We start from the raw sequence: 81,572 nt of genomic DNA on the forward strand, positions 1-81,572 counted from the left end.
GGCCCGGCCCGCGCGTCCCCCGGCGGGGGGCGCGCGCCAGCCCCTGCCCCCCGCCCCCCCCCCCCCCCCCCCCCCCCCCCCCCCCCCCGCCACCGATTCTCGCGATAACGAATTTCAAATCCGCAAGCCGAACCTGATGCCGTCATAGATGGCGGCATGGATGTTGCGCGAGGCGACCGCGTCGCCGATCCGAAACAGCACGAAGTGCGCTTCTGGATTGCGCTCGGGAAAAATGTCGCCACCACTCACCAGCCGCTCATAGTCGATCGCGCCGCCGTTCTTCGACAGCGGCTTCAGCGAGAGATAGAGATCGTCGAGCGGCAGTGTGCCGTGCTCGACCACCACCTGGTCGACCCTGCGCTCGCCGCGCCAGCCATCGGCGAAATCCGAGGCCAGTTCGGCGACCAACAGGTTGCCCTCGCGCCTCACCGAGCGCAGCCGGGTGTTGATGGTGATGGTGACCCCCTTTTCCTGGAATGCGCGCATGTATGGCACATGGTTCATGCCACCCATTTCCGGCGCAAAGAACCGCTCCGGCGAAACAAGCTCGAGTTTCGAGCCGGCATTGGCGATCAGTTCGGCAGCGCCCATGCCCTGATGGCCGCCATTGTCGTCATAGAGCAGCACATTTTCGGCCGCCTTGACGCTGCCGGCCATGATGTCCCAACTCGAGGTGACCAGGTTGTCACCAGCCGTCAGCGGCGGGTTCTGCGGCAGCCCGCCGGTGGCAACCACCACAATATCGGGCGACAGCGCCAGAACGTCGTCTTTCTCGGCCCAGGTGTCGTAACGGATCTCGACGCCGAGCCGGTCGAGTTCGGCCAATCGCCAGTCGATGATGCCGATCAATTCCTTACGCCGCGGGTTCTGCGTCGCCAGCCGAACCTGGCCGCCGGCCTGTGACGATGCTTCCAGGATCGAGACTTGATGGCCTCTCTCCGCCGCGACTCGCGCCAGTTCCAACCCGCCGGCGCCGGCGCCGACGACGACGACTTTATGCTTAGGTCCTTCAGTCTTGACGATGATGTGCGGGATGTCGGCCTCGCGGCCGGTCGCCGCATTGTGGACGCACAGGGCTTCACCGCCTTCGTAGATGCGATCCAGACAATAGGTGGCGCCGACACAAGGGCGGATCTCGTGCTCCCTGCCCTCCATCACTTTTTTGACAATGTGCGGATCGGCGATATGGGCGCGGGTCATGCCCACCATGTCGAGCTTGCCGGTGGCGATGGCGTGCCGCGCGGTGGCGACATCGGAAATGCGTGCCGCATGGAAGGTCGGGAATTTCGTCGCCGCCCTCACCTCGCCGGCGAAATCGAGATGCGGCGACGACCGCATGCCAGTCACCGGGATAACCTTGGTGAGTGCCGCGTCACTCTCGATCGAGCCGCGGATGATGTTGAGGAAATCGACCTTGCCGCAGCCGGCCAGCCGTTTTGCAATCTCTATGCCTTCCGCCTTCGATAGGCCTTTTTCGAAATCTTCATCGGCGACCATGCGGATGCCGACGACGAATTTATCGCCGACCGCCGCACGGACGGCATCGAGCACCATGTTGGTGAACCGCAGGCGATTGTCGAGCGAACCGCCAAACTCGTCGTCGCGATGGTTGGTGGCCGGCGACCAGAAACCGTCCATCAGATGGCCGTAGGCCTCGAACTCGATGCCGTCGAGGCCGGCGGCGTGGCAGCGCTGGGCCGCTGACGCATAGTCGGCGACGATGCGCTCGATGTCCCAGTCCTCGATGGTCTTCGGGAAAGCGCGATGCGCCGGTTCGCGCACGGGCGAAGCCGAGAGCACCGGCAGCCAATCGGCCTTGTTCCAGCCGGTGCGGCGGCCGAGATGGGTGATCTGGATCATCACCTTGCAGTCGTGCTCGTGACAGGCGTCAGCGAGTTCGGCCAGCCACGGCACGATCCTGTCTTCATAGACATGCAGGTTGCCGAAGGCGGCCGGACTGTCGCGCGATACGATCGCCGAGCCGGCGGTCATCGTCAGCGCCATGCCGCCCTTGGCCTTTTCGGCATGGTAGAGCCGATAGCGCTCTTTCGGCATGCCGTCCTCGGAATAGGCCGGCTCATGGCTGGTCGACATGACCCGGTTCTTCAGCGTCAGATGTTTGAGCTGATAGGGCTGGAGAAGCGGATCGCTGCTGTTCATCGTCTTCCTGGAGTTTCAAATTGTGCTAATGAGCGGCAAATTTCGTTTTCGAGCATGTCGTCCCCACATTTCCCGGCATGCGATAAGGATCCCGCTCATGATCGACACCAAAACCCTCACCCAACTCGGCGCCCACGTCGAGACGCCACAGAGCCCCGAAGCGGCGGTCCTGGAGACCGTGCCGTTTGCGCGCGGCGATGGGCCGCCGGCGATCGTGCGCTTCACCTGCCCGGAATTCACCTCGCTGTGCCCGGTCACCGGCCAGCCGGATTTCGCCCATATCGTCATCGACTATGCGCCCGATGCGCTGCTGGTGGAATCCAAGTCGCTCAAGCTGTTCATGACCTCGTTTCGCAACCATGGCGCCTTCCATGAAGACTGCACCGTCGTGATCGGCCGCCGTATTGTGGCGGCAACCAAGCCCTTGTGGTTGCGCATAGGCGGCTACTGGTATCCGCGCGGCGGCATTCCGATCGACGTGTTCTGGCAGACCGGCGCGCCGCCTGAAGGCGCCTGGCTGCCTGACACCGGCGTCGCGCCCTATCGCGGGCGCGGCTAGCTCGCTCATCATTCGCACTGATATTGGCTGAGTGCCCATTCACCGGTCACCGACAACAGATCCGTGATCTTCCAGTCGCCGTCGACCTTCTTGAACTTCCACTCCAGCCGGTGCGGGTTGCCAGCGATGACGAAGGCGACGATGACCTTGGCCTGGTCGCCACTGATCGCCTCGAGCGTCTTCAGGCTCTTGGCGATCTCGGCCTTGTCGTAATCAGCGTTGTCGAGCGCCATGTTGGGGTCGAGGCATTCGCCCTGCCCGGATTTGCGCAAGGCGTCGCTCTTGTCGAGCACGGTTTTTGCCGGATCGATGAAATGGTTGCGCTGCGCCGGATCGATCTCCAGCCCAGCCTGATCGTAAAACGGCCGCACCACAGCGGTCGGGGATCCCGCCTGGACAGGCGCTGCCGGCGCTGCCTCGGCTGGCGACCATCCGACCGGGGGTGTTGCCGGCTCCACGGCTCCGCCGGGCGCATTTGCCGGCGGCGCCCCGCTGTCGCCCGGCGCGGTGTCAGCCGGGGTGTTTGCCGGCGGCGCACCCAACAAACCTTGGGCGGCGGCACCGCTCAGACTCACCGCCAGCAGGCACATGGTCGAGAGTGCCAGGAACGGGCGATGGGCCATCGCATCACTCCGCTGTCTGGCCGGCCATGCATTCCAGCGCGCTGAGCTTCCAGTCGTTGGTCTTCGAGGCAATGTCCGATATCTTCCATTTGCCTTCGATCTTCTTGAGCGACCAGACCATTTCGCGTTTGGAATCATCGCCTTCGGAGAAAAGGCTGAAGGACGCTGTAACCTCTGCATTGTCGCCATCCAGCTTCTCAGACAGTTTCAGCGTTTTCGAGACGGTCTTCTGATCGAAATCCTGGGCGTCCAGGCCAGGATCGAAATCGATGCAGGCGACCTCGTCCGGGTTCTTTTTCGTTGCCTGGTCGTTCAGGTCGAACAGTTTCGTCACCGGCTCGGTGAACCGATCCCGGTATTGTTCGTCGGCCTCGAACTTGACCGCCGGAACATAGAAGAACTTCACGGCGTTGGACGCCGGTCCGGCGACGGCGGCCGCCGGCACGGCTATCGAAAGGGCGGCAACGAGCACTGTCAGTCTCATGCAGAATCTCCGGCTTTTGATGGCTTGAGCCTATCAATACCACGCATCCTGCATATCGGCTTTTTTTCGGCTCATGAAGCCCCGCAACGCTTGTTTCAACCATCCAGCCAGACGTTCTGCAGGTCCATCTCGAAGGTCTGGTGGACGCCGTAGTTCTTCACCTTCTTGTTCATGTGGCTGTAGAGCTTCTGCCAGAACGGCTGAACGATGACGCCCGAATCCTGCAGGATCTGTTCGACGTCCTTCATCACTTCGCGGCGCTTCGCCACGTCGATGAGCGAGAGAGCCTGCTTGAGCTTGGCATCGAAATCGGGATTCGAATATGCCGTTTCATTCCAGGCCTCGCCGGTGCGATAGCCGAGCGCCAGCACCTGGACGCCGAGCGGGCGCATGTACCAGATCGTCATCGAATAGGGATATTTCGTCCAGTCGTTCCAGAAGGTCGAACCGGGCAGCACCGTGCGCTTGACCTTGATCCCGGCATCGCGCAGCTGGCCGGCGATCGCGTCGCCCGTATTCTTCTGCCAATCGTCCTCGACGGTGATCAGTTCATGCTCGAAATCGGCCTGCCCGGCTTCCGCCATCAGCTTCTTGGCGCCGGCGGCGTCACGTGTCTTCTTGGGCAGCGGGTAATATTCCGGGTGGATCGGGGCGACGTGATGGTTTTCGCCGGGGGTGCCTCGTCCGGCATAGCCGAGTTCGAGAACCGCGTTGTTGTCGACGGCCATCTGCAGCGCATTGCGCACCCGCTGGTCGTCATAGGGCTTGTGGGTGATGTTGGTGCGGGCTACGAGCGTCGTCGCCGTCGCGACTTCGGATTTCACCAGACCCATCTTGTCGAGTATGTCGATGAAGTCCGCGGGCGTCTCGAAATTGAGGTCGATCTCGCCGGAGTCGAAAGCATTGACCGAAGCGTTGAAGTCGGTGCCGTAGTCGATGAATTCGACACTGTCGAGCGGCGCTTCCCCACCCCACCATTTGCCATTCTCACGGCGCTTGACGACCGCCTTCTGGCCGACATCGTATGAGACCAGTTCGAACGGCCCCGTGCCGATCGGCTTCTTGATCGGATCGGCACCGTCGGCATCGAAATTGCGATGAACCAAGAGCGCCGGATAGTCGGTGAAGTTCGGGATCAGCGAAATGTCGGGTTCGGCGAGTTTCAGCTTGACCGTGTTGTCGTCGAGCTTGGTGATCGCGCCATCCTTGGCCTTGCCAGACTTTGCGTCGATCAGCGCGCCGACGCGGGCGGCCATCGAATTGCCGGCGACGCCTTTCTCGCACCAGCGAGTCAGATTGTAGGCGACGTCATCGGCGTTGAAAGCATCGCCGTTGTTCCAGGTGATGCCCTTGCGCACGTGCAGCACGTATTCTGTGGCATCGTCGTTGATGTCCCAGCTTTCGAGCAGAACCGGTTCGAATGTGAATTGCCTGGTGTAGCGGACAAGCGGCTCCAGCCAGCAGCGCGAAATGTTGGCCAGTTCCACCCAGTCGTAAGTGCGCGGATCCTTCTGCCCCTTCACCGACATGGAAACGCGCAGCGTTCCGCCTTTCTTCGCCTCCTGCGCCACCGCCCTGTCGGGCACGGCTAGGCCGATCATGCCATAGGCAAGCGCCGTTGACGCGCCGAAGGCGCTTGCCAGCGCCAGGAATTCGCGCCGATCGACACGACCCGCGCGTGCTTCGGCGGCCATTGCTTCGATGGCGCTCGGCACCTGATCGCCATTGCTTCTGAATAAGGTCATTGTTTCCTCCCGTCTGATTCCCTTGGTCTTGGTTCGCTGCGTCAGCTGACGCTGTCCGGCAGCTTCTCCTCGCGCCGCGCGATAAAGTCTGTCAGGCCGTCGGCGATGCCTTCGTCGAGCTTCGGCTCCTCATAATCCGCCAGCATGTTGCGTGCCTTTTCGCGGCCGCGCGTGTCGTGGTCCTTCGCCCCTTCGGCCTTCCACTGTTCGAACGAGTTGAAGTCCATGATGGTGGGCATGAAGAAGGCGGACTCGAAATGTTCGAGCGTATGCTGGGTGCCCAGGAAATGGCCCTGCGGCCCCACTTCGCGGATCGCCGCCATCGCTTCCTTGAAATCGTCGAACGGCAGCCCGCCGGCGTATTTGTACCAGCCGACAAGCTGTTCGCAGTCGGTCGCGAATTTCGAATAGCCGCAAGTCAGGCCGGCCTCGAGCCATCCGGCGGAGTGCCAGATGTAATTGGCGCCTGAAAGGATGGCGGCATGCATCAGCATGTTCGCCTCGTAACCGGCCTGCGCATCGTTCAGCTTCGACCCGACATGGAAGCCAGACGTGCGCCACGGCAGCCGGTATTTCCGCGCCAGCGCCCCCATCAGATACATCATTTGGGCCGCCTCCGGCGTGCCGCCCATGGGAGCGCCGGTCTTCATGTCCACCGTCACCATGAACTGTCCGTAGACCTGCGGCGACCCCGGGCGCAGCAGTTGCGTGAACGCGACGCCCGCCAGCCTTCCGCATTGACCTGCGCCACCGCGCCCACGGCGGAGGCCGAGGTCGAGGCGCCGCACAGTGCGAAGGGCGCGAGGATCAGCGGCTGGTTGCTCCGCGCATAGACCTTCATCGCGTCCAGCATGGTGGCGTCCCACACAAGCGGCGAATTGCAGTTGGTGATTGACACCAGGACCGGGTTGTCGCGGACATAATCCTCGCCGAACACGATGCCCGCCATCGCCATCGTGTCTTCCGCCCGATCCTTGGACGTGACGATGCCCATGAACGGCTTGTCGGAGTGCTTCAGCGCTGAATGGATTATGTGGAGGTGACGCTTCGGCACCGCAATCTCCATCGGCTCGCAGATGATGGAGCTCGATGAATGCAGCGCCGGCGCCATGTAGGCGAGCTTGTGGAAATTGTTGAGGTCGGCGAGCGTGCCGTAGCGCCTGTTGTTGTCGAGGTCGCGCACATAAGGCGCGCCGTACATCGGCACGAAGATGGAGTTGTTGCCGCCCACGCGCACCGAGCGCTGCGGATTTCGCGCATTGAGCGTGAATTCCGACGGGACCTTCGACACGAACTCCATTAGCAACGCGCGGTCGATGCGGACACGCGTCTCCGAAACGTCTGCCCCGGCCGCCTTCCAGATCGCAATCGCCTCGTCGTCGCGGAACTCGCATCCCACCTCTTCGAGGATCGAGAGCGACTCCTCATGGATCAGTTCCACCGCCTCATCGGGAACCATCTGATAGACGGGGATCTTGCGGACCAGCGTCGGAAACGACATTACCGGCGCTCCGCGCAGCGCCTTGCGCCCCAAGCGGCCGCCACTTCGACGGTTGGCGTGTTCGGTCACTTCAGGGGCCGGTGCGTTCATGGCAACTCCATTCCACTCATTGAGACCAGCCTAACGGGACAAAATGGTGATGTGACGCTGGAAAATCCTGATCGCTTGTATAAGCTGAGCTTATGCGAAGCCTGCGCCACCTCCTGCCCTCCGCGGGCAGCCTGATCGTCTTCGAGGCGGCCGGGCGTCTGTCGAGCTTCACCGCCGCCGGGCGCGAACTCGGCATGACGCAGGCTGCCGTCTCCTATGCGGTGCGCGGACTGGAAGAACAGCTCGGCGCCAAGCTGTTCCAGCGCCGCCATCGTCAGGTCGTCCTCACCGAGGCCGGGGAGCGCTTCCACGCCGATGTCTCGCTCGGCCTCTCGCATATCCGCAAATCGGCGGAGGATCTGCGCCTGCAGGCAACCGGCGGCCATGTGACGCTGGCCGCGTCTACGGCCTTCGGTTCCTTCTGGATGATGCCGCGCCTGCAGCAGTTCCGAGACGAACTGCCGGGCATCGACCTGCGCATTCAGACCGCCGACCGCGATCTTGACATCATCGCCGAAGGCATCCCTCTCGGCGTGCGCGGCGGCGAGCCGCGGGATTGGCCGGACTATCATTCGCTGCCGCTGGCCGATGAGGAGATATTTCCCGTTGCCGGCACCAGCTACGCGGCGAAGTTCGGCCTGCCCAAATCGGTGGCGGAACTGGCCACGCACCGTCTCATCCATCTGGAAGAGCCGTACCGCGAGGCGGCCAGTTGGGACGAATGGTTCCTGTCGGCCGGCGCCAGCCTAAGCGACACCGCGCGCGGCCTGCGCATAAACGACTATGGCCTGGTGATCCAGGGCGTCATGGAAGGGCAAGGCATTGCCCTCGGCTGGCGGCATCTTGCCGAGCGGCTGCTGGCATCAGGCCTGCTGGTGCCGGTGACGGATCATGTGCTGAGGACCGGCAAGGCGTTCTATGTCGTCTGGCCGAAGAATCGCGAGCTCAGCGACAACGCCCGCAAGGTGCGGGATTGGCTGGCCGCGCAGGCGTGAGGGACAGTGCCTCCCAGTTCCTTGGAAGTCGGCGGGACAGCATCACCGCTATTCCGCCTACATCGAATGCTTCCTCATCGGCGTCGAATCCGCCTATAGTGACGGCATGCCCATCCGCCAGCTTTCCGAAACGATGATCAACCAGATCGCCGCCGGCGAAGTCATCGAGCGTCCGGCAAGCGTGGTCAAGGAACTGGTCGAGAATGCGCTCGATGCCGGTGCCGGGAGGGTCGAGATCGTCACGGCCGGCGGCGGGCTGAACCTGGTCCGCGTCACCGACGACGGCTCCGGCATTCCAGAACCGGAGCTGGCGCTGGCGATTGCCCGCCACTGCACCTCCAAGCTCACCGAGGATATCAACGATATCCGATCACTCGGCTTCCGCGGCGAAGCGCTGCCGTCGATCGGCTCGGTGTCGCGGCTGTCGATCCGTTCGCGCACGGCCGCCGGCGACAGTGCCGCCGAGATCGGCATCGAGGGTGGCCGCGTCTTGCCCGTCCGACCGGCGGCGGCCAATCGTGGCACCACGGTGGAGGTGCGCGACCTGTTCTTCGCAACGCCGGCCCGACTGAAATTCATGAAGGGCGAGCGTGCCGAAAGCTCGGCGACCAGCGACGTGGTCAAGCGCATAGCCATCGCCTTCCCCGCCGTGCGCTTCACGCTGGCCGGTTCCGACCGCTCGACGCTGGAACTCCCGGCGACGGACGACAGCGCGGAAGGCAGCCTGCGCCGCATCGCCCAGGTGATGGGTGCCGACTTTCCTGACAATTCGATTGCCCTCAATGCGATGCGCGAAGGCGTGCATCTGACCGGTCACGTGTCGATCCCGTCCTTCACCCGCGCCAACGCGCTGCAACAATATGCCTATGTCAACGGCCGCCCGGTGCGCGACAAGCTGATCGCCGGCGCCATTCGTGGTGCCTTCGCCGACGTCCTGCCGCGCGACCGCCATGCGGTGACGGTGCTGTTCCTGACGCTCGATCCGGCCATCGTCGACGTCAATGTCCATCCGGCGAAGGCCGATGTGCGCTTCCGCGACCCTGGCCTGGTGCGTGGGCTTATCGTCGGAGCAATCCGGCAAGCACTCGCCGATTCCGGCATTCGTGCCGCGACCACGGGCGCTGCCGGTATGATGGCGGCCTTCCGACCCGGTGCCGCATCCTACGGTGGCCCGGCGAACGGCCACCGCAGCTACGACGCGGCCTACCGCGCGTCAGGTACGTCCAGCTTCGATGCGGCCCGTTCGCCGCAGCGGCCGCTCGACATGGGTTTCGAAGGGGCTGGCTTTGAGCATCGCGGTTTGCGCGAAAATGATCAGGCTGCGTTCGATGCCGGTCCGCTTGCCAGCGCCGATGCGCGCGCCGGACAGGGCGAAGCCGCCGAGACATTGCTTGGCGCGGTGCTGGGTGCGGCGCGCGCCCAGGTGCATGAGAACTACATCGTCGCGCAGACCAGGGATTCGCTCGTCATCGTCGACCAGCACGCAGCGCATGAGCGGCTGGTCTACGAGGCGCTGAAAAATGCGCTGCATTCGCGCCCCGTGCCCTCGCAGATGCTGCTTCTGCCTGAAATCATCGACCTGCCGGAAGAGGATGCCGAACGGCTGGCGATGCATTCGGAGACGCTGGCCCGCTTCGGCCTCGGCATCGAGCGCTTCGGCCCGGGCGCCGTCGCAGTGCGCGAGACGCCGTCGATGCTCGGTGAAACCAACGTCCAGCAATTGGTGCGCGATCTTGCCGACGAGATCGCCGACAACGACACGGTCGAGACGCTGAAAGAGCGGCTGGACAAGATTGCTGCGACCATGGCCTGCCACGGCTCGGTCCGCTCCGGCCGCCTGCTCAAGGCCGAGGAGATGAACGCGCTGCTGCGCCAGATGGAGGCGACGCCGGGTTCCGGCACCTGCAACCACGGGCGACCGACCTATATCGAACTCAAGCTTGCGGATATCGAGAGGCTGTTTGGGCGGCGTTAGTTCAGTTCTGGGAAAGACGATGCAGGAGGAGCGTTTGGTCGGCGAAAGAGCAGACCGTAGGTGCCAGTGTTCACCTGCAATGCCGAGACAACCGTTCGCCGCGCTCGCCCCGAATGCGGCGCCGGCTTCACGCACGGCAATCGCCAGCATCGCAGCAGCCAGCAGGTAGCGCATCGCCGCCAACAGAAGTGGGGGGTAAGTCATTGAGACCGAACTTGATCGCCGTCCAGGTCAGCCCCCACATCAGCGACATCACCGCGAAGAAAGGTGAGGTTGCGAATGACCACGTGGCCGTCAGCGCAGTCCCTGCCTATCGACGAGTATCCGATGGACATCGATCCGCTTGGGCAATTCTATCAGGAACTCGGCATCGCGGTCCAAATGGTGGACTTTGGTCGGTTCGCCTTTGGTGAAGGCGGTCATCGCTTGCATATCGGCCCAATAGGAGATGGTCGTGAACCACGTCTCCTCGCCGCGGTCCTCGCGCAACAATTGGACGCCGAGCGCGGTCTTCTCGAGGGGTGGAATACCCTCGGCGCGAATGTATGACTCATAGGCGTCGGCAACCTCGCGGCGTGTGCGACCGCGCCAAATGCGCGCGATTGTCGGCTTAGTCGGCATGATAAACTCCTTCGCACAGACGGGCACGGGCACTGCGAACCCCAACCTTGAGCGACGATCAGGCGTGGACACGTGCCAAAAACTCGCGAATCAGTGGCAGGGCATCGTCGAAATGTGTCTCCAGCAGCCAGTGGCCGCGCGATCGATCAAATACAGTTCCGCATCGGGCAGATCGCGATGATAGGCCCGGGCGGACGCTGCCGGCATATAGCCGTCCTCTGGCCCCCAGACGATCAGCGTCGGCGGATGATAGGCGCGCAGATAGGCTTGATATCGCGGGAACCAGGCAAGGTTGGCCTCCAGTTTCTCCATTAAATCGACGGCGACCTGTCGACGGACGGGTGTGTCCATCAATGGCCAGTGAAGTTTCCACAGATCGGGCGGCACGCGCATGGCGACGTCGTCCGCCACTTCGCCGATGAACTCGGCGCGAAACCCGTCCTCGCTCACCGCCGCCTCGAGTGGGCGGTGCTTGTCGGGCGTCTTGTCGGCCCACCAAGCTTTGATCACGGCGTATTTGGGACCGAGGACGTCCTCGTAGATATCACCGTTCTGGATGATGAGCGCGGTGACCCGATCCGGATGCGAGATCGCGTGCCGGAGTCCTATCTGCGAGCCATAATCATGCAGCCACAAGGCGTAGCGCTTGAGACCGAATGCATCAACAAGTTTGGCAAGCACGTCGGCATAGGCGTCAAAATCATAGCCGAAGGCGGTCAGATCGGGTGTGCCGCTGTACCCGAAGCCCGGCCAGTCGAATGCAATCGTCCGCCAGCGGTCGGCGAGCGCGGGCATCAATTGGCGGAATTGGTATGAGGAACAGGGATAGCCGTGCGGCAAGAGCAAGACAGGTGCTTCGGGTGGCCCTGCCTCGCGGTAGAAAATGGATAGATCATCCAGTTGCATGCGCCGGTGCGTCGTTGCACCCACCATTCGGGCCTCCGTCGAATAAACACCGGCAAAACGCGTCTAGCCGGGGTTCGTTCCGGGATTTATCGGAGCGCAAGGGACACTGGCCGATCAGGTAGACGTCGGAGGGTCGGGCTTCAGCATTTCTTTGGAGTCGGACAACTCCAGCATTCATCTCTTCAAATTCACCACGATGACGCCGCCAAGCGCCAGCGCGCCGCCCAGGATGCCGAGCAGCGTCGGCACTTCGCCCAGCCAGAAGAAGCCGATCAGAGCAGACATGGGCGAAACCAGGTAAAGGAAGTTCGAGGCGCGTGCCGCGGGCAGACGCGACAGTGCGGTCGCCCAGGCGGCATAGGCGATCAGGCTGGGGACGATGCCGAGAAAGATCACAGCGCCAAGGCCTGCGGTGTCAGCAAGCGCCGCCTGCGAAAAGGCTGACGGCAGGAAGGGCGACAGGCAGAGTGCGCCGAGCACCATGTTCGAAGCCGAAATGGTCAACGGATGATGGCGGGCAAACAGCGGCTTCTGGACGATGGTGTTGACGGCCGAGCATAAGGCCGAGCCAAGTACCAGCAGGGCACCGGCGTTGAAATGCAGTCCCTGCCCGTCTGCCGTGGCGATGATGCCAATGCCGGCGAAGGAAATCATCGTGCCGAACCAGGCCATGCCCGAGAAGCGCTCGCCAAGCAACGCCATCGCCATGATGGCGGTGAAGATCGGGCTGACATTGATGATGAAGCCAGCGGCACCTGCCGAAACGGTCAGTTCGCCGAAATTGAGCATGACGGTGTAGAGTGCGACGAAGATGGCGCCGCCGAAGACGAGGCGCCACACTTCGTCGAGCCTGGGCAGCGCCGGCCGCTTGACCGCGAGGAAGATCGCCGCCGGCACCGCGGCGATGGAAAAGCGCAGGGCGCCGAGTTCCAGCGGCCCGAAGGCGGCAAGACCGGCACGGATCGCCGGAAAGGCTGACGCCCAGCCAACCACCGTCAGCGCCACCGCAATGGCTGCCGTGGTGTCCACCCGCTGTGTCGAATTCAACGTGCCCGTGATTGCACCCATCTCACCGTCCTCGTGTTCTTCGGTCCTGAAAGGCAGAAAACGCCTTTTCGGGCCGGTTGACAAACGACCAAATCGAGGATCACCTGTGACTATGGATCACAGCTCAGACACAATGGTGCCGCTCGAAACGCTGCGCGCCTTCGACGCGGCGGCGCGAACAGGGAGCTTTTCGGCGGCGGCCGAAAAGCTCAACATCACCCACGGCGCCGTCAGCAGGCAGATCGCCAAGCTCGAAGACTGGCTGGGACTGAAAGTCTTCGATCGTGGCGCGCGCGGCGTTTCGCTGACCATCGAGGGCAACCGGCTGCATCTGCGCACAGCCGAAGCTTTCGCGCTGATTTCCAGCCATTCCGACCGCTGGGTCGAACCGCGCGGCACCGCCGTGGTGCGTCTGACCTCGACCCCCTCGGTCAGCGGGCTGTGGCTGATGCCGCGCATGGCAGCGCTGGAGAACGATCCCTCCAAGCTGCGCATCGTGCTGGATGTCGATATACGTCAGGCCGACCTTGCCGACGAAGGCATTGACCTCTCGATCCGCTGCGGCCGCGGCGGCATTCCAGGCCGCGTCTCGGTGCAGCTCTTCGAGGAACATGTCTTCCCCATCGCCTCGCCCGAGCTAGCCCGCGAGATCGGTCGCGGCGACCCTGCCCGGCTGCTCAAGTTTCCGCTGATCAACGATTCCGATGCGTCGGCCTGGCGCGCCTGGTTCGCCGCGCAAGGCATGGACTACCGCCCGCGCCCGCAGGACCGTCGCTTCGAGGACTACAATCTGGTGCTCGACGCCGCCGCCTATGGGCTCGGCATCGCGCTGGCGCGTCCGCCGCTGACCGGGCATCAGTTGGAGTCGGGCCGCATCACTCCCGTCGACGAGCGCACCGCCCTCAATCCGGTATCCTACTGGCTCGACCGGCCGATGGGACGGCCACGGGCCGCCGCGGCGGAACTGGCGCGCCGTATCGCGGTGCAGGCAGGACTGCCGCCGGAAAAGATGGAAGCCTTCATCGATGCTGAGGGTTAGCGTAGCACCAGAAGGACGAACCCGACGATCGCCGCGACCAACAGCCCGGCAGCCAACGACGTTAGCCCGACGCTCATCTGCCTGCTTTCGGGTTGCGCCACGTCGTTCGACCGAGAAGCCGCCCGCCCTCGTCCTGCAACCGCCTTGGCCACCGTCGCGCGGCGCAGGGCCGGAACCTCAGGTGAGAGGAGCGCAAGCCATGGCAGTGCCGTGGGCTTTGCGGCGGCTTCCTCATCGATCCTTGCCGGCGGCGGCGCCAGGCCACGTCGTCTGTCGCCGTCGGCCGATGTCCTCGCCGCAGTCGCTGCGGCAACCCCGGTCGTTTCGCCGTCCGGCTCCGCGAGCGCCAGGTAGGCCTGCAACATCTCCGCCGATGCTGTCTGCTGGGCTCTCGCCGTTGTTGCCGGCAATATCAGCATAGGCAGTGACGGTGTCGCTGCCGGACGCACGGGCGCGCCGGATGGCGCCGGCGGCGCCACAAGCGCCTTAACGAGGGCGGCTTTTACCGGATTGGCCCTCGCCGACGGCACGGCCTGCGGCGTTATTGCTTCCCGAAGCAAGGCGGCAAGACGAGCAGAGGAAATATCCATAGCGCCCTGTCAACAGCGTTTTTCTTTCCAACATTAGGGGCTCAGCATTGTCTCAGGCTTGTCACATGCTTGACCTCGCCGGAAATTTATGGCGATGAAATCCCCATGAACCTCGGCGTCCCTGCATCATGAACCGTTTCGAAGGCCCCGGCGGCAGCAAGGAAGCCCGCATCCGCTATCTCGATGGCGATTTCCAGGTTACCAGCCCCGGCGCATTCGTGCGCTGCGCGGTGACCGGCGAAAGCATTCCGCTCGATGAGTTGAAATACTGGAGCGTCGCCAGGCAAGAGCCCTATGTCAGCGCAACTGCATCCCTGCGCCGCGAAATCGAGGTGCATCCGGAGCTTCGAAAGCGCGGTTAGCCCCTCATCTTACGCTGGCGCCAGGCATCGAGCGTTTCATCGATGATGCGCGCGGGCACGTGATCGAGTTCGAAAACGGTGTCGATCTCCAGCACTTCGAGCCGGTCGAGAAAGTCCTGTGAGGCGCCGTGCCGCAGCCGCGCGGCGTCTTTGGCGGTGGTGATGAGGCCAAGCCCCTCGGCGCGTGCGGTCGCCGCCAGTTCGGCAAGTTCATCCTCGCCATAGAAATGATGGTCCGGAAACGGCCGAGTCAACGCCAGCTCGCCGCCGGCATTGCGCACCGTGTCGAAGAATTTCTCGGGGTGGCCGATGCCGGCGAAGGCCAGGAGCCGCTTTCCGGCAAGCCCTGCCTTGCCGGTTGGTTCGGTATGGGCTTCGAAGATCGCCCGGCCGGCGCGCGCCGCCTGGCGTACCACGGCGTCAGCGGCGGTGCCCTCGCCCATCTTCAACAGCCCGCTGGTGAAGACCAGTTGGTCGACGATTTTGGCCCGGAGCGGACCGCCCGGAATGACACGGCCATTGCCAATCCCGTAGCGCGCGTCGACGACGACCAGCGCGTAGTCGATATGGATGCGCGCGCTCTGGAAGCCATCGTCCATGATCAAGAAATCGCAGCCATGCTTTTCCAGCAGCAGCCGGGCGCCGGCGGCGCGGTTCGGCGTCACCGCCACTGGCGCGTGTTCGGCCAAGAGCAGCGGCTCGTCGCCGACATGCCTGGCGCTGTCGTGATTGACATCGACGACATGCGGCTCGGCGAAGGAGCCGCCATGGCCGCGCGACAGGAAGCCGGGTTTCAGATGCATGCGTTTGGCCTGTTGGGCGAGCGCGATGGCCACCGGTGTCTTGCCGGTACCGCCAACAGTGAAATTGCCGACGCACAGAACCGGTGCCTCGATTTTCTCACGCTTGGCCCGCCGCATGCCCCGGCCGGCGGCAAGCGCATAGATGGCCGACAGCGGCGACAGTGCCAGGACCCGCCAGTCCGGCTCTTCCCACCAGAATGGTGGTGCTTCGGAAGCCACGTTAGCGCCCGTTAGCGCCCTTCAGGCGCGATTTGATGACCAGCGGCTGGATGTAAGGCTCAAGGGATTTCAGCGTGCGCGCCAGCGCACCGCGCATCTCATCGACGGTCGCAACGCCCGCCGCCATCATTTCGTGGCGCGCCACTTCGTTGGTCAGGAGGAAATTGACGGCGCCGGCCAGCATGTCGCGATCGCGCACCAGCTTGGCGCCGCCGCTGTCGAGCAGACGCTGGTAGGCCTCGCGAAAATTCTGCACATTGCGGCCGGCGAGAACCGCGGTGTCGAGCATCGCCGGCTCCAGCGGATTCTGGCCACCCTCCGAGGTCAGCGAGCGGCCGACGAACGCGATTTCCGTCAGCCTGAGATAAAGCCCCATCTCGCCGATCGTATCGCCGAGCAATATATCGGTGTCGGCAGTGATCCTGTCGCCCTTGCTGCGCCGCGCGACCTTAAGGCCCATGCCGGAAATCTGCGTCGCAAGCGCCTCGGCGCGATCGGGATGACGTGGGACGACGATCGTCAGAAGACCAGGGTGACGCCTGTGCAGTGTCGCGTGGACTTCCGCCGCGACCACCTCCTCGCCGTCATGGGTCGAGATCGCCGCCCAGGTCGGACGCGCGCCGATCTGCCGCCGCAGCGTCGCCAGCACCCGTTCGTCGACCGGCGGCGGCGAAGTATCGACCTTGAGGTTGCCCGACACGGTGACCGGCCTGGCGCCGAGCGCGAGGAAGCGCTCGCCATCGACATCCGACTGCGCCACCACATGAGCCAGATTCTCGAACAACGCCTCGGCGATGTTTGCCCGTTTCTTCCACGACCTGAACGAACGATCGGACAGCCTGCCATTGACCAGCACCTGCGGCACGCGGCGCGCGCCAAGCTCGAGGATGGTCATCGGCCAGATCTCGGATTCGGCGATGATCGCCAGATCCGGCTGCCAGTGATCGAGGAACCGGCTGACCGCCGGCTTGAGGTCGAGCGGCACATATTGGTGGATGATGCGATCACCGAGCCGCTCGTCGGCGACCTGCGCCGAAGTGACCGTGCCGGTCGTCAGCACGATGTTGACGCCGTAGTCGAGAATGCTTTCGACCAGCGGCACGACGGCTATTGTCTCACCCACGCTTGCAGCATGGATCCAGATCACCGGACCCTGGGGCCGCGGGCGGCCGGCGACGCCATAGCGCTCGCGCCGGCGATAGCGGTCTTCCTTGCCGCGCGAGGTGCGCCAGGCGACATAAGGCCCGACCAGCGGATAGGCGGCCGCACCCGCGAAGCGGTACGCCGACAGCATGGCTCGCGCCCAGCGACCGCTCATCACGTGGCGTCCACAAGACGGTAGGCCTCAGCGGTCGCGGCATTGAGCGCGACTGTCACTTCCTGGCGCTTGCGCTCCATTTCGGCGTCGTCGGCGCCAGCCGCCACGAAGATCGGTGGGCCGATGACGATCGACGAGCGGCCGAATGGCAGGTTGATGGTGGTCCTGTCCCAGCTCTTCTCCAGCACCTTGCGGCGGCTGGTGGTGATGGCGACTGGCACAAGCGGCCGGCCCGAGAGGCGCGCCAGGAGAACGATGCCAAGCCCTGCGTCGCGCGGTGTACCGTGCGGAATGTCTGCGATCATGGCGACGTTCTTGCCGCTGGCGAGCGACTTTTTCAGGGCGATAAGGGCTCTTGCCCCGCCCTTGTCGAGATGCCTGGCATTTTCACGTCCACCTGAACCGCGCACAGCCTCGATGCCGAATTTCTCCAGCATCAACGCGTTGAGCTCGGCATCGGCGCTGCGCGAAACCATGGCGACCAATGGCTTGCGCTTGGGGTAGTAGGCTGGCGTCAGCAGGTGCTGGCCGTGCCACAGGGCGATGATGCCGGGCTCGAACTCGGTATAGTCACCGCCCGAAAACTGCGCCGACCCTTCGACGACGCGATTGGTGAGGCGCACGAACCGGACGAACTGAGCGAACAGGCTGGCGATGGCGTTCTTGACGAACCGCGATTCCGCCAGCGGTTGGCGAATCTTGCGCCAGAAGGCCTTGGTCGTGCGGCTGCGTCCCCTGCCCGTGGGCGAGGCCTCTCCCGCTGGCCCTTTCGCCAGATCATGCTCCATCGAAGTCAACCGGCAGCCTTGTTGTCGGGGTCCAGCAGCCGATGCAGGTGAACGACGAAATAACGCATGTGGGCATTGTCCACGCTGGCTTGCGCCTTGGCTTTCCACGCCGTGTGCGCGGATTGATAGTCCGGATAGATGCCGACGATGTCGAGCCCGTCGAGATCGCGGAATTCGGTGCCGCCAAGCTTCTTCAGTTCGCCACCGAACACCAGATGCAAAAGCTGTTTCTTTCCGTCTTCCGCGGCCATGTCGGTCCTTCACATATCGTGAGTTTGTGACAGGTCTAGACCAAAGTCGCCGACTTTGGAACCTTAGAGCCTGATGAATTCATCTCGCTCAGGAAAGCGCTTTCACGCATCCAGCGCGGCGATGACGCCGGCGAGCACGGCCAGCAGTTCGCCACTGCCGGCGGCGAGCGCGCCGTGACGGGTCACCTCGCCGGCATAGAGCGGCGCGCGGCCATGCTGGTCGAGCAACTGGCCGCCGGCCTCGCGCAGGATGAGATCGGCGGCCGCAATGTCCCAGTCATGCGCGTTCGGCTTGACGAAAGTGGCATCCAGCGCGCCATTGGCGATCATGGCCAGTCGATAGGCGAGCGAAGGACTGTAAGGCGCGCGCTTCATCCGCGCCTGCCATTCGGCAGGCATCAGGTCGGTCAACTGCTTGAGCCCGGAAATCTCGGCCGTGTCCGCCAGCTTGCGCACCGCAATCCGCTTGCCGTTGCGGAAGGCGCCCTGACCGGGCAGCGCCCAATAGGTCTCCTCCATCGCCGGACATTCCAGTACGCCGGCCAACGAGCGGCCATGCTCGACGACGGCAACGCTGACGCACCAGGTGCGCTGGCCCTCCAGGAACCCGCGCGTGCCGTCGATCGGATCAACGACGAAGGTGCGGCGTGCCGAAAGCCGAACCGGATCGTCGACTGTTTCTTCAGACAGCCAGCCATAATCCGGCCGCGCCGCCAGCAGCGTTTTGTGCAGAAAGGCGTCGGCGGCGTGATCGGCCTCGCTGACCGGCGATGTGCCGCCCTTCATCCAGACTTGTGGGCTGTTGCCGAAGTAGCGCATGGCGATGACACCAGCCTCGCGGGCGGCATCGCGCAGCAGCTCCAAATCCTCGGTGGCGCCGGCAGTGGTCAGGTCATGCTCCGGCAAGGGTCATCCCTTCGATCAGGAGCGTTGGGGCGGCGGTGCCGAAATTGCGGTCAAGATCGCTTGCCGGCACCATGTTGAGGAACATGGTCTTCAGGTTCGAGGCGATGGTGACCTCGGCGACCGGATAGGCCAGTTCACCATTCTCGATCCAGAAGCCCGAGGCGCCACGGCTGTATTCGCCGGTGACCATGTCGACGCCCTGGCCAAACACCTCGGTGACATAGAACCCGGTCTTGAGCGATTTGATCAGCTCTTCCGGCGAGCGCTCGCCGGGCTCAATGGCGAGATTGGTGGAGGATGGCGAGACGGAAGAGCCGCTGCGCGCGCCGCGCCCGTTGGTGACGAGGCCAAGCTCGCGCGCGGCCGATGTCGACAGGAACCAGTGATTGAGCACGCCCTTCTCGACCATCAACAGCTTTTTCCCCTCGACGCCTTCGCCGTCGAATGGACGCGAGGCCTGGCCACGCCGCCTGAGCGGCTCGTCGGTGACGGTGATGGCGGATGCGGCCACCTGCTTGCCCATCATGTCGCGCAGGAACGAGGTCTTGCGCGCGACCGAGGCGCCGTTGATGGCGCCGCCAAGATGGCCGGCGATGCCGCGCGCGACGCGCGGATCGAACACCACGTCGACCGGCCCGGTCGCCGCCTTGCGCGCCCCGACCCGACGCACCGCGCGTTCGCCGGCCTTGCGGCCGATATCCTCGGGTGTATCCAGATCGGCAAAGTGCTGGCGCGAAGAGAATTCGTAGTCGCGCTCCATGCCGGTGCCCTCGCCGGCAATGACGCTGGCCGAGCGCGAAAAACGCGAGCCGACATAGTGGCCGAGGAAGCCGTGCGAGGTGGCCAGAACCAGCCCGCCCAGGCCCGCACTGGCGCTGGCGCCGGCCGAATTGGTCACGCCCTTGACGGCAAGGGCTGCCGCTTCCGTCGCAAGGGCTGCTTCCTTCAACTGGTCGGCCGACACTTCGGTGGCATCGAACAGGTCGAGATCGCGCGTCTGTTTGGCGAGCAATGCCGGGTCGGCGAGCCCCTGGTAAGGATCCTGCGGCGACACTTTCGCCATCGCGACGGCACGCTCGGCGAGCATCTTCGGATCCGAGGCCGCCGTCGCCGAGACACTCGCCACCCGGCCGCCGACAAAGACGCGCAGCGCGACATCCTCGCTCTCGGACGATTCGGTGCCCTCGACCTTACCGAGACGCACCGACACACCGGTCGAGCGGCCTCGCACTGCCACCGCGTCGGCGGCATCGGCGCCGGCCTTTTTGGCAGCCTCGACCAGAGCCGCGACGCGGTCGGTCAATTTTGCTGCGTCTGATATATCGGTCATGCCTGAAATCCTGCTGGTGCGGCCGACGTCCGGTCGTTGCCCACCCATCTATTGTTCCGGTCCAGCTTGTGCAATGGCATAGGCTTCAATCAAAATGCAGGGTTGAGGGTTCAAACCGCGAACCCCGCGACGCATAACCAGTCGGCAGCCCTGTTCGGAGCATTTTCGATGACGCCTTTCCATCTAGCCTTCCCGGTCCGTGATCTCGATGAAACCCGCGTTTTCTATGGCGAGGTGCTGGGCTGCGCGATCGGCCGCTCGTCGGCGACCTGGGTGGACTTCGACCTGTTCGGCCACCAGATGTCGGCGCATCTGCGGCCGCAGGCAGCACAAGCCCCCAGTGACGGCAAGGTCGACGGCATCACCGTGCCTATCCCGCATTTCGGCGCTGTGCTGCTGATGGAAGACTGGCAGCGCCTGGCGACGCGGCTGGAGGCGTGCGACGACATCGACTGGCTGGAACGGCCGATGGTCCGCTTCAAGGGCGAACCCGGCGAACAGGCGACGCTGTTCATCCGCGACCCCTCGGGCAATGCGCTGGAATTCAAGGGCTTCCGCTCGTTGGAGCAGGTTTTCGCGCATTGAACGGGTCAGGAACGGCTACCGAGTGATTCAGGGCGCCGCGACCGGCGTCCAGATGACGTCCTCGATCTTCTGTGCGCCGGTCGCCAGCATCGCCAGCCGGTCGAAGCCGAGCGCGATCCCGCTGGCCTGCGGCATGATGGCTAGGGCGGCGAGGAAATCCTCGTCCAGCGGATAGCGCTCACCGTAGATGCGCTGTTTCTCATCCATCTCGATGACAAAGCGCCGGCGCTGCTCCTCGGCATCGGTCAGTTCGCCAAAGCCGTTGGCGAGTTCGACGCCGCAGCAATAGAGCTCGAAGCGCTGGGCAACGCGCGGGTCGATCGGGCTCGGCCGCGCCAGCGCCGCCTCGGCGACAGGATATTCGCACAGGATGGTCGCCCGCCCCTGCCCGAGGAACGGTTCGACCTTCTCCACCATCACCCGGCTGAACAGGTCGGCCCAGCTGTCGTCGGGTGCGGTGCGCAGGCCGGCCCGGGTCAAGGCGGCGTACAGCGCGTCGCGGTCGGTGCCGCCGTCGGCGGCGACCGTAGCCAGCAAATCGATGCCGGAATAGTGGGTGAAGGCATCCGCAACCGTTAGCCGTTCCGGCTCGGCGAACGGATCACAGTCTCGGCCGCGGAAGGAAAAGCGCGTCGCCCCTGCCCTTGTCGCGGCCAGCGCCAGAAAGGCGGCGCAATCCCGCATCAGGCTCTCATAGCCTTCGCCGACCCGGTACCATTCGAGCATGGTGAATTCGGGATGGTGCAAGGGGCCGCGCTCGCGGTTGCGGTAGACCGGACCGAAGCTGAAGATGCGCTGCTCGCCGGCGGCAAGCAGCTTCTTGCAGGCGAATTCCGGCGAGGTGTGGAGATAGAGCGGCGACCGCGCGTCGTCCGGCCCTATCGCTTCCGTGGCGAAGGCCGCCAGATGCGCCTCGTTGCCGGGCGAGACCTGCAGGGCCGCCGTTTCCACCTCGACGAAATCATGGGCGGCGAACCAGTCGCGCAGGCTGGCGGCGATGGCATTGCGCAGCATCAGCCGCGGGCGGCGGTCGGCATGGACATGCGGCGTCCACCAGGGTGAAGCTTCGGTCATGGGGCCCAGATCATGGTGGAGGGGGCTGGCGGCGGCGGCCAAGATGCGGTAGGCCCCCATCCAGCGCCGCACAAGCCGGCAAACGCCAATCAACTATCGCAGGATTTAAAACCGTGGTGAAAGTCATCGCCAGTTCGCTCCGCAAAGGCAATGTCGTCGAAAAGGACGGCAAGCTTTATGTGATCCTCTTTGCCGAAAACATCCATCCAGGCAAGGGCACGCCAGTGACGCAGCTCGACATGCGCCGCATAGGCGACGGAGTGAAGGTTTCGGAGCGCTACCGCACCACCGAACAGGTGGAGCGCGCCTATGTCGAAGAGCGCGAGCACACCTTCCTCTATCGCGACGGCGAAGGCTTTCACTTCATGAACCCGGAAACCTACGACCAGGTAGCGGTGTCGGAAGCCGTGGTCGGCGACATGGCGCCTTACCTTCTGGAAGGCATGGCCGTGCAGTTGTCACAGTTCAACGGCATTGCCATTTCATTGGTGCTGCCGCAGCGCGCTACCTTCGAAGTGGTCGAAACCGAGCCGACGACCAAGGGACAGACGGCCTCCTCATCCTACAAGCCGGCCGTGCTGTCCAACGGCGTGCGCACGCTGGTGCCCCCGCACATCGCGCCGGGCACCCGCGTGGTGGTGATGACGGCCGATGGGGCTTATGTGGAGCGGGCCAAGGACTGAGGGGCTGCTGTCACGTGGGATGGCTGCCTCGCAGCCGCCGCCCTCCGATAGCTCATGGGCGGCTTGAGGCGGCGATCGCGGGATAGTCGGTATAGCCAGCGGAGCCGCCGCCATAGAGCGTCGCCGAGTTGAATTCCGTCAGCGGAGTGCGCGTCTTCAGCCGTTCCACAAGGTCAGGATTGGCGATGAACGGGCGCCCGAAGGCGAACAGGTCCGCCTTGCCCTCGGCGAGCCGCGACGCCGCGAGTTCGAGGTCATAGCCGTTATTGGCGACATAGGTATTGTTGAAGCGCCGGCGGAGCGATCCGAAGTCGAACGGCGCGACATCGCGCGATCCGCCCGTGGCGCCCTCGACGACATGGATATAGACGATGCCCAAAGCGTCGAGTTGATCGACGATATAGTCGAACTGCGCCTGGGGGGCACTGCTCGAGACGCCGTTGGCGGGCGAGACGGGCGAAATCCGGATGCCGGTGCGCTCTGCGCCGATCTCCTCGACCACCGCAGTCGCAACCTCCAGCATCAGCCGGGCGCGGTTCTCGACCGATCCGCCATAAGCATCGGTGCGGACATTGGCACCGTCCTTGGCGAACTGGTCCAGCAGATAGCCGTTGGCGCCATGAATCTCGACGCCATCGAAACCGGCCTCAATGGCGTTCGCGGCTGCTTGCCGGAAATCGTTGACGATCCCCGCAAGCTCGTCGAGCCCCAGCGCGCGGGGCTCCGAAACCTCGACAAAGCTGTTGTTCACGAACGTCTTGGTCGCGGCCCGGATTGCTGAGGGCGCCACGGGCGCGGCGCCGTTCTCCTGCAGATCGACGTGCGAGACGCGGCCGACGTGCCAGAGCTGCAGGAAGATACGCCCGCCCTTGGCGTGCACGGCTGTCGTGACCTTGCGCCAGCCGTCGATCTGAGCCTGGGAGTAGATGCCGGGCGTGTCTTGGTAACCTTGTCCCTGCCGCGAGATCTGCGTGGCCTCGGAGATCAGCAGGCCGGCGGAGGCCCGCTGGCCGTAATACTCGGCGACAAGATCGCCCGGAACGAAGCCCGGGCCAGCGCGATTGCGTGTGAGGGGCGCCATGACGATACGATTGGAGAGCGTCAGCGAGCCGAGAGAATAAGGCTCAAAAAGTGCTTTGTTGGTCATAGGTCACCTTGTTTGTCCCCGCCGCGACGAGGTCGTTATCAGATGGATTCATTGGTGCTCAGGCGACCTTGCGGTACCGCTCAGCGGGATGTTCGTTCCGATAGTTCGGAAGCATGGCCTGGCGCGCAGCCTGAAGCGCGTCCCACTGACCGGCATCGGGAAGTGGCGGGATGGTCACCGGTTCGCGGCGGTCAAAGCCGACCAGCGCCGCGTCAACCAGATCGTCCACCTCCATGACGTTGGAGAGCGTGTTGATGTCGGCGCCGACGTGGCCCCAGATCTCGGTTCGCGTCGTGGCGGGTAGCACGGCTTGGACGTAGACGCCCGTCGGCTCAAGCTCGAGGCTGAGCCCCTGCGACAGGAACAGCACGAAGGCTTTGGTTGCGCCGTAGACCGTCATGCCGAACTCCGGCGCCAACCCGACCACGGAACCGATGTTGACGATCGCCCCTGCACCTGCCTTCGCAAGTCGTGGGGCGATGGCGCTGGCAAGTCGCAGAAGCGCGGTCGTGTTGAGCGCAACGAGCCGGGCGACGTCATTGGTGCTCTGCTCGATGAAGCTTCCGCCGATGGCTGTTCCGGCATTGTTGACGAGAATCCCGATGCGGGCGTCATCGCGCAGCCTCGTCTCTACCGTTGCAAGCTCGGCAGGCTGCGTAAGATCAGCCTGGATGATGTCGATCGCAACGCCAGTTTCCTGACGGAGCCGGGCTCCCAGTGCCTCCATTCGTGCCACGTCACGGGCAACCAGCACGAGGTCGTGTCCGCGGCGGGCGAACCGTTCGGCATAGGAAGCGCCGATGCCCGTGGAGGCGCCGGTGATGAGGACTGATGGAATGGTGGTCATGGCATTGCTCTTTTCTCTGATGGAACCTATATTCATGACGATCATCATGATTGCTGCTAAATATGATGGGCATCATGTAAATGTCAACGGGGCCGACGGAGAATTTTGAAATGAAGGTCAGTCGAGAGCAGATGGCGGAGAACCGTCACCGGATATTGGATGCGGCCAGCCGACTGTTTCGCGAGAAGGGGTTCGACGCGGTCAGCGTGGCGGAAGTAATGAAAGCCGCCGGGCTCACCCATGGCGGCTTCTATGGTCATTTTAGTTCGAAGGACGACCTGATCGCGCAGACCCTTGCCCACGTCCTCGCCGCGGACTCAGGTGGAGGGAGCGATCTTCGCGCTTATGTGGCGTCCTATCTTTCGCCCCGTCATCGCGACAACGCCGCCGGCGGCTGTCCGACGGCGGGTCTTGCCGCGGCTGTCCGCCATCAGACCCCGGCTGCCCGCTCAGCCATGACAGAGGGCCTTCGATCGCAGATCGACCATATTGGCAAGGCGCTCCCGAAGCTGGATGCGGCGGACAGACGCCGCGCGGCGATCGGAAGCTTTGCGGCGATGGTGGGGGCAGTGATCCTCGCCCGGGCGATCGACGATCCCGCGCTCTCGGATGAAGTGCTTGAGCAGACGCGTGCCTGGGTCGATGCCGGGATCAGCCAAGTGTCTGCCAGCTAGCTAGGTGGTCTGCGGCAGGAGTGCTCTTGTCGAGAGCAATGCGGCTATCGTCGGTGGTTGGGTGGCTATCTTGCAGAATATCGCACCGCAGCGTGCAATCGGCGGGATTGGCGGACCAAGAGGGTTTCGACCTTCCCTGTTGAGGCAATGAGATGGAAGAGCAACTGCCTAGAGGGTTGGGCGAAGAGCTCATCGAGCACGACGAAGCCGAGCCGGCCCAGCTTGCTAAGCAGCAGGGTTGCTCCGCGCAGTTTCTGTCGACGAGTCTCAGGCCCCTGTCAACGCACCGTGGACGAGTGCGCGCAGCTCTTTGCGCACCGGAATGGCGCTTGAAGGCAGCAGTTGCGTGAAGAGAATGACAACCATGTCGTCGACCGGGCTTACCCAGAAGAAGGTGCCTGCCGCCCCGCCCCAGCCATAGTCGCCGACTTGCGCCGAAATTTGTGCCTTAGCCGGATCGAGGACAACAGAGCCCAACAGACCGAACCCGACGCCGTCAAACTGGGTTTCGGCCCAAACTTCGGTTGCCATCGAGGCAAGATCTCCCGGTAGGTGATTGCACGCCGCCAATCTCAAAGTGCGGGGACTGAGGATGCGTTCGCCGTTGAGTTCACCTCCAGCCCGCAGCATTTCGGTGAACCGCCAATAGTCGTCGATGGTTCCGACGAGCCCGCCTCCGCCGCAGAACGTATCAACCTTGCCTTGCCGCCACTCTGAATCCTCGGGCGCTTCGCGCAATGCCATGCCGCCAGCCGTAGCCTCATAGAGCGGGGGAAAACGGCTGATCTCAGACTCCGGCACAGAGAAGCCGGTGTCGGTCATGCCGAGGGGCTCGAAGATGCGGGTCGCGAAGTACTTGTCCAGCGTCATTCCGGAAACGACTTCCACGATTCGGCCGATGACATCGGACCCGGTGCTGTATTGCCATTTCGTGCCCGGCTCCCATTCCAATGGCAGCTCGGCGATCCTGCGCACCATTTTGTCGAGCCCACCGTAAGCAAGGGCGAGGCCGAGTTTTTCCTTGGCATAAGCTTCACCGAGCAGTCGGGGGTTCGTAAAAAGGCTTAGGCCAGATGTGTGGGTCAGCAGATGATGGATCGTCATCTTCGTCTTGATGGGCACTGTCTGGTCCAGCGACGTTGCGCCCGGTATCAGAAGTTGCCTGTTTTTGAATTCCGGCAGGTAAGCTTCGACCGGATCGTCGAGATGCAGACGCGCCTCCTCGTACAGCATCATCAGCGCGACGGCGGTGACAGGTTTGGTCATCGAGTAGATGCGGGCGATGAGGTCGCGCTGCCAAGGCCGCTTGGCTTCGACGTCGGCGTGCCCGGCGCAGTCGAAAAAGGCGAGTTCTCCATGTCGCGCGATGAGCACCGCACCACCCGGCCAGCGCCCTGTGTCGGCATATCGCTGCATCCACCGCTTCAGTCGCGCCAGCCGCGCCTTGTCGAAGCCAAGGTGTGCAGGATCACGAACTGGTTCGCCACCAAATTGACTCATCGCGCAAATGTCCTGTAGCAGGCGAAGGCCCTTTGGACAATCCTGCGCGCTCCCCGCATTATTGCCAATAGTTGACTGCTTGACCTCCAGTGAAGCTGCAGACGACGTCTGCTCTCAGGAAGCCCAAATGCGATCCCTACGGCAAACTTGCGGCGCCTTGCCGCCGTTCGGCCGTGAACTCGCCTATGGCCGCATCGGGTCAAATGCGACCGTTCCCAGCCTTTTGTTCGCTTAGGCCAGGTCCGCAAGCAGAACAGGCGTCAGCCTTACCGGCACGCCACCATCTTCACCCGATCAGTTTTCCCCGCCTCGCTTTGACGGCGGCATCAGCCCTCGCCTCCATAGCCTTCTCCACCTGCCGCTTCAGCTCGTCCTTGATGTCAGCCGTCTCGTTCATCAACGCCTCGATCTTCAGGAAATCGAGCACGCGGTATTTCGAAACCGCCGGGCGGACCAGGATGTCGGGGCGGCATTGCTTCAGCTTGTTGGCGATGATCGACTGCATCATCAGCTGCGTGGCGCCGTCAGGCCGGTTGAGGTCAATGCGTGTCTTTGGCATTGGCATAAACGACAAAGCGCCGCGCTATTTTTCACGAAGCGTGTCGCAGGCAGGCCGCGCGGTTCGTCCTTTGACCAATGAAGGAGAGCGCCATGCGAAAACTTATCGTCACCGAATTTATCAGCGTCGATGGCATAGCCGAGGTCGAGAAGCTGCCCAGTGTGACCTGGAACGACGAGATGAACAGGTTCAAGGAGGACGAACTTGCCGACAGCGGCGCCATGCTTTTGGGGCGCGCGACCTATGAGATATTTGCCGGCTCATGGCCCAAGGAAACCGGAGATTTTGCCGGCCGGTTCAACGCGCTGCCGAAATATGTCGCGTCGACCAGTTTGAAGGTGCTCGACTGGAAACCGGCCGAGTTACTCACGGGACCCCTGCCGGACGCGGTGAGGACGCTGAAGCAAGGCAATGGCGGCAACATCTATGTGCATGGCAGCCTCAGCGTCGCGCAGGAATTGCTGCGCCATGGCCTGGTCGACCGCGTCAGGCTGCTCAGCTATCCCGGCGCCGTCGGCCAGGGCAAGCCGCTGTTTCCAGTCGGCGAGCCGATCTCGCTCGAACTGGTTTCCGCCAAGCCATTCAACAACGGCGTGGTGGCGCTGGAGTATGCGCTGGCGGCGGCGAAATCGTAAATCGGTTGGAGCCTCTTTCCTTCCAGATCGAATCTGGGGGATGCACCCTCACCCGATCAGCTTTCCCCGCCTCGCTTTGACGGCAGCGCCAAGCCGCGCCTCCATAGCCTTCTCCACCTGCCGCTTTAGCTCGTCCTTGATGTCAACCGTCTCATTCATCAAGGCGTCGACCTTCAGGAAATCGAGCACCCGATATTTCGAAACCGCCGGGCGGACCAGGATGTCGGGGCGGCATTGCTTCAGCTTGTTGGCGATGATCGACTGCATCATCAGCTGCGTGGCGCCGAATATCAGGTCGACGGTGGTCGGGTGCTTGCGGTCGAGCTCTACCGGCGCGCCGACGACGTCGACGCCAATGATGATGTCGGCGTCGTTCTCGATCAGGTCGAAGGGCACGGGGTTGTAGATGCCGCCGTCGATCAGCAGCCTGCCGTCGCGCATGACCGGGCGGAACACGGCGGGTATGGCCGCTGACGCCGCCAGTGCCGAGTGCAGGTCGCCATCGTCGAAGACGGCCAGCTTGTGGCCGAAATAGTCCGTCGCCGTCACCTTCAACGGGATTTTGAGCTCGGCGAAAGTTTCGGGAATGACTTCGGGCAGAAAAGCCTTGAGTATCCGTTCGACGTTGAATTGGCTGACGCGGACCTGCATGGCTTCTGCGATCGTGCCCGGCCTCGCCCGCCACATGCGGCTCGCCACTTCAGCGCGGCGGCCCAGGATCGAGCGGGCATAGTCGTGGATGTCCTTGCCGGTCATTCCGGCGGCCATGCCGGCGCCCATGATGGCGCCGATCGACGAGCCGGCAATCGCCACGGGCTTGATGCCCAGTTCGTCCAGCGCCTCGATGACATGGATATGCGCCAGCCCGCGCGCACCGCCGCCGCCGAAGGCGATGCCGAAGGTCGGGCTCATCCCTTGCCGGCCCCTGCCAGTTTCGGGCCGATGACCATGATGGTCGGCTCTGTGGTCAGCAGCTTTTTCGCCGCCGCCTTGACCTGGTCGAGCGTCACCGCGTTGATGTAGCTCGCGCGGCGCTGCATGTAGTCGATGCCGAGACCGTCGAGTTGCAGCTCGACCAGCGTCGAGGCGATGGCACTCGACGAGTCCAGGTTATTGATGGCGTAGGCGCCGATCATGTATTTCTTGGTCGCCGCCAGCTCCGCTTCGGTCGGACCTTCATCGGCCAGTTGCTTGACCACATCGCGGACGACACCCAGCGTCTCGGCCGCCCGGTCCGAGCGGGTCCCGGTGCTGACGATCAGCGCATTGGCGTGGTCCTGGTTGATCAGCGAGGAGTTGACGCTATAGGCCAGCCCGCGCTTTTCGCGCACCTCCTGGAACAGGCGCGAGGTGAAGGTGCCGCCGCCGAGGATCTCGTTCATCAGCACGGCGGGAAAGAAATCCGCCGCCTTGCGCTTCACTCCGGGATAGGCGAGTTGCAGGGAGGTCTGGGGCAGGTCGTAGTCGACCTCGACATGCTGCGCCAGCTTGGGATCGATATCGGCCACCGGGCTCAGCGCCTGGTTTTGCGGCAGGCCGCCGAACACCATGTCGAGCTTCTTCTTCAGCGTCTCGGGGTCGATGGCGCCGACCACGGCGACATGCAGCCCGCCGCGCGCGAACACCGCCCTATGCAGGGCTTTCAGGTCGTCCGGCTTGATGGTGGCGATGCTCTCCCTGGTGCCCTCGTCCGAGCGGGAATAGGGGTGGTCGCCGTAGAGTGCCCGCGCCCATTTGCTCTGCGCGACAGTATCGGGGTCGTTCTCGCCGGCGATGATGCCGGACAGTATCTGAGCCCGGATGCGATCGATCGGCAACTGGTCGAAGCGCGGCTCGTTGACCGCCAGCCGCAGGAGGTCGAACGCCTCGTCGCGCTGCTCGGCCAGCATGCGCATCGAGCCGTAGGTGCCGTCACGGCTCTCTTCGAAACTCATCTCGGCACCGGCATCGTCGAGCTTGATCTGGAAGTCTTCCGAGTCGAGCGGCCCGGCACCTTCGTCGAACAGGCCGGTCATCAGGTTGGCCAACCCTTCCTTGCCCGGCGGATCCTGCGTCGAGCCGCCGCCGAAGACGAAGCGGATGGCGACGATCGGCACGGAATAATCCTCCACCAGCCAAGCGGTGATGCCCTTTGGCGAGGTGACGGACTGGATGTCCATGGCGCGTGCCGTAAGTGCCGGCAGGATCAGGAAGACGATGGAGAGGAAGAGCGTTGCGATTGCGGCGAGCGCTCTGCCTTCTCCCCTTGTGGGAGAAGGTAAGGGCGCGCCGGCGTGCATCGCGTTCGTGTTCGTCATCGAATCAATTCCCCGCCTGTTGCTGCGGCAAGAGATAACCGGTCGTCGACCGGGCAAGCACCAGATAGCGCGCGGCGACGGCCTTGACGTCTTGGGCGGTGACCTTGCCGATGCGATCCGGCCATTGCTGGACGTCCTGCACATTGCCGCCGGTGGCCAACGTCGAGCCGTAGATGTTGGCCATGGAATCCTGCTTGTCGCGGGCAAAGACCATCGACCTGATATAGCGGTCCTTGGCCTTTGCCAGCTCCGAGGGCGTCACGCCATCCCTGACGATGCGAGCCACCTCGGCATCGACCGCCGCCTCGAGATCGACGAGCTTGGCATCGCCGCGCGGCGAGCCGTAGATGGTGAAATTGGTGTCGTCGAGCATGGTGCCCTGGAAATAGGCGCCGGCGTTGGAGGCGATGCCTTGCTGCACGACGAGGGCCTGGTAGAGCCGGCTGCGGTTGCCGCCGCCGAGGATTTCCGCCAGCAGATCGAGCGCTTCCGCCTCGCCCGGCTTGCCCGAATGATAGGACGGCACCACCCATTGGGTGGAAAAGCTCGGCACGCTGACGCGGGCATCGGCGAGCGTTACCGTGCGCCTGGTGTTCTGCTCCGGTTCCACCGGGCGGATGCGCGGCGGTAAATCGGGGCCGCGCGCGACCTTGCCATAGGTCTTTTCGGCAAGCGTCCGCACCGTGTCCGGTTCGACATCGCCGGCCACGATCAGCACGGCGTTGTTGGGCCGGTAGTATTTGTCATAAAAGGCGGTGGCGTCGGTGCGGTTCAGCTGCCGCATTTCCTGCATCCAGCCGATGACCGGGATGCGATAGGGCTGGTTCTGCCACAGCGTGGCGTCGACCTCCTCGTCCAGCACGGCCTCGGGATTGTTGTCGATGCGCGAGCGGCGCTCCTCAAGGATGACGTCGCGCTCGGTTTTGATCACATCGTCGGTGAGGATGAGATTGCGCATGCGGTCGGCCTCGAAGCTCATCATCAGCTCGAGCGCCGACGGCACAACCGTCTCATGGAAGGCCGTGTAGTCGTAAGAGGTGAAGGCGTTGTTGGAGCCGCCGATGTCGGAGACGGCGCGGTCGAACTCGCCGGCCGCATGATGGGTCGTCGCCTTGAACATCAGGTGCTCGAAGAAATGGGCAATGCCGGACTTGCCCGGCGGCTCGTCGGCGCTGCCGATCTTGTACCAGACCATATGGGTGACGATCGGTGCGCGGTGGTCGGGAATGACGACGACCTCCATGCCGTTGTCGAGCAGGAAATCCGTGACCTTGAACGTGGCTGGAATCGTATCGGGCAAGACGAGGCTCTCGGCCAGCGCCGGGCCGGTCATGACGAAAGCCAGCGAGGTCGCCAGCAGAGTCCCGCGCAGCCATTCAGCCCTAGATGTCATCAACGGCTCCGATTTCCTTGGCAGACGATAGGCAGGGCATGAACCACAAGCAAAGTGAATTGTTGGCCATCTTGCCGTCAAAGGCGGCGGCAAAGAGGCCGGGCGTCAAAAGCTATCAGCCCGCCTCGATGAAGCGGATCACCGTCTCGCCGTAACTGCGCTCATCCAGCACGGAAAAGCCGGGGCCTGGCTCGAAGGGCGCCACTGCGGCCTCCTCGACCACGCACAGCGCGCCGGGACGGAGCCAGCCGCCGGCCTTGGCCGACTGCAGGGCACGCTCGCCAAGACCCTTGCCGTAGGGCGGGTCGGCGAAGACGAGGCCGAAGGGCGCAAGCGTGCCAGCCTCGCCGAGGCCGGTGGCATCACGGCGGAAGATCTTGGTACGGCCGGTCAGGCCGAAGGCCTCGACATTGTCGCGGATCAGGCCACGGCCTTCGGCCGACTCCTCGATGAAGACGCCGTAGGACGCACCGCGCGACAGTGCTTCGAGCCCGAGCGCACCGGTGCCGGCGAACAGGTCGAGCACGCGCGCTCCGTCGAGTTTCTCCGCGAAGCGATGCGCCAGCACGTTGAAGACGGCCTCGCGGGTGCGATCGGTCGTCGGACGGATGGCGCTTGAGCGAGGCGTCGCCAAGGGACGCCCGCGAAACTCACCGCCGACAATTCTCATCTCGCTTTGGGCCTCATTTCGTTCTGGGACCCTTCGGGCCGCCGCGCGGCCGCTCGCCGCCGCCCGGCTCGCCTCTCGGCTTGCCGAATGGCTTTGCGCCGGCCGGTTTGCCATAGGACGGCTTGAACGACGCCTTGCGCGTCTTGGCGTCAGCGGCCTTGGCCGCATCGGCTTCAGCCCTGCCCTTGCCGATCGGCCGCGCGCCCGGCGCCATCCAGACATTGGCCTTGCGCTGGCCGGGCGGCTCGATCGGCCGCTGCTCGCGCTCGGATTTCTTGCCACCGGGCTTGCCGCCAAAAGCACCACGCGGTTTGTCGCCAAAGCCGCCGCGCGGCTTGTCGCCAAAATTGCCGCGGGGTTTGTCGCCAAAGCTGCGCTCGGGCCGCGGGCCGCGTTCGCCGAAACTCTTTTCCGGTCCGGAGCTTCTGTCGGGACTGGTCGATAGCTTGCCCAGCGCCTCGTCGCGGCTGCCTTCGCGGCGTTTGCGGTTCTTGATCAAGCCGCCCTCGCCAATCGGACGGCGCTCGCCGTCACGGGTGAATTTCGGCCGTTCCGGCTCCGGCTCGCGGATTTCGGTGCGACGCACCGGCTTGTTGGAAAACGGCTTGGTGACCTCGGCGTCGAAATTGGCGCCGGATTCCTCGACCAGGCGCTCGCCAAGCTGGTCGCGCAGCACCCTGCCCTTAATCTCCAGCACATGGCCCTCGGCGAGGTCATCGAGCTGGAACGGACCGTAGGAGATGCGGATCAGCCGCGTCACATCAAGGCCGAGCGAGCCGAGGATGTTCCTGACCTCGCGGTTCTTGCCCTCGCGCAGGCCGATCGTCAGCCAGGCATTGGTGCCCTGCTCACGATCGAGCGTCGCTTCGATGGCGCCGTAAAAGACGCCGTCGACGGCAATACCTTCGCGCAGGCCGGCAAGCGCGCTCTCCTCGACCTTGCCGTGGACGCGTACGCGGTAGCGGCGCAGCCAGCCGGTGGCCGGCAGTTCGAGCACGCGCGAAAGGCCGCCATCATTGGTAAGCAGCAGCAGCCCTTCGGTGTTGATGTCGAGCCGGCCGATGGTCATCAGCCGCGGCAGTTCGGCGGGCAACACGTCGAAGACGGTCTTGCGGCCCTCGGGATCGCGGTTGGTGGTGACGACGCCGGCCGGCTTGTGGAACAGGAACAGTCGGGTGCGCTCGATCGGCGGAATCTCCATGCCGTCGAGATGGATGATGTCATCAGGCATCACATTGAAGGCCGGCGACGTCAGGGCGCGGCCATTGACCTTGACGCGACCGGCGGCGATCAGTTCCTCGGCATCGCGGCGCGAGGCCAGACCGGCGCGCGCCAGCCGCTTGGCGATGCGTTCGCCTGCCTCTTCCGTCGCTTCCGCGGAATGCGGGCGCGGCCTGAAGCCGGCGCCGGATGCAGTTTGCGGCCGATCGCTGAAGTCGCGCTTGGGACGATCAGCGAAATCGCGCTTCGGGCGGTCAGCGGCGTCGCGCGACGCGCGGTCGCCAAACTCACGCTTGGGACGGTCGAAGCGCTTTTCGCCGCCCCCTGCCGCTGCAGCCGGGCGGTCGCCACGAGGCGCATAGGGTTTGCGTGGCCCTTCGCGCTTCTCATAGGGCTTGCCTTCGGGGCGCGGGCCTTTGTGGAATGGTCTCTCGGCGCGCGGAGCGCCACGCTGACCGGCTTCGCGCGGCTTGTAGTCGCGTTTCGGCCGTTCGCCTTCAGCCGACATCGGCCGGTCGCCGCGCGGTGCATAGGGCTTGCGCGGCCCTTCGCGCTTTTCATAGGGCTTGCGCTCGCCTTCAGTCGCCATCGGACGGTCGCCGCGCGGTGCGTAGGGCTTGCGTGGTCCCTCACGCTTCTCAAAAGGCTTGCCTTCGGGACGCGGTCCTTTGCTGAATGGCCTGTCGCCGCCCTTGAAGTCGCGCTTCGGCCGCTCGCTCTCGGCAGCCATCGGCCGATCGCCGCGCGGCGCGTAGGGTTTCTTGGCGCCAAAGGACGGCTTGCCGCCCTTGCCGGCGGCGCCATCACGGCTGCGGGGTCCCGCTGCTTTCGAGCCGCTCCTGGCCGGACCCTTCTTGGGTCGGAATTTCTTGTCGTTGTCGTCCATGTGGCCTTTGTCCGTTTGCGCTGCTACAGCGTGGCGCATCCTCTCGGGCGCGCAACGAACGCTGTAGCACTTTGATTTGGCGCATGATCATTTCCGAAAATCGAGTCCGATTTTCGGGTTGATGCGCTCAATAACAGGATCATCAGAGTTTGTCAGGGAAAAGTGGAGACCGGTTTTCCGGCAAGACAAACGAAAACCAAGCCTGGGGTGGCGAGGAGATAATAGGAATGGACACCGCGTGACGCGACCGGATATCATGGCGATGGCGCTGAAAGAGGCGGAAGCGGCAGCCTTGCGTGGCGAAGTGCCGGTCGGCGCCGTCATCGCCTACGGCGGTACGGTCGTTGCCAGTGCCGGCAACCGCACCCGCGAGCTTGCCGACCCAACAGCGCATGCCGAGATGCTGGTCATCCGCGAAGCCTGCCGCAAGCTGTCAGCCGAGCGGCTGACCGGCCATGATCTCTATGTAACGCTGGAGCCGTGCGCCATGTGCGCCGGCGCTATTTCCTTCGCCCGGCTGCGCCGGCTATATTTCGGCGCCGCCGATGACAAAGGCGGCGCGGTGGTCAATGGCGTGCGCTTCTTCGCCTCGCCAACCTGCCACCACACGCCCGACATCTATCCGGGCATCGGTGAGACCGAAGCGGCCCTATTGCTCAAAGGATTTTTCCAGGAACGGCGCGGCTGAACCGGGCGCAAGGCCCGTCACCGGCAGGCAACGCAGACCGTCCGTTTTTAGAGCGACGGCAGCCAGTCGAACCAGCCACTGCCCTTCTTGCCCTCCGCCTCCTTCTTCAGGCGGCGTTCCTTCTTGTACTCGTCCTCGCCAAGCTCGTTCTGCGGCGCCGTGCCGGCTGCCACACGATACTGCACCGGCGGTTCGCTCAGATATTTGCGGGTGTTCGGGTCGCCCTGCTTGCTGTCGGCAAGCCGGCGCTGGATCTCGGCGGCGCGACCCTTGTCTGAATCGGCGGGGCTCCACGCCGGCGGGTGGCTCGAGCCTGAATCCGCCATTGCCTTCTTCACCGAGGCCGGGTCGGTCTGCACATCGTCGACGATCTCCGACTGGTAAGCCGGGTCGTTCTGGTGGGCGGTGGCGTCGGCGCGCAAGCGGGCGCGGCGCTGCTCGGGCGATTCGGGCCATTCGGCGCTCGCCGTCTCGATGCTGTCCTGCGGCGCCGGCAGCGCTTCCTTCTGGCCTGGCGCCGGTTTCACCAACGTCGGACGCGGCTTGTAGTCGATCTGCTCCTTGTGCTTAGGCGCGATCGAAAAGGCGCCGGTCAGATCGCCGGCCAGCTGTTCGCCGGCGGTCTTGTCGGTGCCATAGGTCGGAGAGCCCATGCAGCCGGACAAAGCCAGGCCCGATGCGACAAGCGGCGCCAGCAGCGCCAGGCGCGCATTATATCTCTCGGTCATGCCAAAAAGTCCCACTCTAGACAGCCTCTCGATTGCCACCGGTGTTATGACCGGTCCCCATCGTCCACGCACTTGCGACTGAAATCCGGCGACAATTTGTCTTCCGGAGTTTCGCGTGTTTACCTCAACCAGCCGTTAAGGGCAACGCGCGGGCGGTTTTCGTCCGCCCGGCGTGGCATTTGTGCACACATCAACCTGGCTGGCCGGCCTGTTAAAGCCGGCCAAGCGCCTTCAATTCGTGCAGCACCGCCGCATCGCGCGCCGAAACGTCGGGGAATTCCGGATCCTGACCGACATCTGCGGTGTAGCGCCAGGAGCGTGCGCATTTCACCAGGCTGCGATCCTCGGCCTTTTCGATCACCACGGCGACACCCCTGGCGTCGTCAAGCGTGAAGGCTCCCGCAGGCGCTTGCCCATGAGCGATTACCAGATCGCTGGTGATCGCCATCTCGGCCATGTCGACATCCGATATCGCCGCTTCGAGTGCCGCATCGTTGATGGTGACAACCGGCACCGCTTCCAGAGACGACCCAATCACCTTCTGGGCGCGCGCGATCTCCAGCGCGCCGGTGACGACGCGTCGCACCTGCCGCACCTTGCGCCACTTTTCGGCCAGCGCCTCGTTCTTCCAGTCCGCCGGGATTTGCGGGAACTGGTCGAGATGCAGCGAGACGGCATCCGGATGACGGTCAAGCCAGGCCTCTTCCATGGTGAAGGGCAGCATCGGCGCCAGCCATTTCGCCAGACAGTCGAAGAGATGGCGCACCACTTGCACCGAAGCCTTGCGCTTCACGCTCGACGGCGCGTCGCAGTAGAGCGCGTCCTTGCGGATGTCGAAGTAGAAGGCCGACAGTTCGACCACCATGAAATCGAGCAGTGCGCGGGTGATGCGCTTGAATTCGAAGGCGTCATAGCCCGCGCGCACGATCTCATCCAGCTCGGAGAGCCGGTGCAGCATCAGCCGCTCCAGCTCCGGCATTTTCTCCAGCGGCACCTCCGCGCCATCGTCATGGGCAAGTGTGCCCAGCATCCAGCGGATGGTGTTGCGCAGCTTGCGGTAGGCGTCGATGTTGGTCTGCAGCACATTCTTGCCGAGGCGCTGATCCTCCCAATAGTCCGTCGTCACCACCCACAAGCGCAGGATGTCGGCGCCCGACTGCTTGATGACGTCCTGCGGCACCACGGTGTTGCCAAGCGACTTGGACATCTTGCGGCCGTCCTCGTCCATGGTGAAGCCATGGGTGACGACGGTGTCGTAAGGCGCCCTGCCCGTGGTGCCGCAGCTTTCCAGCAGCGAGGAGTGGAACCAGCCGCGATGCTGGTCGGAGCCTTCGAGATAGACGTCGGCCGGCCATTTCAGATCCGGACGATCCTCCAGCGTGAACGCGTGGGTCGAGCCCGAATCGAACCAGACGTCCAGGATGTCCATCACCTGCATCCACCTGGAAGCATCGTGATTGCCGAGGAAGCGTTCCCTGGCGCCGGCGGCGAACCAGGCGTCGGCACCCTCCTTCTCGAATGCGTCCATGATGCGCTGGTTGACCGCCTCGTCCTTCAGCACATTGCCGTCGGCATCTGCGAAGACGGCGATCGGCACGCCCCAGGCGCGCTGGCGCGACAGCACCCAGTCGGGGCGCTCCTCGATCATTGCGCGGATGCGGTTCTGGCCGGCGGCGGGCACGAAACGGGTGTCGTCGATCGCTTTCAGCGCGCGGCTGCGCAGCGTCGAGCCGTCGCCGAGATCCTTGTCCATATAGACGAACCATTGCGGCGTGTTGCGGAAGATGATCGGCTTCTTCGACCGCCAGGAATGCGGGTAGGAGTGTTTCAGCCGGCCGCGCGCGAACAGCGCATTGCGCTTGATCAGCTCGTCGATGACGGCCTGGTTGGCATTGCCCTTCTTGCCGTTGTCGTCGATGACGCGCGCCGGTCCACCCTCGCGGTCCGGTCCGAAACCCGGCGCGTCCTTGGTGAAGAAGCCGCCGTCGTCGACGGTGAACGGGATGGCGCTGTCGATGCCGCGTGCGCGCAGATCCACCGCCGCATCCATCCAGGCGTCAAAGTCCTCGCGGCCGTGACCGGGAGCTGTGTGGACGAAGCCGGTGCCGGCGTCGTCGGTGACATGGTCGCCGACGAGCATCGGCACGGCAAATTCGTAGCCGCCGCTAAGCCCCTTGAACGGATGCGAAAGCGTAAGGCTTCCAAGCTCTTGCGCCGAAACACTGCGAAATCGATCCAGGGTGACCTTGGCCTTGGCCGAGGAGTCTTCGGCCAATGCATCGGCAAAAATCAGCTTTTCACCCGGCTGCGGGCCGAACGCGTTCTCGGCCGCCGTTACCTCGTAGAGGCCGTAGCTGATGCGCGGCGAATAGTTGACTGCCCGGTTGCCTGGGATCGTCCACGGCGTCGTCGTCCAGATGACGACATGGGCCTGCAGCAGATCGAGCGCTCCCTCCGTCAGTTTGGTCTCGCCCCCTTCGATTGGGCGGACGAGGCTGGCGACCGGAAACTTCACCCAGATCGTGTCGGACTCATAGTCCTGGTACTCGACCTCGGCTTCGGCCAGCGCCGTGCGTTCGACCACGCTCCACATCACGGGCTTCGAGCCGCGATAGAGCTGGCCCGACATGGCGAACTTCAACAGCTCGCCGGCGATGCGCGCCTCGGCATGGAATGCCATCGTCGTATAGGGATTCTTGAAGTCGCCGATGACGCCGAGCCGCTGGAACTCACCGCCCTGCACCGAAATCCAATGCGCGGCGAATTCACGGCATTCCTTGCGGAATTCGTTGACCGGCACCTCGTCCTTGTTCTTGCCCTTGGCGCGATACTGCTCCTCGATCTTCCATTCGATCGGCAGGCCGTGGCAATCCCAGCCGGGCACATAGTTCGAGTCATAGCCGCGCATCTGGAACGAGCGGGTGATGACGTCCTTGAGGATCTTGTTCAGCGCGTGGCCGATATGGATGTTGCCGTTGGCGTAGGGCGGGCCGTCATGCAGCACGTATTTCGTGCGGCCGGCCGCGCTCTCGCGCAGCTTGCGGTAGAGGTCCATATCCTGCCAGCGCTTGACCAGCAGCGGCTCCTTCTCCGGCAGGCCGGCGCGCATCGGGAAATCCGTTTGCGGCAGATAAAGCGTCTTGGAATAATCGATCGTTTCTTTGGTGTCGGTCATCGCTGCATCGGTCATTGGTCTGCCATGTGCATTTGCCCGGAGGCTAAGCAGCTCGGGCGTTGAACTTTACTTTTACGCATGTCGGTTGGAAAAAGCGCGAGGGCGCGCGCCAAGATTCCCGGCGGTTCCGGCGACCTTCAGGCCGCCCGGAACACCGGGCCGGTAATTCGTATCGCGATCGCGAAAAGGCGCGAAAAGCTGGTCATGGCTGGCTTTTAGCCGAAGCCAGGGCAGGAATAAAGCGCGGATTTCAGCGTCAGCCATCGTTTCCGGCTTTGTTAAAACGCGGAGGCTATCTTCGACTGGGGGTTGGTGTAGCGTATTCTGCATCAGGCAAGGCGAAGTGTTGGAGACCTCTGTGGTGAACCTATGAAGTTAGCACCGCGCAGAACCTACTGACGCGATTGGCCGCCTCTACGATAATTTGCGTAGCTCCTTCTTTCGCAGCCAACGCGTCGCAACTTATCCAGGTTGGCGATCTTGTGCTGCGCGTTCCGGACAGCGTGCGCGTGGTTTTCGACCCGGAAAACCCCGACCAAAAGCCGAGATTTGACTACAAGCAGTATTCTCCCCAGACGGCGGAACAGCCTCGTCAGGTCGACACAGTGTTTATCAAATTGGATGAACTATGGCCTATGGAGCAATGGAAACGAGGCGCTGTCCTGGCCATCGATGCCAACACACGGGCACCGAAGCTGGATCTCTTCTGCCGCAGCCCAAGCAGGGTGGGAGTTGGCCCGGACTCAAAAAAAGCCATAAGAAAAGATGGGCCGTTCTATGTTTACAAAGAGCCGCTTGCCGCAGGTGAAGTCTACATAAATGAGGGTGGCCTCACGATTTTCGGCGGGACCGCGACCAGTTGGGTCTACGAGGATCCTCTTGCAAAGATGATGCACCCAACCGAGGCAGAAAGCTATTTGTTCGGCCTAGCTCTTACGGATGTAACCAGCTTGTCGACGACGGTTGTGACCTACCAAGTCTCCGTGGAAGAAATGCCGCGCATGTTTGATACGCTGGAACGGCAGATCCGTTCCTGGCTTGTAGGACCCAATGCACAGAATTTCCTGTGGTACCATCAACGCCAAGGCGCTTGCGAGAACTGAGCGTTACATCGTGAAATCGAAGCGATAGGTAGTCGACACGCCGATCATGAACTGATTGCGGTCGCCGCGTTCCTTGACCAGGCTGGAATCGGCGGCCGGTCCCATCAGGCGCGAATATTCGCCAAACAGGCTGGCGGTCATCGGCTCGGTCACCTTCCAGGTTATGGCGCCGCCGAGGCCGGTCGATTTCAGGCCGCCACCAGGGTGATATTCGCTAAGGCCCGAGGCCACGGCTTCCTGCGCATTGACGCCATAATAGGCGTCGAAATAGTTGGCCGAGGCGAAAGAAACGCGCGGTCCGCCCGAAATCCTGAGGGTTGGCGTCACATCGTAGAAGGCGTCGGCAGCGATGTCGGCGACAAAGCCGTTGTGAGCGCGAATGCCGTGGCGAAGCTCGGCGCTGGCACGCAACCAATCGGTCGGATAAAATTCGAAGAAGCCGCCAACCTCGCCGCCCCAGCCCACCGGATCGAGGCCCTTCAGTTCATCGGCGTTGTCATCGTCACGGGAAAACAGGAACTTGCCGGTCAGGCCGGCACGGACACTGCCATCGTCGACCAGCGCCAGCGAGATGTTGTCGTTGCGCGAGGTGAAACGTGCCGCCGGTCCGGCCTTACCCAACGATATGATCGGAGAAGCGCTGAGCAGGTACTTCTTGCCGCCCTCGAAGTTCGGCGCCACCATGCCCGTGGCGCCAACTGTCAGATACCAGTCACCGGACAACCAGCTGCCCTCGCCCGCATTGGCAGCGCCCGCCCAACCGAGCAGCGCTGCGGCCAACACCAGAGAGATTTTTCCGACCGGACTCATGGCCACTCCACTAACACGACGCCCACGGCTACCGATGACAGCTTTGACGGCCGTTTGGTAAAATTTGATTTAAGCCCGAGACATCCGCACGCGGTTTGCGACGATCCCTCACTGCCGGCCATCGACTGGACGCTGACCGGCGCCAGGACTAACGTCCGGCAGCATCCCGCAGCCCTTGGTGGAGACCGCGACAATGACCCTGAATGGCGACGCCTTGAAAATCGCGATCGAACAGACCCGGACAAAATGGGGGTGGTTTGTCGCGCTCGGCGTGCTGCTGCTCATCTTCGGCGGCATTGCATTCGGCAATCTGTTCATCGCCACGGTGGCTTCGGTCTATGTCGTGGGATGGCTGATGCTGGTGGCGGGCGTCATCGAGATCGTGCATGCGTTCGGGGTCAAGACGTGGGGCCGCTTCTTCTACTGGCTGCTCAGCGGATTGCTCTATGCCGTCGCAGGCATCTTCGCTTTCAACAATCCGCTGCTTGCTTCAGCGGTGCTGACGTTCCTGCTGGCGATCGCGCTGGTCGCGTCAGGCGTGCTCAGGGCATGGGTCGGCTACAGCCACCGGCCGCAACGCGGCTGGGGCTGGGTCGTCGCGGCCGGTGTCATCAGTGCACTTGCCGGCCTGATCATCGCCATGGGCTGGCCGGTCAACAGCCTGTGGGTGCTCGGGCTCTTCCTGGCGATCGACCTGATCTTCCAAGGCTGGACCTTCATTGCCGTCGGTTTGGCGCTGAAAAGGTAGTGTCCCGTTTGCGCATGATCTGGTCCGAAAACCGGTTCCCACTTTTCGGGATCATGCTTCAAAAGGCTATGGCTGCGTCAAGGTCGGAGAGCGGTTTGACGCCGGCAAGCAGCGCGCGCGCCTCGGCTTCATCGCGCCTCATCTGCGCGACCAGCGCATCGAGCCCTTCGAACTTCACCTCGGGACGCAGGAAACCGAAGAAGGAAACCCGGCAGATCTCGCCATAGAGATCGCCGGAGAAATCAAAGACGAAGGTTTCCAGCAGCGGCGCACCATTGTCGTCGACCGTCGGGCGACGGCCGAAGCTGGCGACACCGTCGTGAAGCGTGCCGTTAGCGCGGCGAAAGCTGACGGCATAGATACCCTCCTTCAGGGCGGCTTCGGCCGACAGCCTCATATTCGCGGTCGGAAAGCCAAGTGTGCGGCCGAGTTGCTGGCCGCCGACCACCTCGCTTTCGACGGTGAAGCGATAGCCGAGCAGTCCGGCGGCCTCAGCCACCTCGCCCTCGCTCAGCAACCCGCGGATGCGGCTGGACGAGATCACCTCGGCGCCCTCGTCACGGAAGGCGTCGACGAGCGTGACGCCGAAGCCGTGACGCTCTCCGGCTGCCATCAGGTAGGCCGGACCGCCTTGACGATCCTTGCCGAAATGGAAATCGAACCCGGTCACTGAGTGGGTTATGCCAAGGTTCTTTTCCAGCACATCGGTCACGAATGCTTCTGCCGACAGCGAGGCGAAGTCGCGTGTGAACGGCTGTTCGACGAGCGCGGCAAAACCCAGCAGGGACAGGAGCCGCGCTTTCATCGGCGGCGGCGTCAGCACGAACAACGGTATATCGGGCCTGAAAATCTTGCGCGGATGCGGTTCAAATGTCAGCACCAGGGCCGGCACCCCGCGCCGCCCGGCTTCAGTCAATGCCCGCTCGAGCACCGCCTGATGGCCGCGATGGACGCCATCGAAATTGCCGATCGCCACCACGCCGCCGCGCAGGTCGGCGGGCAGCGGGGCGGTTGCGAGAATGTGTTGGAAAGCTGCCATAGTCACCTACCGCAGTCTGGGAATGACGGCCACCGGACGATATCCATGCTTTTCCAGGAAGGCCGCCAGCCTTGCCGGATCCGGTTGCAGTGCGTCGCCATAGTCGCGGGCATGGATACCGCCGGAGACATAGAGAACGTCGAAGCCATTGTCGGCGGCGCCCTTCACATCCGTCATCATTCCGTCGCCGATGGCCAGCACCTGGCCGCGCTCGACCGGCCGGCCGAGAAGCTCCACAACCTCCTTCATGGCGAGGTTGTAGATCGGCGCATAGGGTTTTCCGGCGATCAAAGTGCGGCCGCCGAGTTGGGCATAATCGCGTGCCAGCGCGCCGGCACACCAGATGAGGCGTTCGCCACGCTCGACCACGATGTCGGGATTTGCACAGATGAAGGGCAGGTTCCTGGCGCGCAGCCGCCGTAGAAGCTCGGTGTAATCCTCGGGCTTCTCAACCTCGTCATCGAATAGACCGGTGCAGACGACGCCGGACGCCTCGAATTCCTCGACAAGTTCGACGTCGAGACCTTCATAGAGGGTGAAGTCACGGTCAGCGCCGATATGGAAAATCTTGCGCGGGCCTTCGGCGATCAAATCCCGGGTCACGTCGCCCGACGTGACCACCCGGTCGTAGGCTGATAGTGGAACGCCGATCGCGTTCATCTGCGTCACGACATCGGCACTTCTGCGCGGCGAATTGGTGATCAGGACGACGGGGATTTCTACGTCTCGAGCCCTCGCAAGCGCCGAGGCCGCCACCGGGAAATGGCTCTCGCCATTGTGGACCACGCCCCAGACATCGCACAGGATTGCCGAATAGGTCTCCGACACGTCTTCGAGCGAGCCGATGATTTCAGGCGAATCCGCCATGCCATTTCCTTCAGTCATGATCACCACGAGCACCACGGCCGACGGTTCGCCGCAGCCGGTTCGGATTAGCCGAACCGCCCCGGCCTGTCACCCGCTTTCGGCGTGGTCGCGAGAGCGGTAGCGGATGCCTCGCACAAAGGAGCGCGGCGCCAATGTTTTCGCCGCTTCAGAGAGTTGTCACAGCGGCGCATTACTGCGCCGTCGGAGCCGGCATGGTTAACGAACCATCAATAAGCTGGCCGGCCTTTGAGGCATCCAGCAACATGAAATTTAGCATTTTGTCAGCATTGTCATGCCGAAAACTGGCTTCTGGGCAGGGATGCTGAAGGCGATGATCCTCAGATTCGCGCGCGACAGGCGCGGCAACTTTGCCTTGGCGACCGCCATAGCGATGCTGCCGATAATGGTCGGCGTGGCCGGCATCATGGATCTGGTGGGCACGAGCGACGACGCCGCGCAATTGCAGAACTCACTGGACGCGGCTGGGCTCGCCGTCGGCACGAAGTACTCGCCCGGCATGACGGCAGGTGATGTCCGGGCGCTCGGGCTGACATTTTTCTCGGCCAACATGAGCACCGCCGACCAGCAGGAATATTCGGGCAGCGTCTCCAACTTTTCGGCGGCAGCCAGCCGGGACGCGAGCGCCTACTACATTTCGGTTTCCTCCAGCATCAGCCGAGCAAGCTTTATCCGCGGCGCGCCGTCCTGGCCGGCTCACCGCTCCGCCTCGGTCAAACTGGAACCCGGCGCGCAAGCCTGCGTGCTGGCGCTCGATCCGCAGGCATCGGCCGCCGTGAGCCTGCAGGGCTCGACCAATGTCTCGATGACCAACTGCGTGATCGCGGCAAACTCCGATGCGTCCGATGCTGTGAACAGAGGCGGTTCCGCGCTGGTTTCAGCGGGCTGCGTCTCGACCGTCGGCGGCACTTCCGGCCTTTCGTTACCCAACGCCAATCTCACCTGTGGAACGCCGCTCGAACATCAATATGCGTCGTTTGATCCTTTGGCCGACGTCGTCCCTCCTCCCTTCACATTGTGTCTGCCGGTCCCGAACGGGAACGGCAAGACCTACAGGCTGTCACCCGGCACCTATTGCGACAAAACATTGTCGGGAAACATCACACTTGATCCGGGCGTCTACATCCTGCGCGGCACCGCCATCAAGCCCGGAGGCAACGGTAGCCTGACCGGCCAGGGCGTGACTATATTCCTCATGGAGGGCGCACAGATCTACATAAACGCCAATGAGCAGGTGAACCTTTCCCCGCCGACCAGCGGCCCCTACGCCGGCATCACCATTTTCGAGGATCGCGGGAACACGTCCGCCCTGACGCTGAATGGCGGCGCAAATTCCGTGATCAGCGGTTTCGTCTATGCGCCTGACGCTCCCATTTCCTACGCCGGCAACTCGGATATGAGCGGCCACGGCGACTGCCTGAGGCTTGTTGGCAAGACCGTGCAGATGACGGGAAACTCATCCGTCAGAACGGATTGCACGGCCGCTCTTGGAAATCGCGAGATGTATGCCAGCCGCCGTATTACTCTCGTGAAATGAGAGACGCCTCCGAACATTTGACCCACATCGTCGGCTGATCAGAGGCATCGGCAACCAACTGGCGCAACGGCTGGCGCAACCCTGCTCTTGCGCGCGCCTGCCGGGACAGGCACATCTCAACGGCTCGCGGGATCACGTACCCACGGCAGGGGAACGAACCGATGCCCGAAACCGCCAATCATCTCGCCTTCGCGCTGGTCTGCCTCGGCATGGTGCTGACGCCGGGCCCCAACATGATCTATCTGATCTCGCGTTCCCTGTCGCAAGGGCCGAAGGCCGGGCTGATCTCGCTCGGTGGCGTGGCGCTCGGCTTTCTCTTCTATGTGCTGGCGGCGGCCTTCGGCATCACCGCACTGCTGCTCGCCGTGCCCTATGCCTATGACGCGCTGCGTTTTGCCGGTGTGCTCTATCTCCTTTGGCTTGCCTGGCAGGCGGTGAAGCCGGGCGGGCGTTCGCCATTCCAGGTGCGCGAACTGCCAAGGGATAGGCCGCGCAAGCTGTTCGCGATGGGCCTGATGACCAACCTGCTCAACCCGAAGGTGGCCGTGCTGTATCTGTCGCTGCTGCCGCAGTTCATCAGCCCGGGCAAAGGCCATGTCCTGTCGCAGCTTCTGGTACTGGGCGCCACGCAGATCACGATCAGCCTCACCGTCAATGCCATCATCGCGGTGACCGCCGGTTCGATCGCCACCTTCCTCTCCGGACGGCCCTTGTGGCTGGTCATCCAGCGCTGGATGATGGGCACCGTGCTGGCGGCACTCGCACTGAAGATGGCAACCGACGCGCAGCGCTGAGAGCGCTTCGTTACATCGGCCGCCTTGTCTGCTCCGCCCGCTCCGGCTCGACCACCTTGCGGTAGAGGTGCCAGGTGGCATGACCAAGGATCGGCATGACTACGGCCAGTCCGGCGAACAGCGGGATGGAGCCGATCACCAGAAGCACGGCAACCGTCAAGCCCCACAGCGCCATCTGCAGCGGATTGGTCATGACCGCCCGCGCTGAGGTCTCGATGGCCGAAACGGCGCCGACATCGCGGTCGAGCAGCAGCGGGAAGGCAATCACGGTGGTGGCCAGCACGACCGCGGCGAAGACAAAACCCGCAGCATTGCCGGCAAGGATCAGCGTCCAGCCCTTGCTGGTCGTCAGCACCTCGCGGACGAAGCCGCCGATCGAGGACGGGGGCCGATCGCCGAACAGGCCAGTGTAGATCGACTGGGCGGTGTACAGCCACAATAGGAACAGCGCGACCAGCATCACCCCGATCACCACGATCGACGGAATCGCCGGCGAGCGGCGCACGTCAAGGGCATGCCACCAGGAGGTGTCCATGCCGAGCTCGCGCCGGCGGCTGATCTCGTAAAGGCCGATCGCGGCAAACGGCCCAACCAGCGCGAAACCCGACATCAGGGGGTAGATGAGCTGGATGGCATTGGCGCCAGACGACGTCCACCGCGTCAGGATCAGGCCGACTATGGGATAGATCAGGCACAGGAACACGTAATGCGATGGCTTTGCCCAGAAATCCTCGGCGCCGAGGCGCAGTGCATCCCAAAGGTCCGACGTGGTAATGCGCCGCACTGCTGGCTGCACGTGCATTCCACGTGCGTCCGCCATGACATGAAAGCCGGCCATAACCTTCCTCCCGTATGTCGGGGCGGTCACCGCCAGGATGGCCGCCCGGAGCTGCCACTTTTCGTTCAAGCGCTATTCTAGTCGATTTAGAGCCGCTTGTCGCCAAGTCCATGGATCGGGTTGGGTTGATTCCGGTTCTCTCCCCGGCTCGGTACCGGCATTGCAGTCGCGCGGCGCCAGGCATGGCGGCGCCGCGCGATTGAAATACCTGAAGCGCGTCAGGCAGCGAAGCGATCGATCACCTCGGCCAGCGGCACATGGCCAAGGCAGGCGCCCGAACCAGCAGGGCTTTCGCCATCCTCGACAGCCAGAGCATATCGAACCACCGGTTCGGCCTCGATGCGTCGGCGCAACCCGGCCAGCTTGGGATAGGCAGCGCCGTCGATCGCCTGGTGGAACTCCGCCCATCGGGCCACGCCAATCAGCGTGGTATCCGCCAGCGTCAGCCGATCGCCGACCAGAAAGTCCGTATCGGTGATCATCGCTTCAAGGCGGTCGTGGCGTTCTGTGACGGCCTTGCGGCCGAAGTCGCGCAAGGTCGCCTTGAGCGCCGGTTCATCCGCGGCCAGTTCCAATGCTACCCAGAGCGGGCTGAAAGCGGCGGTGAACCCGGTGTTCACGAAGGCCATCAACTGATGCATGCGGTCGGCCTGCGGCGTGCGCGGTTCGAAGCTGATGCGACGCTGCGTGTCGCGGGCTTCGAGCCACGCGGCGATGGCCATGGTCTCGGTCAGCACCGCGCCTTCGTCGGTGATCAAAACCGGTGTTTCCTGACGGCCGTTGATGCTGGCATAGGCATCGTTCTTCATCTCGGTGAGCATGTCGACGCGACACAGGCGATAGGATTGCCCGACGCGTTCAAAGGCAGCGACGAGCCCCATCGAGCTTCCCGCCGGGAAGCCATAAAGGAGGATAGGTTCCATTGTTTTCTTCCATGATTGAAGGGATCACGCCGCGCAGCGAAACTTGACCCTAAACGCTGGTCGCCCCATGTAAATTACGCACAATTCTGTAACCAGGGACCACCCATGAAAACCGTCGTCTCACGCTGCCCGATCGAAGAGACCATGCGCGTGCTCAGCGGCCGCTGGCCCACCTTGCTGCTCTATTATCTGAAGGACGGGACCAAGCGGTTCAGCGACCTGAGGCGCGACAACCCAACCGTCTCGCATCGCATCCTGGCGCTGGAACTGCGCAAGCTGGAGGACGCCGGTATCGTGCGGCGGACGGTGTATCCGGGCTATCCGTTGCGCGTCGATTACGATCTCACGGCGCCCGGCCGCAAGCTTGTGCCGCTGATCGATGCACTCGGCGCCTGGTGGGTGCATACGGAGAACGATCGGGTCGGCGGTTCCACGGAATCAAATCTCGATACCGCCGCCTAGGATCACCGATTCTACCGCGGTTTTCGCCGCCCTGCCCGGCAAAAGCCATGATCGCCACTATCTCAGGTGGGCATGACCGTTGCGAAAATCGAAAACCACTCGATCCCGAATCTGAACAGGCGCATGCTGCTGAAGGGCGTCGGCCTTGCAGCCTTGGCCGGGCTCGCCGCCTGCGGCACCGTTTCGCTGCCGGCCGGCGGAGGCGCCGGGGTTTCCTCATCCGCCACCGGCACGCTGGCCGGCATCCGCGCTTCGGCCGGACTCGCGGCGCTGGTCCCCGACCGGCAGCTCGAACAGGCCGCACTGCAGCAGGCCGGCTACATGGCGCAACGCCGTCGCATGAGCCACACCACCGGATGGGGCAAGGATTTTGCCTCGCGCGTCAAAGACAATGGCATTGCGGGTGCGGCCGCGGAGAACATCGCCGAGGGCCGTTTCGACCTGCAGAAGCTGTTCGATATCTGGGTGCATTCAGCCGGCCATCGCCGCAACATGCTAGACCCGCGCTTCACCCGTTTCGGCCTTGCCTATGCGCGCGATGGCAGCGACAGCAACCTCCGTTACTGGAGCCTCGTGCTCGGGAAATAGCAGCAGGCGTATCGCCGTCGGCCGCCGGCTTCTTCGTCAAGCTGCGCGGCGGACCAATGGCTGAGCCGTCAATCCTTGGGGTTGAGCAAGGTCTCGATGTCCCGTGCGGAGACCGGTTTGCTGAAGTGATATCCCTGCATTTCATCGCAATTGTTTTTGAGCAGGAAAGCCACTTGATCGTCGGTTTCGACGCCTTCGGCGATAACCCTCATGTTCAATTTTTGACCCAACGAAATCACGGCGCTCGCAACAGCCTGATCGTTTTCGTCATCGGCGACGTCGTTGATGAAAGATTTGTCGATCTTTAGCCGCGCAACTGGAAACGTCTTGAGTGCGCTGAGGCTGGAATAGCCCGTCCCGAAATCGTCGATCGAGATCTGAACGCCAAGATGTTGCAGTTCGTTCATCGTCGCGACGGCCAAATCTGTGTCCTGCATGATGAGGCTTTCGGTCAACTCCAGCTCCAGGTAGCTTGCCTCAAGGCCGCTCTCCTGGAGTGCATTGACGACACGTCCGATCAGGTTCTTTTCCCTGAATTGCCGAGCCGACACATTCACGCAAACCGTCATCGGCGGTAGACCCGCATCCTGCCAGGCTTTGTTCTGTCGACAGGCTTCGTGCAGGACCCAATCGCCGATCGGCACGATCAGACCTGTCTCCTCGGCCGCAGGAATGAAGCTGGTCGGCGCTACCAGGCCCAGTGTTGGGTGGTTCCAGCGTATCAACGCTTCCACCGCAAAGACACGCCCCGAGCGAAGATCAACTTGCGGCTGGTAGACCAGCGCGAATTCCGAGGCGGCCAAGGCGTTTCGCAATTCCTCTTGAAGCACGAATTTTTCATGAGCCCTTGAGTTGAATTCGGGAGCGTAGAACTGGAAATTGTCGCGGCCGAACTCTTTCGCGCGATACATGGCTGCATCGGCATTGGCCAGGAGTGTTTCCGGGCTCGCTCCATCCTTGGGATAGTTCGCGATGCCGATACTGGCGGTCGTTCGTAGCTGATGCTCTCCGAGATGAACCGGCTCCGCGATCGCGGCCCGGATCTTCTGCAAGCTCTGGGAGATGAGATCGACATCCGTGGGCTGGTCGAACAGGACGATCACAAATTCATCGCCGCCAAGTCGCACAACGGTGTCGGTCGCCCTTACGCATTCGACCATACGGCTGGCGACGGTCTTCACGAGCTCGTCTCCGGCATTGTGGCCGAGCGTATCGTTGACGAGCTTGAAATTGTCGAGATCGATGAACACCAGCGTCACCCAGCGATCGTATCGCTGCGCGTACAAGATGGCTTGAGAAAGCCGGTCCTCCAGCAAGGCGCGATTAGGAAGCCCGGTAAGCACGTCATGATTTGCCATGAAGTGGATTTGGTCTTCAGCCAGTTTGCGCTCGATCGCTATACCGGCGATGCGGGTCGTGAAATCAATCAGCCGGGTCTCGGCCTCGACCGGTTCACGCACCGTCATCGAATACATTGCAAAGACACCCAAAACCGCGCCCTGATGCGACAGGATCGGGGTCGACCAGCAAGAACGATATCCGTATACCGCCACCAGTTCGCGGTAATCCTCCCACAGCGGATCTTGTATGACGTCGGCGACAATGACTGGCTCCCGCCGATAGACGGCGGTCCCACAGGATCCGACCTTGGGACCGATGGCGATGCCATCGATGGCGTTCGTATAGCCTTTCACCAAGCTCGGCGCCGCACCGTGCCGCAAATGGCTGCCGTCCTTGTCGAGGAGCAAGACGGAACCGAATATGCCTGTCAGCTGGGATTCCACGAGACGCATGAGGCGGTCGAGCACGTCCTCGAGCGGAGCACTCATCGCGATCATTTCCAGGATTTGCGCTTGCCCGTCACGCAGGACGTCGGCTTGCTTGCGGGCAGTGATGTCGTGGGCGATGCCAATTAGACCGAATATCTCATTTTTAACATTGCGTAGCGGAACCTTCGTCGACGAGAACCACTTGCCGGCGCCGGACGCATCGACAACAAACTCCTCCTCGTAGATCATCGGCTGTCCGCTGGTGAGGACGTTCTGTTCGATCAGGCGAAATTTCTGCGCAAGTTCGGGAGCATGGAGATCAAAGTCGGTCAAGCCGATCATGTCGCTTGTCTTGTCCCGGCCATTGTCGGACGCAAGGGCCCTGTTGACCATCACGAAGCGGCTTTCGGTGTCCTTGACCCATAGATAGCCGGGCACCCAGTCGATCAGCGTTTGCAGCGAGATGCGTTCATCGACAATCTGGCGATTGGCCGCGAGTTCCGTAACGTCCGAATGCGTGGAAACCCAGCCGCCGTCGGGCATAGGTTGGTGGCAGACCTGAATTGTCCGGCCATCGGTGAGGTTGGCGGTCCAGATTCTTGAAGTGACACTCGAATTGACCGACCGGGCCAATGCTAGATAGGCGTCGGCAGCCATAGCGGATGTTCCGGCAGCGACGCGTCGCTCAACGATTTCACCCAGTGTCAGGCCCGGCTGCAATTGCTCCGGCGCAACGCGGTAGATCTCCGCATAGCGACGGTTGGACAAGATCAGACGTTCATCGGCGTCGAAAAAGCAAATGCCTTGCGATATGTTGTCGATCACCGTCTTGAAACGGAGCGCCTGGCCTTGGAGTTCGACGATCGTAGCTCGAAGCTCGTGCTCGAGGGTTTCGTAGGAAGCCGTGGCCAGTTTTGCCAGTGTGGCCAGACCGGTCGACTCGGGCACCTCGATGGCTAGCCTGGATGATTTCGTGACCAAACAGAGTTCCTCCGATTTGGCGCATGGCAGAAATATCACTCGCCTGGACGGAAAGTCCGCCTATAGTATTACGGACATACTAATGACAGATGAACCGGATCGAAATCGGCGCCGCGTAGCCTGAATACCTGGAGCCAAGGGCTGTCCTCGAACCCTCCATCTAGCTCCCGGACCCGGTATTCTTCAACATCAGGACGAACTTGGTCGACACCGCCCGGAGCGATCGCCACTGCGCCATCCGCTACTGGGATAGTTGAGAATGCAGGCTGCATATTCATAAATCTCCAGACTGGTTGCCATGGAGACTTACAACCTCAAGCGCAACGGCATCTAACGCATGTCGCTCAAAAAGTAGCCCCGGCTTGAGACAACGACATGCATAGAAACCAGACACCTAAAACGCGTCACATGAATCCGTTTCGACGCGATGCGCTTCAGTCCATATGCGCGGCTGGTGCGCCACCGGCCGGCGCCTGCCTTGGCTTGCGCAGCAGGAACACAAATGGGATGGCAAGCAGCGTCATCACCATGAGTATTTTGAAGTCGTTGACATAAGAGATCATCATCGCCTGAAGATTGACCACATGATCGACCTGCGAAAGCGCCATTGGATCGCCGCTTGCGGCCGCCGGAGAGGCGGCCCAGAGATTTGGGTTGAACGGGTTGATGAAGGCCGAAAGCTCGGTGTGATTGACCTGCGTGTTGCGCACCATCAGAACCGTCACCACCGACACGCCGATGGACGAGCCGAGATTGCGCACCAGGCTGAACAGAGCCGTGGCATCTGTGCGGAAGCGCACGTCAAGCGTGGCGAAGGCGACGGTCGACAGCGGCACGAACACCATTCCCATGCCCAGGCCCTGGATGACGCCGGAGCTGAGGATCAGCCAATTGTCCATCTGCGGCGTGAAGCTGGACATGGTGTAGAGCGACTGCGCGGTCAGCAGGAAGCCGATGACGACGAGGATCCTGGCGTCGATCCTGCTCATGAGCCGCCCGACGACCAGCATCGAAATCATCGTGCCGACACCGCGCGGCCCCAAGACGACACCGATGGTAACGGTCGGATAGCCGAAGATGGTCGACAGCATCGGCGGCAGCAGCGACATCGAGGCCAGGATGAGCACGCCCATGACGAAGATGAATGCCAGCCCGGTCACGAAATTGCGGTCGAGGAAGATCTTCGGGTCGATGAAAGGACGTTCCGCCGTCAACGTGTGGATGATGAACACCCAGAATCCGGTGATCGAAAGAGCAAGCTCGATCCAGATCTCGATCGAAGAAAACCAGTCGACCTCGCCGCCGCGGTCGAGCAGCAGCTGCAGCGCACCGACACCAAGCGATAACATGGCGAAGCCGAAGAAATCGAAGCTGCGCAACCGCCGGGCAACTGCCGGCAGATAGGCGGCCATGCCGAGAAAGGCGATGATGCCGACCGGTAAATTGATGAAGAACACCCAGCGCCAGTTGAAATTCTCGGTCAGCCAGCCGCCGAGCGTCGGGCCCAGGATTGGTCCCAGCATGATGCCGGCGCCCCAGATGGCCATTGCCTGGCCGTGGCGTTCCCTGGGGTTGATGTCGAGCAGGAAGGTTTGCGACAGTGGCACGATGGCGGCGCCGAACACGCCCTGCATCAGCCGGAAGAACACTATGCTCTCCAGGCTCCAGGCGATACCGCACAGCATCGAGAACACGGTGAAGCCGACAACCGCCCCAAGGAACAGTTCCTTGCGGCCGAATCGGTCGGCCAGCCAGCCGGTCACCGGCGTCATGATGGCGGCGGCGACGATGTAGGAGGTCAGCACCCAGTTGATGTTGTCGGGTGAGGCGCCGAGATCGCCGGTCATGGTCGGCAGCGCGACATTGGCGATCGTCGTGTCGAGCGCCTGCATGATCGTCGCCAGCATGAGCGCGACCGTGATCAGGCCGCGATGCGGCACTTCTTTGAAGGGTTCGGGCGTGCTCATCACGTGGAACTTCCAGCAGGTAACAAAAACGTGTACAACGGGTTTCCGGGCGGCAACGCCTTCCGTTGAGAGACCCTCATCGCGGTGGGACGCGATTGTCGATGTGGGGGTTACATCGACCGAGGGTCTCTGATGAGCGGATGCCTGCCGCCCGGAAACATGAGGACCGACGGGTCCGTGCCGAAGATTTCAGATTCCGGTTAAGCCGCGCGGCGGCTTCGCCCAGACGCTGATCCTTCCAACTCCTCCATCAGCCAATCTTGCTATTCGCTTCCACCCGCGGGTCCGCACGGGTGACTGCGGACTTTACTGCGCGGCCTCGCCAGCCGTGGCGTGACCGAAGATCGAGGGCAGTCCGCGCGCCACGCCGGTGTCGACGGTAACGGTGGCACTCATGCCGGTGCGCAACGCCATCTTGGCGTCGGCATCGGTCAGTTCGAGGCGCACCGGAATTCGTTGCGTGACCTTGACCCAGTTGCCGGTGGCATTCTGGGCCGGCAGCAGCGAGAATTCGGCTCCCGTGCCGGCGCCAATCGCCTTGACCGTCGCCTCGAAGGTGCGCCCCGGATAGGTGTCGACCACGATATCAGCCTTCTGCCCGGGCTTCATGTGGGTGAGCTGCGTTTCCTTGAAATTGGCGGCGATCCAGGTGTCGCCGGTCTCGACCAGCGAGAACAGCGGCGTGCCGGAACCGACATACTGGCCGACCTTGAATGAGGAAGCCTGGCTGATGACGCCGTCGGCCGGCGCCTTGACCGTGGTCTGCGCCAGGTCGTAGGCCGCCTTATCGCGTGCGGCGAGCGCGGCCATCACGGTCGGGTGCTTGTCGGTCTCGATGTCGGGATTGCCGCCAAGGGCTGCCTTGGCGCTGATGATGCCTTGCTCCGCAACGGCGAGCTGCTGCCTGGCCTTGTCGAGATCGTTCTTGGCTTCGTCCAGCGACGACTTGGCGTTGATGCCCTTCTGGGCAAGGTCGGCGGCGCGGTCGAACTGCGACTGGGCGAAAGCGACTTGACTGGTGTCGGACTTTTGCTGAGCCATCGACTGGCCATAAGCCGCGCGCAGCTGCTCGACATTGAGGCGCGCTCCCGCCACCGCTGCGTCGGCCTGAGCCAGCGCGATCCGGTAGGGCTCGGGGTCGATGGCAAACAGCACATCACCCTGCTTGACCAGCTGATTGTCGGCGATGTCGACCTGAACGATGCGGCCGGCCGTGTCGGACGCGATCGACACCTTGGCCTGCTGCAGATTGGCGTTCTCCGTCTCCTGGTAGCGGCCGCCGGTGACCCAGACATAGCCGCCGCCGACAGCGAGTGCTGCGGGCAGTGCGACCATCAGCAGAAAGCGACCCAGCCGGCGCTTTTTCTTCACAGGGGTCAGGGCAGGCTGCACCGGGGGAGCAACCGTAACCGGGGCCGCGGCCGGCTGTGCCGGCGCCTCCATTTCCAGTTCGGTCGCTTTCTCGTCTATCTTGGCTACCGCGTTCATGCTGCTGTGCCTTCTGTATTCTTTACTTTTTCAATGGACGGCGTCTCGTCGTCGGTCAGGTTCCGGACCATCGCTTCAAGGCCCTCGATGAGGACACGACGGGCTTCCGGCTTCACACCGACCAGCGATTCCTCATAGACTTCCCCGGCAATGCTCTTGATCACGGCGTAGGCTTCGCTCGCCTTGGGCGTCAGGAAGATCATGCGGACGCGGCGATCGGTGGCGTCGGGACGACGCTCGATCCAGCCGCCCTCCTCCATGCGATCGACCAAGCGAGAAACGCTGATCGGCTCGATTTCGAGAAGTTCGGCCAGCCGCGCCTGCGCGACGCCATCTTCCTTGGCAACGCGGACCAGAAGCCGCCATTGCGCCGAAGAAAGCCCCAAGCCACTGGCCCTCGCCTCGAAGCGCTTGCGCATCAAGCGCTGCACGTCGTGGATCAAGAAGCCCAGTCTGTCGATGCCATCGGAAACCATGAGCTGGATATATAATAAGCTTGCTTACTATTCAAGACGCTGCGTTGCATCAAAAGCTGGCAAATGTGCACGACAGCCATGCGATGTGGTCATGGTTAGCGATTGGTGAGCGCCTGGTCGCCATGCCGGTCGGCATAGCCGCTCCGCCACCTCATGCTGGTCGTGTCTGACATATTGTTGTACAGCCTTTGGTCAGGATCGGGGGATCAACGACAATGCCGACGCTTTACGCTCTCAAGCCGGCTTTCCAGGGACGACTGCGGCCGCTGGTCAATCGGCTGGCGGCGATCGGGGTTACCGCAAACAGCATAACCATCCTGGCGGCGTTGATGTCGATGGCTGCAGGGGCGGCCATAGCGGTTCTGCATGAATTGCGCTGGCTGATGTTGCTTGTCCCCGCGGTGATGTTCGTGCGCATGGCGCTGAATGCCGTGGACGGCATGCTGGCGCGGGAACATGCGCAGGCCTCGACGCTCGGCATGTATCTGAACGAGATTTGCGACGTCGTTTCGGACCTCGCGCTGACACTCCCTTTTGCTGTCTTTCCGGAATTTGGCGCATGGGCCGTCATCGCTTTCGCGATATCGGCTGTGCTGACTGAGTTCGCCGGCGTGCTCGGCATCGCTGCGAAGGTCGGACGAAACTATGCCGGGCCGTTCGGCAAGAGCGACAGGGCGCTGGCCCTGGGCGTGGTCGCCGTGCTGTCCGCGGCCGGGCTCTGGCCGGCATCCATCGCGCCATTTGTGTTTCCGGCCATGGCAACGCTTTCGCTGCTGACCGCCATCAACCGGATACGCGCCGGCCTTATTGGCAGCGCCAGCTGAGCACGAGGGCTCGCCATGCCCCCAGAGGGAAAGACCGTGATGCACGAACCAATCGCCGCCGCGGCCAAGGAAAGTCTTGAGCGGCAAGCGCAGGAGCGGGTCTTCCGCAGCCATGACGGGACGGAGATCTTCTACCGCTTCTGGCCGGCGGCTTCCGCCGATGCCAAGGGCGCGGTGGTACTCTTCCATCGCGGCCATGAGCATGGCGGCCGCATGGCCCATCTCGTCGACGAATTGCGGATGCCGGACCATGCTTTCTATGCGTGGGATGCGCGCGGCAATGGCCGTTCGTCCGGCGAGCGCGGCTATGCCCCGTCCTTCTCGGCCCTGGTGCGCGACATCGACTGCTTCATGCGTGAGATTACCGCCAGGGATGGCTTCGCCACGCAGGATATCGCGCTGATCGCGCAGTCCTTCGGCGCCGTGCTCGCGGCAGCCTGGGTGCACGACTATGCGCCGAAGCTGCGCGCCATGGTGCTGGCCTCACCGGCCTTTTCGGTAAAACTCTACGTGCCCTTCGCTAGGGAAGGCATCGCGTTGTGGCAGAAGATCAAGGGCCGCTTCTTCGTCAATTCCTACGTCAAGGCGAAGTTCCTGACCCATGATCCGGTGCGCATCGCCTCTTTCGAGAGTGATCCGCTGATCACCCGGCCGATCGCCTCCAACATCCTGGTCGAGCTCTACCAGCACGCCGCCCGGATTGTCGCTGACGCCCGCGCCATCACCGTGCCGACGCAGCTGCTGCTCTCAGGCAGCGACTGGGTGGTGCGCCACGGCCCGCAGCACGAGTTCTTCGTCAATCTCGGCAGCCGCACCAAGGAACGCCATGTGTTGCCGGGCTTCTTCCACGACACGCTGGGCGAGCGCGACCGGGCGCAGGCCCTCGACCTGATCCGGCCGTTCCTGGCGAAGCAGTTTGCGGCGCCGGATGCGCCGGTCGACCTGAAGCAGGCGGATATTGCCGGCTACACCCGCGACGAGGCCGACAGACTTGCCTCGCCGCTCGATCTGTCGTCGCCCAAAGGCCTCTATTGGGCCTTCAGCCGTGCCTCCATCCGCATGGGCGCCTGGGTCTCGCAGGGCATGAAGACCGGTGTCGCTACTGGCTTCGATTCCGGCTCGACGCTGGATTACGTCTATGAGAACGACGCGCGGGGTCTTACGCCTCTTGGCCGCGTCGTCGATCGCGTCTTCCTGGAAGCCATCGGCTGGCGCGGCATCCGGCAGCGCAAATTGCATCTCGAAGAGCTGATCGGCGCTTGCCTGGCGACGCTCAAGGCCAACGGGCGTCCAGCGCGCATCCTCGACATCGCCGCCGGCCACGGCCGCTATGTTCTCGATGCCATCATGAAGAGCCCCGTCCAGCCGGCGAGCGTGCGCCTGCAGGATTATTCCGACCTCAACGTCCAGCTTGGCCGCAAGCTGATCGCTGAACGGCAATTGCCGGCTGATGTCTCGTTCCAGCGTGCCGACGCCTTCGATGCCGACATGCTCGCCAAAGCCGATCCGGCGCCCGACCTCGCCATCGTCTCCGGCCTCTACGAGCTGTTCTCCGACAATGCGATGATCGCCCGCTCGCTCGGTGGATTGGCCAGCGCCATGCAGCCGGGCAGCCTGCTACTCTACACCAACCAGCCCTGGCACCCGCAGCTCGAGATGATCGCCCGCAGCCTGACCTCGCATCGCGGCGGCGAGGCCTGGGTTATGCGCCGGCGCACGCAAGGCGAGATGGACCAGCTTGTCGAAGCCGCCGGTTTCGACAAGCTCGACCAGCGCATCGATCAGTGGGGCATCTTCACCGTCTCGGTCGCGCGGCGACGCTGAACAGGATGGTGTCATCGCTTGCATCCACTGCGCGCACCGAACCTTATGGACGGGTGGTCGTCAGGGCAGCCCTTTGGCTGGGCTTCCTGGCGCCGTCCTTCTACCTCAGCTACGGCTTCGCCAACTGGCTGGCTTCGCGGCGCGACGACGTCGGCAGCATCGTGTTTTCGTGGGAACACAGCATCCCGTTCCTCGCCTGGACCATCGTGCCCTACTGGTCGATCAACCTGTTCTATGGCCTTTCGCTGCTGCTCAACGACAACAGGCAAGGGGTCGACCGACTGGCCGGGCGTTATCTCACGGCGCAGATCGTCGCCGTTGCCTTCTTCATCCTGTTCCCGCTGACCGCGACGTTCGTGCGGCCGGCAACGACCGGGCTGCCGGGTTTCCTGTTTGCCGTGCTGGGCGGCTTCGACAAGCCGTTCAACCAGGCGCCGTCGCTGCACATCGCTCTGCTGGTGATCATCTGGGATCACTGGCGCCACCGGCTCGGCGGCTTTCTCCTGCCGGTCTGGCATGGCTGGTGCTTTCTGATCGGTGCCTCGGTGCTGACGACCTGGCAGCATCATTTCATCGATATCCCGACGGGTGCGCTGCTCGGGTTTTTTGCGCTGTGGCTGTTTCCACCCAGCGACGCCTTGCCGTTTTCAGGCACCCAGCTGACCAGCGATGCGAAGGCACGGCGGCTGGCGCTGTTCTATGTGCTGGGCTCCACCCTTGCGCTGGCCGGTGCCGCGCTCGGCGCCTTCCTTTGTGCCGTCGCGCTTTTCCTGCTTTGGCCGGCGCTGGCGCTGTCCATCGTCGCCTTCGCCTATGCCGGGGCTGGCTCAAAGGTGTTCCAGAAATCCGCCGAGGGCGGCACCACGCTTGCAAGCCGTATTCTGCTCTTGCCTTACCGTCTCGGCGCCCGGGCAAACATATGGGCCTGGACGCGCAATCTTCCTCCCCAGGTGGAGGTTGCCGATGGCGTCTTTCTCGGGCGCTTTCCCACAGCAAGCGAGGCCAACAGCTTCGGCACGGTCATCGAACTCGCCGCCGAACTTGAAAAGCCGGCGGGAGCCGATTGCCGCTGGATCAGCTTTCCGATGATCGACCTGTTGCCACCGCCGGCGGCGATACGGCAAAAGGCGGCCAGCGCGCTGGAAAATGCGCGCCGCGATGGCACCGTGCTGGTGTGCTGCGCGCTCGGCTTTCAGCGCAGCGCCGGCGTTGTCGCCGAATGGCTGGTGGCGACCGGCAGAGCCGAAACACCGACGCTTGCCCGCGAGATGCTGGTGGCATCCGGCCGGCCGGTTCATCTTGCCGGGACCACGGAGCGGACTGCGCCATGACCGGCAATGTCTACCAGGACCGCACCAATCGCTTCGCCCGGATGCTGATGCAGCAGGCAGCATGGCCGGCCGCAGTCGTGGTGGCCGCAAATATCCTCGCGCCCCTGGCCGCGTCGGCGCGCGGCGCCTTCGAGACCTTGCCTGCAGCCCTCGCGCTGTCCATCACCGCCTCGAGCGCTGTCGCCGTGCTGGCGTTGTCGGCATTGCTGGCGTTCGATGCGCTACTGTTCCGGTTGATGGCCAGCCATGAGGACGAGGTTTCCGGCGGCGCCGCGGTAGATGACATGCTGGCGCGCATGCGCCTCAAACCCTTCCCGTCCACGACACGCACGCTCGATGACCGCATGGCCGGCACAGGCCGCTTGCTGTTCAAGCAGCGCGCGGCCCTGGCCCTGTTTGCCGTAGCACTTCTGGCGGCGGGGTTTTGGGCGCCGCGATGAACAAGCTTTCGCTCAAGACCTTCACCTTGCTGCAGACGGTAACCTCCGTCGGGCTCTCGGCGCTGGCCTGGATGGTGACCGGCGTGCGTCCGATCTGGAGCGGCAGCCTGCCGTCCGACCGGCAACGTATCTACTTCGCCAACCACACCAGCCATGGCGACTTCATCCTGCTGTCGGCGTGCCTCAGCGAAAAGGAGCGCGCGATCACCCACGCGGTTGCCGCCGGCGAATATTGGGGAAAGTCGCGGCTGCGCCGCTTCATCGCGCAGGACATGCTGTCGTCCGTACTGATCAACCGGCAATGGACTAAACCTGAAGAAAACCCGATCGAGATCATGCTCTCGGTTCTCGACCAGGGCCACTCGCTGATCCTGTTTCCCGAGGGCACCCGCAACATGACCGAGGAGCCGCTGCTGGCCTTCCGCTCCGGGCTCTACAATCTGTCGATGGCGCGGCCACAGGTCGAGCTGATCCCGTGCTGGATCGAGAACATGTCACGCGTGCTGCCCAAGGGACAGTTCCTGCCGGTGCCGCTGCTGTGCCGCGTCGTCTTCGGCGCGCCGGTGGCGGTTGGCCCGGGCGAAGAACGCCGTGCCTTTCTCGAGCGCGCCCACGCCACGCTCCTGGCGCTCAACCCGCGTCCCGAGCGAGACGATTGATGCGCTACGATATCTCCATCCTGATCATCGGCCTGCTGGCGGTTTTGACCACCGCCAGCACCGTCGCCGCCTTACTCTCGGCGCGGGCGCCGAAGCCGCTGAGTTCGACGCTGGTCAACCTCACCCAGCGCATCAACGCCTGGTGGGTGATGGTGGCGATGATGACGGTCGCCTTCTTCTTCGGCCGCTACGGCATGACCATCCTGTTTGCGCTGATCTCCTTCGCCGCGCTGCGCGAATTCGTGACGCTGACGCATACGCGCCGCAGCGACCATTGGGTGCTGCTTGGCATGTTCGGCATCATCATACCGTTTCAATACTGGCTGGTGTGGACCGCCTGGTACGGGCTCTTCGTCATATTCATTCCGGTCTATTGCTTCCTTTTGATGCCGGCCATCACGGCGCTGCATGGCGACACCGAACGCTTCCTCGAGCGGATCGCCGCGCAGCAATGGGCGGTGATGATCGCGGTCTATTGCGTCAGCCATGTCCCTGCCCTGCTGACACTCGACGTGCCGGGCTTCGAAGGTCGCACCCTGTTGCTGATCGCCTTCCTGATCATCGTCGTGCAAGGCAGCGACGTGCTGCAGTACATCTTCGGCAAACTGTTTGGAAAACACCGCTTTTCGCCGAACGTCTCGCCATCGAAAACCTGGGAAGGCCTGATCGGCGGACTGGTGTCGGCGAGCCTGCTCGGCGCGCTGTTGTCGTTCGTGACGCCGTTTTCGCCGTTGCAGGCGGCGGCCGTGGCCTTCGTCGCCTGCTCGATGGGATTTCTGGGCGGGCTGGTTGCCTCGGCCATCAAGCGCGACCAGGGCGTCAAGGACTGGGGCCATCTGATCGAAGGTCATGGCGGCATGATGGACCGCACCGACAGCCTGGTCTTCGCTGCCCCGATCTTCTTTCACATTGTGCGCTATTTCTGGACGGTCTGAGTGAGCCGTCTGTAGCCGCCTCTCCAGAGTGAGCCTAAGCGTCTTCCGGCCGGTAGCTTACGACCGGCCGGAAAAACGCCTTGATGCACTTTGCGGACATGGTCTTCTCAAAATCTGTTTCGCCGTTTGCACCAGCCTCATCTTCGGAGGCCATCTGTTTCAGCCATTGCTCGTTCATTTCCGAAGCGCGATCAGAACACTCATCCATACCGCTCGATAGCGGTCCCACCACCTCACTGACCTTCGGGCCCACATAGGTGACAAGCCACAGCTTGTTGTCTGATTTAGCTTCAGGTTGAGGCAGATGCCAAACTTCGGGGAGTCCCCAAAACCAGCCAATTCCTACGAAGATCGACACCGGCACCATCGGGTACAGCACCCGAAAAGCAAGTGACAGTGGACGAGATTTTGGACGCATAGGATAAAACCTCTCATCATCTATTTTTACTTGCACCTTCTCTGCGATATGCGACTCTTGTTAAGATTCCACAAAGCGCTTTTGGTCTTTTGACTCGAATTCCGGAATAGATATCTAATTTATACTTGTCTACATTAGTAAATGCTCAGATGCCTGTCTCGACTTTCTTGAGGTCGCCGAACGACTCGAACCCCCGCGCTTCGAAACCAGCCGGTCGGCCTCGGCGAGCGCTACAGCTGCGAAACCAGCGCCGCTATCCCGAGGCAATGGCAGCGCTTGGTCCCTATATCGGCAATATTCCGGGCGAGATTGGCGACGTCGCCTCTGCGTCAACGGCGACGATGCCGGCAATTTCGACTACGGCGTCGAAGTGTCGGACTTTTCCGACCGCCGAAGGAATTCAGCCGGGTGCGGGTGCCGGCTCAGAAATATGCGGTGTTTGCCCACCGCGGACACATCTCGACCATCGCCGTACGGTCAACACGATCTGGAACAAATGGCTGCCGGACTCCGGCCATGAAATGCGACGGAATTCGAACGCTACGGCCCCGAATTCGATCCGCTCAGCGGCGATGGCGGGCTGGAGATCTGGATGCCGGTGAAAGCGTAAGCGATCACGCCATCGGCAGTGCCGGCCAGCGATCGATTATCCTGCCGCCGGAGAACACCGCGATCGACCCGAACTGCTGCAGCACGGCCTCGCTCTGCGTCGGGCGCAGGAAGGCGTGGTCGCCGGGCCTTGGGGTAGCGTCAGCCGGCAAGCCCATGAATTGCTGATTGGAGGACAGGCCGAGCAGGCCGTTCGTCTGCATGCCTTCGGGGAACGCCGGCTCGGCCATCCACTTGCCGCCATAGAGATAGCAGCCCTTGCGCGGAAACCGGCCGAGTGCCTGTAGCAGGCGGGTGACGGCCAGCGGGCCGGGCAGCATCGGCTCGACGACTTTCAGGATCGGCGTCGCGATGAAGGCAGCCGGTTGGAAGCCCTCAAGGCCGGGCGTGTCGAAATCGCTGGGCAGCACGAAGGCCGAGCCCATCGACACTTCATTGGCGACGCTGCCATGATGGAGCAGTGCGGTCTTGCTGCCGCCGATATTCAAGATGCGGCGCTGGTCGGCGCCGAGACAAGCGACGAACGCCGTGGCCTGCGCCGACGCCTTTGCCAACGCTTTCACCGGCCCGCCGAACAGGCCGGGAATGTGCGGCGCGTGCGCCTCGTAGGCCATGACGCCTTCGCAACGCAGGCGTTTGTGGGATGGCAGTGCGCTCAGTGCCTGCGACAACGCCTCCGGGCTGGCAAAGCCGCCGCGATGCAGTCCGACGTCGATCTCGAAGGCGATGCGCAGCTCGATCTCGAGGTCGTCGGCGAGCGCGCCATATTCCGCCAGTCGGTCCTGCGTATCGATCAGGCAGCAGACACGCGACCAGTCGGCCTCGCCGTTCACCAGCGCTGCCCTTGCCGCGCCGACCGGCATCGGCTTGCCGTACAGCAGATCGGCATCGGGAAACGCCTTCAGCACCGCCTCGCTGATCGGCGGATGGAAGGTCATGACGTGATTGGTGCCAAGCGCCTTGGCGATATGGGCGAGCAGAGGCAGGCAGGCGAGCGACTTGTCGACCAACCGCACGGCAAGGCCGGGGTCAAGCCGCTCTTTCACCAGCGCGATGTTCCGGTCCAGTCGGCCGACATCCAGCACCAGACAGGGCTGCAAGATGCCGGCTTCCTTCAGTGCTTCCGACAGGGCGGAAAAATAGGCGCTCATCGTTCGCTGCCAGAAGGACCGGGCTCGATGCCGAACAGGCCGGCCATGTAGGGCGAGACCAGGCGGTTTTGCGGATCGATATCGCGGCGCACCGCCGTGGCGTCGTCCCAGCGCGGGTAGAGCTTTTTCAGCTCCGCCGCCTTCAGGCTGTGCATCTTGCCCCAATGCGGCCTGCCGCCATATCTGCGGAAGATCGGCTCGGCCGCCCGCATGAACGGCAGCGGATCGTTTGCGGCGTCATGGTGGATGGCGATCGAGCAGGTCGGCCTCCTGTAGAATGGCGACAGCCAGAATTCGTCGGGTGCAACGGTGCGCACCTCCATCGGAAAATAGACCTCGGGAAAGTGCTTCTCCGTCAGGTCGATGATTTCGGCCAACGCCTTCGGGCCCGCCTCGAAAGGCAAATGATATTCCATCTCGTTGAACTTGGTCCGGCGGTCGCTGGCATAGACGTTCAGCCAGTCCTGCACGTAGTCCTCGGCCGGGAAATTGGCGACCGCCGAACGGATCAGGCGGCCGCGCAGCGACGGCAGCCAGGCGAGCGCGGTGCGCAGCCGGCGCAGCGTCCTCAACCCGGCCTCATCCGCCTCCGGCGGTCGCGGGGTCGGTGCCGCGTCGCTGATATCGCTGGCGATGAACTGAGCGTAGCCGGAAAACGGAATGTAGTAGAATTCGGCCGAGCGATGCGCGGCCATCATCGTCTCGAACTCGCCCAGCATCTCGGTGATCGGCAGCACCCATTTGCGGCGGCGCAGCCGGTAGGTCGCGATGTTATTGAGCGTCACTTCAGTCAGCACGCCGAAGGCGCCGAGCGCGACGCCGATGGCATGGATCATCTCCTGGTCCCCTGCCCGCCTGAAGTCACGCAACTTGCCCAGCCCGTCGACGATCTGCACCGTCTCCAGCTGGGTGTGATAGGCGCCGAGCTTTGGTCCCGAGCCGTGCGTGGCTGTGCCCAGCGCGCCGCCGATCGCCTGGCGGTCGATGTCGCCCATATTGGGCAGGCCCTGGCCAATGCCTTGCAGGATGTGCATCAGCGGGCCGAGCCGGGTTCCTGCCCGCACCCGCGCCTGATGTTTTTCGGCGTCGTGCGAGACCAGCCCTTCCAATTTCTCCAAGGACAGGATGGTGCCCTCGGATTTCACCAGCGGGGTGAAGGAATGGCCGGCGCCGACGACGCGGACCGGGCCAGGTGCGGTACGAATGAGATCACCCAGTTCGCCGGCATCGGCGGGACTGGCGATCAACCGCGGTTCGGCGGTGACAAAGCCCGACCAGTTGCTCCAGCTGTTCGACATGGCGCTCCCCGGTCAGGCGACGGCGCGGCGTCGCCGGGCCACCAAGACAAACAGACCAAGCAGAAGCACGCTGGCCACAGCGCTGGCGGCGGCGAATTCCGGCACCGGCCGGAAATCCTTGCCGTCGATGAGCAGTGACGCGGCGATCGGCCCGATCGCCAGGCCAAAAAGCTGGGCTGCCGGCACCAGCAGCACGGCGGTGCGCGTCTCGTCGGCGGTGATCGCCAGCCGGATCTGGTAGGGCACGATGAACAAAAGAATGAAGCCCATGACCAGAGCGGCGACCCAGAATGTGGTGAGGTCAGGTCCGCTGGCAAGGACCAGGGAGCTGACAAGCGCCACGACACCGATCGTCGCGACTGCAAGGCGATAATCGATGCGCGCCTCGAAGACGGTTGCCGTCATCGCACCCAGGACCTGAGCCGCGAGGCTGGCAGAGACGATCAGGCCGACGGTGCGGCCATCGATACCGTATTGCGCGCCAAGCGGCTCCAGGAAGGCCCAGACCGCACCGAAGAACATGAAGTAGCAGAACACCGACAGCAGCGCGGTGAGCGAAGGGGCCGTCAGCACATTGGCCAGGTTCTCGTCCTTGGGCAGATCGGCATAGTCGCCGGGGACGGTGAAGGCGACCGCCAGCGACACGACACAGACGACGGCAAGCACGATGAAGCCTCCGGCCGATCCGGCGGCCGGGATGACATAGAGCGCCAGCAACAGGGCAGTGGCGCATTGCGCCAGCGTCTGCATGGTGACGAAATAGCCGCCGATGCGCTCGGCGCGCCGCGAGCGGGCGATCAGTTCGGTGGCGACCGCGACCAGACCGCCCTCGGCAAGCCCGGCCAGCGCTCGGGTAGCGATCAGCGTGTTGGCGGTTGCGGCATAGGCCGTCCACACATTGGCCAGCGCCAGCAGCAGCAAAAGGACGGCACTTTTCCAGCGCATCTTGTGCGCTGAGAGCAGCATCGCCACGACAGCCGAACCGACGGCAATGGCGATCATCTCGGCGGTCGCGACCAGCGCCAGTTCATCGCCGCTGACATGGCCCTCGGTATAGAGAGCGCCGAGCAGCACGGGCTGCAGCCCGAGGATGAGCAAACCGACCGAGCCAACCCACAGTGCCGACGAAAGCTGTGAGCTGGTCGGATTGCCGACCAGCCAGTCGTCATTGCCTGCGTGGCCGGTATTTGTCGAAGCCAAAGGCGCCTCCCAACGTCCTTGCCGTGCGGCAAAAAAACTGACAACCTGTCAGCATTCTGGAAACTGATATTTGATCATATTTTTTGTCAACCGGAATCTGAAAAGCCCGCGCGAAAGATCGGCGCATGACGGAAGTGACGAAAACACCCACCGAGCCCAGGCGCAGACCCAAACAGGAGCGCAGCCGCGAGCGCATCGACGCGATCCTGTCGACGACCATGCGACTGATCGGCGAAAAGGGCGTCGATGCCGTCACCATGAAGGAAGTCGGCCTGCTGGCGGGCGGGCCGATTGCCACCGTCTACCACTACTTTCCCAATAAGTCGGCGATCCTGGCGATGCTCTACGAACGGTTTTCAGAGGTCAGCCGTGCACGACTGACGGCGATCATCGCCGATGTCCGTGAGGCGAAGGACGTGATCGTGGCCGCCGACCGGCTGCTTGACGACTATCTCAGCCGCGTCGCCAGCGATCCGGCCATCCAGGATCTGCAGAACGCCATCCAGGCCGATAAGGCGCTCAAGAATCTCGACATCGCCGAAACCCGACATCAGGCCAGGATGTTCTGCGATCATGTCGTCACCCTGCTCGCGCCGGAGAAGCGCGAGCAGTTCGAACGCATCGTTCTCCTGATCTTCCAGCTCGCCGGTGGCGTGGTGCGCCTGGCGCTTGCCGAGGGCGACGCGGAAAGCCAGCGGACAATCGAGGATTATCGTTCGATCATCCATACCCAGTTGCGGCTGTTTCTGTAAGCTTCAATCCGTAGAAAAATTTCACGCTCCAGGTCAGCGCTACGCGCCTTGACTCTGGCAGGGCGGCAGCCTATTTCAGCGCCACGTTAGCACTCGCCATTGGTGAGTGCTAACTCATATGTCCGGCGCCGCCGGACGGAGGAACTGTTTCTCACCGTTCTCATCGAGGAAGAAAAAATGGCAAAGTCGAAGTTCCGCCCGCTTCATGACCGCGTGGTCGTTCGTCGGGTCGAATCCGAATCCAAGACCGCTGGCGGGATCATCATCCCCGACACGGCAAAGGAAAAGCCGCAGGAAGGCGAGATCATCGCCGTCGGCTCCGGCGCTCGTGACGAAGCTGGCAAGCTGGTTCCGCTGGATGTCAAGACCGGCGACCGCATCCTGTTCGGCAAGTGGTCGGGCACGGAAGTCAAGCTCAATGGCGAAGACCTTCTGATCATGAAGGAATCCGACATCATGGGCATCATCGGCTGATATCAGGCCTTTTCATCAACTGAATTCCCGGGCTCAATCTAAAGCCCCTGCCAGGAGCTAAAAATGGCTGCCAAAGACGTAAAATTTTCCCGTGATGCCCGCGAGCGCATGCTTCGCGGCGTCAACATCCTCGCCGACGCGGTGAAGGTCACGCTCGGCCCCAAGGGCCGCAACGTCGTCATCGACAAGTCGTTCGGCGCGCCGCGCATCACCAAGGACGGCGTCACCGTCGCCAAGGAAATCGAGCTTGAAGACAAGTTCGAGAACATGGGCGCGCAGATGGTCCGCGAAGTTGCTTCGAAGACCAACGACATCGCCGGCGACGGCACCACGACGGCGACCGTTCTGGCGCAGGCCATCGTCCAGGAAGGCCACAAGGCCGTTGCCGCCGGCATGAACCCGATGGACCTGAAGCGCGGCATCGACCTGGCCGTGACCGAAGTCGTCGGAGCGCTCGGCAAGGCTGCCAAGAAGATCAAGACCTCCGAGGAAGTTGCCCAGGTCGGCACGATCTCTGCCAATGGCGACGAGTCGGTCGGCAAGATGATCGCGGAAGCGATGCAGAAGGTCGGCAACGAAGGCGTCATCACGGTTGAGGAAGCCAAGACCGCCGAGACCGAACTCGAAGTCGTCGAAGGCATGCAGTTCGACCGCGGCTACCTCTCGCCCTACTTCGTCACCAACGCCGACAAGATGGTTGCCGAGCTCGAGGACGTCTACATCCTCCTGCACGAGAAGAAGCTCTCCAACCTCCAGGCGATGCTGCCGGTTCTCGAAGCCGTCGTGCAGACCTCGAAGCCGCTGCTCATCATCTCGGAAGACGTCGAAGGCGAGGCTCTGGCCACGCTGGTCGTCAACAAGCTGCGTGGCGGCCTGAAGATCGCCGCCGTGAAGGCGCCGGGCTTCGGTGATCGCCGCAAGGCCATGCTGGAAGACATCGCCATCCTCACCGGTGGCCAGGTCATCTCCGAAGACCTCGGCATCAAGCTCGAGAACGTCGGCCTCAACATGCTCGGCCGCGCCAAGAAGGTGTCGATCTCCAAGGAGAACACCACCATCGTCGACGGCGCCGGCAAGAAGGCCGAGATCCAGGGCCGCGTTGCCCAGATCAAGCAGCAGATCGAAGAGACCACTTCGGATTACGACAAGGAGAAGCTGCAGGAACGTCTCGCGAAGCTCGCGGGCGGCGTTGCGGTGATCCGCGTCGGCGGTGCGACGGAAGTCGAAGTCAAGGAAAAGAAGGACCGCGTCGATGACGCCCTCAACGCGACCCGCGCGGCTGTCGAAGAAGGCATCGTTGCTGGTGGTGGCGTAGCCCTGCTGCGCGCTTCGGCCAACATCAAGGCCACAGGCGTCAATGCCGACCAAGCCGCCGGCATCAACATCGTTCGTCGTGCGCTGCAGGCTCCGGCCCGCCAGATCGCGGCCAACGCCGGTGCGGAAGCATCGATCGTTGCCGGCAAGATCCTTGAGAACAAGGGCGCGACCTTCGGCTACAACGCCCAGACCGGCGAATATGGCGACATGATCGCCATGGGTATCGTCGATCCGGTCAAGGTCGTTCGTACCGCTCTCCAGGACGCGGCCTCGGTCGCCGGCCTGCTGGTCACCACCGAAGCCATGATCGCGGAGGCTCCGAAGAAGGAGTCGGCTGGCGGCGGCATGCCTGGCGGCATGGGCGGCGGCGGCATGGGCGGCATGGGCGGCATGGACTTCTAATCCAAACCAATCTCGCTAGACTTACGGAAAGGGCGCCGAAAGGCGCCCTTTTTGTTTGGCGCAGATCTCGATCGCCGCGCCTAATCGGTCCTCAGACGGCGGCATCCGCGCGCTGCCGTACCTCGCCGGCAAGCACTGCGGCTTCGATCAGCGCCGCGACCTCGTCGGGGCCAGCTACGCCGGCAAGGCCGCCTGTATCGAACTGTGGCCGGCGATCTCGACCGGACTCAGCACGCGATCCGCCAGCGCCAGCTTGGCGCCGAAGGTGTGGCGCACCAGGTCAGCGCCATGGGTCGGCAGACCTTCCGCTAATCCATATTGACGCACGAGAACGCCCGACCACAGCCATATGAGTTAGTCCTAAACTATTTCAATCTGTGCTAGAACCGGGCGCGACCGCCATTCGACGATCGAGAAAACCCATGAGGGAGGACTCGTGCGATGAGCATTAGAACCGCCTGCTTTGGAGCACTCGCATTGGCTGTCTTCAGCGGCACGGCATTTGCCGGGGCGCTTGACTCGCCCAAGATGATGGAACCGTTCTTCACCGATTCGAGCATGAAGACGATGAAATCCGACGATGAAATGAAGGCCGCTTGGGCAGCGATGTCCAAGGACGATCAGGCCATGATGATGAAGGAATGCCAGGACGCTGCGATGAGCAAACCACACGCGCCGTTCTGCGAAAAATTGAAGGCTCTCGGCGGCGCCAACAAGTGATTGCCCGGAGTTGAAGACTAGATGAAGGCGAGCCTGGGCTCGCCTTCTGACTATCTGGCAGGGATTTTGCGCAGAGACGCCAGGACCCGCGAACCGGTTTCTACCGGTCGGCCAGCGCCAGCTTTGCGCCGAGCATGACGAAGGCGCCTGCGAAGGTTCGGCGCATCCAGGTCAGCACCATTGGCCGCGACACGACATGGCTGCGGATCGAGGCAGCGAAGATGCCGTAGCCGACAAAGACCACGAAGGTCAAAAGCATGAAGACGGAGCTGAGCTCCAGCATCTTCGACAACTCGTTGGGCTCGGTGGTGCTGACGAATTGCGGCAGGAAGGCGAAGAAGAAGATCGACAGTTTCGGATTGAGCACGTTGACGAGGATGCCGGTAGCAATCACCTTGCGGGCCGAGCGCGGCGTCACATCCTGTTCGACGCTCAGGCCACCCTTTTCCTTCAACGTGTTCCAGGCCATGTAGAGCAGGTAGGCGACGCCAAGATATTTCAGCGTCTCGAAGGCGACGGCACTGGTGTGCAGCAGCGCCGCAAGGCCGGTGATGGCAGCCGCCATATGCGGAATGATGCCGAGCGTGCACCCGAAGGCGGCGATGATCGAGGCCCGCGCGCCACGCGAGAGGCCGGCGCTCAGCGTGTAGAGAACGCCGGTGCCGGGCGAAGCCACGACGATCAGCGACGTCAACAGAAATTCGATGCTCATGAAATCCTCCGCTGCCCTGCCCGGCGCGGAAGGTATCGGGACGGACAATGGCGTACAAGCGGCGGTGAGCTTAATCTCCCCCTTTGTGGAGTAGATTAGCAGCTACACCGGCAATCCGTGCGCCCGGCGCGCCATCAGGCAATCGTCGTCACCAGGCATGCAGGCGCGGCAGACGTCCGGGCGGAGTTCATAGATGCCGCATGCGGTCGACTTGCCGATCTCGCCGCACAGGGCAGAGCAGCGCACGCCCTCGCAGCGCATGCCGGACAAATTGGCGGCTACATATTTTTCTGGGATGCGGTCGAGCTGCGCATCATCCTCGGTGGAAAAGCGCGGCCACTGGGCCGAGTAGGAACAGCAGGCGCCGCAGCTCTGACAGTCGAACAGAGCAGCGGTGCTGCGCTGCGACGACAAAGGACTTGCAGCGGCCACCAGGGCAGAGAGCCCCGGCGCGGCAGGATTGCGATCGGCGTCTTGCGGCAAGGGGCTATTTCTTCTTGCCCGTCATTTCTTCTTGCCTGTCTTGCGCGACGACGCTTCGGCCGGCGACTTGAACAGATCGGTCGCGGTCTCGGCAGCTTCGCCGGCTTTCGGCGCGGCAACCGGCTTGGCCGGTTTTGCGGCGGCAGCCGGTGTTGCAGGCTGGTCCTTGGTGGAGAATTTTATGGCCATGTCAGTCCTCGTCGACGAAGCGCGATGTTGGTGCACGTGGATTGCGCAGGCGGCCGATCAACGCCGAAACCGCCGTGATGTTCATTTCCTCGGGCGACCAGTTTCTGACTTCCGCGATGTGGTGCACTGCCAGCTCGCGATGCGTGCTGCCGCTGTAGGCGGCGTCCTGATGGGTCACGCGCTCATGGGTCTTGGCGTCTTCACGGACATATTCGATCAGGTAGTTCGGGCATTCGGCGCGACCGCGCACACCGACCCGCACCTGGGCATCGCCATGAGCGCGTTTGCAGCGCTCCAGCTTTTCCAGCACCCGGCGCACATATTCGACCGGCTTGTTGAGGCCATCGACCACGTCGGCGATGGTCGAATCGGCGGCGATCAGTTTCGGAGGCACGCGCTTGGTAGCCATCAGCGTCTTCCGGTTCGCTTCGGCAAAGCGGCGAGCGCCGCGGCGGCGGCCAACTCATCGGCCTCCTTCTCCAGGCGCAATTCGCGCAAGCGCGCGGTCTTGGCTTCACGCGCTTGGCTGACGGCATCGCGCTCGGAATTGATACGGTTGAGCGACATCGACTGGGTTTGCGTCTTGCTGAACAAGGACACGGCCTGTTCGGCTGTTGTCTTCGATTGAGCGGTCAAAATCTTTCTCCTGTCAGGAGCCCGTGACGATGGAGCAAGACCGGGTCTTCGGTCGGGACCATGCACGAAGCCATACGGCAGCGGATTCAATTGCTGGAGCGTCCCATAGCACGTCCAGGTCGGCGCGCGGCGTATTTTCAGCGGCAAGACGCGCAAAATGAAAAAGGCCAGGCACCGCCTGACCTTCATGAGAGCGCCGCGCAACCAGGTGACATCCAAAAGGATGCACGGGGGATGCACGGGAACGCCCTTCTCATGCGCATGACATGCCGTGGAAACTCAGGTCTCCGCGGCCATGCGCTCGAATTCGCTACTCACCGGTGCCAGTACATCCGTGGTCACCGGGAGAGCTGAATTCTTTTTTCAGGCCGCCTTCAACTGGTCGGCGGACATCTTGCCCGACTTGTTGTCGCGGACCATCTCGTAGCCGAGCTTCTGGCCCTCGACGATGTCGCGCATACCGGCGCGCTCTACGGCCGAGATGTGGACAAAAACGTCGGCAGAGCCGTCGTCAGGCTGAATAAAACCAAAACCTTTGGTGGCGTTGAACCATTTAACTGTGCCGGTGCTCATGACGAACCCTTTCCATGGCAAATATTCGTTCGACGCCATGCGGATGCATGACGTCGTTTGTCCCGATTTTTGATGTGGGAAGTTCGTCAAAGGCGCGCTCGAAAGCGCGGATAACAAAAGTCAGTCAAACAAATATCGACGAATTCCTTGTAGGCTTCTTTTGCGGGTGTGTCAATTTCTGGTTTTCTTCTCACCAGATTCGACGCAGACGCGCCTGGCGAGGATCCATTCGCCGGCGGCTCCGGGCACAGAAACCAAGTCGCCTGTTCCATCAAAAAAAAAGCAGCATGCCGGGAACCAATTTCGCGCCCATGCATTTCATTATGTCAGCAGTTTCAGAGAGCGATCTCAGGGACGCTGACACAAAGGACGCCTCCCGTACAATAAAACGTGCGAGGGGCGTTCTTGTATGGTGACGAACCGGCTGGCCGTATCCCCAGCGGCGTCGCACCAGACCGCGGCTTCCAGTCGGACCTTGCCGGCAACATCACACGAGACGCGACGGTAATGTGATCGCCGAATACGATGCGTCGGGCACACTGATTGCGCCAGAGCGGGCCTTAACGATTGAGGTTTCCGTCAGTCGGCGATCGCCGACTCTCGCCGGCTATGTCTTCGAGAGCCGTTCGGGCGACCAGGCGGGGAAGAAGCTCATTCGTCCGGGCCGGGCTCCGGCCATGTCTCCTTTGCCGCTTCCGCATACCAATGACGCATCGCCGGGGTGGCAAGAACGGCGTCGACATAGGCGCGTGTATCCGGCGCAAGCGTGCCACCGTAGGTGTCGAAGCGGGTGATGACAGGCGCATACATGGCGTCGGCCGCGGTGAAATGGCCGAACAGGAACGGACCGCCCTTGCCGTATTGTTCCCGGCACTCGCGCCAGATCGTCTCTATGCGCTCGCGCTGTAGTTCGCCTTCGGCGTCGAGCTCTTTGTGGCCCTTCGGCCGGCGCAAATTCATCGGCCAGCCATAGCGGACCTCGCGAAAACCCGAATGCATCTCGGTCGCCACCGAGCGTGCCAGCGCGCGGGCGTCGATGTCGGCCGGCCAAAGTCTTTTGTCTGGAAACAGGTCAGCCAGATATTCAAGGATGGCAAGTGTTTCCCAGATGGTCTTGCCATTGTGATTCAGGACGGGCACCTGGCCGGTCGGCGACACCTTCGCCAGGTTTGCAAAGGTCTCCGGCGTGCGCAGTCGCACGAAGCTCTCGTCGAACGGGATCTCCAGATGCCGCATCGCCACCCATGGCCGGAGCGACCACGAAGAGAAGCACTTGTTGCCGATGAAGAGCGTGAATTCAGCCATTTTTCTCCCCGCACGCATGACCCCTGGAATCCCTTGGTCGGCGCGTGCTCACAGCCTAGCCCGCCAAGCTTGCCTCGGGAGGCGGCGGCACGACCTGATCTGCTGCCCGGGCGACGCCTGGAACCCAACCGACGCCGGCTCGTTAGCCTCGCGCGGATGAATTGCTCCGAATTCACAGTTCCCAGAAGATACGGAAAGGCGGCCGCGAGGATCACCCTTTTCATGTGCTCCAGCCCTTGCTGAAGGCATTGGTGAAGGCGACCTCGCCATGATCGCCGGTTGCCTCGCCCAGCACCACGTCCAAGCCGTTGCCGGTCACCCTGGCCAGCGCGAAACCGCCCATATAGGCAGCCTTCGGCTTGAACAGATCGAGCCCATCCCTGCGATAGATCAGCGGCGTGTCGTGCTGGTGGCCATGGAAAATGCCGACGACATTGTAGCCCTTGAGCACCGCCAACAGCGCCTGCCGGTCGGCCTCGCTCCACCAGTGCGGTGCACCGGAGCCGTCATCGTCGTAGTGCCTTTTGGCGGCATCCCAGCGTTCTATCGAGAAGGTGTCCCAGCCATAGTGCTGGAACAGGATGACCGGACGACCATCCGCCGCATAGGTCGCCAGATCCTGCTTCAGCCACGGCAGGCTGGAGACGGCGCCGTGACCGGTGTCGCCGGCAAAACGATGCGTCTGGATCAGATGCAGGCCGCCCCAGTCCCAGGAATAGCAGTCGGTGGCGACATCATAATCGGTGGCCGGCACCGGCGGCTTGAAGAAGACGCCGGCGCGATGATTGACCTCGACATAGTCGCGCAATTCGCGCCGGTACCAATTGACATGGCGCGGCGGCCCGTTCTGGTCGAGATCATGGTTGCCGAGCCCGACATAGACGGGCATGTGCACGCGATCGGGGCCGACGCCCTGCTGGTAGCGCTGGCTGAACTGGAGCAGTTGGGTGCCCTCGCTCGGCTGGGTGATTTGACCGCCGCCATCGTCCGTGATGTCGCCGCCGACGACGAGGCCGAGCGGCCTGCCGATGCGGCCGCCCGCCGAGCGCAGGCCACTGGCGACACCGTTGATCTCGGTGGGCCAGTCCTTGTCGGCGAGACCGTTGAGCGCCGTCACGTTGCGCAGCAGGGCCGCGTCAGTCTTTCCTTCCTGCCGGCAGTTGGGGCTCAAGCCGCTCGCCATACGGCAGGCATGAACATCGGCGATGAACAGGAAGGTGGCGTCGATGGGCTGGATGCGTAGGCCGGTCTGGCTGAATGCCGGGCGCGACGATGCGCCGGCCGCGGCAAAACCTACGGCCTGCGCCAAAAAGCTGCGACGAGAAAACAATCCAGGCGAACAGCTATTCATCATGAGCTGAATTTCAGCATGGAGAGCGGCCGGCCGTCCAGCGCCTCTCCTAGCCGCCATCGATCGAAGTGCCATAGGCTTGGCATCTCTGTCCTTCGGGAATCAGACTGCCGAGGCGCTGCGACGAAGGTGCAAGTTTCGAAGGCTATGAGACGATAAAGCCGCTGGCGCAGTAGCAAGAGCTGGGGCGGCAAGTCCAAGTGGCTCGTTATCGCTGTGACATCAAAGGGTTCTCGGCCGTGGCAGCACCCGGCGGCGTCGCCTGGCTGCCAGTCCGCCCTGAGATGACGACAGCGCACTCCGCTCCAGCCCCGCCAAACAGTCCCGCAGCACGCTCGGATCCTGCGCCGTCTTGGCCATCGACATGGCGCCGGAATAGGTGGCGACCGCCAGCGCGGCAAAGCGCTCGGGATCTGTGCCCTCGTCCCTGCCCGCCCGCTGGTCGGCCCGCACCTTGTCCGAAATCGCCCGCCGCCAATCGGCAAAAATACCGGCAAGGGCAATCCGGAAATCGGGATCGGCGAGCGACAGCTCATGCGCCAAATTGTTGAGCGGGCAGCCACGCACGAAACCCTGCTGCTCCAGTTCCGCCGCCACCGCCTCGAACACGGCGCGCACGCCTTCGCGCGCCGATGCTGCCGCCAGCAGCGGCGCGATCCATGTCTGTTCCACCGCTGCCGCCACACGCTCGTCGATCACCGCCAGCGCCAGCGCCTTCTTGGTCGGGAAGTGGTGATGCAGCGCGCCGCCGCTGACGCCCGCCGCCGCCATCAGATCGCCGAGGCTGGAGGCATGATACCCGTGCGCCTGGAACGCGACCTCGGCGACATCGAGCACTTTCTTGCGCATGCCTTCAGGGTCGTTGATGCGTTTTCGTGGGCGCGGTTTTGATCGAACGTTCATCTCTGCTGACATTACCGAACTCTAGCATGTTGACAAAACAGGACAACCGGTCTGTTTATAAACAGGATGATCACCCTGTTTTGAGGAGAGTTGGATGAACATGCCCCTGAATGCCGCGCCGATGCCCGCGGTGCTCGCCTCGCCTGTCGTCGAGCTTCGGCAATACACGTTGAAACCCGGCCAGCGCGACACGCTTATCGACATTTTTGACGGCAAGCTGATCGAGGGCCAGGAGGACGTTGGAATGACCATCATCGGCCAGTTCCGGGATCTCGATCGCCCTGACATGTTCGTCTGGATGCGCGGCTTCGACGGCATGGATGCGCGGACAAATGCTCTCGCCGCCTTTTATGACGGCCCGGTCTGGGCGGCGCACAAACATGCGGCCAACGCGACAATGATCGATTCCGACGACGTGCTGCTGCTGAAGCCCGCATGGCCGGGCGCCGGCTTCGACCTTACGGGTGCGCAGCGTCCAAGCCTGGCCACCCAAGAAAACTCAATTCAAAACAGGCCGCCGACTTGCATCGTTGTCATTGAGATTCATCATTTGCAGCCCGGCATGGAGGTTGATTTCGGGAGGCACTTCGAGGCCGAAATGGCACCGTTGATAACGGCGTCTGGAGCAAACCTGCTCGGTGCTTTCGTCACCGAGCATGCCGAAAACAGTTTTCCGCGCCTGCCGGTGAGGGCTGATGAAAACGTCTTCATGTCTGTCGCTGGCTTTGACAGCGCCGAGGCGCATGTCCTCCACAAAGCCGCGCTCGCAGCCTCGCCGGCATGGCAGGCCGCGCAGCTCAGCCTGACCAAACCAACGGAGATTTTGCGGCTATCACCCACATCGCGTTCGCAACTTGGGAGATGATTGAGGCGATTCGAGTGCGGCACCTGCCGGAGTGCGCTTTGCCGGAGAGCCGGCGGGGGGCGTCCTGATCGTCGGCCGCGACACCGAAAAACTTGACGCTGCCCGCAGCCAGCATCGCGGTCTATCTCGCGAGCGACGAGGCGGCCTGGACAGTGACGGCATTTGTCGATCGACGGTGGCCATGCGGTGGGGTAATCCATCCCTGCACCAGACTAGGCGCCGGCATTTTCGGTGGCCCCGCTTTCCACAAATCCGAGTGAGGCTATCGCCTCCAGGATCTGATCGCGAACCCACCGATGAGGTGACTCGTCGTCGTGGCGCGCGTGCCAGTACATTCTGATTTCAGGAACGGCAATGGGGAGCGGCGGTTCAAAGATGACGAGCGGCAGGGTCCTCGCCGCCCAAACGGCGAACTGCCTGGGAACCGCTGCGAGGTGGTTTCCATTTGCCACTGCCAATGCGACAGCTTGAAAGTGCGGCAGTGTCAGGCTTACGCGACGCGTTCGTCCGATTTTGCGGAGCGCCTCGTCGGTGGCGCCCGACATCGATCCATCAATAGAACGAAGAATATGGGGCAATTCGCAGAAAAGCTCGATCGGCAAAGGCTCGCCTTCGGCAGTACCCGCCTGCCTGATCGCAGCGTTGTCTTCCGCGGCGATGATGGCGAATGGTGAATGGAACAGAGGCGTGCTTGAGACCCAGTCGGAGACCTCCAGCGGACGCTCGAGCGCTACGTCGATTTCATCCTCCTGGAGCAGCCGCGAAACGTCGCCGCGCGCGCTATCGAGAAACCTTAACGACACGCGCGGCGCGGCGCCGGCGATGCGTGCCGCCAGGGTTGGCATCAGCAGCATGGAAAAGAAATCGGCACCCATGAACGTGAAGGTTCGCTCCAGCTCCGCCGGATCGAACGCCTTCGCCGAATGGAAGACGCGTTCGATTTCGCGAAGGGCCACGCGCAACGGCTCGGCCAAGCTCTCGGCGCGCGGCGTCGGCATCATGTCATTGCCCCGCCGAACGAACAGCTGATCGTTGAGGAGATGCCGCAAGCGATTGAGCGCGGCACTGACGGCAGGCTGGCTGAGGCCGATCTGCTCGCCGGCGCGCGTAACGCTTCTTTCCCGCAGAAGGGCGTCGAACACCCTGACGAGATTGAGGTCGAGCGCATTCAAATTCATCGCATCAATTCGCCCCATATGATCATTCGATTTCCGCTGTGGGCATGTCCTTGGTTAGGTGGTCATCGGCACAGCAACAGAAGGATCAGACAGCATGACAATGACCGCCCGGACGATCACAGGCAAGGAGCTCTTCTGGTTCAACAACACGCTCGTCGCGATCCACGTCTCGGCGGCCGCAGGAGAAGACGGCATCTGCGTCGTCGAGCATCGCATGCCCTATGGCGACTCTCCGCCACTGCATGTGCATCGCAGGGAAGACGAAGTTTTTCACGTCCTGGACGGGAGATTACGCTTTGAAATCGACGGCCACGAACGCATTGCAGACGCCGGCGAAACCGTCATTGCGCCGAAAGGCCTACCGCACACTTACCGGGTCGAATCTCCAAAAGGTGCGCGAACCCTAACCATCACGCGCGGCTCCGACTTCGAGACGATGCTGCGTCAAGCGAGCCGTCCCGCCGAACAGCCAGAGCTGCCGCCGCAGATGGAACCGACACCGGAAATCATCGCGGTGCTGGTACAGCTCTGCGCAGAGAACGGCATCGACATTGTGGGGCCGCCGCTAGCCTGATTGGCCGTTCAGGACATTCGAGGCAAGCCGACACGCGCCTCCGCCTTTTTCCTTACGTGAGAAGGCGGAGGCGCACCTTCAACCGATTTGCATCATTGCCGCCCGCAATCTCCGCTTGAAGCCGTTTGTGCAACGCGATACGCCGTTGCCGACTTCGACAAGGAGAGACCCGTGACCGCTGCAGAGACCAGAACCGAAACCGACACGTTCGGCCCGATCGAAGTCGCCGCCGACCGTTATTGGGGCGCGCAGGCGCAGCGTTCTCTCGGCAACTTCAAGATAGGCTGGGAAAAGCAGCCGGCGTCGATCGTGCGCGCGCTGGGTATCGTCAAGCGGGCGGCGGCCGAGGCCAATATGGAGCTGAAGCGGCTTGATCCTTCGATCGGCAAGACGATTGTCGAGGCGGCGCAAGAGGTCATAGACGGCAAGCTCAACGACCATTTTCCGCTGGTGGTCTGGCAGACCGGCTCGGGCACGCAGTCCAACATGAACGCCAATGAGGTGATCTCCAACCGGGCGATCGAGATGCTGGGCGGCGTCATGGGCTCGAAGAAGCCGGTGCATCCCAACGACCACGTCAATATGAGCCAGTCGTCGAACGACACCTATCCGACGGCCATGCACATCGCCTGCGCCGAGCGCATCGTGCACGATTTGCTGCCGGCCCTGAAACATCTGCACAAGGCACTTGAAGCCAAGAGCAAGGCCTTCGCGCACATCATCAAGATCGGCCGCACGCACACGCAGGATGCCACCCCCCTCACGCTTGGCCAGGAATTTTCGGGCTATGCCGCGCAGGTCGCCTCTTCGATCAAACGCATCGAGCTGACGCTGCCCGGGCTGCAGGAACTGGCGCAGGGCGGCACCGCCGTCGGCACCGGCCTCAACGCGCCCGTCGGCTTTGCCGAAAAGGTAGCGGATCGCATCGCCGCCATCACCGGCATCGCCTTCGTCACCGCGCCGAACAAGTTCGAGGCGCTGGCGGCCCATGATTCCATGGTGTTCTCGCACGGCGCCATCAACGCGGCGGCGGCTGCGCTGTTCAAGATCGCCAACGACATCCGCTTCCTCGGTTCCGGCCCGCGTTCGGGCCTCGGCGAACTGTCGCTGCCGGAAAACGAACCGGGCTCGTCGATCATGCCGGGCAAGGTCAATCCGACCCAGTGCGAGGCGCTGACGCAGGTCTGCGTTCAGGTGTTCGGAAACAATGCGGCCCTCACCTTCGCCGGCAGCCAGGGCCATTTCGAGCTCAATGTCTACAACCCGCTGATGGCCTACAACTTTCTCCAGTCGGTGCAGCTGCTCTCCGACGCTTCGGTCTCCTTCACCGACAATTGCGTCGTCGGCATCGAGGCGCGTGAAGACAACATCAAGGCGGCACTCGACCGCTCGCTGATGCTGGTGACGGCGCTGGCGCCGACCATCGGCTACGACAATGCGGCAAAGATCGCCAAGACCGCGCACAAGAAGGGCACCACGCTGCGCGAGGAAGCGCTCGCCACCGGGCTCGTCAGTGAAGCCGAATATGACCGGCTGGTGCGGCCGGAGGACATGACGCATCCGGGGTAGGACATTTCGCGAGGGGAGAATTTACCCCTGTCGCACCCTGACCCGAGGCGAATTTTGCGCAGGTCGTCCGATCACGGAAATGTAAGCGCTGTGAACAATGTGTCGCCAGTCTGGCGGCTTTGGTGAACAGTCCGCGTGCTCTATCTCACCGGTATCAACCCCTTCCCGGAGAGAGTCACTATGTCCACCAACACTTCAGTCGCCGGTTCCAGCGCATCCAATGCCTCGACCACCATCCTCCTCGGCCGCGTCCTGCTTGCGGTCATCTTCCTGCTTTCAGGTTTCGGCAAGCTCACCGCCATCGCCGGCACGGCCGGCTATTTCGGCAGCCTCGGCCTGCCCTTGCCGACCGTAACGGCTATCATCGTCGGCTTGATCGAGCTTCTCGGTGGTCTCGCCATCCTCGTCGGCTTCCAGACCCGGGCCGCGGCCTGGGTGCTCGCTGTCTTCACCGTCGCCACCGGCTTGGTTGCCCACACCGGCTGGGCCGACCAGATGCAGATGATCCAGTTTCTCAAGAACCTCGCCATCACTGGCGGCTTCCTGCTGCTGGCTTCCTCGGGTGCCGGTGCCTACTCCATCGACGCCAAGCGCGGCTGAGCCAAGCCTGGCGATAGCTCAACAAAAAAAGCGGCGCGGAATTTTTCCGCGCCGCTTTTTCGTTGTCGGTGCAGACGTCTCAGCCGGTTGATTCCTGCTATGATCACGGCTTGGAATGGCCCTAATCGCCCGGCTCGACCGACAACGGAGGTGAACATGCCCCGCAACGCGCTGCTTCTGCTTTCCCGGCTGCTGCTCGCCGCCCTGTTCGTGCCCTCCGGTTTTCACGCGCTGAGCGACATTGCCGGCACGACAGGCTATTTCGCCGGCCTCGGCCTGCCGCTGCCGACGCTGGCCGCCTGGGGCACGGGACTGTTCGAACTCATCGCCGGATTGCTCATCCTGGTCGGCTTCCAGACCCGGATTGCGGCGCTGCTGCTCGCCGCCTTCTGCATTGCCGCCGGTTTCATCGGCCATTACGGCCAGGGTGGCGGCGACGCGATGCTCGCCTTCCTGCACCAGCAGATGCTGATGAAGGACATCGCCACCTCAGGCGGCTTCCTGGCGCTTGCCATGGCCGGCGCCGGGGTATGGTCGATCGACGGGCGTGGCGCGGTTTGATTATCTTTGCTTAGACGCGCCCGAGTTGGTCGACCCCCACTCCGTCTCGGCTTCGCCGAGCCACCTCTCCCCCGATCAGCGGGGTAGAGGAAGGGCGCGAACTGATTCTAGCCAACGCTCCTCACGCTAGGCTCCCTTCCTTTCCCTCCGGAGGCAGGACTGTCCGGGGAAAGTTATTCATATATGAAGGCCATCTGATTGAGGCAGGATCGGTCTCTTGGTCGGTTCGGATTGACC

At 63.0% G+C, this 81,572-nt stretch carries 79 protein-coding genes and 4 pseudogenes; 32 read left to right on the forward strand and 51 right to left on the reverse strand.

The features are described from left to right. Window positions 1–114: 114 nt before the first annotated feature. Complete coding sequence (locus tag NKJ01_RS22930) at window positions 115–2,160, reverse strand: oxidoreductase (RefSeq protein WP_352731181.1); 2,046 nt, start codon at window positions 2,158–2,160, stop codon at window positions 115–117. Between the two features lie 97 nt (window positions 2,161–2,257). On the opposite strand from NKJ01_RS22930, the gene queF reads away from it, so the two are divergent. Beyond that, on the forward strand, window positions 2,258–2,719 hold the full coding sequence (gene queF, locus NKJ01_RS22935) for a preQ(1) synthase (RefSeq protein WP_352731184.1): 462 nt from the start codon (window positions 2,258–2,260) through the stop codon (window positions 2,717–2,719). 8 nt (window positions 2,720–2,727) lie between these two features. On the opposite strand, the gene NKJ01_RS22940 is transcribed toward queF, so the two are convergent. The 4 genes and pseudogenes from NKJ01_RS22940 to NKJ01_RS22955 all read right to left on the reverse strand — a co-directional run bounded on the left by NKJ01_RS22940 (window position 2,728) and on the right by NKJ01_RS22955 (window position 7,162). Then, a complete protein-coding gene (locus NKJ01_RS22940) occupies window positions 2,728–3,342 on the reverse strand; it encodes a YqhG/Tai3 family protein (protein ID WP_352731187.1) in 615 nt (204 codons plus the stop codon). Window positions 3,343–3,346: 4 nt separating this feature from the next. Further along, entirely contained in the window at window positions 3,347–3,826 is a 480-nt protein-coding gene (locus NKJ01_RS22945) for a DUF3828 domain-containing protein (protein ID WP_352731190.1), read from the reverse strand. A gap of 95 nt (window positions 3,827–3,921) precedes the next feature. Then, complete coding sequence (locus tag NKJ01_RS22950; RefSeq protein WP_352731193.1) at window positions 3,922–5,571, reverse strand: ABC transporter substrate-binding protein; 1,650 nt, start codon at window positions 5,569–5,571, stop codon at window positions 3,922–3,924. A 41-nt stretch (window positions 5,572–5,612) separates the two neighbouring features. Then, window positions 5,613–7,162: pseudogene (locus tag NKJ01_RS22955) on the reverse strand (trimethylamine methyltransferase family protein). A gap of 92 nt (window positions 7,163–7,254) precedes the next feature. Here NKJ01_RS22955 and NKJ01_RS22960 point away from each other — a divergent pair. Together NKJ01_RS22960 and mutL are read left to right on the forward strand one after the other, a co-directional pair. After that, window positions 7,255–8,157, forward strand: a complete 903-nt coding sequence (locus tag NKJ01_RS22960; RefSeq protein WP_352598882.1) for a LysR substrate-binding domain-containing protein — start codon at window positions 7,255–7,257, stop codon at window positions 8,155–8,157. Between the two features lie 106 nt (window positions 8,158–8,263). Beyond that, window positions 8,264–10,132 carry a DNA mismatch repair endonuclease MutL gene (gene mutL, locus NKJ01_RS22965; protein WP_352731196.1) on the forward strand — a complete coding sequence of 623 codons (1,869 nt, stop codon included), beginning with the start codon at window positions 8,264–8,266 and terminating at the stop codon, window positions 10,130–10,132. A gap of 294 nt (window positions 10,133–10,426) precedes the next feature. Here the strand turns inward: mutL and NKJ01_RS22970 are convergent, their stop codons facing one another. The 3 genes and pseudogenes from NKJ01_RS22970 to NKJ01_RS22980 form a co-directional block, all read right to left on the reverse strand. Further along, window positions 10,427–10,753, reverse strand: a complete 327-nt coding sequence (locus tag NKJ01_RS22970; protein WP_023762123.1) for an antibiotic biosynthesis monooxygenase family protein — start codon at window positions 10,751–10,753, stop codon at window positions 10,427–10,429. A gap of 58 nt (window positions 10,754–10,811) precedes the next feature. Then, window positions 10,812–11,686 (reverse strand): annotated as a pseudogene (locus tag NKJ01_RS22975) (alpha/beta fold hydrolase). 147 nt (window positions 11,687–11,833) lie between these two features. Then, complete coding sequence (locus NKJ01_RS22980; RefSeq protein WP_023762120.1) at window positions 11,834–12,727, reverse strand: DMT family transporter; 894 nt, start codon at window positions 12,725–12,727, stop codon at window positions 11,834–11,836. Between the two features lie 91 nt (window positions 12,728–12,818). On the opposite strand from NKJ01_RS22980, the gene NKJ01_RS22985 reads away from it, so the two are divergent. Beyond that, the gene (locus tag NKJ01_RS22985) at window positions 12,819–13,745 is read left to right on the forward strand and encodes a LysR family transcriptional regulator (RefSeq protein WP_352731200.1); all 927 of its coding nucleotides are present in this window, start codon (window positions 12,819–12,821) and stop codon (window positions 13,743–13,745) included. Here NKJ01_RS22985 and NKJ01_RS22990 read toward each other — a convergent pair. Beyond that, window positions 13,742–14,335 (reverse strand): hypothetical protein, encoded by a 594-nt coding sequence (locus NKJ01_RS22990; protein ID WP_031261033.1) that lies wholly within the window; start codon window positions 14,333–14,335, stop codon window positions 13,742–13,744. The genes NKJ01_RS22985 and NKJ01_RS22990 overlap by 4 nt on opposite strands. Window positions 14,336–14,460: 125 nt before the next feature. Here NKJ01_RS22990 and NKJ01_RS22995 point away from each other — a divergent pair, with 125 nt between their 5' ends. After that, complete coding sequence (locus NKJ01_RS22995; RefSeq protein WP_031261032.1) at window positions 14,461–14,697, forward strand: DUF2093 domain-containing protein; 237 nt, start codon at window positions 14,461–14,463, stop codon at window positions 14,695–14,697. Here the strand turns inward: NKJ01_RS22995 and lpxK are convergent. From lpxK to NKJ01_RS23025, 6 genes are all read right to left on the reverse strand, one after another. Then, window positions 14,694–15,719: a tetraacyldisaccharide 4'-kinase gene (gene lpxK, locus NKJ01_RS23000; RefSeq protein ID WP_023762116.1), complete on the reverse strand. Its 1,026-nt coding sequence runs from the start codon at window positions 15,717–15,719 to the stop codon at window positions 14,694–14,696. The two genes, NKJ01_RS22995 and lpxK, sit on opposite strands and share 4 nt — an antisense overlap. A 1-nt stretch (window position 15,720) precedes the next feature. Then, the gene (gene waaA / locus NKJ01_RS23005; RefSeq protein WP_352731204.1) at window positions 15,721–17,037 is read right to left on the reverse strand and encodes a lipid IV(A) 3-deoxy-D-manno-octulosonic acid transferase; all 1,317 of its coding nucleotides are present in this window, start codon (window positions 17,035–17,037) and stop codon (window positions 15,721–15,723) included. After that, entirely contained in the window at window positions 17,037–17,825 is a 789-nt protein-coding gene (locus tag NKJ01_RS23010) for a lysophospholipid acyltransferase family protein (RefSeq protein ID WP_352731207.1), read from the reverse strand. The genes waaA and NKJ01_RS23010 overlap by 1 nt, the downstream gene beginning before the upstream one ends. Before the next feature lie 5 nt (window positions 17,826–17,830). Continuing rightward, complete coding sequence (locus tag NKJ01_RS23015; RefSeq protein ID WP_013532345.1) at window positions 17,831–18,076, reverse strand: DUF4170 domain-containing protein; 246 nt, start codon at window positions 18,074–18,076, stop codon at window positions 17,831–17,833. Window positions 18,077–18,178: 102 nt separating this feature from the next. Continuing rightward, entirely contained in the window at window positions 18,179–18,982 is an 804-nt protein-coding gene (locus tag NKJ01_RS23020; RefSeq protein ID WP_352731210.1) for a 3'(2'),5'-bisphosphate nucleotidase CysQ, read from the reverse strand. Continuing rightward, window positions 18,969–20,312, reverse strand: coding sequence for a TldD/PmbA family protein (locus NKJ01_RS23025; RefSeq protein ID WP_352731213.1), 1,344 nt, complete (start codon window positions 20,310–20,312; stop codon window positions 18,969–18,971). The genes NKJ01_RS23020 and NKJ01_RS23025 overlap by 14 nt, the downstream gene beginning before the upstream one ends. Before the next feature lie 168 nt (window positions 20,313–20,480). Between NKJ01_RS23025 and NKJ01_RS23030 the strand changes: the two genes are divergently transcribed. Then, the gene (locus tag NKJ01_RS23030) at window positions 20,481–20,897 is read left to right on the forward strand and encodes a VOC family protein (protein WP_352731215.1); all 417 of its coding nucleotides are present in this window, start codon (window positions 20,481–20,483) and stop codon (window positions 20,895–20,897) included. Window positions 20,898–20,924: 27 nt separating this feature from the next. Here NKJ01_RS23030 and epmA read toward each other — a convergent pair whose 3' ends face one another. Beyond that, on the reverse strand, window positions 20,925–21,971 hold the full coding sequence (epmA, locus tag NKJ01_RS23035; protein ID WP_352598906.1) for an EF-P lysine aminoacylase EpmA: 1,047 nt from the start codon (window positions 21,969–21,971) through the stop codon (window positions 20,925–20,927). 113 nt (window positions 21,972–22,084) lie between these two features. Here epmA and efp point away from each other — a divergent pair, with 113 nt between their 5' ends. Beyond that, the gene (gene efp, locus NKJ01_RS23040) at window positions 22,085–22,654 is read left to right on the forward strand and encodes an elongation factor P (RefSeq protein ID WP_023762108.1); all 570 of its coding nucleotides are present in this window, start codon (window positions 22,085–22,087) and stop codon (window positions 22,652–22,654) included. Between the two features lie 52 nt (window positions 22,655–22,706). On the opposite strand, the gene NKJ01_RS23045 is transcribed toward efp, so the two are convergent. Together NKJ01_RS23045 and NKJ01_RS23050 are read right to left on the reverse strand one after the other, a co-directional pair. After that, on the reverse strand, window positions 22,707–23,801 hold the full coding sequence (locus NKJ01_RS23045) for an alkene reductase (protein ID WP_352598910.1): 1,095 nt from the start codon (window positions 23,799–23,801) through the stop codon (window positions 22,707–22,709). A gap of 58 nt (window positions 23,802–23,859) precedes the next feature. Then, window positions 23,860–24,648: an SDR family NAD(P)-dependent oxidoreductase gene (locus tag NKJ01_RS23050; protein WP_352731220.1), complete on the reverse strand. Its 789-nt coding sequence runs from the start codon at window positions 24,646–24,648 to the stop codon at window positions 23,860–23,862. 110 nt (window positions 24,649–24,758) lie between these two features. Here NKJ01_RS23050 and NKJ01_RS23055 point away from each other — a divergent pair, with 110 nt between their 5' ends. Continuing rightward, window positions 24,759–25,322 carry a TetR/AcrR family transcriptional regulator gene (locus tag NKJ01_RS23055; RefSeq protein WP_352731223.1) on the forward strand — a complete coding sequence of 188 codons (564 nt, stop codon included), beginning with the start codon at window positions 24,759–24,761 and terminating at the stop codon, window positions 25,320–25,322. Between the two features lie 267 nt (window positions 25,323–25,589). Here the strand turns inward: NKJ01_RS23055 and NKJ01_RS23060 are convergent, their stop codons facing one another. After that, the gene (locus NKJ01_RS23060) at window positions 25,590–26,822 is read right to left on the reverse strand and encodes a serine hydrolase domain-containing protein (RefSeq protein WP_352731226.1); all 1,233 of its coding nucleotides are present in this window, start codon (window positions 26,820–26,822) and stop codon (window positions 25,590–25,592) included. Window positions 26,823–27,108: 286 nt separating this feature from the next. Next, window positions 27,109–27,345 (reverse strand): annotated as a pseudogene (locus tag NKJ01_RS23065) (patatin-like phospholipase family protein); the annotation flags it as partial. 128 nt (window positions 27,346–27,473) lie between these two features. On the opposite strand from NKJ01_RS23065, the gene NKJ01_RS23070 reads away from it, so the two are divergent. Next, window positions 27,474–28,016, forward strand: coding sequence for a dihydrofolate reductase family protein (locus tag NKJ01_RS23070; protein ID WP_352731229.1), 543 nt, complete (start codon window positions 27,474–27,476; stop codon window positions 28,014–28,016). Between the two features lie 48 nt (window positions 28,017–28,064). Here the strand turns inward: NKJ01_RS23070 and NKJ01_RS23075 are convergent, their stop codons facing one another. From NKJ01_RS23075 to NKJ01_RS23095, 5 genes are all read right to left on the reverse strand, one after another. Next, window positions 28,065–28,928 carry a patatin-like phospholipase family protein gene (locus NKJ01_RS23075; protein ID WP_352731232.1) on the reverse strand — a complete coding sequence of 288 codons (864 nt, stop codon included), beginning with the start codon at window positions 28,926–28,928 and terminating at the stop codon, window positions 28,065–28,067. Next, complete coding sequence (locus NKJ01_RS23080) at window positions 28,925–30,295, reverse strand: M16 family metallopeptidase (protein ID WP_352731327.1); 1,371 nt, start codon at window positions 30,293–30,295, stop codon at window positions 28,925–28,927. The genes NKJ01_RS23075 and NKJ01_RS23080 overlap by 4 nt, the downstream gene beginning before the upstream one ends. A gap of 22 nt (window positions 30,296–30,317) precedes the next feature. Beyond that, a complete protein-coding gene (locus tag NKJ01_RS23085; protein WP_352598924.1) occupies window positions 30,318–31,706 on the reverse strand; it encodes a M16 family metallopeptidase in 1,389 nt (462 codons plus the stop codon). Between the two features lie 115 nt (window positions 31,707–31,821). Further along, the gene (rsmD, locus tag NKJ01_RS23090) at window positions 31,822–32,376 is read right to left on the reverse strand and encodes a 16S rRNA (guanine(966)-N(2))-methyltransferase RsmD (protein WP_031261126.1); all 555 of its coding nucleotides are present in this window, start codon (window positions 32,374–32,376) and stop codon (window positions 31,822–31,824) included. 13 nt (window positions 32,377–32,389) lie between these two features. Then, entirely contained in the window at window positions 32,390–34,483 is a 2,094-nt protein-coding gene (locus NKJ01_RS23095; RefSeq protein WP_352731236.1) for a pseudouridine synthase, read from the reverse strand. A 238-nt stretch (window positions 34,484–34,721) separates the two neighbouring features. Between NKJ01_RS23095 and NKJ01_RS23100 the strand changes: the two genes are divergently transcribed. Further along, window positions 34,722–35,171 carry a nucleoside deaminase gene (locus NKJ01_RS23100; protein WP_352731239.1) on the forward strand — a complete coding sequence of 150 codons (450 nt, stop codon included), beginning with the start codon at window positions 34,722–34,724 and terminating at the stop codon, window positions 35,169–35,171. 47 nt (window positions 35,172–35,218) lie between these two features. On the opposite strand, the gene NKJ01_RS23105 is transcribed toward NKJ01_RS23100, so the two are convergent. Both NKJ01_RS23105 and ileS read right to left on the reverse strand, forming a co-directional pair. After that, on the reverse strand, window positions 35,219–35,899 hold the full coding sequence (locus NKJ01_RS23105; RefSeq protein WP_352598930.1) for a hypothetical protein: 681 nt from the start codon (window positions 35,897–35,899) through the stop codon (window positions 35,219–35,221). Window positions 35,900–36,110: 211 nt separating this feature from the next. Then, a complete protein-coding gene (gene ileS, locus NKJ01_RS23110; protein ID WP_352731242.1) occupies window positions 36,111–39,074 on the reverse strand; it encodes an isoleucine--tRNA ligase in 2,964 nt (987 codons plus the stop codon). 482 nt (window positions 39,075–39,556) lie between these two features. Between ileS and NKJ01_RS23115 the strand changes: the two genes are divergently transcribed. After that, entirely contained in the window at window positions 39,557–40,177 is a 621-nt protein-coding gene (locus NKJ01_RS23115) for a hypothetical protein (RefSeq protein WP_352731244.1), read from the forward strand. Between the two features lie 3 nt (window positions 40,178–40,180). Here NKJ01_RS23115 and NKJ01_RS23120 read toward each other — a convergent pair whose 3' ends face one another. Continuing rightward, entirely contained in the window at window positions 40,181–40,987 is an 807-nt protein-coding gene (locus NKJ01_RS23120; protein ID WP_352731247.1) for a MipA/OmpV family protein, read from the reverse strand. Window positions 40,988–41,180: 193 nt separating this feature from the next. Between NKJ01_RS23120 and NKJ01_RS23125 the strand changes: the two genes are divergently transcribed. Then, window positions 41,181–41,735, forward strand: a complete 555-nt coding sequence (locus tag NKJ01_RS23125) for an HdeD family acid-resistance protein (RefSeq protein ID WP_352731249.1) — start codon at window positions 41,181–41,183, stop codon at window positions 41,733–41,735. A gap of 58 nt (window positions 41,736–41,793) precedes the next feature. Here NKJ01_RS23125 and NKJ01_RS23130 read toward each other — a convergent pair whose 3' ends face one another. Beyond that, window positions 41,794–42,774: a bifunctional riboflavin kinase/FAD synthetase gene (locus NKJ01_RS23130; protein ID WP_352731252.1), complete on the reverse strand. Its 981-nt coding sequence runs from the start codon at window positions 42,772–42,774 to the stop codon at window positions 41,794–41,796. A gap of 6 nt (window positions 42,775–42,780) precedes the next feature. Then, window positions 42,781–43,641, reverse strand: a complete 861-nt coding sequence (locus NKJ01_RS23135; RefSeq protein WP_352731255.1) for a TIGR01459 family HAD-type hydrolase — start codon at window positions 43,639–43,641, stop codon at window positions 42,781–42,783. 319 nt (window positions 43,642–43,960) lie between these two features. Between NKJ01_RS23135 and NKJ01_RS23140 the strand changes: the two genes are divergently transcribed. Beyond that, entirely contained in the window at window positions 43,961–45,196 is a 1,236-nt protein-coding gene (locus NKJ01_RS23140; protein ID WP_352731258.1) for a TadE/TadG family type IV pilus assembly protein, read from the forward strand. Between the two features lie 161 nt (window positions 45,197–45,357). Next, entirely contained in the window at window positions 45,358–45,990 is a 633-nt protein-coding gene (locus NKJ01_RS23145) for a LysE family translocator (protein WP_023762294.1), read from the forward strand. Window positions 45,991–46,000: 10 nt separating this feature from the next. On the opposite strand, the gene NKJ01_RS23150 is transcribed toward NKJ01_RS23145, so the two are convergent. Beyond that, window positions 46,001–46,828: a DUF2189 domain-containing protein gene (locus NKJ01_RS23150; RefSeq protein ID WP_352731261.1), complete on the reverse strand. Its 828-nt coding sequence runs from the start codon at window positions 46,826–46,828 to the stop codon at window positions 46,001–46,003. A 218-nt stretch (window positions 46,829–47,046) separates the two neighbouring features. Further along, window positions 47,047–47,751 carry a glutathione S-transferase family protein gene (locus NKJ01_RS23155; protein WP_352731263.1) on the reverse strand — a complete coding sequence of 235 codons (705 nt, stop codon included), beginning with the start codon at window positions 47,749–47,751 and terminating at the stop codon, window positions 47,047–47,049. A 105-nt stretch (window positions 47,752–47,856) separates the two neighbouring features. On the opposite strand from NKJ01_RS23155, the gene NKJ01_RS23160 reads away from it, so the two are divergent. Both NKJ01_RS23160 and NKJ01_RS23165 read left to right on the forward strand, forming a co-directional pair. Further along, the gene (locus NKJ01_RS23160; RefSeq protein WP_352731266.1) at window positions 47,857–48,213 is read left to right on the forward strand and encodes a winged helix-turn-helix transcriptional regulator; all 357 of its coding nucleotides are present in this window, start codon (window positions 47,857–47,859) and stop codon (window positions 48,211–48,213) included. Window positions 48,214–48,285: 72 nt separating this feature from the next. Next, the gene (locus tag NKJ01_RS23165; protein ID WP_352731270.1) at window positions 48,286–48,801 is read left to right on the forward strand and encodes a CAP domain-containing protein; all 516 of its coding nucleotides are present in this window, start codon (window positions 48,286–48,288) and stop codon (window positions 48,799–48,801) included. A gap of 68 nt (window positions 48,802–48,869) precedes the next feature. Here NKJ01_RS23165 and NKJ01_RS23170 read toward each other — a convergent pair whose 3' ends face one another. From NKJ01_RS23170 to NKJ01_RS23185, 4 genes are all read right to left on the reverse strand, one after another. Further along, complete coding sequence (locus NKJ01_RS23170) at window positions 48,870–51,590, reverse strand: EAL domain-containing protein (protein ID WP_352731272.1); 2,721 nt, start codon at window positions 51,588–51,590, stop codon at window positions 48,870–48,872. Window positions 51,591–51,985: 395 nt separating this feature from the next. Continuing rightward, on the reverse strand, window positions 51,986–53,518 hold the full coding sequence (locus NKJ01_RS23175; RefSeq protein ID WP_352731274.1) for a DHA2 family efflux MFS transporter permease subunit: 1,533 nt from the start codon (window positions 53,516–53,518) through the stop codon (window positions 51,986–51,988). Window positions 53,519–53,824: 306 nt separating this feature from the next. Beyond that, on the reverse strand, window positions 53,825–55,006 hold the full coding sequence (locus NKJ01_RS23180; RefSeq protein WP_352731277.1) for an HlyD family secretion protein: 1,182 nt from the start codon (window positions 55,004–55,006) through the stop codon (window positions 53,825–53,827). Further along, entirely contained in the window at window positions 55,003–55,482 is a 480-nt protein-coding gene (locus NKJ01_RS23185) for a MarR family winged helix-turn-helix transcriptional regulator (protein ID WP_352598952.1), read from the reverse strand. Before NKJ01_RS23185 ends, NKJ01_RS23180 begins: the two co-directional genes overlap by 4 nt. A 215-nt stretch (window positions 55,483–55,697) precedes the next feature. Here NKJ01_RS23185 and NKJ01_RS23190 point away from each other — a divergent pair, with 215 nt between their 5' ends. Genes NKJ01_RS23190 through NKJ01_RS23215 form a run of 6 tightly spaced genes read left to right on the forward strand, consistent with a single transcriptional unit; the run spans window position 55,698 to window position 61,495 of the window. Continuing rightward, on the forward strand, window positions 55,698–56,306 hold the full coding sequence (locus NKJ01_RS23190; RefSeq protein WP_352731279.1) for a CDP-alcohol phosphatidyltransferase family protein: 609 nt from the start codon (window positions 55,698–55,700) through the stop codon (window positions 56,304–56,306). 39 nt (window positions 56,307–56,345) lie between these two features. After that, window positions 56,346–58,130, forward strand: a complete 1,785-nt coding sequence (locus NKJ01_RS23195) for a bifunctional alpha/beta hydrolase/class I SAM-dependent methyltransferase (RefSeq protein WP_352731282.1) — start codon at window positions 56,346–56,348, stop codon at window positions 58,128–58,130. A gap of 5 nt (window positions 58,131–58,135) precedes the next feature. Beyond that, window positions 58,136–59,461 carry a phosphatase PAP2/dual specificity phosphatase family protein gene (locus NKJ01_RS23200; protein ID WP_352731284.1) on the forward strand — a complete coding sequence of 442 codons (1,326 nt, stop codon included), beginning with the start codon at window positions 58,136–58,138 and terminating at the stop codon, window positions 59,459–59,461. Then, window positions 59,458–59,901 carry a hypothetical protein gene (locus tag NKJ01_RS23205; protein WP_352731286.1) on the forward strand — a complete coding sequence of 148 codons (444 nt, stop codon included), beginning with the start codon at window positions 59,458–59,460 and terminating at the stop codon, window positions 59,899–59,901. Before NKJ01_RS23200 ends, NKJ01_RS23205 begins: the two co-directional genes overlap by 4 nt. Beyond that, entirely contained in the window at window positions 59,898–60,560 is a 663-nt protein-coding gene (locus NKJ01_RS23210) for a lysophospholipid acyltransferase family protein (protein WP_352731288.1), read from the forward strand. Before NKJ01_RS23205 ends, NKJ01_RS23210 begins: the two co-directional genes overlap by 4 nt. Then, window positions 60,560–61,495, forward strand: coding sequence for a phosphatidate cytidylyltransferase (locus tag NKJ01_RS23215; protein ID WP_352598964.1), 936 nt, complete (start codon window positions 60,560–60,562; stop codon window positions 61,493–61,495). The genes NKJ01_RS23210 and NKJ01_RS23215 overlap by 1 nt, the downstream gene beginning before the upstream one ends. Before the next feature lie 34 nt (window positions 61,496–61,529). Here NKJ01_RS23215 and NKJ01_RS23220 read toward each other — a convergent pair whose 3' ends face one another. Further along, complete coding sequence (locus NKJ01_RS23220; RefSeq protein ID WP_352731289.1) at window positions 61,530–61,949, reverse strand: hypothetical protein; 420 nt, start codon at window positions 61,947–61,949, stop codon at window positions 61,530–61,532. A gap of 148 nt (window positions 61,950–62,097) precedes the next feature. On the opposite strand from NKJ01_RS23220, the pseudogene NKJ01_RS23225 reads away from it, so the two are divergent. Beyond that, a pseudogene (locus tag NKJ01_RS23225) lies at window positions 62,098–62,523 on the forward strand (GyrI-like domain-containing protein); the annotation flags it as partial. Window positions 62,524–62,527: 4 nt separating this feature from the next. Here the strand turns inward: NKJ01_RS23225 and NKJ01_RS23230 are convergent. From NKJ01_RS23230 to NKJ01_RS23240, 3 genes are read right to left on the reverse strand one after another with little or no spacing between them, the layout of a single operon-like run. Beyond that, window positions 62,528–63,673 carry a DSD1 family PLP-dependent enzyme gene (locus NKJ01_RS23230; RefSeq protein WP_352731290.1) on the reverse strand — a complete coding sequence of 382 codons (1,146 nt, stop codon included), beginning with the start codon at window positions 63,671–63,673 and terminating at the stop codon, window positions 62,528–62,530. Further along, window positions 63,670–64,971: a D-arabinono-1,4-lactone oxidase gene (locus tag NKJ01_RS23235; RefSeq protein ID WP_352731292.1), complete on the reverse strand. Its 1,302-nt coding sequence runs from the start codon at window positions 64,969–64,971 to the stop codon at window positions 63,670–63,672. Before NKJ01_RS23235 ends, NKJ01_RS23230 begins: the two co-directional genes overlap by 4 nt. Before the next feature lie 12 nt (window positions 64,972–64,983). Continuing rightward, entirely contained in the window at window positions 64,984–66,171 is a 1,188-nt protein-coding gene (locus NKJ01_RS23240) for an MFS transporter (RefSeq protein ID WP_352731294.1), read from the reverse strand. A 125-nt stretch (window positions 66,172–66,296) separates the two neighbouring features. Here NKJ01_RS23240 and NKJ01_RS23245 point away from each other — a divergent pair, with 125 nt between their 5' ends. The 3 genes from NKJ01_RS23245 to groL all read left to right on the forward strand — a co-directional run bounded on the left by NKJ01_RS23245 (window position 66,297) and on the right by groL (window position 69,116). Then, entirely contained in the window at window positions 66,297–66,923 is a 627-nt protein-coding gene (locus tag NKJ01_RS23245) for a TetR/AcrR family transcriptional regulator (RefSeq protein ID WP_352731295.1), read from the forward strand. A 177-nt stretch (window positions 66,924–67,100) separates the two neighbouring features. Next, entirely contained in the window at window positions 67,101–67,397 is a 297-nt protein-coding gene (gene groES / locus NKJ01_RS23250; protein WP_031261112.1) for a co-chaperone GroES, read from the forward strand. A gap of 63 nt (window positions 67,398–67,460) precedes the next feature. Continuing rightward, window positions 67,461–69,116, forward strand: coding sequence for a chaperonin GroEL (gene groL / locus NKJ01_RS23255; protein WP_352731298.1), 1,656 nt, complete (start codon window positions 67,461–67,463; stop codon window positions 69,114–69,116). 174 nt (window positions 69,117–69,290) lie between these two features. Here groL and NKJ01_RS23260 read toward each other — a convergent pair whose 3' ends face one another. Next, window positions 69,291–69,443 carry a hypothetical protein gene (locus tag NKJ01_RS23260; protein ID WP_352731300.1) on the reverse strand — a complete coding sequence of 51 codons (153 nt, stop codon included), beginning with the start codon at window positions 69,441–69,443 and terminating at the stop codon, window positions 69,291–69,293. 114 nt (window positions 69,444–69,557) lie between these two features. Here NKJ01_RS23260 and NKJ01_RS23265 point away from each other — a divergent pair, with 114 nt between their 5' ends. Further along, complete coding sequence (locus NKJ01_RS23265) at window positions 69,558–69,836, forward strand: hypothetical protein (protein WP_352598972.1); 279 nt, start codon at window positions 69,558–69,560, stop codon at window positions 69,834–69,836. A 100-nt stretch (window positions 69,837–69,936) separates the two neighbouring features. Here the strand turns inward: NKJ01_RS23265 and NKJ01_RS23270 are convergent, their stop codons facing one another. The 9 genes from NKJ01_RS23270 to NKJ01_RS23310 form a co-directional block, all read right to left on the reverse strand. Next, the gene (locus NKJ01_RS23270) at window positions 69,937–70,548 is read right to left on the reverse strand and encodes a LysE family translocator (protein WP_352731303.1); all 612 of its coding nucleotides are present in this window, start codon (window positions 70,546–70,548) and stop codon (window positions 69,937–69,939) included. Window positions 70,549–70,650: 102 nt separating this feature from the next. After that, window positions 70,651–71,031: a YkgJ family cysteine cluster protein gene (locus NKJ01_RS23275; RefSeq protein WP_352731306.1), complete on the reverse strand. Its 381-nt coding sequence runs from the start codon at window positions 71,029–71,031 to the stop codon at window positions 70,651–70,653. Between the two features lie 21 nt (window positions 71,032–71,052). Beyond that, complete coding sequence (locus NKJ01_RS23280) at window positions 71,053–71,220, reverse strand: hypothetical protein (protein ID WP_352731309.1); 168 nt, start codon at window positions 71,218–71,220, stop codon at window positions 71,053–71,055. Between the two features lies 1 nt (window position 71,221). After that, a complete protein-coding gene (locus tag NKJ01_RS23285; RefSeq protein ID WP_352598978.1) occupies window positions 71,222–71,629 on the reverse strand; it encodes a hypothetical protein in 408 nt (135 codons plus the stop codon). Then, a complete protein-coding gene (locus NKJ01_RS23290; RefSeq protein WP_023761966.1) occupies window positions 71,629–71,856 on the reverse strand; it encodes a hypothetical protein in 228 nt (75 codons plus the stop codon). Before NKJ01_RS23290 ends, NKJ01_RS23285 begins: the two co-directional genes overlap by 1 nt. 363 nt (window positions 71,857–72,219) lie before the next feature. Next, on the reverse strand, window positions 72,220–72,429 hold the full coding sequence (locus NKJ01_RS23295) for a cold-shock protein (protein ID WP_010915421.1): 210 nt from the start codon (window positions 72,427–72,429) through the stop codon (window positions 72,220–72,222). A gap of 651 nt (window positions 72,430–73,080) precedes the next feature. After that, window positions 73,081–73,734, reverse strand: coding sequence for a glutathione S-transferase family protein (locus NKJ01_RS23300; protein ID WP_352731311.1), 654 nt, complete (start codon window positions 73,732–73,734; stop codon window positions 73,081–73,083). Between the two features lie 220 nt (window positions 73,735–73,954). Beyond that, entirely contained in the window at window positions 73,955–75,088 is a 1,134-nt protein-coding gene (locus NKJ01_RS23305) for a metallophosphoesterase (RefSeq protein WP_352731314.1), read from the reverse strand. A gap of 219 nt (window positions 75,089–75,307) precedes the next feature. Continuing rightward, entirely contained in the window at window positions 75,308–75,934 is a 627-nt protein-coding gene (locus NKJ01_RS23310; protein WP_352731316.1) for a TetR/AcrR family transcriptional regulator, read from the reverse strand. A gap of 148 nt (window positions 75,935–76,082) precedes the next feature. On the opposite strand from NKJ01_RS23310, the gene NKJ01_RS23315 reads away from it, so the two are divergent. Continuing rightward, a complete protein-coding gene (locus tag NKJ01_RS23315) occupies window positions 76,083–76,853 on the forward strand; it encodes an NIPSNAP family protein (RefSeq protein ID WP_352948599.1) in 771 nt (256 codons plus the stop codon). A 212-nt stretch (window positions 76,854–77,065) separates the two neighbouring features. On the opposite strand, the gene NKJ01_RS23320 is transcribed toward NKJ01_RS23315, so the two are convergent. After that, window positions 77,066–78,031, reverse strand: a complete 966-nt coding sequence (locus NKJ01_RS23320) for a LysR family transcriptional regulator (RefSeq protein ID WP_352731319.1) — start codon at window positions 78,029–78,031, stop codon at window positions 77,066–77,068. A gap of 94 nt (window positions 78,032–78,125) precedes the next feature. Between NKJ01_RS23320 and NKJ01_RS23325 the strand changes: the two genes are divergently transcribed. The 4 genes from NKJ01_RS23325 to NKJ01_RS23340 all read left to right on the forward strand — a co-directional run bounded on the left by NKJ01_RS23325 (window position 78,126) and on the right by NKJ01_RS23340 (window position 81,335). Continuing rightward, window positions 78,126–78,605: a cupin domain-containing protein gene (locus NKJ01_RS23325; RefSeq protein ID WP_352598990.1), complete on the forward strand. Its 480-nt coding sequence runs from the start codon at window positions 78,126–78,128 to the stop codon at window positions 78,603–78,605. A gap of 171 nt (window positions 78,606–78,776) precedes the next feature. After that, window positions 78,777–80,174 (forward strand): class II fumarate hydratase, encoded by a 1,398-nt coding sequence (gene fumC, locus NKJ01_RS23330; protein WP_352731322.1) that lies wholly within the window; start codon window positions 78,777–78,779, stop codon window positions 80,172–80,174. Window positions 80,175–80,354: 180 nt separating this feature from the next. Next, window positions 80,355–80,774: a DoxX family protein gene (locus NKJ01_RS23335; RefSeq protein ID WP_352731324.1), complete on the forward strand. Its 420-nt coding sequence runs from the start codon at window positions 80,355–80,357 to the stop codon at window positions 80,772–80,774. Window positions 80,775–80,930: 156 nt separating this feature from the next. Beyond that, window positions 80,931–81,335 (forward strand): DoxX family protein, encoded by a 405-nt coding sequence (locus NKJ01_RS23340; protein WP_352598994.1) that lies wholly within the window; start codon window positions 80,931–80,933, stop codon window positions 81,333–81,335. Window positions 81,336–81,572 lie beyond the last annotated feature (237 nt).

This window comes from Mesorhizobium sp. M0276 (genome assembly GCF_040321755.1).
In the GTDB taxonomy this organism is placed as follows: Bacteria; Pseudomonadota; Alphaproteobacteria; order Rhizobiales; family Rhizobiaceae; genus Mesorhizobium.

Excerpts from the sequence above, each read along its gene's own strand:
- NKJ01_RS22930 (WP_352731181.1), bottom strand. The coding sequence starts at position 2,160 with ATGAACAGCAGCGATCCGCTTCTCCAGCCCTATCAGCTCAAACATCTG.
- queF (WP_352731184.1), top strand. The coding sequence starts at position 2,258 with ATGATCGACACCAAAACCCTCACCCAACTCGGCGCCCACGTCGAGACG.
- NKJ01_RS22940 (WP_352731187.1), bottom strand. The coding sequence starts at position 3,342 with ATGGCCCATCGCCCGTTCCTGGCACTCTCGACCATGTGCCTGCTGGCG.
- NKJ01_RS22945 (WP_352731190.1), bottom strand. The coding sequence starts at position 3,826 with ATGAGACTGACAGTGCTCGTTGCCGCCCTTTCGATAGCCGTGCCGGCG.
- NKJ01_RS22950 (WP_352731193.1), bottom strand. The coding sequence starts at position 5,571 with ATGACCTTATTCAGAAGCAATGGCGATCAGGTGCCGAGCGCCATCGAA.
- NKJ01_RS22960 (WP_352598882.1), top strand. The coding sequence starts at position 7,255 with ATGCGAAGCCTGCGCCACCTCCTGCCCTCCGCGGGCAGCCTGATCGTC.
- mutL (WP_352731196.1), top strand. The coding sequence starts at position 8,264 with ATGCCCATCCGCCAGCTTTCCGAAACGATGATCAACCAGATCGCCGCC.
- NKJ01_RS22970 (WP_023762123.1), bottom strand. The coding sequence starts at position 10,753 with ATGCCGACTAAGCCGACAATCGCGCGCATTTGGCGCGGTCGCACACGC.
- NKJ01_RS22980 (WP_023762120.1), bottom strand. The coding sequence starts at position 12,727 with ATGGGTGCAATCACGGGCACGTTGAATTCGACACAGCGGGTGGACACC.
- NKJ01_RS22985 (WP_352731200.1), top strand. The coding sequence starts at position 12,819 with ATGGATCACAGCTCAGACACAATGGTGCCGCTCGAAACGCTGCGCGCC.
- NKJ01_RS22990 (WP_031261033.1), bottom strand. The coding sequence starts at position 14,335 with ATGGATATTTCCTCTGCTCGTCTTGCCGCCTTGCTTCGGGAAGCAATA.
- waaA (WP_352731204.1), bottom strand. The coding sequence starts at position 17,037 with ATGAGCGGTCGCTGGGCGCGAGCCATGCTGTCGGCGTACCGCTTCGCG.
- NKJ01_RS23010 (WP_352731207.1), bottom strand. The coding sequence starts at position 17,825 with ATGGAGCATGATCTGGCGAAAGGGCCAGCGGGAGAGGCCTCGCCCACG.
- NKJ01_RS23015 (WP_013532345.1), bottom strand. The coding sequence starts at position 18,076 with ATGGCCGCGGAAGACGGAAAGAAACAGCTTTTGCATCTGGTGTTCGGT.
- NKJ01_RS23025 (WP_352731213.1), bottom strand. The coding sequence starts at position 20,312 with ATGACCGATATATCAGACGCAGCAAAATTGACCGACCGCGTCGCGGCT.
- NKJ01_RS23030 (WP_352731215.1), top strand. The coding sequence starts at position 20,481 with ATGACGCCTTTCCATCTAGCCTTCCCGGTCCGTGATCTCGATGAAACC.
- epmA (WP_352598906.1), bottom strand. The coding sequence starts at position 21,971 with ATGACCGAAGCTTCACCCTGGTGGACGCCGCATGTCCATGCCGACCGC.
- NKJ01_RS23045 (WP_352598910.1), bottom strand. The coding sequence starts at position 23,801 with ATGACCAACAAAGCACTTTTTGAGCCTTATTCTCTCGGCTCGCTGACG.
- NKJ01_RS23050 (WP_352731220.1), bottom strand. The coding sequence starts at position 24,648 with ATGACCACCATTCCATCAGTCCTCATCACCGGCGCCTCCACGGGCATC.
- NKJ01_RS23055 (WP_352731223.1), top strand. The coding sequence starts at position 24,759 with ATGAAGGTCAGTCGAGAGCAGATGGCGGAGAACCGTCACCGGATATTG.
- NKJ01_RS23060 (WP_352731226.1), bottom strand. The coding sequence starts at position 26,822 with ATGAGTCAATTTGGTGGCGAACCAGTTCGTGATCCTGCACACCTTGGC.
- NKJ01_RS23070 (WP_352731229.1), top strand. The coding sequence starts at position 27,474 with ATGCGAAAACTTATCGTCACCGAATTTATCAGCGTCGATGGCATAGCC.
- NKJ01_RS23075 (WP_352731232.1), bottom strand. The coding sequence starts at position 28,928 with ATGAGCCCGACCTTCGGCATCGCCTTCGGCGGCGGCGGTGCGCGCGGG.
- NKJ01_RS23080 (WP_352731327.1), bottom strand. The coding sequence starts at position 30,295 with ATGCACGCCGGCGCGCCCTTACCTTCTCCCACAAGGGGAGAAGGCAGA.
- NKJ01_RS23085 (WP_352598924.1), bottom strand. The coding sequence starts at position 31,706 with ATGACATCTAGGGCTGAATGGCTGCGCGGGACTCTGCTGGCGACCTCG.
- rsmD (WP_031261126.1), bottom strand. The coding sequence starts at position 32,376 with ATGAGAATTGTCGGCGGTGAGTTTCGCGGGCGTCCCTTGGCGACGCCT.
- NKJ01_RS23095 (WP_352731236.1), bottom strand. The coding sequence starts at position 34,483 with ATGGACGACAACGACAAGAAATTCCGACCCAAGAAGGGTCCGGCCAGG.
- NKJ01_RS23105 (WP_352598930.1), bottom strand. The coding sequence starts at position 35,899 with ATGACCGAGAGATATAATGCGCGCCTGGCGCTGCTGGCGCCGCTTGTC.
- ileS (WP_352731242.1), bottom strand. The coding sequence starts at position 39,074 with ATGACCGACACCAAAGAAACGATCGATTATTCCAAGACGCTTTATCTG.
- NKJ01_RS23120 (WP_352731247.1), bottom strand. The coding sequence starts at position 40,987 with ATGAGTCCGGTCGGAAAAATCTCTCTGGTGTTGGCCGCAGCGCTGCTC.
- NKJ01_RS23125 (WP_352731249.1), top strand. The coding sequence starts at position 41,181 with ATGACCCTGAATGGCGACGCCTTGAAAATCGCGATCGAACAGACCCGG.
- NKJ01_RS23130 (WP_352731252.1), bottom strand. The coding sequence starts at position 42,774 with ATGGCAGCTTTCCAACACATTCTCGCAACCGCCCCGCTGCCCGCCGAC.
- NKJ01_RS23135 (WP_352731255.1), bottom strand. The coding sequence starts at position 43,641 with ATGGCGGATTCGCCTGAAATCATCGGCTCGCTCGAAGACGTGTCGGAG.
- NKJ01_RS23140 (WP_352731258.1), top strand. The coding sequence starts at position 43,961 with ATGCTGAAGGCGATGATCCTCAGATTCGCGCGCGACAGGCGCGGCAAC.
- NKJ01_RS23145 (WP_023762294.1), top strand. The coding sequence starts at position 45,358 with ATGCCCGAAACCGCCAATCATCTCGCCTTCGCGCTGGTCTGCCTCGGC.
- NKJ01_RS23150 (WP_352731261.1), bottom strand. The coding sequence starts at position 46,828 with ATGGCCGGCTTTCATGTCATGGCGGACGCACGTGGAATGCACGTGCAG.
- NKJ01_RS23155 (WP_352731263.1), bottom strand. The coding sequence starts at position 47,751 with ATGGAACCTATCCTCCTTTATGGCTTCCCGGCGGGAAGCTCGATGGGG.
- NKJ01_RS23160 (WP_352731266.1), top strand. The coding sequence starts at position 47,857 with ATGAAAACCGTCGTCTCACGCTGCCCGATCGAAGAGACCATGCGCGTG.
- NKJ01_RS23165 (WP_352731270.1), top strand. The coding sequence starts at position 48,286 with ATGACCGTTGCGAAAATCGAAAACCACTCGATCCCGAATCTGAACAGG.
- NKJ01_RS23175 (WP_352731274.1), bottom strand. The coding sequence starts at position 53,518 with ATGAGCACGCCCGAACCCTTCAAAGAAGTGCCGCATCGCGGCCTGATC.
- NKJ01_RS23180 (WP_352731277.1), bottom strand. The coding sequence starts at position 55,006 with ATGAACGCGGTAGCCAAGATAGACGAGAAAGCGACCGAACTGGAAATG.
- NKJ01_RS23185 (WP_352598952.1), bottom strand. The coding sequence starts at position 55,482 with ATGGTTTCCGATGGCATCGACAGACTGGGCTTCTTGATCCACGACGTG.
- NKJ01_RS23190 (WP_352731279.1), top strand. The coding sequence starts at position 55,698 with ATGCCGACGCTTTACGCTCTCAAGCCGGCTTTCCAGGGACGACTGCGG.
- NKJ01_RS23195 (WP_352731282.1), top strand. The coding sequence starts at position 56,346 with ATGCACGAACCAATCGCCGCCGCGGCCAAGGAAAGTCTTGAGCGGCAA.
- NKJ01_RS23200 (WP_352731284.1), top strand. The coding sequence starts at position 58,136 with ATGGTGTCATCGCTTGCATCCACTGCGCGCACCGAACCTTATGGACGG.
- NKJ01_RS23205 (WP_352731286.1), top strand. The coding sequence starts at position 59,458 with ATGACCGGCAATGTCTACCAGGACCGCACCAATCGCTTCGCCCGGATG.
- NKJ01_RS23210 (WP_352731288.1), top strand. The coding sequence starts at position 59,898 with ATGAACAAGCTTTCGCTCAAGACCTTCACCTTGCTGCAGACGGTAACC.
- NKJ01_RS23215 (WP_352598964.1), top strand. The coding sequence starts at position 60,560 with ATGCGCTACGATATCTCCATCCTGATCATCGGCCTGCTGGCGGTTTTG.
- NKJ01_RS23230 (WP_352731290.1), bottom strand. The coding sequence starts at position 63,673 with ATGAGCGCCTATTTTTCCGCCCTGTCGGAAGCACTGAAGGAAGCCGGC.
- NKJ01_RS23235 (WP_352731292.1), bottom strand. The coding sequence starts at position 64,971 with ATGTCGAACAGCTGGAGCAACTGGTCGGGCTTTGTCACCGCCGAACCG.
- NKJ01_RS23245 (WP_352731295.1), top strand. The coding sequence starts at position 66,297 with ATGACGGAAGTGACGAAAACACCCACCGAGCCCAGGCGCAGACCCAAA.
- groES (WP_031261112.1), top strand. The coding sequence starts at position 67,101 with ATGGCAAAGTCGAAGTTCCGCCCGCTTCATGACCGCGTGGTCGTTCGT.
- groL (WP_352731298.1), top strand. The coding sequence starts at position 67,461 with ATGGCTGCCAAAGACGTAAAATTTTCCCGTGATGCCCGCGAGCGCATG.
- NKJ01_RS23265 (WP_352598972.1), top strand. The coding sequence starts at position 69,558 with ATGAGCATTAGAACCGCCTGCTTTGGAGCACTCGCATTGGCTGTCTTC.
- NKJ01_RS23270 (WP_352731303.1), bottom strand. The coding sequence starts at position 70,548 with ATGAGCATCGAATTTCTGTTGACGTCGCTGATCGTCGTGGCTTCGCCC.
- NKJ01_RS23280 (WP_352731309.1), bottom strand. The coding sequence starts at position 71,220 with ATGGCCATAAAATTCTCCACCAAGGACCAGCCTGCAACACCGGCTGCC.
- NKJ01_RS23285 (WP_352598978.1), bottom strand. The coding sequence starts at position 71,629 with ATGGCTACCAAGCGCGTGCCTCCGAAACTGATCGCCGCCGATTCGACC.
- NKJ01_RS23295 (WP_010915421.1), bottom strand. The coding sequence starts at position 72,429 with ATGAGCACCGGCACAGTTAAATGGTTCAACGCCACCAAAGGTTTTGGT.
- NKJ01_RS23300 (WP_352731311.1), bottom strand. The coding sequence starts at position 73,734 with ATGGCTGAATTCACGCTCTTCATCGGCAACAAGTGCTTCTCTTCGTGG.
- NKJ01_RS23305 (WP_352731314.1), bottom strand. The coding sequence starts at position 75,088 with ATGATGAATAGCTGTTCGCCTGGATTGTTTTCTCGTCGCAGCTTTTTG.
- NKJ01_RS23310 (WP_352731316.1), bottom strand. The coding sequence starts at position 75,934 with ATGCGCAAGAAAGTGCTCGATGTCGCCGAGGTCGCGTTCCAGGCGCAC.
- NKJ01_RS23315 (WP_352948599.1), top strand. The coding sequence starts at position 76,083 with ATGAACATGCCCCTGAATGCCGCGCCGATGCCCGCGGTGCTCGCCTCG.
- NKJ01_RS23320 (WP_352731319.1), bottom strand. The coding sequence starts at position 78,031 with ATGAATTTGAATGCGCTCGACCTCAATCTCGTCAGGGTGTTCGACGCC.
- NKJ01_RS23325 (WP_352598990.1), top strand. The coding sequence starts at position 78,126 with ATGACAATGACCGCCCGGACGATCACAGGCAAGGAGCTCTTCTGGTTC.
- NKJ01_RS23335 (WP_352731324.1), top strand. The coding sequence starts at position 80,355 with ATGTCCACCAACACTTCAGTCGCCGGTTCCAGCGCATCCAATGCCTCG.
- NKJ01_RS23340 (WP_352598994.1), top strand. The coding sequence starts at position 80,931 with ATGCCCCGCAACGCGCTGCTTCTGCTTTCCCGGCTGCTGCTCGCCGCC.